The sequence below is a fragment of the Stenotrophomonas sp. AR029 genome (genome assembly GCF_047520695.2).
In the GTDB taxonomy this organism is placed as follows: domain Bacteria; phylum Pseudomonadota; class Gammaproteobacteria; order Xanthomonadales; family Xanthomonadaceae; genus Stenotrophomonas; species Stenotrophomonas sepilia.
In genome coordinates, this window is record NZ_JAXBQQ020000001.1 from 1077416 (window position 1) to 1189430 (window position 112015).

105 protein-coding genes and 1 pseudogene (2 of these 106 cut by a window edge) are annotated in these 112015 nt (G+C 66.6%); 68 read left to right on the forward strand and 38 right to left on the reverse strand.

Annotation, left to right across the window (positions count from 1 at the left end; all coding sequences use genetic code 11):
- Positions 1-380: the 3' portion of a serine hydrolase domain-containing protein gene (locus ACM0PB_RS05085; RefSeq protein ID WP_239502811.1), read on the forward strand. It extends 1396 nt beyond the left edge of the window; only the last 380 of its 1776 coding nucleotides appear in the window; its start codon lies beyond the left edge, outside the window; the stop codon is at positions 378-380.
- Between the two features lie 18 nt (positions 381-398).
- On the opposite strand, the gene ACM0PB_RS05090 is transcribed toward ACM0PB_RS05085, so the two are convergent.
- On the reverse strand, positions 399-791 hold the full coding sequence (locus ACM0PB_RS05090; RefSeq protein WP_019660763.1) for a DoxX family protein: 393 nt from the start codon (positions 789-791) through the stop codon (positions 399-401).
- 118 nt (positions 792-909) lie between these two features.
- Here ACM0PB_RS05090 and ACM0PB_RS05095 point away from each other — a divergent pair, with 118 nt between their 5' ends.
- Together ACM0PB_RS05095 and ACM0PB_RS05100 are read left to right on the forward strand one after the other, a co-directional pair.
- Complete coding sequence (locus ACM0PB_RS05095) at positions 910-1329, forward strand: H-NS family nucleoid-associated regulatory protein (RefSeq protein WP_164229870.1); 420 nt, start codon at positions 910-912, stop codon at positions 1327-1329.
- Between the two features lie 49 nt (positions 1330-1378).
- A complete protein-coding gene (locus ACM0PB_RS05100; RefSeq protein ID WP_065186330.1) occupies positions 1379-1786 on the forward strand; it encodes a hypothetical protein in 408 nt (135 codons plus the stop codon).
- 23 nt (positions 1787-1809) lie between these two features.
- On the opposite strand, the gene ACM0PB_RS05105 is transcribed toward ACM0PB_RS05100, so the two are convergent.
- Entirely contained in the window at positions 1810-2451 is a 642-nt protein-coding gene (locus ACM0PB_RS05105; RefSeq protein ID WP_164229859.1) for a glutathione S-transferase family protein, read from the reverse strand.
- A gap of 464 nt (positions 2452-2915) precedes the next feature.
- Between ACM0PB_RS05105 and ACM0PB_RS05110 the strand changes: the two genes are divergently transcribed.
- Both ACM0PB_RS05110 and cml read left to right on the forward strand, forming a co-directional pair.
- The gene (locus ACM0PB_RS05110) at positions 2916-3368 is read left to right on the forward strand and encodes a PA2169 family four-helix-bundle protein (protein ID WP_005419568.1); all 453 of its coding nucleotides are present in this window, start codon (positions 2916-2918) and stop codon (positions 3366-3368) included.
- Between the two features lie 253 nt (positions 3369-3621).
- Positions 3622-4809 carry a CmlA/FloR family chloramphenicol efflux MFS transporter gene (gene cml / locus ACM0PB_RS05115; protein ID WP_414604782.1) on the forward strand — a complete coding sequence of 396 codons (1188 nt, stop codon included), beginning with the start codon at positions 3622-3624 and terminating at the stop codon, positions 4807-4809.
- 70 nt (positions 4810-4879) lie between these two features.
- Here the strand turns inward: cml and ACM0PB_RS05120 are convergent, their stop codons facing one another.
- Entirely contained in the window at positions 4880-8230 is a 3351-nt protein-coding gene (locus tag ACM0PB_RS05120; protein WP_414604781.1) for an autotransporter domain-containing protein, read from the reverse strand.
- A gap of 174 nt (positions 8231-8404) precedes the next feature.
- Here ACM0PB_RS05120 and ACM0PB_RS05125 point away from each other — a divergent pair, with 174 nt between their 5' ends.
- From ACM0PB_RS05125 to ACM0PB_RS05135, 3 genes are all read left to right on the forward strand, one after another.
- Positions 8405-8923, forward strand: a complete 519-nt coding sequence (locus ACM0PB_RS05125; protein ID WP_032954557.1) for an SLOG cluster 4 domain-containing protein — start codon at positions 8405-8407, stop codon at positions 8921-8923.
- Positions 8924-9014: 91 nt separating this feature from the next.
- Positions 9015-9215, forward strand: coding sequence for a hypothetical protein (locus ACM0PB_RS05130; RefSeq protein ID WP_005419561.1), 201 nt, complete (start codon positions 9015-9017; stop codon positions 9213-9215).
- A gap of 104 nt (positions 9216-9319) precedes the next feature.
- Entirely contained in the window at positions 9320-9670 is a 351-nt protein-coding gene (locus ACM0PB_RS05135; protein WP_005419560.1) for a VOC family protein, read from the forward strand.
- 125 nt (positions 9671-9795) lie between these two features.
- Here ACM0PB_RS05135 and ACM0PB_RS05140 read toward each other — a convergent pair whose 3' ends face one another.
- Together ACM0PB_RS05140 and ACM0PB_RS05145 are read right to left on the reverse strand one after the other, a co-directional pair.
- Positions 9796-10098, reverse strand: coding sequence for a KGG domain-containing protein (locus ACM0PB_RS05140; RefSeq protein WP_005419559.1), 303 nt, complete (start codon positions 10096-10098; stop codon positions 9796-9798).
- A 274-nt stretch (positions 10099-10372) separates the two neighbouring features.
- Positions 10373-10837, reverse strand: a complete 465-nt coding sequence (locus ACM0PB_RS05145) for a MarR family winged helix-turn-helix transcriptional regulator (RefSeq protein WP_065177996.1) — start codon at positions 10835-10837, stop codon at positions 10373-10375.
- Between the two features lie 50 nt (positions 10838-10887).
- On the opposite strand from ACM0PB_RS05145, the gene ACM0PB_RS05150 reads away from it, so the two are divergent.
- The 3 genes from ACM0PB_RS05150 (at position 10888) to ACM0PB_RS05160 (ending at position 15533) form a co-directional block, all read left to right on the forward strand.
- Positions 10888-11799, forward strand: a complete 912-nt coding sequence (locus tag ACM0PB_RS05150) for a S41 family peptidase (RefSeq protein ID WP_065186205.1) — start codon at positions 10888-10890, stop codon at positions 11797-11799.
- A 98-nt stretch (positions 11800-11897) separates the two neighbouring features.
- Positions 11898-12791 (forward strand): NAD-dependent epimerase/dehydratase family protein, encoded by an 894-nt coding sequence (locus ACM0PB_RS05155; RefSeq protein WP_065177998.1) that lies wholly within the window; start codon positions 11898-11900, stop codon positions 12789-12791.
- 210 nt (positions 12792-13001) lie between these two features.
- Positions 13002-15533: a methyl-accepting chemotaxis protein gene (locus ACM0PB_RS05160; protein WP_065177999.1), complete on the forward strand. Its 2532-nt coding sequence runs from the start codon at positions 13002-13004 to the stop codon at positions 15531-15533.
- A gap of 77 nt (positions 15534-15610) precedes the next feature.
- Here the strand turns inward: ACM0PB_RS05160 and ACM0PB_RS05165 are convergent, their stop codons facing one another.
- Complete coding sequence (locus ACM0PB_RS05165) at positions 15611-15997, reverse strand: DUF2628 domain-containing protein (protein WP_005419554.1); 387 nt, start codon at positions 15995-15997, stop codon at positions 15611-15613.
- A gap of 214 nt (positions 15998-16211) precedes the next feature.
- Between ACM0PB_RS05165 and ACM0PB_RS05170 the strand changes: the two genes are divergently transcribed.
- Positions 16212-16382 (forward strand): hypothetical protein, encoded by a 171-nt coding sequence (locus tag ACM0PB_RS05170; protein ID WP_005419553.1) that lies wholly within the window; start codon positions 16212-16214, stop codon positions 16380-16382.
- 60 nt (positions 16383-16442) lie between these two features.
- Here the strand turns inward: ACM0PB_RS05170 and ACM0PB_RS05175 are convergent, their stop codons facing one another.
- Positions 16443-18509, reverse strand: a complete 2067-nt coding sequence (locus tag ACM0PB_RS05175) for a TonB-dependent receptor domain-containing protein (protein WP_065178000.1) — start codon at positions 18507-18509, stop codon at positions 16443-16445.
- Between the two features lie 497 nt (positions 18510-19006).
- On the opposite strand from ACM0PB_RS05175, the gene mdoH reads away from it, so the two are divergent.
- The 5 genes from mdoH (at position 19007) to hemC (ending at position 24893) form a co-directional block, all read left to right on the forward strand.
- Positions 19007-20932 carry a glucans biosynthesis glucosyltransferase MdoH gene (gene mdoH, locus ACM0PB_RS05180; protein WP_005419550.1) on the forward strand — a complete coding sequence of 642 codons (1926 nt, stop codon included), beginning with the start codon at positions 19007-19009 and terminating at the stop codon, positions 20930-20932.
- Positions 20933-20982: 50 nt separating this feature from the next.
- On the forward strand, positions 20983-21642 hold the full coding sequence (locus ACM0PB_RS05185) for an alpha/beta hydrolase (RefSeq protein WP_005419549.1): 660 nt from the start codon (positions 20983-20985) through the stop codon (positions 21640-21642).
- A 3-nt stretch (positions 21643-21645) separates the two neighbouring features.
- Positions 21646-22689 carry a sensor histidine kinase gene (locus ACM0PB_RS05190; RefSeq protein WP_005419547.1) on the forward strand — a complete coding sequence of 348 codons (1044 nt, stop codon included), beginning with the start codon at positions 21646-21648 and terminating at the stop codon, positions 22687-22689.
- A 10-nt stretch (positions 22690-22699) separates the two neighbouring features.
- Complete coding sequence (locus ACM0PB_RS05195) at positions 22700-23431, forward strand: LytR/AlgR family response regulator transcription factor (protein WP_065178002.1); 732 nt, start codon at positions 22700-22702, stop codon at positions 23429-23431.
- Between the two features lie 550 nt (positions 23432-23981).
- Positions 23982-24893 carry a hydroxymethylbilane synthase gene (gene hemC / locus ACM0PB_RS05200; protein WP_065196509.1) on the forward strand — a complete coding sequence of 304 codons (912 nt, stop codon included), beginning with the start codon at positions 23982-23984 and terminating at the stop codon, positions 24891-24893.
- 116 nt (positions 24894-25009) lie between these two features.
- On the opposite strand, the gene ACM0PB_RS05205 is transcribed toward hemC, so the two are convergent.
- Complete coding sequence (locus ACM0PB_RS05205; RefSeq protein WP_005419541.1) at positions 25010-25786, reverse strand: DUF481 domain-containing protein; 777 nt, start codon at positions 25784-25786, stop codon at positions 25010-25012.
- A gap of 106 nt (positions 25787-25892) precedes the next feature.
- The gene (locus ACM0PB_RS05210) at positions 25893-26495 is read right to left on the reverse strand and encodes a LolA-like protein (protein WP_069139700.1); all 603 of its coding nucleotides are present in this window, start codon (positions 26493-26495) and stop codon (positions 25893-25895) included.
- Positions 26496-26575: 80 nt separating this feature from the next.
- Between ACM0PB_RS05210 and ACM0PB_RS05215 the strand changes: the two genes are divergently transcribed.
- Positions 26576-27547: a helix-turn-helix transcriptional regulator gene (locus ACM0PB_RS05215; RefSeq protein ID WP_005419539.1), complete on the forward strand. Its 972-nt coding sequence runs from the start codon at positions 26576-26578 to the stop codon at positions 27545-27547.
- Between the two features lie 26 nt (positions 27548-27573).
- On the forward strand, positions 27574-28368 hold the full coding sequence (locus tag ACM0PB_RS05220) for a MetQ/NlpA family ABC transporter substrate-binding protein (protein WP_095378260.1): 795 nt from the start codon (positions 27574-27576) through the stop codon (positions 28366-28368).
- A 177-nt stretch (positions 28369-28545) separates the two neighbouring features.
- On the opposite strand, the gene glpK is transcribed toward ACM0PB_RS05220, so the two are convergent.
- The 3 genes from glpK to ACM0PB_RS05235 all read right to left on the reverse strand — a co-directional run bounded on the left by glpK (position 28546) and on the right by ACM0PB_RS05235 (position 32510).
- Positions 28546-30045 carry a glycerol kinase GlpK gene (gene glpK, locus ACM0PB_RS05225; protein WP_065178005.1) on the reverse strand — a complete coding sequence of 500 codons (1500 nt, stop codon included), beginning with the start codon at positions 30043-30045 and terminating at the stop codon, positions 28546-28548.
- A 102-nt stretch (positions 30046-30147) separates the two neighbouring features.
- A complete protein-coding gene (gene glpD / locus ACM0PB_RS05230; RefSeq protein ID WP_171955783.1) occupies positions 30148-31632 on the reverse strand; it encodes a glycerol-3-phosphate dehydrogenase in 1485 nt (494 codons plus the stop codon).
- 242 nt (positions 31633-31874) lie between these two features.
- Positions 31875-32510, reverse strand: a complete 636-nt coding sequence (locus tag ACM0PB_RS05235) for an OmpW/AlkL family protein (protein WP_005419535.1) — start codon at positions 32508-32510, stop codon at positions 31875-31877.
- 186 nt (positions 32511-32696) lie between these two features.
- On the opposite strand from ACM0PB_RS05235, the gene ACM0PB_RS05240 reads away from it, so the two are divergent.
- The 3 genes from ACM0PB_RS05240 (at position 32697) to lpdA (ending at position 37034) form a co-directional block, all read left to right on the forward strand.
- Entirely contained in the window at positions 32697-33212 is a 516-nt protein-coding gene (locus tag ACM0PB_RS05240; protein WP_065178007.1) for a DNA-deoxyinosine glycosylase, read from the forward strand.
- A 167-nt stretch (positions 33213-33379) separates the two neighbouring features.
- Entirely contained in the window at positions 33380-35119 is a 1740-nt protein-coding gene (aceF, locus tag ACM0PB_RS05245; protein WP_414604655.1) for a dihydrolipoyllysine-residue acetyltransferase, read from the forward strand.
- Between the two features lie 106 nt (positions 35120-35225).
- A complete protein-coding gene (gene lpdA / locus ACM0PB_RS05250; protein ID WP_065178009.1) occupies positions 35226-37034 on the forward strand; it encodes a dihydrolipoyl dehydrogenase in 1809 nt (602 codons plus the stop codon).
- Positions 37035-37478: 444 nt separating this feature from the next.
- Here lpdA and ACM0PB_RS05255 read toward each other — a convergent pair whose 3' ends face one another.
- Positions 37479-38297, reverse strand: coding sequence for a hypothetical protein (locus ACM0PB_RS05255; protein WP_005419516.1), 819 nt, complete (start codon positions 38295-38297; stop codon positions 37479-37481).
- Between the two features lie 456 nt (positions 38298-38753).
- On the opposite strand from ACM0PB_RS05255, the gene ACM0PB_RS05260 reads away from it, so the two are divergent.
- From ACM0PB_RS05260 to ACM0PB_RS05300, 9 genes are all read left to right on the forward strand, one after another.
- Positions 38754-39119: a hypothetical protein gene (locus ACM0PB_RS05260; protein WP_014648497.1), complete on the forward strand. Its 366-nt coding sequence runs from the start codon at positions 38754-38756 to the stop codon at positions 39117-39119.
- Between the two features lie 31 nt (positions 39120-39150).
- Positions 39151-39951 carry a F0F1 ATP synthase subunit A gene (gene atpB, locus ACM0PB_RS05265; RefSeq protein ID WP_005411134.1) on the forward strand — a complete coding sequence of 267 codons (801 nt, stop codon included), beginning with the start codon at positions 39151-39153 and terminating at the stop codon, positions 39949-39951.
- 73 nt (positions 39952-40024) lie between these two features.
- The gene (atpE, locus tag ACM0PB_RS05270) at positions 40025-40330 is read left to right on the forward strand and encodes a F0F1 ATP synthase subunit C (protein WP_005411133.1); all 306 of its coding nucleotides are present in this window, start codon (positions 40025-40027) and stop codon (positions 40328-40330) included.
- A gap of 106 nt (positions 40331-40436) precedes the next feature.
- Positions 40437-40907: a F0F1 ATP synthase subunit B gene (locus ACM0PB_RS05275; protein WP_005419512.1), complete on the forward strand. Its 471-nt coding sequence runs from the start codon at positions 40437-40439 to the stop codon at positions 40905-40907.
- A 2-nt stretch (positions 40908-40909) separates the two neighbouring features.
- Positions 40910-41437: a F0F1 ATP synthase subunit delta gene (locus tag ACM0PB_RS05280; RefSeq protein WP_005411131.1), complete on the forward strand. Its 528-nt coding sequence runs from the start codon at positions 40910-40912 to the stop codon at positions 41435-41437.
- Between the two features lie 44 nt (positions 41438-41481).
- The gene (gene atpA / locus ACM0PB_RS05285; protein ID WP_005419511.1) at positions 41482-43029 is read left to right on the forward strand and encodes a F0F1 ATP synthase subunit alpha; all 1548 of its coding nucleotides are present in this window, start codon (positions 41482-41484) and stop codon (positions 43027-43029) included.
- A gap of 97 nt (positions 43030-43126) precedes the next feature.
- Positions 43127-43990 (forward strand): F0F1 ATP synthase subunit gamma, encoded by an 864-nt coding sequence (gene atpG / locus ACM0PB_RS05290; protein ID WP_005411129.1) that lies wholly within the window; start codon positions 43127-43129, stop codon positions 43988-43990.
- Positions 43991-44027: 37 nt separating this feature from the next.
- On the forward strand, positions 44028-45434 hold the full coding sequence (atpD, locus tag ACM0PB_RS05295; RefSeq protein WP_005419510.1) for a F0F1 ATP synthase subunit beta: 1407 nt from the start codon (positions 44028-44030) through the stop codon (positions 45432-45434).
- 113 nt (positions 45435-45547) lie between these two features.
- Complete coding sequence (locus ACM0PB_RS05300; protein WP_005419509.1) at positions 45548-45970, forward strand: F0F1 ATP synthase subunit epsilon; 423 nt, start codon at positions 45548-45550, stop codon at positions 45968-45970.
- A 221-nt stretch (positions 45971-46191) separates the two neighbouring features.
- On the opposite strand, the gene ACM0PB_RS05305 is transcribed toward ACM0PB_RS05300, so the two are convergent.
- Positions 46192-46575 carry a GtrA family protein gene (locus ACM0PB_RS05305; RefSeq protein ID WP_005419508.1) on the reverse strand — a complete coding sequence of 128 codons (384 nt, stop codon included), beginning with the start codon at positions 46573-46575 and terminating at the stop codon, positions 46192-46194.
- An 83-nt stretch (positions 46576-46658) separates the two neighbouring features.
- Here ACM0PB_RS05305 and glmU point away from each other — a divergent pair, with 83 nt between their 5' ends.
- Together glmU and ACM0PB_RS05315 are read left to right on the forward strand one after the other, a co-directional pair.
- Complete coding sequence (gene glmU, locus ACM0PB_RS05310; RefSeq protein ID WP_065186211.1) at positions 46659-48026, forward strand: bifunctional UDP-N-acetylglucosamine diphosphorylase/glucosamine-1-phosphate N-acetyltransferase GlmU; 1368 nt, start codon at positions 46659-46661, stop codon at positions 48024-48026.
- Complete coding sequence (locus tag ACM0PB_RS05315) at positions 47995-48528, forward strand: GNAT family N-acetyltransferase (protein ID WP_053497585.1); 534 nt, start codon at positions 47995-47997, stop codon at positions 48526-48528. Before glmU ends, ACM0PB_RS05315 begins: the two co-directional genes overlap by 32 nt.
- A gap of 68 nt (positions 48529-48596) precedes the next feature.
- Here the strand turns inward: ACM0PB_RS05315 and ACM0PB_RS05320 are convergent, their stop codons facing one another.
- From ACM0PB_RS05320 to ACM0PB_RS05350, 7 genes are all read right to left on the reverse strand, one after another.
- Positions 48597-49949: a sensor histidine kinase gene (locus ACM0PB_RS05320; RefSeq protein ID WP_065186213.1), complete on the reverse strand. Its 1353-nt coding sequence runs from the start codon at positions 49947-49949 to the stop codon at positions 48597-48599.
- A complete protein-coding gene (locus ACM0PB_RS05325) occupies positions 49946-51292 on the reverse strand; it encodes a sigma-54-dependent transcriptional regulator (RefSeq protein WP_065178012.1) in 1347 nt (448 codons plus the stop codon). The genes ACM0PB_RS05320 and ACM0PB_RS05325 overlap by 4 nt, the downstream gene beginning before the upstream one ends.
- A 123-nt stretch (positions 51293-51415) precedes the next feature.
- Positions 51416-51787, reverse strand: coding sequence for a PDZ domain-containing protein (locus ACM0PB_RS05330; RefSeq protein ID WP_065178013.1), 372 nt, complete (start codon positions 51785-51787; stop codon positions 51416-51418).
- A gap of 16 nt (positions 51788-51803) precedes the next feature.
- The gene (locus ACM0PB_RS05335; RefSeq protein WP_414604656.1) at positions 51804-53021 is read right to left on the reverse strand and encodes an ABC transporter permease; all 1218 of its coding nucleotides are present in this window, start codon (positions 53019-53021) and stop codon (positions 51804-51806) included.
- 20 nt (positions 53022-53041) lie between these two features.
- Positions 53042-54340, reverse strand: a complete 1299-nt coding sequence (locus ACM0PB_RS05340) for an ABC transporter permease (protein WP_414604657.1) — start codon at positions 54338-54340, stop codon at positions 53042-53044.
- A 10-nt stretch (positions 54341-54350) separates the two neighbouring features.
- Positions 54351-55073: an ABC transporter ATP-binding protein gene (locus ACM0PB_RS05345; protein ID WP_005419487.1), complete on the reverse strand. Its 723-nt coding sequence runs from the start codon at positions 55071-55073 to the stop codon at positions 54351-54353.
- A 28-nt stretch (positions 55074-55101) separates the two neighbouring features.
- Positions 55102-56379 carry an efflux RND transporter periplasmic adaptor subunit gene (locus tag ACM0PB_RS05350; RefSeq protein ID WP_005419485.1) on the reverse strand — a complete coding sequence of 426 codons (1278 nt, stop codon included), beginning with the start codon at positions 56377-56379 and terminating at the stop codon, positions 55102-55104.
- A gap of 203 nt (positions 56380-56582) precedes the next feature.
- Between ACM0PB_RS05350 and glmS the strand changes: the two genes are divergently transcribed.
- On the forward strand, positions 56583-58421 hold the full coding sequence (glmS, locus tag ACM0PB_RS05355) for a glutamine--fructose-6-phosphate transaminase (isomerizing) (RefSeq protein WP_033834979.1): 1839 nt from the start codon (positions 56583-56585) through the stop codon (positions 58419-58421).
- A gap of 447 nt (positions 58422-58868) precedes the next feature.
- Complete coding sequence (locus ACM0PB_RS05360) at positions 58869-59300, forward strand: CBS domain-containing protein (protein WP_033834978.1); 432 nt, start codon at positions 58869-58871, stop codon at positions 59298-59300.
- A gap of 67 nt (positions 59301-59367) precedes the next feature.
- On the opposite strand, the gene ACM0PB_RS05365 is transcribed toward ACM0PB_RS05360, so the two are convergent.
- Together ACM0PB_RS05365 and gloA are read right to left on the reverse strand one after the other, a co-directional pair.
- Positions 59368-59796 (reverse strand): VOC family protein, encoded by a 429-nt coding sequence (locus ACM0PB_RS05365; RefSeq protein WP_019660719.1) that lies wholly within the window; start codon positions 59794-59796, stop codon positions 59368-59370.
- A gap of 95 nt (positions 59797-59891) precedes the next feature.
- Positions 59892-60410 (reverse strand): lactoylglutathione lyase, encoded by a 519-nt coding sequence (gloA, locus tag ACM0PB_RS05370; RefSeq protein WP_033834977.1) that lies wholly within the window; start codon positions 60408-60410, stop codon positions 59892-59894.
- A 125-nt stretch (positions 60411-60535) separates the two neighbouring features.
- On the opposite strand from gloA, the gene ACM0PB_RS05375 reads away from it, so the two are divergent.
- Complete coding sequence (locus ACM0PB_RS05375; protein ID WP_005419477.1) at positions 60536-61648, forward strand: PLP-dependent cysteine synthase family protein; 1113 nt, start codon at positions 60536-60538, stop codon at positions 61646-61648.
- Between the two features lie 102 nt (positions 61649-61750).
- On the opposite strand, the gene ACM0PB_RS05380 is transcribed toward ACM0PB_RS05375, so the two are convergent.
- Positions 61751-62155 (reverse strand): hypothetical protein, encoded by a 405-nt coding sequence (locus ACM0PB_RS05380; RefSeq protein ID WP_005419475.1) that lies wholly within the window; start codon positions 62153-62155, stop codon positions 61751-61753.
- 165 nt (positions 62156-62320) lie between these two features.
- Here ACM0PB_RS05380 and ACM0PB_RS05385 point away from each other — a divergent pair, with 165 nt between their 5' ends.
- Complete coding sequence (locus ACM0PB_RS05385; protein ID WP_033835682.1) at positions 62321-64351, forward strand: M3 family metallopeptidase; 2031 nt, start codon at positions 62321-62323, stop codon at positions 64349-64351.
- A 102-nt stretch (positions 64352-64453) separates the two neighbouring features.
- On the opposite strand, the gene ACM0PB_RS05390 is transcribed toward ACM0PB_RS05385, so the two are convergent.
- The 3 genes from ACM0PB_RS05390 to ACM0PB_RS05400 all read right to left on the reverse strand — a co-directional run bounded on the left by ACM0PB_RS05390 (position 64454) and on the right by ACM0PB_RS05400 (position 66403).
- Positions 64454-65257 carry an SDR family oxidoreductase gene (locus tag ACM0PB_RS05390; RefSeq protein ID WP_005419471.1) on the reverse strand — a complete coding sequence of 268 codons (804 nt, stop codon included), beginning with the start codon at positions 65255-65257 and terminating at the stop codon, positions 64454-64456.
- Positions 65254-65820: a DUF1415 domain-containing protein gene (locus ACM0PB_RS05395; RefSeq protein ID WP_033834530.1), complete on the reverse strand. Its 567-nt coding sequence runs from the start codon at positions 65818-65820 to the stop codon at positions 65254-65256. Before ACM0PB_RS05395 ends, ACM0PB_RS05390 begins: the two co-directional genes overlap by 4 nt.
- A gap of 100 nt (positions 65821-65920) precedes the next feature.
- Positions 65921-66403 carry a YajQ family cyclic di-GMP-binding protein gene (locus ACM0PB_RS05400; RefSeq protein WP_005419468.1) on the reverse strand — a complete coding sequence of 161 codons (483 nt, stop codon included), beginning with the start codon at positions 66401-66403 and terminating at the stop codon, positions 65921-65923.
- A gap of 143 nt (positions 66404-66546) precedes the next feature.
- Here ACM0PB_RS05400 and ACM0PB_RS05405 point away from each other — a divergent pair, with 143 nt between their 5' ends.
- From ACM0PB_RS05405 to ACM0PB_RS05415, 3 genes are all read left to right on the forward strand, one after another.
- On the forward strand, positions 66547-67443 hold the full coding sequence (locus tag ACM0PB_RS05405) for a DMT family transporter (protein WP_005419466.1): 897 nt from the start codon (positions 66547-66549) through the stop codon (positions 67441-67443).
- Positions 67444-67676: 233 nt separating this feature from the next.
- Entirely contained in the window at positions 67677-68684 is a 1008-nt protein-coding gene (locus tag ACM0PB_RS05410) for a methionine ABC transporter ATP-binding protein (RefSeq protein ID WP_033834529.1), read from the forward strand.
- Entirely contained in the window at positions 68681-69370 is a 690-nt protein-coding gene (locus ACM0PB_RS05415; RefSeq protein WP_014038544.1) for a methionine ABC transporter permease, read from the forward strand. Before ACM0PB_RS05410 ends, ACM0PB_RS05415 begins: the two co-directional genes overlap by 4 nt.
- Before the next feature lie 93 nt (positions 69371-69463).
- Here ACM0PB_RS05415 and ACM0PB_RS05420 read toward each other — a convergent pair whose 3' ends face one another.
- Positions 69464-70063, reverse strand: coding sequence for a lipocalin family protein (locus tag ACM0PB_RS05420; protein WP_005419460.1), 600 nt, complete (start codon positions 70061-70063; stop codon positions 69464-69466).
- A 128-nt stretch (positions 70064-70191) separates the two neighbouring features.
- On the opposite strand from ACM0PB_RS05420, the gene ACM0PB_RS05425 reads away from it, so the two are divergent.
- Both ACM0PB_RS05425 and ACM0PB_RS05430 read left to right on the forward strand, forming a co-directional pair.
- Positions 70192-70491 carry a hypothetical protein gene (locus ACM0PB_RS05425; RefSeq protein ID WP_065178019.1) on the forward strand — a complete coding sequence of 100 codons (300 nt, stop codon included), beginning with the start codon at positions 70192-70194 and terminating at the stop codon, positions 70489-70491.
- 69 nt (positions 70492-70560) lie between these two features.
- Entirely contained in the window at positions 70561-72657 is a 2097-nt protein-coding gene (locus ACM0PB_RS05430) for a prolyl oligopeptidase family serine peptidase (protein ID WP_329953703.1), read from the forward strand.
- 70 nt (positions 72658-72727) lie between these two features.
- Here ACM0PB_RS05430 and ACM0PB_RS05435 read toward each other — a convergent pair whose 3' ends face one another.
- Positions 72728-73921, reverse strand: coding sequence for a pyridoxal phosphate-dependent aminotransferase (locus tag ACM0PB_RS05435; protein WP_164093223.1), 1194 nt, complete (start codon positions 73919-73921; stop codon positions 72728-72730).
- A 136-nt stretch (positions 73922-74057) separates the two neighbouring features.
- The gene (locus ACM0PB_RS05440; protein ID WP_353088925.1) at positions 74058-74126 is read right to left on the reverse strand and encodes a hypothetical protein; all 69 of its coding nucleotides are present in this window, start codon (positions 74124-74126) and stop codon (positions 74058-74060) included.
- Here ACM0PB_RS05440 and ACM0PB_RS20180 point away from each other — a divergent pair.
- From ACM0PB_RS20180 to hslU, 9 genes and pseudogenes are all read left to right on the forward strand, one after another.
- A pseudogene (locus ACM0PB_RS20180) lies at positions 74101-75327 on the forward strand (S9 family peptidase); the annotation flags it as partial. The gene ACM0PB_RS05440 and the pseudogene ACM0PB_RS20180 sit on opposite strands and share 26 nt — an antisense overlap.
- Before the next feature lie 177 nt (positions 75328-75504).
- On the forward strand, positions 75505-76176 hold the full coding sequence (locus ACM0PB_RS20185) for a prolyl oligopeptidase family serine peptidase (RefSeq protein WP_505376574.1): 672 nt from the start codon (positions 75505-75507) through the stop codon (positions 76174-76176).
- A gap of 54 nt (positions 76177-76230) precedes the next feature.
- Entirely contained in the window at positions 76231-76659 is a 429-nt protein-coding gene (locus ACM0PB_RS05450) for a YbaN family protein (protein ID WP_065186219.1), read from the forward strand.
- Between the two features lie 82 nt (positions 76660-76741).
- The gene (gene lptM / locus ACM0PB_RS05455; protein WP_065186220.1) at positions 76742-77014 is read left to right on the forward strand and encodes an LPS translocon maturation chaperone LptM; all 273 of its coding nucleotides are present in this window, start codon (positions 76742-76744) and stop codon (positions 77012-77014) included.
- A complete protein-coding gene (gene dapF, locus ACM0PB_RS05460) occupies positions 77007-77858 on the forward strand; it encodes a diaminopimelate epimerase (RefSeq protein ID WP_032954541.1) in 852 nt (283 codons plus the stop codon). Before lptM ends, dapF begins: the two co-directional genes overlap by 8 nt.
- Positions 77855-78529, forward strand: coding sequence for a DUF484 family protein (locus ACM0PB_RS05465; protein ID WP_005419445.1), 675 nt, complete (start codon positions 77855-77857; stop codon positions 78527-78529). Before dapF ends, ACM0PB_RS05465 begins: the two co-directional genes overlap by 4 nt.
- A 16-nt stretch (positions 78530-78545) precedes the next feature.
- Positions 78546-79442, forward strand: coding sequence for a tyrosine recombinase XerC (gene xerC / locus ACM0PB_RS05470; protein ID WP_005419436.1), 897 nt, complete (start codon positions 78546-78548; stop codon positions 79440-79442).
- A gap of 85 nt (positions 79443-79527) precedes the next feature.
- On the forward strand, positions 79528-80079 hold the full coding sequence (gene hslV / locus ACM0PB_RS05475; RefSeq protein ID WP_005411093.1) for an ATP-dependent protease subunit HslV: 552 nt from the start codon (positions 79528-79530) through the stop codon (positions 80077-80079).
- Between the two features lie 102 nt (positions 80080-80181).
- Positions 80182-81555 carry an ATP-dependent protease ATPase subunit HslU gene (gene hslU, locus ACM0PB_RS05480; protein WP_065178024.1) on the forward strand — a complete coding sequence of 458 codons (1374 nt, stop codon included), beginning with the start codon at positions 80182-80184 and terminating at the stop codon, positions 81553-81555.
- Positions 81556-81651: 96 nt separating this feature from the next.
- Here hslU and ACM0PB_RS05485 read toward each other — a convergent pair whose 3' ends face one another.
- Both ACM0PB_RS05485 and smeT read right to left on the reverse strand, forming a co-directional pair.
- Positions 81652-82644 carry a Gfo/Idh/MocA family protein gene (locus ACM0PB_RS05485; protein WP_065186221.1) on the reverse strand — a complete coding sequence of 331 codons (993 nt, stop codon included), beginning with the start codon at positions 82642-82644 and terminating at the stop codon, positions 81652-81654.
- A 45-nt stretch (positions 82645-82689) separates the two neighbouring features.
- Complete coding sequence (gene smeT / locus ACM0PB_RS05490) at positions 82690-83349, reverse strand: efflux transporter SmeDEF transcriptional repressor SmeT (RefSeq protein ID WP_065186222.1); 660 nt, start codon at positions 83347-83349, stop codon at positions 82690-82692.
- Positions 83350-83556: 207 nt separating this feature from the next.
- Here smeT and smeD point away from each other — a divergent pair, with 207 nt between their 5' ends.
- Genes smeD through smeF form a run of 3 tightly spaced genes read left to right on the forward strand, consistent with a single transcriptional unit; the run spans position 83557 to position 89334 of the window.
- Positions 83557-84741 carry a multidrug efflux RND transporter periplasmic adaptor subunit SmeD gene (gene smeD, locus ACM0PB_RS05495; RefSeq protein ID WP_005419428.1) on the forward strand — a complete coding sequence of 395 codons (1185 nt, stop codon included), beginning with the start codon at positions 83557-83559 and terminating at the stop codon, positions 84739-84741.
- 12 nt (positions 84742-84753) lie between these two features.
- Positions 84754-87876, forward strand: coding sequence for a multidrug efflux RND transporter permease subunit SmeE (smeE, locus tag ACM0PB_RS05500; RefSeq protein WP_065178027.1), 3123 nt, complete (start codon positions 84754-84756; stop codon positions 87874-87876).
- A gap of 57 nt (positions 87877-87933) precedes the next feature.
- A complete protein-coding gene (gene smeF / locus ACM0PB_RS05505; protein ID WP_139727684.1) occupies positions 87934-89334 on the forward strand; it encodes a multidrug efflux RND transporter outer membrane subunit SmeF in 1401 nt (466 codons plus the stop codon).
- 83 nt (positions 89335-89417) lie between these two features.
- Here smeF and ACM0PB_RS05510 read toward each other — a convergent pair whose 3' ends face one another.
- From ACM0PB_RS05510 to ACM0PB_RS05525, 4 genes are all read right to left on the reverse strand, one after another.
- Positions 89418-89840, reverse strand: a complete 423-nt coding sequence (locus ACM0PB_RS05510) for a low affinity iron permease family protein (RefSeq protein WP_164093218.1) — start codon at positions 89838-89840, stop codon at positions 89418-89420.
- Positions 89841-89910: 70 nt separating this feature from the next.
- Entirely contained in the window at positions 89911-90246 is a 336-nt protein-coding gene (locus tag ACM0PB_RS05515; protein ID WP_005411085.1) for a hypothetical protein, read from the reverse strand.
- 75 nt (positions 90247-90321) lie between these two features.
- Positions 90322-90582 carry a hypothetical protein gene (locus ACM0PB_RS05520; protein WP_065178030.1) on the reverse strand — a complete coding sequence of 87 codons (261 nt, stop codon included), beginning with the start codon at positions 90580-90582 and terminating at the stop codon, positions 90322-90324.
- 199 nt (positions 90583-90781) lie between these two features.
- Entirely contained in the window at positions 90782-91234 is a 453-nt protein-coding gene (locus ACM0PB_RS05525) for a nucleoside deaminase (RefSeq protein ID WP_005419409.1), read from the reverse strand.
- Between the two features lie 81 nt (positions 91235-91315).
- Between ACM0PB_RS05525 and ubiE the strand changes: the two genes are divergently transcribed.
- The 4 genes from ubiE to ACM0PB_RS05545 all read left to right on the forward strand — a co-directional run bounded on the left by ubiE (position 91316) and on the right by ACM0PB_RS05545 (position 95666).
- Positions 91316-92077, forward strand: coding sequence for a bifunctional demethylmenaquinone methyltransferase/2-methoxy-6-polyprenyl-1,4-benzoquinol methylase UbiE (ubiE, locus tag ACM0PB_RS05530; RefSeq protein ID WP_005419407.1), 762 nt, complete (start codon positions 91316-91318; stop codon positions 92075-92077).
- A 183-nt stretch (positions 92078-92260) separates the two neighbouring features.
- Entirely contained in the window at positions 92261-94189 is a 1929-nt protein-coding gene (locus tag ACM0PB_RS05535) for a M1 family metallopeptidase (RefSeq protein WP_065178031.1), read from the forward strand.
- Positions 94190-94314: 125 nt separating this feature from the next.
- Positions 94315-95046, forward strand: a complete 732-nt coding sequence (locus tag ACM0PB_RS05540; RefSeq protein WP_005419405.1) for a hypothetical protein — start codon at positions 94315-94317, stop codon at positions 95044-95046.
- Entirely contained in the window at positions 95046-95666 is a 621-nt protein-coding gene (locus ACM0PB_RS05545) for an HAD family hydrolase (RefSeq protein ID WP_005419404.1), read from the forward strand. The genes ACM0PB_RS05540 and ACM0PB_RS05545 overlap by 1 nt, the downstream gene beginning before the upstream one ends.
- Before the next feature lie 216 nt (positions 95667-95882).
- On the opposite strand, the gene ACM0PB_RS05550 is transcribed toward ACM0PB_RS05545, so the two are convergent.
- Positions 95883-96821, reverse strand: a complete 939-nt coding sequence (locus tag ACM0PB_RS05550) for a carbohydrate kinase family protein (RefSeq protein WP_005419403.1) — start codon at positions 96819-96821, stop codon at positions 95883-95885.
- Positions 96822-97104: 283 nt separating this feature from the next.
- Here ACM0PB_RS05550 and ACM0PB_RS05555 point away from each other — a divergent pair, with 283 nt between their 5' ends.
- From ACM0PB_RS05555 to ACM0PB_RS05600, 10 genes are all read left to right on the forward strand, one after another.
- Positions 97105-98151, forward strand: coding sequence for a rod shape-determining protein (locus ACM0PB_RS05555; protein ID WP_005419402.1), 1047 nt, complete (start codon positions 97105-97107; stop codon positions 98149-98151).
- A 121-nt stretch (positions 98152-98272) separates the two neighbouring features.
- On the forward strand, positions 98273-99403 hold the full coding sequence (gene mreC, locus ACM0PB_RS05560) for a rod shape-determining protein MreC (RefSeq protein WP_065178033.1): 1131 nt from the start codon (positions 98273-98275) through the stop codon (positions 99401-99403).
- On the forward strand, positions 99400-99885 hold the full coding sequence (gene mreD / locus ACM0PB_RS05565; protein ID WP_005419400.1) for a rod shape-determining protein MreD: 486 nt from the start codon (positions 99400-99402) through the stop codon (positions 99883-99885). Before mreC ends, mreD begins: the two co-directional genes overlap by 4 nt.
- Positions 99886-99888: 3 nt before the next feature.
- A complete protein-coding gene (gene mrdA / locus ACM0PB_RS05570) occupies positions 99889-101961 on the forward strand; it encodes a penicillin-binding protein 2 (RefSeq protein ID WP_065196487.1) in 2073 nt (690 codons plus the stop codon).
- The gene (rodA, locus tag ACM0PB_RS05575) at positions 101958-103070 is read left to right on the forward strand and encodes a rod shape-determining protein RodA (RefSeq protein WP_139727682.1); all 1113 of its coding nucleotides are present in this window, start codon (positions 101958-101960) and stop codon (positions 103068-103070) included. Before mrdA ends, rodA (ACM0PB_RS05575) begins: the two co-directional genes overlap by 4 nt.
- Positions 103071-103192: 122 nt before the next feature.
- Complete coding sequence (gene rodA, locus ACM0PB_RS05580; protein ID WP_065178035.1) at positions 103193-104287, forward strand: rod shape-determining protein RodA; 1095 nt, start codon at positions 103193-103195, stop codon at positions 104285-104287.
- Between the two features lie 1004 nt (positions 104288-105291).
- Entirely contained in the window at positions 105292-106437 is a 1146-nt protein-coding gene (gene mltB, locus ACM0PB_RS05585) for a lytic murein transglycosylase B (RefSeq protein WP_005419390.1), read from the forward strand.
- A complete protein-coding gene (locus ACM0PB_RS05590) occupies positions 106434-107705 on the forward strand; it encodes a septal ring lytic transglycosylase RlpA family protein (RefSeq protein WP_414603816.1) in 1272 nt (423 codons plus the stop codon). The genes mltB and ACM0PB_RS05590 overlap by 4 nt, the downstream gene beginning before the upstream one ends.
- A gap of 100 nt (positions 107706-107805) precedes the next feature.
- A complete protein-coding gene (locus ACM0PB_RS05595) occupies positions 107806-109023 on the forward strand; it encodes a D-alanyl-D-alanine carboxypeptidase family protein (protein WP_065186230.1) in 1218 nt (405 codons plus the stop codon).
- A 13-nt stretch (positions 109024-109036) separates the two neighbouring features.
- Positions 109037-111154, forward strand: coding sequence for a YadA family autotransporter adhesin (locus ACM0PB_RS05600; protein ID WP_196769392.1), 2118 nt, complete (start codon positions 109037-109039; stop codon positions 111152-111154).
- A gap of 48 nt (positions 111155-111202) precedes the next feature.
- On the opposite strand, the gene ACM0PB_RS05605 is transcribed toward ACM0PB_RS05600, so the two are convergent.
- On the reverse strand, positions 111203-112015 hold the 3' portion of the coding sequence (locus ACM0PB_RS05605) for a lipid A deacylase LpxR family protein (RefSeq protein WP_080375075.1). 246 nt of this gene lie beyond the right edge of the window; only the last 813 of its 1059 coding nucleotides appear in the window; the start codon falls outside the window, past its right edge; its stop codon occupies positions 111203-111205.

The following is a 112015-nucleotide window of genomic DNA, read 5'->3' on the forward strand; positions in this document are numbered from 1 at the left end:
TCACTGTGGACACCGATGGAGAGGTTGCGACGTACCGTTACCATGCGGCGACGGACATGCTGCCGGCGTACCTGGAATGCAGCAACGGCGAGGATGGCCTGGACCAGAACGATCCCATCGATGGGCCCACCGGGCCGCAGGCGCCCCATTGGCAACCCTGGCTGGGACGCTATCGCGTTGACCAATGGGGCAAACCATCGATGTTCGTTGTGCTGGAGCAACGACACGGCTGGCTGTACATCGATGGCATCCGCCTGGTTGCTGAGGTGGAGCCAGGATTGTTGTTCACCAGCGATGGCGAAGCGGTGGATTTTCGCGGCTCCCAGCCGACATGGCGCAACCTGCGCCTGCGGCGCGTCGCGCCCATGGGCCAGGGGTGATGGCGGCATGCCGCGCGCTCATCCGCGCCGCCCACGCCCATCGATGCTGTAACGTCCCGCCCCGGTGCACGCCAGCAGCAGGAAGCCGCCGGCGAGGCCCAGGTTCTTCAGGAACATGATCTGCTGGGTCTGGTCGGCGAAGTTGTGGTGGAAGATGAAAGCGGTGACCAGGCTGAAGCCTGCGAGCACGACCGCCACCAGCCGGGTCTGGAAGCCGAGCAGGATGCACAGGCCGCTGCCGATTTCGAACGCGATGGTCGGCCAGAGCAGGATGCCGGGTACTCCCATTGCCTCCATGTAGCCCTGGGTACCGCTGAGATCGCCGAGCTTGCCCAGCCCGGAGACCAGGAACAGGGCCATCAGCAGGATGCGTGCAAGCAGGTAGGCGAGCGAATGCGATGAAGTGCTCACGTCGAGGTCCTCGGAGATGGCCGACGCAGGCGATCGGAGCCCACCGGCGGTGAAGCCCGTGTCTACGCGCCGGGCAGGGCGCCTTGACAGCTGCCGCGCTGCAGTAGACCTTTCCCGCATGATGATCGATATTGAATCGCTCAGCCTTCGCGAGCTGGGTGCCCTGGTGGTTGCCGCTGAACGGCGGAAACAGCTGATTTCCAGCCGCCGTCCGGCCAGTGCGGTGCGGCGGATGCTGAAGGCCGCCGCCGCCGAAGCCGGCTACACCCTTGAAGAACTCTTTGGCGGCCAAGCCTCGGAAACACCTGCGCCCGCCCGAAAAGCCGTCCGCCGTAAATCCGGCAAAGTCGCGCCCAAGTATCGCGACCCGGAATACAAGCGCCTGACCTGGACCGGTCGCGGGCGCATGCCGCGCTGGTTGGTGTCCAAGGTGTCGATGGGCCACAAGGTCACCGATTTCCTGATTCCTGGCTTGGCCAGGCCGACCGCTGGCAGGACCAGCACCATCGGCAAGCGGACCGTCATCAAGAAGGGATGACGCTGCAGCACTGCTACCCTGCCCGGGTCTTTCAACCAAGGAGCACGGGATGGCACACGAGAGTGGCATGACGATCACGCCGAAAGCCCTGCACGCCGCCGCAGTGGCGGGCATGTTGGTCAGCCTGCTGGCCTGGGCGGTGGAATGGAGCGGAATGGCCTATGTCTGCCCGTACTGCCGCGTGCAGCGCACGGTCATCGGCGTGCTCGGCCTGCTGACGCTGTTCGCGCGCCCGGGGAGCCTCATCGTGCCCTGGTTGTCGTACACAGCGGGTGGCTTCGCGTTCGTGGTCGCAGCGATGCAGCACTTCAACGGTTGGAAACGCATTTCCGCAGGCGACTTCAGTTTCAATGAGCAGTGGTACATCGACCCTTGGCTGTTGTCGGGCTGCGCAATGCTGATCCTGGTGGCGCAGCTGATGCTGGTGCAGGCCGCCTGCCGGCGCAGCTTGCGCTGAGTGTTTCCACGCATGGCGTGGAACTACCCGTTCTGGAACACCGCCAGCTGCGCGGCGAAGGCGCGCTGGTAGGGGGGCCGCTGCGTCGCGCGGGCCACATAGGCGGCCACCGTCGGATACTCGTCGAGCAGCCCGCTGCTCTTCAGGCGCAGCAGCACCGAGACCATCATCAGGTCGCCCACGCTGAAATCGCCGTCCAGCCACGGCGCCTTGGCCAGCCATGTCGACAGTTGCGCCAGTCGCGCCCGAACCCGCTCATCCAGCAGCGGCAGCCGCTGTGCGTACCACGGCTGCTCGCGCTCCAGCACCCAGGCCATGGAGCGCTCAACGATGGGGGGCTCCACCGTGTTCAGCGCAGCGAACATCCACATGATCGCGCGCATGCGGGCGTCCGCGTCGCGCGGCAGCAGGCCGGGGTGCTGTTCGGCCAGATGCAGGACGATGGCGCCGGATTCGAACAGGGTCCGGTCGCCCTCCTGCCAGGTGGGAATCTGCCCGAACGGATTGCGTGCCAGGTGTACGGGCTGCTTCATCTCGGTGAAGGTGAGCAGTTGTACGTCATAGGCTACCGACAGTTCCTCCAGTGCCCAGCGCACGCGCATGTCACGGGCCAGGCCCTGGCCACGGTCGGGGGAGGTGGCGAAGGCGGTGAGGATGGGAGGCATGGGGTCCGCAATCAAGGAGGGCTTTGATGATCTGACGAGCGAGTGTGCCGGAAATCGACATGGGTGTCGGTGCTCTGCACGTCGCCTGCACATGTCCTGCACGCACGCACCGTCGCCGATCCATCAGTCTGCCGGGGTCATCCGCAGAGACAGGTAGCAGGCATGAATACTCCCGGAAAACCGAAACCCAGTTGGCGCCAGAGAAACGTGCTGATGGGAGCGATCGCCGCGGTCCTGGTGATCGTACTGATCATCCTTTTCGTACCTTGGTGAGCCTGCCCGGGCTCGCTCGATGTGATCCACGCGCCACTGTGGCGTGAAGCAGTCAGTGCGGGTTGAGTGACGTGATGTGCGTATCAATCGCTGCTCACCCGGGAACCACACAAGCATGTCCACAGTGGATACGCAGGCAGCGCAGTCGAAGCTGCTTTTCTCCCCTGAAACGAAGATACAGGAGCAACGCCATGAGCACCCAGTCCACCATCGAACATCGCCTCAACGACCTGATCGAGATCGCTCGTGACGGCAAGTCGTTCTATGAAGAAGCGGCGACCAAGGTGAAGGATGCCGAGCTGTCGGCCTTGTTCACCCGCATCGCCGGCGTCAAGGGCCGCATCGTCGCGGCGCTGAGTGGTTCGGTGGCTGCCAGCGGCGGCAAGCCGGCCGAGCATGGCACCGTGGTGGGTTCGATGCAGCAGTTCTACGGCAAGGTGCGTGCAGCCTTCGGTGACACCAACTATGGCTATGTGGCCGAGCTGGAAGAGTCGGAGGACCGCCTGCTGGGCGCGTTCAAGGACGTGCTGAAGGACAACGAGCTGCCGCCGGCGGTACGCCAGGAAGTCACCCAGCTGTTGCCGGAAGTGCAGGAATGCCACAACGTGATGCGCGCGCGCAAGCATGCGATGAAGGCGGCCTGACGATCAGCGGCGTCCCACTCCCCAGGGACGCCGCGGCCGGGGCGGCACCGCTGCCCCGGCCACCCTGAATCGGTCGCTGCTACACTCTTGCCGGTTCCGCACTGCCAACAATGAGCACCATGAACAACGGGAACGGTCCGCAGACAGTTCGCTGAGCCGCAACAACGACGCAGACGTTGTTGCGGTGAACATCCCTGCGAAGCATGCGAAGTGGATGGATCACCGCCGGACTCACTCTGGGCGGAGACTCCCCATGTTCAATCGACAGGCCCCGCGTTGGGCCCATACCCTGCCATCGGCCATTGCGCTGATGGCGCCGTTCGACCTCCTGGCCTCGCTGGCCATGGATATCTATCTGCCTGTAGTGCCCTTGATGCCCGGCGCGTTGGGAACATCGCCTGCGCGGGTGCAATTGACGCTGAGCATCTACCTGCTGGTGCTCGGCGTCGGCCAACTGCTGTTCGGCCCGTTGTCGGACCGGATCGGGCGCCGCCCCGTGCTGTTGCTGGGGGCGCTGCTGTTCACCGTTGCCTCGTTTGCGCTGGCGCTGTCCAGCAATAGCGGGTTGTTCCTGGCCTGGCGCACAGTGCAGGCGATTGGCGCGTCGGCAGCGCTGGTAGCGACGTTTGCCACCGTCCGCGACGTATACGCGGATACACCGCAGGGGGCGTCCTTGTATGGACTGTTCGCTTCGATGCTGGCCTTCGTGCCGGCACTGGGGCCGATGCTGGGTGCACTGGTGGCTGCGGCAGCAGGCTGGCGTGCGATCTTCGTGCTGCTGGGTGTGCTTGGCCTGGTCGCCGGCCTGCGTGCGCAACGCCTGTGGCAGGAAACCCGACCCGCAGGGCGCAGGGACGCTGGACCGGCACTGCAGAAAATTCTTCGCAGTGGTGCCTTCTGGGTCTACACGCTGGGATTCAGTGCCGCGATGGGCACGTTCTTCGTGTTCTTCTCGATCGCACCGCGCGTGCTGGTCGAGCGCATGCAGTACTCCCAGATCACCTTCAGCCTGGCGTTCGCGACGGTGGCACTGGTGATGATCCTCATGTCGCGCATGGCGAAGACGTTCATCGCGCGCTGGGCGGTGCCTGGCACATTCGTGCGTGGCCTGTGCGTGATGGTGGCGGGCGTGTTGTTGATGGCGCTCGCTGCGGAGTTGCCACTGTCATTCGCCAGCGTCGTGCTGCCCATGTGGGGCATCGCGGTGGGGCTGGTGATGGTGGTTTCGGTGGCTGCCAACGGCGCGTTGAGTGAGTTTGCCGATGCGTCGGGTATGGCGGTGGCGCTCTACTACGCGATGCAGAGCCTGATCGTGGCCTGCTTCGGAACACTGGCTACGGTGCTGCTGCCGGGCGATACGGTATGGCCGCTGGTGGCCTATGGGCTGTTGCTGCCAGTGGCCAGCCTGGTCGCCGCGGCGATGTTGCGCGGCTGCCGCTAGCCTCGGCCGGTGATAAAAAAAGGGCGGCCATCAGGCCGCCCCAATCCTTCATGAGAACACGTGACGGGAACTAGAAGCGCACCGACCAGCGCACATTCGCACTGTGGTCGCGGCTTTCACTGCCGAACTGGCCGCTATAGCCCAGTTCCAGCTGCTGTCGCGGGGTCAGCCAGGCCGACAGGCCCAGTTCGGCTACCACCGCATTGTCGGCGATCGGTGCGCCGTTGACCGCGAACGTGGTGCCGCCGTTGGCGAAGGCAAGGTTGGCGATCTGGCTGCGATCCCCCGAGGCACGGCGATAGCCGACGCCACCGCGCAGGTGCAGCCAGCTGTCCTGCTGGAACGAAGCCTTCAGCCCCTTGTCGAAGCGCACACCGGCGGTCGCGATCGTGGTTCCGGTATCGTCCACCTTGCCCTGCAGCGCCGCCGCTCCGCCGCGTTCGGTGACGCGCTTGAGATCCACCTCCACGCGCGCGACCTGCAGGTAGGGCTCCAGCCCGGCTTCCGGGCCACCGAAGCGGTAGCCAGCTTCGATGAAGGCCTGGCGGGTACGGGCGTCGTAGCGCGCGCTCAGGCTGTCGCTGAAGCCCGCGAAGGCGACATCACGTGTGCTCTTCACCTCGTGCTTGCTCCATGCCACGCCACCACGCAGGCCGAAACCGCCCCAGTTGTGGCTGGCGTAGGCACCGAAGTGCGTGTTGTCGATCTCCGACTTGGCGCGACGCTCCTGCTGCTTCACGTCGGTGCGGCCCGTGCCGGCCAGCACGCCGACCTGCCAGCCGGAGAACTCGCGATCGATGCCGACCAGCAGGCCGTTGCTGTTCGCTTCGGTGCGGGCGGTGTTGAAGTCACCGTCCAGCCTGCTGTTGCCACCGATGGCCTGCACCCACGCACCCGTCGCATCACCCACGTCGCTACCGGGCGCGGCGGCACCGGCACGGCGTGACAACGCGGCATCGCGCACGTAGCGGCTGCCCTCGACCAGGGCGATGGCCGTGGCCGGATGCAGCTCGCCGCTGAGGCCATCGAGCACGCCTCCGACCTGCTGCGGGAACAGCTGGGTCAGTGGTTTGGGCAGGCCCTGGGCGATCGGCAGCAGGTCGGCGGCGGCCGCCACGGCACGCTGGTTGGGCGTGTGCGCGGCGGTGGTCAGCGATGCACCACGGGCCACATCGATGCGCGTGCCGTTGGTGCCGTAGGCCAGGCTGAACTGCAGGAACGGGGAGAACGCGCTGAAGTCGGTCTTGGCGAACTGGCCGTTGATGCCTCCGTCGGCACGCAGGAAGTTGAACTGCTCGCCGAGGTAGTACACACCCGGCTCCGGCAGCGCGACCAGCGTGCCGCCAAGGGTGGCGGTGCCGGTCACGTGCAACTGGTCACTGCGGCCACCCGGGGCCAGCTCGGCGGCATAGACGCCGGTGGCACCCTGCACGTAGTTGCCGTTGATGGTCAGCGTGCCGATCGAGTTGCCCGGCGCGATGATGCCGTCCACGCGGGTATTGCCGAGCGTGCCGACGCCCTTCAGCAGGCCGTTGGCGCCGACCGTGGTGGTGCCGCCGGTCTGCGTGCCGTTGAAGGACACCACGCCGCCATTGATCACCAGGTTGCTGTTGTTCAACACGCCGCTGGCGCTGACCGCGCTCACGCCACCGGTAGTGGTCAGTGCGGTGGAGACCAGGCTGCCGTTGAGCAGCAACTGGCCGCCCTGTACTTCGACCGCCGAGGCAAGCGTGTTGGCGCCGTTCAATTCCAGCGTACCGTCCTGCAGTACCGCGCCGTTGAAGCTGTTGTTGCCGCTCAGGCGCAGCCAGCCGATACCGGATTTGGTCAGCTTGCCAGGGCCACCGATGTCGTTGGTCCAGTTGTCCCAGGCATCGCCTTCCCAGACTTTCAGGCCGCCGGCCTTCTGGTTCATCACCACGTTGGTGTCCACGCGCAGCGAGCCATAGCCTTCGATGGCCTTCTTCAGATCCACCATGCCCCAGCCGTAGATCGGATCGATGCCCGCTGCACCCAGGTCGCGTGCGGTGGTCAGCAGCACGTCGCGGACCTGGGCGTTGTCCAGATAGGGGAAGCGCTCCATCAGCAGGCCGAGCGCGCCGGTGATGTGCGGCGCCGCCATCGATGTGCCCGTCTTGGTGCCATAGACATACTGGGTGTTCTCGCTGTCGATGATCAGCCGCACGTAGGCGGAGGTGTTTTCGATGCGGCCCTGGATATCCCCGGAAACGATGGTGCTGACGATGTCGGTGCCGGGTGCCGAGATGCACCAGTTGGCGGCAACGCCACAGATGCTGGAACTGCCATCGATCACGTAGTCCGTTTCGCCCGCAGCGGCGTTGGGCCGGCGGACGTTGGCCACGGCCAGCCAGTACGGTTCCAGTTCGGGCTTCCAGCGCGGCATGGCGGCCGTGATGCCGGCGACGGCGCCGCTGCCGTTGCCAGCCGACCAGACCTGGATGAGGGTGGAGCCCGGGGTATCGCCATTGCTGGCGTAGATGCTGCCGTACACGCCGTAGTCGGCACCGATGTTGGCGTACTGCTGGTCCAGCGCGGCGGCGGTCATGTTGCGCGTGGAGATGCCCCAGCTGTGGTTGATGGCACGCACGCCCTGCGCCTGGATCTGTGCATACATGTCCAGCGTGGCGGCGTCATCCGGATCGGTGCGGTAGACCGCGCGCGGGCGATAGTAGTTGTCCGGATCCAGGCGCCACTCATAGTAGGTGTCGCCGAACACGCGGGCGGCGGTGAGATCCGCACCAAAGGCCACGCCATGCATGCCGGTGCCATTGCGGTTTGCGCCGATGGTGCCAAGCACATGCGTTCCGTGGTCGGCGTAGCTGAAGCCATAGGGCTGGCCGGCCGCGATCAGGCGTGCCGCGAGTGCGGCCGGAACGCCGGCACCGAGGCCATAGTAGTTGTAGCCGGGCTGTTCGCCGCGGGTCTGCCCGCAGGCACCGGTCCCCGCGACCACACCCGGCGTCGGGCAGTCGGCACCGATGGTGATGCTGGAGGTATTGCGTCCTGCAAACTCCGGATGCGCCAGTGCGGACCCCGAGTCGAACAGCGCCAGGCGCACACCCTTGCCGGTCAGGCCGCGTGCATAGGCGTAGTCCGCGCCCATCGCACCCAGGCCCCAATCGGCGTTGAACTCATCGCTGCGCCAGCTGGCCGGATCGCCCGGGTTGCCAAGAACGGCGGTGCTGCTGGCGGCAGGTGCAGCGGCCGTCGCTGCGGGTGCAGCGTTGGCAGCAGGCTGCGCCCATGCAGCCTGCATCTGGCGCTGCTGCTGCCAGGCCTCGAGTGATTCGCTGGCCATGGCCGGCAGTGCAGCGGCCAGCAGCAGCGAGCTGGCGACGGCAAGCGCCAGCGGGCGGTGCGACAGGGAGCGGGACGAACGGCCGTACAGCGGGTGATTCATCGGACAACTTCCTTGGTTGACGGACATCAAGGCCGTTAACGCAACGGCATGGCGATATCCCCCAGTAATGTGAAGGGATTTTTATGAACGTGTTAATGTTTTGTGATCGGTGCACGACGTGGCTCCGCCGGGCCGGGCACCGCGACCTTTCTTGCCGAGGCCTTGGAGCCGTCCATGCGTAACGCATTGCGTAAACCACAGTTGGCGATATTGGGTAGTGCCGATCCTGGCAGCGACGCGTTCGAGCGCGCAGCTGAAGCAGGGCGTTTCCTGGCCGTGCAGGGCATCACGCTGGTCAGCGGCTGTGGCAGTGCCGCTACGCGGGTAGCTGCCGAGCAGGCAGTAGCCGCCGGTGGCCAGGTGCTCAGCGTGATCCCGGAAAGCGGCATGCCGGCAGCCGATTGGCCCGCCACGGTGGTGGTGCCCTGTGGCATGGGCGATGCGCGCAACCTGATCATGGCCCTGGCCGGTGATGCCTGCATCGTGATCGGCGGGCGCGCCGGTACGATCTCGGAGGTTTGCCTGGCCTGGCTGCACAAGCGGCCGCTGCTGCCGCTGGTGGGGGCCGGTGGCTGGTCCGATGCGCTGCCGGACAACCCGCCGGACGAGCGCGGCAATTCGCCGATCCTGCCGTGGCGCAACATTGATGAGCTGGCCGGACAGCTGCGTGTGCTGGGGTTACTGCACCGCTGAGTCGAGCGGCATCGGCCTTCACCCAGCGTCCCGTGTGCAGCGCTAAGGTGGCCCGGCCTGGGCTCACCAGGCTAATCAAGGAGCGATGTCGATGCGCACTTTCAGGAAAGTGATCGCCGGTGTTGTGTTCGCGTTGGCCTGCAGCGGCTCGGTGGCCGTGGCCGGACCAGTCCAGCCCTGCGATCTGCCCTGCTGGAAGGCTTACCAGGCATGTGTGTCCGGTGGTGGTGATGCCATGGAATGCCAGTACGAATACGATCGATGTGTCATGGAGCGCTGCGGCGCGGTGTAAGCCCAGCCATGCTCGGCTGAAGACGGGCCTCGTCCGTGGCGGGGCTCTTCTGTTCGTGCGCAAGGTCGGGCAGTCTCGACACGTTCTTCCTGGTGGAGTGGAACATGGCCGTCAAGCGTGTCGTCGCCAACATCGCCACGTCCGATCCCTCACGTGCCGCTGCGTTCTATGGCGAGCTGCTCGGCATGCCGGTGGTGATGGACCATGGCTGGATCGTCACCCATGGCGGGCAGAGCAGTGCGCTGGCGCAGGTCAGCTTCGCCAGTGAAGGAGGCTCGGGCACGCCGGTGCCGGACCTGTCGATCGAAGTGGACAATCTGCAGGACGTGCTGCAGCGCATGCGCGCGGCCGGCATCGCGCTGGAGTATGGCCCGGCCGACGAACCCTGGGGCGTGCGGCGCTTCTTCGTCCGCGATCCGTTCGGTCGGCTGTTGAACATCCTTGCCCACGCCTGAGCGGTGGATGGTGCCTCGCCACGCCTGACGGTGCGCGCGGGACGATGACCGTCTACCGGCGTGCTGGCCCTGCTCGCGGCATCCGGGCTGCTCCGGCAGCCCAGGCGCGCCTGGACGCGCCGCGGTCAGCCCTGCTGGCGTTGTGGACCGTCCCTCGTTGGCGTCGCTTCGGCCGCTTGCCGCTGCTGCCGTGCATTGGCGTGGCGAGCGTGCCCGCCTTCGCGGCCGATCGCTGCCATGTGCTGGCGGTTGCGGCTGATCGCCTCGCCGCCCTTGCGGCCGGCCACGCGTGCCTCGGCCGGGCTGAACTCGTGTGCATTGCCGGACGCATGCGCGGCGCGTCCTCCCTTTGCGGCGATCGCGCGCTGCTTGTCCTGGTCCATCGAGGCGAAGCCACGATGGGAAGTGCCGTGGTGCTGGCCGGCCATGGGAAGGCTCCCGTTGCATGGAAGGGAAGCTCATCCTTGCCGGTGCCCGGCTAACGGAGTGTCCGCACCGGTGCGGCTGCCTTCACGCCGCACCGTACTGCTTTTCACGGCGCAGGTACGCTGCCGCGCGCGCCGCCCTGCGTGGCCAGGACGAACTGCACCCTTCACCTAGGCCGGACAGCCGGCCGCGCAGTGCGCACGTTGGAGCTGCGCCTGGGCAACGGCGGCTGGACCTTCCTCAGCGAAATCGAAATGGCCGCAGAGCAGTAAGGCTTCAGGGCTGGCGGGCGTCCTGCAGGCGCTGCGCGAAGGGCCGCTGTGCGAGCGCTGCAAGGGCGTCGCGTAGTACCTGCTCCAGCGGCTGCCCCAGATCGGCATCGAGGCTGCGCGCCGCACGCGCGGTGGCCTGCCATTGCGCCTGCAGCGCAGGCATCGCGCGCTGTGCGCGGGGGCTCAACTGCAGGATGCGTTCACGCCCATCGTCGCCGCTGGACGCGTGCAGCCAACCATCGCGCACCATCGCCGCCACGGTCTGGCTGAGCGCCGAATGGCTGAGCCCGCAGGCCGATGCCAGGTCCTTGATCCGGCAGGGGCCCTGCGCCATCAGCGTGCGCAGCACCGGTGTGTAGCGGGGCCGGTAGTCCAGTTGCAGGTCCCGGTAGGCGTGCTCGACCGCCGGGTCCAGCTGGTCGAGCAGGGCGCGCAGCAATGTGCCGAGCGTGGCGTGTTGGAGATCCATGACCAGGATGATATATAAGCGCTTATATATCTTCAACGCGGAGGTGGTTGATGGCCGTGTCCTGGATGCTCGTTGCGTTGCTGGCAGGGGCCTGCCCGGCGCAGGACGGAGTGCTGCGCGCGGCGGCCACCGCCGTGCAGGCGCAGTACCTTGACGAGGCGGAGGGCGCCCGTATCGCCGATGCCCTGCGCACCTGGTCGGTGCAGCAGCGCTATGCGGACAGCTGTTCGGATCCGGTTGCGTTCAGCGCACGCCTGAACCAGGACCTGGACATGTTCGATGGCCACTTCCATGTTGAACGCGTGGACGCAGCGGCCGGCCAGGACGACTGGTTGATGGCCTGGCGCGCCGATGCCCGCAGCAATGGTGCCGGCGTGCGCGAGGTTCGGGTGATGGAGGGCAACATTGGTTACCTGCGCCTGAGTACCTTCTATCCGCTGGATCTGGCGCGCCCGAAGTTCGCTGCGGCCCTTTCCCTGCTGGCCGACACCGATGGCCTGGTGCTGGATCTGCGCCAGAACGGGGGCGGCGACGATGCAAGTGCCGACCTGCTGGTACGCACGCTGCTGGACGCGAAGATCGCCGCGGTGCAGCAGCTGGACCAGCGCGGCCGGCGCACGCCGGTACCGCTGCCGCCTGCCAGCCTGCCTGCGTACCTGAAACCGCTGGTGGTGCTGATCGACCGTCGCACCGGTTCGGCGGCCGAGTTCGTCGCCTATTCGCTTCAGGCACTGGGCCGCGCGCGGATTGTCGGCACGCGCAGTGGCGGTGCCGCGCATATGTTTGGTGATCCTGTGCTGCTGCCCGATGGCTATCAGATCAGTATTCCCGACCGGCAACCCATCAATCTGCGCACCGGTGGAAACTGGGAACGTACTGGCGTGAGGCCTGATGTGGCCGGCGGCGACGATCCGCTGTTCATCGCGCGGCAACTGCTGGCGTCTGCGAAGTCGTCAAGATGAACGCACGATTGCATGGCTGTCCTATCGCGGATGCGCGATTGCATGCCTAGAATCGAAGCATCCCGGTAGTTCCCGGGCGCTTCGAGTGAATGGACTCAATGAAGATTCTGTTGACCGGCAGTTCCGGCCGCATCGGGCGCGCGATCTTCGGTGCGTTGGCGGCCGCCCACGAAGTGGTGGGGCTGGACCGCAGTCCGTTTGCCACCACGCGCATCATTGCCGATGTCAGCGATCGGCAGGCCGTCGCGCGCGCGGTGCAGGGCGTGGATGCGGTCATCCATACCGCGGCCCTGCATGCCCCGCATGTCGGCCTGGTGCCGGATGCGGTGTTCCAGCAGATCAACGTGGAGGCCACCGCACACCTGCTGCAGGCGGCACGCGAAGCCGGTGCACGGCGCTTCGTGCTGACCAGCACCACTGCGTTGTATGGCCATGCCGTGGTGGCCGGTGGCTGCCGTTGGATCGACGAAGACACCGAGCCGCTGCCGCGCACGATCTACCACCGTACCAAGCTGCAGGCAGAGACCCTGGCCGAAGCCGCCGCCACGCCGGGCTTCAGCGTTCGCGTGCTGCGCATGGGCCGGTGTTTCCCGGAACCGCCCGAACGGATGGCGATGTTCCGCCTGCATCGCGGCATCGACGCCCGCGATGTGGCCAGCGCACATGCTGCACTGCTGCTCGACGAAGGCGCCCGGTTCGCGCGCTATCTCGCCTGCGCACCGACGCCGTTCCGGCGCGAGGACTGCCTGGAACTGGCCACCCACCCGCGCAGCGTGCTGGCCCGTCGCGCGCCGCAGCTGCTGGCCGAGTTCGAACGCCGTGGTTGGCCGCTGCCATTGAGCATCGACCGTGTCTATGACAGTGCCCGCCTGCGCAGCGAGCTGGGCTGGCAACCGTGCTTCGGGCCGGACGACGTACTGCAGCAGTATGCCGTCGGCAGCATCGAGGTACTGCCGCGGGCACAGTGGATCAAGGACCGCGTGGCCGAGTGAGGGCATCGCGAGGGGGGAACGCTGAGCCGACCCTGAGCGGATTCAGGAATGTGCAGGCCGACCGCCTCAACCTCGTTGGCGGGCGGCCGCTAACCCAGTGCGCTTCCAGCGCCGGGCGCGCCCCGGCTGCCGGTGGCCTGCGCGACGGATCGCGCGCCTGCGCGGTGCCCTCGTGGTGCCGGTCGTCCTGAACTGCTTGCGGACCCTCCCATGTCTTCTTCCCGCTCTGCCACTGCCCAACGCCCGGGCAGCATCGCCCACAAGTTGATGCTGGGCACCGCCGTGATCGCGCTGCTGTGCTTCGGCCTGACCGCCTTCCTGATCTACCGGCAGGCCAGCGCCAGTCTGATCAGCGCCTCGCGCCAGACCATGACCAGCGAGGCCAACGCTGAGGCGCGCCAGGTGGCGGCTGATTTGGGCACCGCTTTCGCCAGCAATGACGCCATGGTCGAGGCCGTGCTGGCCCAGCGTGCCCGTGGTGACATACCCGACCGCGCCAGCCTGGCGGCGGTGCTCGGCGAACAGCTGCGTGCTCATCCTCAATGGCTGGGCAAGAGCACCATGTGGGAGGCCGATGCCTTCGACGGCAAGGATGCGGAGTTCGTCAATACCGAAGCACACGATGCCACCGGCCGCTACATGAGCTACTGGGCCTGGCAAGACGGCAAACCGCAGCAGTCGGTGATGACCGACTACACCGAGACTGCCAGCGGTTCCGGTGACTGGTACATGGTGCCCAGCCGCGACAAGCTGCCCAAGGTCAGCGAACCTTACGCCTATGACATCGCCGGCCAGAAGGTGCTGATGAGCACCCTGAGCACGCCGATCATCGAGAACGGCAGATTCCTGGGCGTGTTCACCGTCGACTTCTCGCTGGCAGCGCTGCAGAAGCACCTGGCAACGCTGAAGCCGATGGGGGCTGGCCGCGTCGAACTGCTGTCGCCCAAGGGCGTGGTGCTGGCCTCGGCCAATGCCGCCGAGATCGGCAAGCCGCGCAACGATGCCCTGACCCGCAGCATGCTGGCCGACATCGCCGCCGACCGTCCGTTCGAGGCCTTCAGCCCCGACGCGGCCGGCAACGTACGCGTGTATGTGCCGCTGCGCGTGGGCGACGCCCCGCAACGCTTCGCGCTGGGCGTGGTGATGCCGCATGCGGTGATCGTGTCTGAGGCACGCCAGCTGCTGTGGCTGACCCTGCTGGTCGGCGTGATCGCCGCGCTGACCCTCAGCGCCGGCGTCTACGTGCTGCTGCGCCGCCTGGCGATCCGCCCGTTGGCCGAAGCGGTACGCGTGGCCGGTGATGTCGCCGCCGGCAAGCTGGACAGCACGCTGCCGGCGCGCAGCAACGACGAAGTGGGGCGCCTGCTGGACGCAATGCAGGGCATGCGTGGGCAGTTGCAGTCGGTGATGGCTGCGCAGGCCGAAATGGCGCGCCGCCACGATGCCGGTGAACTCAGCTATCGCATGGATGCTGCGGCCTTCCCGGGCGAGTACGGCCGCATGGTGGCCGACAGCAACCAGCTGGTGGCCTCCAGCAATGCGGTCACCCAGCGCCTGGTTGAAGTGATGCAGCGCTATGCCGTGGGCGACCTCAGCGTGGACATGGAAGCGCTGCCGGGCGAGAAGGCGGTGTTCACTGCCGCAATGGCGACCACCAAGCGCAACCTGGCTGCGATCAACGAGCAGATCCAGCAGCTGGCCGCCGCCGCCGCCGCCGGTGACTTCGCCGTGCGCGGTGATGCACTGCGCTTCGACCATGATTTCCGCCGCATGGTGGAGACGCTGAACACAATGATGCAGGTCAGCGACCACAACCTGGCGGCACTGTCGACGCTGCTGCGCGCGATCGCCGCCGGTGACCTCAGTGCCCGCATGCAGGGCGACTTCCACGGCGTGTTTGCGGTGATGCGCGACGATGCCAACAGCACCGTGCAGCAGCTGACCCAGATCGTCGGCCAGATCCAGCAGTCGGCGGCCAGCATCCGCCTGGCCGCCGGTGAGATCGCCGCCGGCAACAGCGACCTGTCGCGCCGCACCGAACAGCAGGCCGCCAACCTGGAAGAAACCGCCGCGTCGATGGAAGAACTGACCTCCACCGTGCGCCAGAATGCCGACCATGCGCTGCAGGCCAACACGCTGGCCGGTTCCGCAGCGGGTGTGGCCAGCGAAGGCGGCCAGGTGGTCAGCCAGGTGGTGCACACCATGGAGCAGATCGAGGCGTCTTCGCAGCGTATCGCCGAGATCATCTCGGTGATCGATGGCATCGCGTTCCAGACCAACATCCTGGCGCTGAACGCGGCAGTGGAAGCGGCGCGCGCCGGTGAACAGGGCCGTGGCTTCGCAGTGGTGGCCAGTGAAGTGCGGGCGCTGGCGCAGCGCTCGGCGGGTGCTGCAAAGGAGATCAAGGAGCTGATCGACGCCTCGGTGGCCCAGGTCGGTGCCGGTGCGCAGCTGGTGCACGGTGCGGGGCGCACCATGCAGGACATCGTCGGTCAGGTCGGCCGGGTCAACGAAATCATGGCCGAGATCTCGGCCGCGTCGCGCGAACAGTCGGCCGGCATCGAGCAGGTCAACCAGACCGTGGTGCAGATGGACGAAACCACTCAGCAGAACGCCGCGCTGGTGGAGGAAGCCAGTGCCGCCGCCCGTGCGATGGAGGAGCAGGCCGAGCAGCTGGCGGTGGCGGTGTCGCGCTTCCGCCTGCAGGCCGAGCCGGAGGGCATGGCCCGCCGCGCGGCCTGATGCCGGAAACGAAGACGCCCGGCGGGTGCCGGGCGTCGGTTGCATCCTTGCCGCGCATCCTGCGCAGGTCTGATGGCTCAGAACATTCCTTCAAACGGGTTCCAGCTGGCGCGTCCTTCCACCTTCTCCAGGTAGTAGCTGTAGTTGGTGCTGGAGGCGACCAGCAGGTTCATGGCGATGAACAGCATGCGCCCGACGACATCCGGCAGGAACATGGTGACGATGGCCAGCGCGATGTTGATGCCGATCACCACCAGTGCCTTGCGCCACATGCCGAGAATCAGCAGGTAGATGGCACCGAAGAACAACGCGAAGAAGTTCAGGTTGATCTTCAGGCGGTCACCAAAGGACAGTGCCTTCCAGGCCTGCTTGAAGCCGGGGTTCTTGGGGGCGCCGTGCTGGCGGAAGAAGTTGAAGCGGAACTGCCACTTCGGGCTGAACTGGGACAGGTCAGTGGTATTCATTGGGAAACATCCCTGTGAGAAAACGTTTTCATGATAGGACAAGTCCTATTCAGGATCCAAGCGCTAGCGTCAAGAATGTGACGCCTGCCTTGTTCGCGCGCCTGCGGCCAAGCGCCGCGGCGTCACCCGCCCGCCTTGTTTTTAGGATAGGGTGCGCAGTTCCGCTGCCGCACCGGCTGAACCCGTGCGGCGGCGGGATGTCCATGGAGGTTGCATGACCACACCTGCTACACCGGAAAACGCACCGGGACCGGTGCTCCTGCCGACACCTGAAGTGGTGCAGGCACAACAACTGCTCGCACGCCAGCAACTGGCGGTGGCGATGGACCGTGCGCGCACGGCCGCCACGCGGGATGCGGCACCGGCCGCGCTGGAAAGCGAGTAACCCGCAACACCGTCGATCGCGCTGGCATGTCGCCAGCGCGATCACGGCGCGTGCCGCCGGTCAGAACCGCGCGGTCATGCTCAGGAAGTAGCTGCGCCCGGCGACGAAGTAGTCGGTGGAGCCTTCCGCATACAGCTTCTTGTCGGCCAGGTTGCTGACGCCACCGCGCAGGGTCAGCACTTCGTTGACGTTCCATGCCGCGGTCAGGTCATACAGCGTATAGGCCTTGAGGAAGGTCGTGGCGGTGCCGGTCTGCCTGCCGGTGTACTGCGCCGACAGGCTGCCGGAAAACACCGTGCTGGGCGCCCAGTCCAGCGACGAATAGCCGGAGAACTCCGGCGTATCGATCAGGTTGCGGCCGGTGGTCAGGTTCCTGGCTTCCTTCATCCAGGTCGCCGAGGTGCGCCAGCGCCACTGCTCGCCGAAGCGGACGTTGAGGTTGCCTTCCATGCCGCGGGTGCGCGCGCGCTGTACGTTGTTCATGCGCGTCCACCAGATGCCGTTGAACCGGCCCAGCGGTGCGTACTCGATCTTGTTCCGGAAGTCGGTGTGGAAATAGGTCACGCCGACATCGATCAGGTCATTGTCGAAGCTGATGCCGATCTCGCGGTTGGTGCTGGTCTCCGGATCCAGGTCCGGGTTGCCGGCCATGTAGCACCCGCCACGGGTGTAGCCCAGCGGAATCAGCGAGGTGCAGCCGCGGCCCCCGGACTGGGTAGCGGCACTGGCCGAGTTCTCGGTCAGGCTGGGCGCACGGAAGCCCTTGGAGACGCCACCGCGGATCGTCCACTGTTCGGCAGGGTGCCAGACCAGGTACGCACGCGGGCTGACGTGGCCGCCGAACTGCTCGTGATGGTCCAGGCGCGCGCCCACGGTCAGGGCCAGGGTGCGGTGCAGTTTCAGCTCGTCCTCGGCAAACAGCGCCCAGGTGTCCACGTCCAGAGTGGAGCCGCTGACCGCGTTGCCGGCATAGTCGATCGGCGCGCGGCCGATGGTGTCGGTGTTGGTCAGCTCCTGCCGCTTCCATTGGCCGCCTACGGCGAACTGGTGTTCAACGCCGAGGGTGAACGGCGTGGTCAGGCTGCCCTCGATGATCGTATCGGTGGCTTCGGAACGGCCGGCAGCACCGATGCCGTTCCTGTACTCGGTCCAGTACGCACTGATCTTCGAATTGCCGAAGCGCCACTTGCCATCGTGGTTGAGCGCCAGCGAGCTGCGCTTGAGCTCACTGGCACCCCAGGCACCTTCGTCCTGCTTTTCCAGCGACGCATCGATGAAGGCCTGCTGCACGCCGTGCCCGGCTTCCAGCGACAGTTCCTGTGCGTCGCTCAGCTTCCACTGCAGCAACGCATCGACATTGCGGTCCTTTTCGCCCGCGTAGGCATTGCCGGAGACACCGCCGTTGGAGCGGTCCGAATCGCGGCGCATGCTGTTGGCACCGATGCGCAGGCCGAAGCGTTCGCCCAGCGGCCCGGAGAACGTGGCGCCGATCTGCTGGGTATCGCCGCGCTTGCCGTCAGCCGGGCGGGTGTAGCTGTGGGTGGCGCTGCCGTTCCATTCGTCGCCGATGCGCCGGGTGATGATGTTGATCACCCCGCCCATCGCATCGGAGCCATACAGCGACGACATCGGCCCGCGCACCACTTCGATGCGCTCGATCTGGTCCGGCGAGATCCAGTTCAGGTCCTGGCGGCCGAGGTCGGGGCGATAGTTGGTCGAGGCCGAGCTGCCCATGCGCTTGCCGTCCACCAGCACCAGCGTGTAGTTGGACGGCATGCCACGCAGCTTGATCTTGGACTGCTCGCCGACGGCGCTGAGGCCGCCGGTCACGCCCGGTACGCGGCTGAGCAGGGCGGCCAGGTCCGGTACCGGCTGGCGCTCGATGTCCTCACGACTGATCACGCTGATGCTGGCCGGGGCATCCTTGATCCACTGCTGGCTGCCTGAAGCCGTGACCACCACGGTATCCAGGTCCTTGGTGGAGGCATCGGCGTCGGCCTCTGCGGCGGCCAGGCCGGGCAGGGCCAGCAGGCAGGCGGCGGCCAGGCCGGGCAGCGCCAGCAGGCAGGCGGTGGCCAGGCGGGTGCGCGGCAGGCGCGCGGAACGGGAACGGGACGACAGGGACATGACGGCTTCCATGAGAGGTGGGGTGACCCGGTGGAAGCAGCAGGCGCAGGCAGACAGCAGGCAGCCCCCCCCTTCCGTGGGTCGTCGGGTGCGCGGTCAGGACCGGCGCAGCTGGGTGGGTCGCGGCCGCGCGGAAGACGGTGACCTGCCTGGTTGATTAAATGATAACCGTTCGCGTTTGTTACGATCCAGTACCGGGGGCGATGCAGTGACATCTGGCCATGCCCTGGCGTGATCGCCTGCTATTTGCTGAATGGGGACAAATCCCGGTGTAGACCTTCGCACCCGGCTTACATTCTGGGCCCTAGACTGGGCCGCATTTTCGATTCCGCCCCGTTGGAGATCGTGTGGGTTCCGGTAGTGACAGACATCGACTGTGCGGCGTGAGGCCGACACAGCCAGGACAAGTGCGGGCGCCGGGAAAGCGCGCCGGGAACCTTGGTGCATGCAGCCCGGCCGGGATGGCCGGCCGTGCCGACGGCGCGGAGTAAGCGACGATGGGGGTGCAGACCATCCATGCGGAAGCAGGAACGCCCCGGCTTGATGCCGGCTGGGCGCTGCTGCCCGCTGAATCGCCGTTGCCGATGCCCGAACAGACCCTGCGCGAAGGCGCACTGAAGGTCCGGCGGCATCGCACCTCGCCGCGCCTGATCGGCCTGCGCCGGCTGTACCTGTTTGGTGGCACGCTCGGCATGACCGCCGTGGCTACGCGGATGATGTGGCGGGTGCTGTCGGCCAATGGCATCAGCGTGCTCGAAGCCTGCCTGCTGGTGCTGTTCGTCGGCCTGTTTGCCTGGATCGCGCTCTCCTTTGCCAGCGCCCTGGCCGGCTTCCTGACTGCTGTGTTCGACCGGGGCTATCGGCTCGGCATCGACCCGGACAAGCCGTTGCCGGCCGTGCACAGCCGTACTGCGCTGTTGATGCCGACCTACAACGAAGACCCGCGCCGCCTGCTGGCGGGCCTGCAGGCGATCTACGAGTCGGTGGCGGCCACCGGCCAGCTCGACCGCTTCGACTTCTTCGTGCTCAGCGACACCCGCCGCGAGGACATCGCCGCTGCCGAGGAACAGGTGTTCGCCGAGCTGCGCGAGCGTGTGCCGGAGGGGCAGACGCGCCTGTTCTATCGTCGCCGTGGTGACAACAGCGGGCGCAAGGCCGGCAACATCGCTGACTGGGTCCGCCGCTTCGGCGGTGCCTATCCGCAGATGCTGATCCTTGATGCCGACAGCCTGATGACCGGCGACAGCATCGTGCGCCTGGTGGCCGGCATGGAACACAACGCCGACGTCGGACTGATCCAGACCCTGCCGTCGGTGATCGGCGGCCGCACGCTGTTCGCGCGCATGCAGCAGTTCGGTGGCCGCGTGTACGGGCCGGTGATCGCCCGCGGCGTGGCCTGGTGGCACGGCGCCGAGAGCAACTACTGGGGCCACAACGCCATCATCCGTACCCGTGCCTTCGCCGACCACGCCGGCCTGCCGGCGCTGCCGGGGCGCAAGCCGTTCGGCGGCCACGTGCTCAGCCACGATTTCGTCGAAGCGGCGCTGATGCGTCGTGGCGGCTGGGCCGCGCACATGGTGCCCTACCTCGGTGGCAGTTACGAGGAAGGCCCGCCGACGCTGACCGACCTGCTGGTGCGCGACCGCCGCTGGTGCCAGGGCAACCTGCAGCACGGCAAGGTGGTCGGCAGCCGCGGGCTGCACTGGATCAGCCGCACGCACATGCTGATCGGCATCGGCCACTATTTCACCGCACCGATGTGGGCGATGCTGATGCTGATCGGCATCGCCATCCCGCTGTTCCAGGAAGGCATCGATTTCAACGCCCTGCTGCACCTGTCGCCCAGCGTGTACTGGCGCGCACAGGATGAAGAGCAGGTGGTGCGCCTGTTCGCCGCCACCATGGCGGTGCTGCTGCTGCCCAAGGTGCTCGGCTACCTGGCAATGCTGCTGGACCCGGTCGACCGCCGCGGTTGTGGCGGTCCGATCCGTGCCTTCGTATCGATGCTGGTGGAAACCGTGCTCGCCGCGCTGATGGCGCCGGTGGTGATGTACGTGCAGTCACGCGGCGTGGCCGAAGTGTTGTCCGGGCGCGATTCCGGCTGGGACGCGCAGCAGCGTGACGACGGCGGCATCTCGTGGATGGCGTTGATCCGTGGCTACGGTGGCCTGGGTGTGTTCGGCGCCTTCATGGGCGTGCTGGCCTGGGCGGTATCGCCGTCGCTGGCGGCCTGGATGGCGCCGGTGGTGATCGGCATGGTTCTGGCCGTTCCGGTGGTGGCGCTGACCTCCTCGCGCGGCCCCGGTGCTTTCCTGCATCGCCTCGGCCTGCTCGATATCCCCGAAGAGAACATCCCGCCACCGGTGCTGGTACGCGCCGCGCAGCTGCGGCGGGAAGCGGCCGAGCAACCGCCGCTGTACTGATTGCCCCGCGCCAGCGGCATAATGCGGCTCGAACTTGAAGGAGCCGCATCATGCTGCAAACGGTGGAACAGGAAACCGGCGCCTCGCCGCAGTGGTCGGTGATCTGGTTGCACGGCCTCGGCGCCGACGGCCATGATTTCGCGCCGATCGTGCCGGAACTGGTGCGGCCGCACTGGCCGGCGCTGCGCTTCGTGTTCCCGCACGCACCCGTGCGGCCGATCACGATCAACAACGGCGTGCCGATGCGCGGCTGGTACGACATCGTGGGCATGGACTTCCGTTCGCGCGCCGACATGGCCGGCGTGCAGGAATCGGTGGTGCAGCTGGACGCACTGATCGCGCGCGAGATCGAGCGCGGCATCGCGCCGGAGAAGATCTTCCTGGCAGGCTTCTCGCAGGGTGGGGCGATCATCCTGACAGCCGCGCTCTCGCGTACCGCGCCGCTGGCCGGCCTGATCGCGCTGTCCACCTATCTGCCCGAAGCCGACAGCGCCACGCGTGTTGACGGCGCGGTGCAGGTGCCGGTGTTCATGGCCCATGGCAGTGGCGACCCGGTGATCCCGCAGGCCGTCGCAGCGCACAGCGCGCAGGCGCTGCGTACGCTGGGCCTGGATGTGGCGTGGCACAGTTACCCGATGGCCCACCAGGTCTGTGCCGAGGAGATCCAGGCACTGGGTGACTGGCTGCAGGAACGCCTGGGCGCCGCCTGAGCCATGTCGCCGGCCAGCACACCGCCGTGGATGCCGGAACTGTGCCGCCTGCCACGGCTGGCGGCGATGCTCGGCCTGGCCGAGCTGGTGGTGGTGGTACTGGCGCTGGCGCCGGACGGCAGCCGTCACTGGACCTTCGGCGAACTGCTGTCGGCCAGCGGATTCGCGCTGTGGCTGGCGCTGGCGGTGACCGCCAGCCTGTGCCTGCTGCGGCAGACCCTGTCGCGGCTGCCGCCGGTGCTGGGCGCCATTGCGGCGACCGTGCTGGCAACCCTGATCGCGGTGGTCTGCGCTGGCATCGTGCACGCGCTGTACGCGGTGCTGGGCGACAGCTTCGCCAGCGGCATCAGCTTCTGGCGTTTCACCCTCGGCAGCGCGGCAACCACGGCGCTGATCGCCGCGCTGGCGCTGCGCTACTTCTACGTAAGCGATCGCTGGGCCGCGCAGGTGCAGGCCAACGCGCGCGCGCAGGCCGACGCGCTGCAGGCGCGTATCCGCCCGCATTTCCTGTTCAACAGCATGAACCTGATCGCCAGCCTGCTGCATCGTGACCCGGCAGTCGCCGAGCGCGCGGTGCTGGACCTGTCCGATCTGTTCCGTGCCGCGCTGGGGGCGGGCGAGGGCGATTCCACCCTTCGCGACGAATGCGAGCTGGCCGAGCGCTACCTGTCGATCGAATCGCTGCGCCTGGGTGAACGCCTGCAGGTGCGTTGGCAGCGCGACGAGCCGCTGCCATGGGACCTGCCCTTGCCAAGGCTGGTACTGCAGCCGCTGGTGGAAAATGCCGTGCTGCATGGCATCTCGCGCCTGCCCGACGGCGGCACCATCGAACTGCAGCTGGCGCGCGAGGGCAATGAACTGCAGATCCGCGTACGCAACCCGGCACCCGATCCGCAGGCGCCGGGGCTGGCGCTGGCACGCGGCGCCGGCCATGCCCAGCACAGCATCGGCCATCGGCTGGCCTGGCGCTTCGGCAGCACCGCGCGGATGACGGCTGGCTGGAGCGAGGGCTACTATGCCTGCCAGGTGACAGTGCCGATCCAGTGAGGGAACGATCGTGAGGGTAGTCATCGCCGACGACGAACCGCTGGCGCGCGAGCGCCTGCGCAGCCTGTTGGCGGCACAGGACGGCGTGGACGTGGTGGCCGAGGCCGGCAACGGTGAGCAGGCCCTGCACGCGTGCGCGGAGCTGCAGCCGGACCTGGTCCTGCTGGATATCGCGATGCCCGGGCTGGATGGCCTGGAAGCGGCCCGCCACCTGGCCAGCTTCGAACCTCGGCCAGCGGTGGTGTTCTGCACCGCCTACGATGCGCATGCGCTGTCGGCGTTCGAGGCCGCAGCGATCGACTACCTGATGAAGCCAGTGCGTGCCGAACGGTTGGCGGCGGCGATCGCACGTGCGCGCACGTTCCTGGCCGGCCGCGATGGCCGGCCGCAGGAGCACAGCGGGCAGCAGGCACGCAGCGTGCTGTGCGCACGCCTGCGCGGCAGCCTGCGCCTGATTCCGCTGGACGATATCCACTACCTGCAGGCCGAGGAGAAGTACGTGGTGGTGCACCACGCACGCGGCGAGGACCTGATCGAGGAATCGCTGAAGTCGCTGGAAGAAGAGTTCGCCAGCCGTTTCATCCGCATCCATCGCAACTGCCTGGTGGCGCGCCACGAGCTGGTGGAGCTGCGTCGGGGCTCGAGCGGGCAGGTGCAGGCGGTGTTGCGGCATGGCAAGCAGCCGCTGGAAGTCAGCCGCCGGTGCGTGGCGACGCTGAAGCAGGAACTGCGGCACTTGTGAGAGTTCCGCGCGGCCTGCGGCCGCGACTGCTGTGAAATCAACAGCAACAGCAACAGCAACAGCGGGTCATGGCTCGGTGCTTCTACGTGCTGGGCCGGGCCGGGGTGGGGTGGGGTGGTGGGACACGCCGTAAACCCATCCATGGCGCCAACGGTCCCGCCGCCCCACCCCGGCCCAACCCTTACATTCGTCCAGCGTCGGACGGCAAAGGCATTGTTGTTATCGGGTGGGGAAGAGGGGTCAGATCCCTTTTCCTGCGGAAAAGGGATCTGACCCCGGAAGCCGCCGGCTGTTGCTTTTGCTTCTGCTCTTTTCTTTTGATCTTCCGTGGCTGGCGCACACGGAAACTGTCAGAGGCCGGGCGGGATGGGTTGCGCAGGGGCGTGAGCCGCATGGATGCGGCGACCGAGCTTACATGGACGTACTTGCAGCGGCCCCTGCGCAGTCCATCCCGCCCGGCCAAGCACGGCTGTTGCTTTCACGCCCCCCAGCCAGCCACGAGGGGCTCCGCCGTTGGCCGTATCCGCGCCGAAGGCGCGATAATGACCGTATGGAAACTGTCCGCATCGCTACCCGCAAGAGCCCGCTCGCCCTCTGGCAGAGCGAACACGTCGCCGACCGCCTGCGCCAGGCCCACCCCGGCCTGCACGTGGAACTGGTGCCGATGAGCACCCGCGGTGACGAGGTGCTGGACCGCTCGCTGGCCGCCATCGGTGGCAAGGGCCTGTTCCTGAAGGAACTGGAGCTGGCCATGCTGCGGGGGGAGGCCGACTGCGCCGTGCACTCGCTGAAGGATGTGCCGATGGAACTGGACGCGCCCTTCGCGCTGCCGGCGATGCTGACCCGGCACGACCCGGCCGATGGTTTCGTCTCCAACCTGTACGCCTCGCTGGACGCGCTGCCGATCGGCGCGCGGGTCGGCACCTCGTCGCTGCGCCGCCAGGCCCAGCTGCGCGCGCTGCGCCCGGACCTGGAGCTGCTGGACCTGCGTGGCAACGTCAACACCCGCCTGGCCAAGCTCGACAACGGCGGCTACGACGCCATCGTGCTGGCGGTGGCCGGCCTCGAGCGCCTGGGCCTGGGCGAGCGCATCGTCGCGCGCCTGCAACCGCCGCAGTGGTTGCCGGCGCCAGCGCAGGGCGCGGTGGCGGTAGAGTGCGACGGAGGCAACACGCGCCTGATGGCGCTGTTCGCCACGCTTGATGACGCCGCCACGCGCGCCTGCGTGGAAGCCGAGCGGGCCATGAACCGCGCGCTGCATGGCAGCTGCCACGTGCCGGTGGCGGCGATCGCGCAGTGGCAGGGCGACGACCTGCACCTGCAGGGCCTGGTCGGCAGCGCCAGTGATGGCCGCGCCGTGCGTGCCGAAGCGGTGGGCCCGGCCCGTGATCCGGAAGCGCTGGGCCAGCGGGTGGCGAAGATGCTGCTGGATGCCGGTGCCGGCGAACTGCTGAACGTCTGAGGCACCGCAGGTAGTACCGGCCGCTGGCCGGCAACCTCATGCCGCCGATTGAACGCTGTTGCCGGCCAGCGGCCGGCACTACCGAAATGAAGAACGGGCGCCTTGGCGCCCGTTTCTTATTTGAACTTGTAGACCACGTTCATCGTGGTCAGCGTATCGGTCTTGCGCTTGTCGACAGCGACGTCGCTGTTGTAACGCGCCTGCCAGCCGGCCTTCAGCGCCAGGTGCTCGTTCATGCTCACCGAGACGCCGAAGTCGTTCTGGCCGAAGGTGTTGTACGAACCGGATTCGACCAGCAGCGTGTTCACCAGGTCGGTGTTGTCGGTCAGCGAGTATTTCAGGTCGAACTGGCCGCGGCCGATCATGCCGGTACGGGTGCGGTCATCCTCGGTGCTGTGGGTACGGCGCACGCCGGGGCCGATCTGCGCGTCGAAATAGAAGCGCTCGGTGTTCCACAGGCGGGTGCCGTAACCCAGACCGAACGAGCTCTGGCGGTCGTAGGTGGCGAAGTCGTCGCGCTCGGTACGCACCGTGGCCGTCAGCTGGCGGTGCTCGCCCAGCTGCAGCGCGCTGCCCGCACTGCCGGTGTAGCGGTTGGCAGTGGTGTTGCTGCGGCGGGTGGTGGTGCCGTCGTCGTTGGTCTCGGTCACCTTGGAGCTGGAGCGCAGGCCGAACAGGTCCATGCTGTGCACCCAGTCGCCGTCGGTGTAGCGCAGGCGCAGGCGGCCGTTGAAGCTCTCGGTGCTGCTGTTGCCGCGTGCCGAGGCAAAGCCGAGCTCGCCGCCGCTGCCGCTCCACGGCGAGGACATCGCCGCCAGTTCGGAGGCATCCTGCGCGTATGCGAGCGGCGCACACAGCAGCAGGGGGATCAGCAGGGACACGCGCAGGGACATCGAGGCTTCTCCGGAACGGTTAACAGCCGGTGATGATACTGGAAGCGTGATGGCGGTCCGAATCGATCCAAAGCGTGCTTCAGCGAACGTTGCCGCGATCGCCTATTCAGGGCAGATCGACACGCAATGCGGGGTCGTTGAAGCGCGAATAGCGCAGGCGCAGCTGGAAGCTGCGGCCATTGCTGCTGCCGCTGCGCACGATCTGGCGTGGCAGGCCCTGGGCATCCACCCAGTACTCCAGGCGTTCGCCGGGCTGGTTGCCGCGCAGCCGGTAGTGACGGGTCTCGACCCCGTCCAGCGCCTGGCTGCCGAGATCTTCGGCCTTCAGGTCGGCGGGCAGGGCGTCGGCCGGCAGCGGGTTGCGCCACTGCTCGAGCAGGCCGGGCGGGGCCGGCACCTGGCGGATCGCACCGTCGGCCTGCAGGAACAGGGTGTCGCCGATGATGGTCTGCGGCCCGGCCGGGGTCTCCACCCGGAAACGGTCGGGTGCAACGAAGTCCATGGCGCTGCGTACCCTCTGCGGCGCGCCCAGCACTTCCAGTTCGGCGTGGAAGCTGCGCAGGGCGGCGAAACGCTGGCTGGCACCCAGCACCGCCTGTGCCGGATCGGCGGCGGGTACCGGGGCCTCGGTGCCCGCCGGCGCCGGCGCGCGATCGCAGGCGGCCAGCAGCAGGCAGGCCAGCAGGGACAGGGCAGGCAACCGGCGCATCGGGCATTCCATGGGGTGGGGGCGACCACGATAGCCCAAACGTCCCACACAAGACCCGCGACTCGGACATAATCGGGGGTATGGACCGATACGAACGCATCACCGCCCTGCATCGTCTGCTCAAGTCCGCGCGCTATCCGGTGACGGTGGCGACGCTGCAGGACAAGCTCGGTTGTTCCCGTGCCACCGTCTACCGCGACCTGGCCTTCCTGCGCGATGCGCTGATGGCACCGATCGAGGGCGACGGCGAGGCCGGCTTCCGCTACCAGGCCGACGAGAGCGACCGCTTCGAGCTGCCCGGCCTGTGGCTCAGCTCGGAGGAGCTGCATGCCCTGCTGGCCTCGCAGCACCTGCTGGCGCGCACCGGCGGTGGCGTGCTGTCGTCGGTGCTGGCCCCGCTGCAGCAGCGCATCGAGAGCCTGTTGGCAGCCCAGGCCGGTGTCTCCAGCTGGCCGGTCGATCGCGTGCGGGTGATTCCGCACCGTGGCCGCAAGTTCGATGAAGGCAGCTTCCGCAGCGTGGCCTCGGCGGTGCTGGAGCGCCGTCAGCTGGCGTTCGAGTACCGCGCCCGCTCCACCGACGAGCCGACCAAGCGCACCGTCTCGCCGCAGCGCCTGACCCATTATCGCGACAACTGGTACCTGGATGCCTGGGACCATGACCGCGAGGCGCTGCGCAGTTTCGCGGTGGACCGCATCCACAAGGCACGGGTAATCGACAGTGCCGCCCGCGATGTCGCCGACAGCGAGCTGGACGAGCAGCTCGGCGCCAGCTATGGCATTTTTTCGGGTGCGCCGAAGGGCTGGGCGACCATCCTGTTCAGCGCCAAGGCTGCGCGCTGGGTGGCCGACGAGCACTGGCATTCCAAGCAGCAGGGTCGTTTCCTGGCCGATGGCCGCTACGAACTGAAGGTGCCGTACAGCGTCTCGCGAGAGTTGCTGATGGACGTGCTGCACTATGGTTCGGATGCAGAGATCATCGAGCCGATCATGCTGCGCGAGCAGGCCAAGGCGCTGCTTGAGCTGGCCCTGAGCAACTACGAAAAATCCTGACACTCCCCCCGAGAACCCCGTCCCCCATGAAGAAGACCCTGTTGCTGTCCCTGCTCGCCGCTGCGCTGGCCCTGGCCGCCTGCGGCAAGTCCGGCGAGCCCTCGCAGAAGCTGGTGGTGGCCGCCACGGCCGTGCCGCATGCCGAGATCCTTGAGGTGGTCAAGCCGATCCTCAAGCAGGAAGGCGTGGACCTGGACGTGCGCGTATTCAACGACTACGTGCAGCCCAACGACCAGCTGGTGCAGAAGCAGGTGGACGCCAACTACTTCCAGACCGAGCCGTACCTGGATGCCTACAACCGCGACCGCAAGACCGACCTGGTGAAGGTGATCGGCGTGCACATCGAGCCGTTCGGTGCGTACTCGCGCAAGGTCAAGTCGCTGGCCGAGCTGCGCGACGGTGCCGACGTGGTGATCCCGAACGATCCGAGCAACAACAGCCGCGCGCTGATCCTGCTGCACAAGGCTGGCGTGATCGAGCTGAAGGACCCGGCCAACGCGCTGTCGACCCAGCGTGACATCACCGCCAACCCGAAGAACCTGAAGTTCCGCGAGCTGGACTCGGCGATGCTGCCGCGCGTGCTGGACCAGGTCGATCTGGCCCTGATCAACACCAACTATGCGCTGGACGCCGGCCTCAACCCGACCAAGGATGCGCTGGCGATCGAGAGCAAGGATTCGCCGTACGTGAACTTCCTGGTCGCGCGCCCGGACAACAAGGACGACGCCCGTGTGCAGAAGCTGGCCAAGGCCCTGACCAGCCCGCAGGTGAAGGCCTTCATCGAGAGCAAGTACAAGGGCGCGGTGCTGCCGGCGTTCTGATTGCGGCTGATCTGTTGATTTGAATGGTGGGTGTCGACCTTGGTCGACACTGCCTTCCCTGTAGAGCCGAGCCCACGCTCGGCTCTGCTGCTTCCGGCATTTCACCAACGGCAGCCGAGCATCGCTCGGCTCTTCCGTGTCACTCCACGTGCCGCAGCAGGGCAGGGCATTGCAGTTTCAATCGACGTGGAAGGCGAGGGTGGCGGCAACCGCCTGCTGCCATCCCGCATACAGCTTCTCGCGCCGCGACACCTCCATCTGTGGCTCGAAGCGTCGGTCCAGGCCCCACTGTGCAGCGATCTGTTCGCGGCTGGACCAGAACCCGACGGCCAGGCCGGCCAGATAGGCCGCACCGAGCGCGGTGGTTTCGGTCAACCGCGGCCGCAGCAGCGGCACACCGAGGATGTCTGCCTGGAAGCCGGCCAGGAAGTCGTTGCCGATCGCGCCGCCATCAGCGCGCAGCTCGGTCAGTGCGATGCCCGCATCGGACTGCATGGCATCGAGCACGTCGCGGGTCTGGTAGGCCATCGCTTCCAGCGCGGCGCGCACGAAATGCGCCTTGCCCGTGCCACGGGTCAAGCCAAACATCGCACCGCGCACATCACTGCGCCAATAGGGCGCACCCAGGCCGACAAACGCCGGCACCAGATAGGCGCCGCCGCTGTCGGGCACCTGCGCGGCCAGTGCCTGGCTGTCGCTGGCGCGTTCGATCATGCGCAGTCCGTCGCGCAGCCACTGCACCACCGAGCCGGCGATGAAGATCGAGCCTTCCAGCGCATACTCCACGCGCCCGTCCAGGCCCCAGGCAATGGTGGTCAGCAGGCCGTTGCGCGACCGTACCGCCTGCGCGCCGGTATGCATCAACATGAAGCAACCGGTGCCATAGGTGTTCTTGACCATGCCCGGCTGGAAACAGGCCTGGCCGAACAGTGCCGCCTGCTGGTCACCGGCGATGCCGGCGATCGGGATCGGGTGGTCGAAGAAGAACTGCGGCCGGGTGTGTGCGTACACCGCACTGGAGTCGCGCACCTGCGGCAGCATCGCGCGCGGGATGTCGAGCAGGGCCAGCAGATCGTCATCCCAGTCCAGCGTGTGGATGTTGAACAACAGCGTGCGCGCCGCGTTGCTGTAGTCGGTCACATGCGCCTGGCCGCCGCTGAGGTTCCACACCAGCCAGCTGTCGATGGTGCCAAACAGCAGCTCGCCACGTTCGGCGCGCTGCTGCGCACCTTCCACGTGGTCGAGGATCCAGCGCACCTTGGTCGCAGAAAAATAGGCATCGATCAGCAGGCCGGTCCGCTCGCGGATCAGCGCTTCATGGCCTTCGGACTTCAGTCGTTCACAGATGGCGTGGCTCTGCCGCGATTGCCAGACGATGGCGTTGTGGATCGGCTGGCCGGTGGCACGGTCCCAGACCACGGTGGTTTCGCGCTGGTTGGTGATGCCCAGTGCGGCGATATGGCGCGGGTCGATCTGCCCGCGACTGAGCAGTTCGGTCAGCGTGGCATAGACGCTGGTGAGGATCTCGCGCGGGTCATGCTCGACCCAGCCGGGTTGCGGGAAGATCTGCGCGAACTCGCGTTGCGCGCTGCCGATGATGTCGCCGGCACGGTCGAACAGGATCGCGCGCGAACTGGTGGTGCCCTGGTCGATGGCCAGCACGTAGCGGGGCGTCATGCAGCGTCTCCGGTAGAGCAGTCAGGGTAACTTACCTTTCTCTCTGTAGAGCCGAGCCATGCTCGGCTGCATTTGCACAACGCAGCCGAGCATGGCTCGGCTCTACAGAGTGGAGTGTTCGATCCACGCCTGCAGCCGTGTCACCTGCGCAGCGTCCAGCCGCAACCCCAGCTTGCTCCTTCGCCACAGCACGTCCTCGGCAGTGCGCGCCCACTCTTGCTCGCGCAGAAAGGCCACTTCCCGGGCATGCAGGCCGCCGCCAAACGCCTCGCCAAGATCGTGCAGGCCCCGTACACCCTGCAGCAGTTCCGCGCTGCGACTGCCATAGGCCCCGGCCCAGCGTCGCGCGATACCTGCGGGCAACCAGGGTGCCGATACCTGCAGATGCGCGCCCGCCTGCGCGGCGTCGCCCCAGTCGCTGCCTGGCAGCGGGTCCCCGTCTGCTGTCCACGCCGCTCCCATCTGCGGCAGGGCGGGCCGCAGCAGCTCCAGCGCTTCCTCGGCCAGCACCCGGTAGGTGGTCAGCTTGCCGCCCAGCACATGCAGCGCCGGTGCCGGGTCCACCTGGAGCTGCAGGCGGTAATCGCGGCTGAGTCTTGCCGCGCGCGGATCGGGATCAGCCAGCAGCGGGCGGACACCGGCGAACTGCCAGACCACATCTTCCGGCGCGATGGGTTCATGCAGGTAGCGGTTGGCCGCTTCGCACAGGTACGCCACCTCTGAAGGCAGCACGCCGCAGCGCGCCGGGTCGCCGCGATAGTCGGTGTCGGTGGTGCCAACCAGCAGGTGGTCGTGGGCGAAGGGCAACAGGAACACCACGCGTCGATCGGGTTGCTGCAGCAGGCACGCGCTGTCATCGGGCCAGGGCCGGCGCAGGACGATGTGGCTGCCTTGTACCAGCCGCAGCGCGGGGCCGCCACTGCGTGCCTCCATCCGTTCCAGCAGGCCGCCGGCCCACGGCCCTGCCGCATTGGCGACGGCGCGCGCGGTCACCTGCTGCTGGCCATCAGCGGATTCCAGCACCGCCTGCCACCGGCCCTGCAAGGGCTGCAGGTCGATGCAGCGGCTGCGCACACGCACCTGTGCGCCCCGCTGCGCGGCATCCAGGGCGTTGAGCAGCACCAGTCGCGCGTCATCGACCTGCGCGTCGGCGTAGCTGAAGGCCTGCCGCAGATCCGGGGAAAGCCAGGGGCCGAGCGGATCGCGCTGAAGGTCCAGGGCGCGCGAGGCGGGAAATGCCGGGCTGCGACGGCCCAGGTGGTCATACAGCCACAGTCCCGCGCGTAGCATCCAGCGTGGGCGCAGATGGGGTTCCCACGGCAGCACGAAGCGCAATGGATGGACCAGATGGGGCGCCTGCCGGCGTACCACCTCGCGTTCGCCCAGCGCCTTGCGCACCAGCCCGAGCTCGCCCTGTTCCAGGTAGCGCAGGCCGCCGTGGATCAGCTTGCTGCTGGCGCTGGAGGTATGCGCGGCCAGGTCGTGCTGCTCGCACAGCAGCACGCGCAGGCCGCGGCCGCTGGCGTCACGGGCGATGCCGGCACCGTTGATGCCGCCACCGATCACCAGCAGGTCGACGTCGTCCATCGTGTCTCCGCGTCCTGTGTCTGTAGAGCCGAGCCGCGCCACCATTGACCGTGGGCGCCATTGAACGTAACGCATCGCAATGCGCGCGGAGCCCGCCGCTCGACTCGGGATAGGGGGCTTGGCTCGACTCTACAAAAAGGCAGTCGAGCATGGGCTCGACTCTACAGAACGCCGGTGACGGAAACGACGACGGGCCCCGAAGGGCCCGTCGCGTTGCATCAGTGAAGCAGGTGCAGCCTGGATCAGAAGCGGGCGCCGATGCCGAAGCCGACGGTCCACGGATCCATCTTGGCTTCGCCGATCTTCTCGCCGCCAACCTTGATGTCCGGGCGGGCGCGCATGTAGCGGGCGTCAGCACGGGCAAACCAGGTGGAGTTGATGTTCATGTCGACGCCGACGGTGCCGATCACGCCCTTGGCATCCTTGAAGCGGATGTCGGTGTCAGCGCCGTTGCCCAGCTTCTCGTTGCTGAAGCTCGACTGGTAGTAGCCGACGCCCACGAACGGACGGAACACGTTGTCAGCCTGGCCGAAGTGGTACTGGCCGCTCAGCGCGACCGGCTGCTGCTCGACCGAGCCCAGGCGGGCGTTGTTCGGGCCCTTGAACTTGTTGTCGAACTTGTCAGCGGCGCCCCACAGTTCAACGGCCCAGTTGTCGTTGATGTAGTAGCTGAAGCTGACGGTCGGCGCCGGACCACCATCGGTCTTCTTCACGCCGGAGATCGGGTCGTTCTTCGGTTCCAGCAGCGAGATGCCGCCAACAACGGCAAAATGCTTGCCCGACGCGGTGTCGGTGCTGCTGCTGTCCTGGGCGAAAGCGGCCGGCGCGAAGGCGGCGGAGGTCAGCAGGGCGAGACTCAGGATACGGATGGAGCGCATGGGGGTATCTCCTAATGTTTCTTGTTTTGGGCCCCCGGTTGCGGGGCGAGCACACCGTAGTCGCCCCAACATGAATCGAATCCGACGCACGTTAAAAAATAGTTTTCCTTGTTCAGCGACGGGTACGGAACGCCTGTATTCATGGGGTTTCTGGCGCTCGGGGACATTCATGCAGTTGGAGAAGATGTGAGCACAGCAACGTTGTGCATTGGCCTGCAAGCGCAGGTGAACGTGGAGTGCCGGGTGCTGCTGCTGGGCTCGATGCCGGGCGTGGCGTCCCTGCAGGAGCAGCGCTATTACGCCCATCCGCGCAACCGCTTCTGGCCGCTGATGGCCGACATCTGTGGTTTCGACGCGGATCTGGCCTACGCCGCGCGGCTGCAGGCATTGAATGCCGCGGGCATCGGTCTGTGGGATGTGATCGGTCGCTGCGAGCGCCGAGGCAGCCTGGACGCGGACATCGTGCGTGGCACGGAAGTGGCCAATGCACTGCCGGAACTGATCGCCACGTTGCCTGAGCTGACGCTGATCGGCTGCAATGGCGCTGCATCATGGCAGGCGTTCCAGCGCTGGGTGCTGCCGCAGCTGGAGGCCCCGCCACAGGTGGTTGCATTGCCCTCGACCAGCCCGGCCAATGCGGCGTGGTCGTTGCCGCGCCTGCGCCAGGCCTGGCAGCCGGTTGCAGACGCACTGGCGACATGAAGCGGACATCGTCCGGACAATACGCTACCGACTGGTCGCGGCCGGGACCCGTGGGCAACAGCCTGTCCCGGCTGCGTGCGTACTGAAAACACCTGTAACGGTTGGCGCTGGACCCCGCTGGCCGCACAATAGACGTTTCCCTACACCAGATTGCCGGAGTTATCCCCATGGCCGAAATCAAGGAAGCACTTGTCCCCGATATCGGTGACTACAGCGATATCCCGGTAATCGAGGTGCTTGTCGCCGTCGGCGACACGGTCAAGAAGGACCAGGGCCTGGTGACGCTGGAAAGCGACAAGGCGACGATGGAAGTGCCGTCCTCGGTGGCAGGCGTGGTCAAGGAACTGAAGGTCAAGGTGGGCGACAGCCTGTCCGAAGGCAAGGTCGTGGCGCTGATCGAAGTGGCCGAAGGCGAAGCCGCCGCGCCGGCCGCCGCCGCACCGGCACCGGCCAAGTCCGCTGCCCCGGCTGCCGCCACCCAGAGCGCGCCGGCCCCGGCCGCCGCTGCGGCGGCCGCTCCGGCCGCTCCGGCCGCTCCGGCCACTCCGGCCGCCAGCGGTGGCGCAGTGGAAGCGCTGGTGCCGGACATCGGCGACTACGCCGGCATCCCGGTCATCGAAGTGCTGGTCGCCGTCGGCGACACGGTCAAGAAGGACCAGGGCCTGGTCACGCTGGAAAGCGACAAGGCCACGATGGAGGTGCCGTCGTCAGTGGCCGGTGTGGTCAAGGAGATCAAGGTCAAGGTGGGCGACAACCTGTCGCAGGGCGACGTGGTTGCCATCATTGATGCCGAAGGCGCTGCCGCGCCGGCACCGACCAAGGCGGCGGCTGCCGCTGCTCCGGCTGCCGCCGAGACCGCCACCAAGGTCGAGCCGGTCGCTGTGCCGGCACAGCCGGACAAGCTGGCGGCGCGCGAGATCGCTTTGGCCGGCACCCCGTCCAGCCCGCCGGTGCAGTTCAACGCCGATGGCGTGCTGCCGGCCAAGGTGCCGTACGCCACCCCGGCGGTGCGCGTGTTCGCCCGCGAGCTGGGCGTGGACCTGCTGCAGATCAACGGCACCGAGAAGGGGGGCCGCATCACCAAGGCTGACGTGCAGAAGTTCGTCAAGGCCGCACTCAGTGGTGGTGTGCCAGCAGCTGCCGGTGGCGCCGTCGCCGCCGGTGGTGGCCTGAACCTGCTGCCGTGGCCGAAGGTCGACTTCAGCAAGTTCGGCGAGACCGAAGTCCAGCCGCTGTCGCGCATCAAGAAGATCTCCGGCGCGAACCTGGCCCGCAACTGGGCGATGATCCCGCACGTCACCCAGTTCGAACAGGCCGACATCACCGACCTGGAAGGCCTGCGCGTGGCGCTGAACAAGGAAAACGAGAAGGCCGGCATCAAGCTGACCATGCTTGCCTTCCTGATCAAGGCCAGCGCCGCGGCGCTGAAGAAGTTCCCGGAATTCAACGCCTCGCTCGACGCCAGCGGTGAGAACCTGACCCTGAAGAAGTACTTCCACATCGGCTTTGCCGCCGATACGCCGAACGGCCTGGTCGTGCCGGTCATCCGCGACGTGGACAAGAAGGGCGTGGTGCAGATCGCGCAGGAAACCGGCGAGCTGGCCAAGAAGGCGCGCGACGGCAAGCTGGGCCCGGCCGACATGAGCGGCGGCTGCTTCTCGATCAGCTCGCTGGGCGGCATTGGCGGCACCGCGTTCACTCCGATCGTCAATGCACCGGAAGTGGCCATCCTGGGCGTGTCCAAGTCCTCCATCCAGCCGGTCTGGAATGGCAAGGAGTTCGCGCCGAAGTTGATGCTGCCGCTGTCGCTGAGCTACGACCACCGCGTCATCGACGGCGCTCTGGCCGCACGCTTCACCACGTACCTGTCGCAGGTGCTGGCCGACATGCGCCGCGTGCTGCTGTAAGGCATCGCTTCGCCCCCACCGTGCGGCCGCTGCCCCTGGCGCGGCCGCGTGAACAGATGCAGTGACAGCCCGCCGGCCATGCCGGCCGGGCACAAGGAAAACCACCATGGCCACGATTGAAGTCAAGGTTCCCGACATCGGCGATTACAGCGATGTGCCGGTGATCGAAGTGTTGGTCGCCGTCGGCGACACGGTGAAGAAGGACCAGGGCCTGGTGACCCTGGAGTCGGACAAGGCCACCCTGGAAGTGCCGTCCTCGGCGGCCGGCGTGGTCAAGGAGATCAAGGTCAAGCTGGGCGATACCCTGTCCGAAGGCGCCGTGGTCGTGGTGCTGGACGCTGAAGGCGCCGCCGATGCCCCCGCCAAGGCCGCTGCGCCGGCTCCGGCTGCGGCCGCTCCGGCCAGCAAGCCGCCGGTGACCCCCTCGCACCGCGCCCCGGCCGAGCCGGTGGCACCGAAGCCGGCGCTGTCCAGTGGCAAGCCGGCCGACATCGAATGCGAAATGGTCGTGCTGGGCTCCGGCCCGGGCGGCTACACCGCCGCCTTCCGCGCCGCCGACGTCGGCCTGGATACGGTGCTGGTCGAGCGCTACGCCAGCCTCGGCGGCGTCTGCCTCAACGTCGGTTGCATTCCGTCCAAGGCGCTGCTGCACGCTGCCGCGGTGATCGACGAAGTGGCCCACGCCGGCGATTTCGGCGTCGAGTTCGGCAAGCCGACCATCACCCTGGACAAGCTGCGCCAGTACAAGGAAAAGGTCGTCAACCAGCTGACCAAGGGCCTGGCCGGCATGGCCAAGCAGCGCAAGGTCCGCAACGTGCAGGGCGTCGGCAGGTTCATCTCGGCCAACGAACTGGAGATCACCGCCGCAGACGGCAGCACCCAGCTGCTGCGCTTCCAGAAGTGCATCATTGCCGCTGGTTCGCAGGCGGTGAAGCTGCCGAACTTCCCGTGGGACGACAAGCGCGTGATGGATTCCACCGACGCGCTGGAGCTGGCCGAAGTGCCGGGCTCGCTGCTGGTCGTCGGCGGCGGCATCATCGGCCTGGAAATGGCCACTGTGTACAGCGCACTGGGCAGCAAGGTCACCGTGGTCGAGTTCATGGACCAGCTGATGCCGGGCGCCGACAAGGACCTGGTCAAGCCGCTGGCCGACCGCCTGAAGAAGCAGGGCATCGAAGTGCACCTGAAGACCAAGGCCTCGGGCGTCACCGCCGATGCCAAGGGCATCACTGTGACCTTCGAGGCGGCCGAGGAAGGCCAGGCGCCGGCGCTGGCGCAGGGCACTTTCGACCGTGTGCTGGTGGCCGTCGGGCGTTCGCCGAACGGCAAGAAGATCGATGCCGAGAAGGCCGGTGTGCAGGTCACCGAGCGTGGCTTCATCCCGGTTGATCGCCAGATGCGCACCAACGTGCCGCACATCTTTGCCATCGGCGACATCGTCGGCAACCCGATGCTGGCGCACAAGGCAACGCACGAAGGCAAGCTGGCTGCTGAAGTGGCTGCTGGCCACAAGAAGGAATGGGTCGCCCGTGTGATTCCGTCGGTGGCCTACACCAACCCGGAAATCGCCTGGGTGGGCGTGACCGAGACCGAAGCCAAGGCCAAGGGCCTGAAGGTCGGCGTGGCCAAGTTCCCGTGGGCCGCCAGCGGCCGCGCGATCGGCATCGGTCGCACCGAGGGCTTCACCAAGCTGATCTTCGATGAGGAGACCCACCGCATCATCGGCGGCGCGATCGTCGGCGTGCATGCCGGTGACCTGCTGGCCGAGATCGGCCTGGCCATCGAGATGGGTGCCGAAGCCGAAGACATCGGCCACACCATCCATGCGCACCCGACGTTGAGCGAATCGGTGGCGATGGCCTCGGAAATCTACGACGGCACGATCACCGATCTGTACATGCCGAAGAAGAAGTAAGGCGCCCGCGCCGTTCCGAACGAAAAGCCCCGGCATCTACCGGGGTTTTTTTGTTGAGCTTCGATCACTCTCATTGCGAGCGTTCGGGCCGCTGCGTGGGTGGCCGGCGTCTGGACAAATGTCCCCCGTCGTCCGCCTGCGGCGGTCGCCTCCTCCTTTACTTTGTCCAGACGCCGGCCACCCACGCAGCGGCTCGGCTTGCGGACAGTCCAGAGCCACTGCCTGGGCCGCGTGGATGCCTGATGCGCGGGGGGAGAGGGGCTTGTGTGCGAAGTAAAGGAGGAGGTGACGGCCGCAGGCCGGCGCCGGGGGACATTCGCACGCAAGCCCCTCTCCCCCCGCGCTCGGCCAACCTGCTTCTCTGCTCGACGATGCCACAAAAAACGCGGCCCCGATGTTCCGGAGGCCGCGCCAGGAGAGAGAGAGCCGTGGAAGGGGCGGGTGTCAGAACACGAAGCTGACGCCGGCCACCGGGCCCTTGAATTCCTGCTTCAGGCCGATGGTGCCGTCGCTGCCCTTCTTGTCCGCATCGAGCTTGAACCAGTCGTAGCCGGCGAACACACCGAAGTTCCTGGTGAAGCGGTAATCGACGATGGCGTTGGCGCGGCTCAGATCGCCCTTGTAGTCATCGAAGCTGCCCCAGCGCGTGTTGAGGTACTGGCCCTGCAGGGTGATCATCCACTTCTCGGACGGGGTGAAGCTCAATCGCGCACCGACCACTGGCGCCACGCCGTCGGTCTTCTCGTTGAGGAACTGGCCTTCGTACACGGTGCCGAGGTCGGCGTAGGCCTTGGTGCTGACCTTGGCGTACTCGGCACCCAGCTGCAGGCCGAGGTCGAACGTATCGGTGTCCACCACCGAGTAGTCATAGACCAGGCTGGCCACCTGGTACTTCAGTTCGCCCTTGACGAAGCTGCCGGACGGCACGTTGACGTCACCGAAGGAGATGTCCTGGCCGAGGGTCTCGCGGCGGTCCTTGTCGTACTTGAAATAGTTGAACAGCAGGCGCTGGCGGTTGCTGATGCGGAACATGCCGTCAATGCGCGGCTCCCACTCCTTGCCACCCAGCTTGAAGTCCTCGGAGAAACCGATGTCCTGCCCGGCGACATTGGTCTTGCCGCGGAGCGTGTTGTCCGAGTCGATGTTCATCGCACCCAGGCGCAGGGCAAAGCGGTCGTCGCCTTCGGCGGCGTGGGCAGCGGTGGCGAACGAGGCGCCGGCGGCGATCAGGGAGAGAGCGAGCAGGGTGGGTACGGGGCGCATCGAAGAGTCCTTGCAGTGGTTCATCAGAATGAAGACCACTGTGCCGGACAGGCCCGTCCACCATCCGTGAACGTATGGTCCACGGCATGTGCACGGTTCAGTGCTGTCGCGACGATGCAAAAAGATGGCCCCGGAGACGGGCTTCGGGGCCATCGTGGGACCTGCGGGGTGGAGCCGACGAGGATGCTGCGGGCAGGTCGAAAGATCGGACCCGCGCATCCGGCGAAAGTTCCTCGCCTGCGACCAAAGTTCAATACTGCGGTGCAGCATCATGCGGACGTCATTGTCCCCCGGGTGGTACGCAAAAATGTAACCGTTACCGCAACTTGCGGCTTCCCGGGATGAACAGGCAGCGGTTGTCTCGCAAATTGTCCCATTGCTATAATTTGGCGGCTCGATGAGGCCCCCCTGCTGTAGCCGCCTCAGCCTTCCACTTGCAACCACGCGGGACGTCCTGTGCTGAACTCCGTTGATGCGGGTCGGCGACTGATGCTGCGCGCCGCGGTCTACCCGCTGGCCGCGGTCGCTGTCCTGGCCCTGGCCTTCCTGCTGGTCGGTCCGAAATATGCCCTCGGCGCGCTGGCGTCCGGTGTGGCCATTTCGGCCGGTGGCTGGGTGGCGGCAAGGATGGCGCTGGGGGGTGGTGCGGTGGCCGCAGGATCGGCGATGGCTCGCCTGATCATTGCGATCGTGGCCAAGTGGGTCGTGGTTTTCGGCGTCCTGCTGGTGGGGTTCCTGGTCTTCAAGCTGCCTGCATTGGCGCTGTTGGCCGGTATCGCCGTCGGCTTGATGTTCCAGGTCCTGGCGATGGCCAGGCGTTGACAGAATTCAATTAACTGAAGGTTCCGGACACATGGCGGGCGAGGCTCTAACCCCTACCAGCTACATCCAGCATCACCTGCACAACCTGACCGCGCCGGTCGGCAAGGGTGAGGGTATGTTCTGGCATATCCACGTCGATACCTTCCTCACCGCGGTCCTGATGGGCCTGGTGATCGTTGTGGCGTTCTGGCTGGGCACCCGCAAGGCCACCGCCGGCGTACCGGGCAAGTGGCAGGCCTTCGTCGAGATCTGCCTGGAGTTCGTCGACCGCCAGGCCAAGGACACCTACCACGGCAAGAGCAAGCTGGTCACGCCGATCGCCATCACCATCTTCTTCTGGATTCTGCTGATGAATCTGCTGAAGATGATCCCGGCCGATTTCATCGCCAAGCCGCTGGAATGGGCGGGCGTGCACTACTGGAAGCCGGTCCCGACCGCTGACGTCAATGCCACCCTGGGCATGGCCATCAGCGTGTTCTTCCTGATGCTGTTCTTCGCACTGAAGTCGAAGGGCCTGGGCGGCTTCATCAAGGAATTCCTGACGGCGCCGTTCGGCAAGTGGATGATGCCGTTCAACCTGATCCTCAACATCGTCGAGTGGCTGAGCAAGCCGATCTCGCTGGCGATGCGACTGTTCGGCAACATGTTCGGCGGCGAAATCGTGTTCCTGCTGATCTGGGTGCTGGGTGGTGCCGGTTTCTTCGGTGCCATTGCCGGTGGTGTGTTCGGCCTCGGCTGGATGCTGTTCCACCTGCTGGTGATCCCGCTGCAGGCCTTCATCTTCATGATGCTGTCGATCGTGTACCTGAGCCTGTCGGAAGACGCTCACTGAGTTTCAAGCTTCAACGCGTTTCAACCTTCATCCGTTTCATCACCCTTAGCAACTTAAGTTCCTGGAGATAACCATGTACTTCGCCGTCCTGACCAACTTCGCGCAGATTCAGAGCTCCACCGCCCTTGCCGTCGGCATCATGATCGGCCTGGCCGCGCTGGGCGCCGGTCTGGGTCTGGCCATCATGGCTGGTAAGTTCCTGGAGTCGGCCGCCCGCCAGCCGGAACTGATCCCGGTCCTGCAGGTCCGCATGTTCATCACCGCCGGCCTGATCGACGCCGCGTTCATCATCTCGGTCGCCGTTGGCCTGCTGCTGGCCTTCGCCAACCCGCTGTCGGCTGCCTTCGCTGGCGCCGTCACCAAGGCTCTGGCCGGCTGATACAGCGGTTTGAGACGACCGGGTGCTGATGCACCCGGTTTCGGATGAAGGCCGGATGTGCCGCTTCGGCGGCGCGTCCACCCCGAAACCAGCGATCGAGCTAACCATGAATATCAATTTCACCCTTCTTGCGCAGGCGCTGGCCTTCGCTGGTCTGATCTGGATCATCGCGACCAAGATCTGGCCGCCGCTGATGAACGCGATCGAAGAGCGCCAGCAGAAGATTGCTGAAGGCCTCGCTGCTGCCGACCGCAGCCAGAAAGATCTGGCCCAGGCGCAGGAGAAGGTCAACGAAGCGCTGAAGGAAGCCCGCACCAAGGCCAACGAGATCATCGATCAGGCCCATGCGCGTGCCAACCAGATCGTTGATGCTGCCCGCAACGAAGCGATCACCGAAGCCACCCGTCAGAAGGAACTGGCCCAGGCTGAAATCGACGCCGCCGCCAACCGTGCCCGTGAAGATCTGCGCAAGCAGGTGTCCGCGCTGGCCGTGACCGGTGCCGAAAAGCTGCTCAAGCGCGAAATCGACGCCAACGCCCACAAGGCGCTGCTCGACGAGCTGGCCTCGGAGATCTAAGGATGAGCCAGGCCCTCACGCTTGCCCGCCCGTACGCCCGCGCCGCGTTCGCGACCGCGCGCGACGAAGGCGCGTTCGCGCCGTGGTCGGACGCCCTGGCGTTCTCCGCCCACGTCGCCGCCGACCCGCGCGTGGCGGCCCTGCTCGCCAACCCGGAGCTGGGTCGTGACGACGCCGTCGCCCTGCTGGCGCCGGTGTCCCACGGCGAGACCTACTCGCGCTTCCTGGCCATCCTGGCCGAATCGCATCGTCTGCCGCTGCTGCCGGAAATCTCCGGCATGTTCGACGCCCTGCGCGCCGAAGCCGAGCACGTGGTCAAGGCCACCGTCACCTCGGCTGCCGAGCTGTCGGCCGGCGAGCTGGACGCGATCAAGGTCGCGCTGCGCAAGCGCTTCAACCGCGAGGTCGACGTGACCACTGCGGTCGATGCTTCGCTGATCGGCGGCGCCGTGATCGACGCCGGCGACGTGGTCATCGATGGTTCGCTGAAGGGCAAGCTGGCCCGTCTGCAGACCGCGCTCGCTAACTGAATTCATTTAACGTCCGGCCCCGCTGCCGGCACTAGGACTTGACGATGGCAACCACGCTCAACCCCTCCGAAATCAGCGAACTGATCAAGAACCGCATCGAGAAGGTCAAGCTGGCCGCGGAATCGCGCAACGAAGGCACCGTGACCAGCGTGTCCGACGGCATCGTGCGCATCTTCGGTCTGGCCGACGTGATGCAGGGCGAAATGATCGAACTGCCGAACAACACCTTCGCCCTGGCCCTGAACCTGGAGCGCGACTCGGTCGGCGCCGTGGTCCTGGGTGACTACGAGCACCTGCGCGAAGGCGACGTCGCCAAGACCACCGGCCGCATCCTGGAAGTGCCGGTCGGTCCGGAACTGCTGGGCCGCGTCGTGAACGCGCTGGGCGAGCCGATCGACGGCAAGGGCCCGCTGGGCACCGACCTGACCGCTCCGGTGGAGCGCGTTGCTCCGGGCGTGATCTGGCGCAAGTCGGTCGACCAGCCGGTGCAGACCGGTTACAAGTCGGTCGACTCGATGATCCCGATCGGCCGTGGCCAGCGCGAGCTGATCATCGGTGACCGCCAGACCGGCAAGACCGCCATGGCGATCGATGCGGTGATCAACCAGAAGGGCACCGGCATCAAGTGCGTCTACGTTGCGATCGGCCAGAAGGCGTCGACCATCGCCAACATCGTGCGCAAGCTGGAAGAGAACGGCGCGCTGGCCCACACCATCGTGGTCGCCGCGACCGCTTCCGAATCGGCTGCCATGCAGTACATCAGCGCCTACTCGGGCTGCACCATGGGTGAGTACTTCATGGACCGCGGCGAAGACGCGCTGATCGTGTACGACGATCTGTCCAAGCAGGCTGTCGCCTACCGCCAGATCTCGCTGCTCCTGAAGCGCCCGCCGGGCCGCGAAGCCTACCCGGGTGACGTGTTCTACCTGCACTCCCGTCTGCTCGAGCGTGCAGCCCGCGTGTCCGAGGAATATGTCGAGAAGTTCACCGAAGGCAAGGTCACCGGCAAGACCGGTTCGCTGACCGCGCTGCCGATCATCGAAACCCAGGCCGGCGACGTGTCCGCCTTCGTTCCGACCAACGTGATCTCGATCACCGACGGCCAGATCTTCCTGGAAACCGATCTGTTCAACGCCGGCATCCGCCCGGCCGTGAACGCCGGTATCTCGGTGTCGCGCGTCGGTGGCTCGGCCCAGACCAAGATCATCAAGAAGCTGTCGGGCGGCATCCGTATCTCGCTGGCCCAGTACCGTGAACTGGCTGCCTTCGCGCAGTTCGCCTCGGACCTGGACGAAGCGACCCGCAAGCAGCTGGAGCGTGGCCAGCGCGTCACCGAGCTGATGAAGCAGAAGCAGTACGCGCCGATGTCGATCGCCAACCAGGCGCTGTCGATCTACGCCGTCAACGAGGGTTACCTCGACGACGTGCCGGTCAACAAGCTGCTGGCGTTCGAAGAAGGCCTGCACGCCCACTTCGCCAATACCCAGGGCGAGCTGATCAGCAAGGTCAACGCTACCGGCGGTTGGGACAACGACATCGAAGGTGCCTTCAAGAAGGGCATCGCCGAGTTCAAGACCACCGGCAGCTGGTAATCGCGGTCCTGTAGAGCGGAGCCACCGGCTCCGCTGGACCAGATGACAAACGGTTGAACAACGCGGGGCATCAGCCCCGCGCCACGGGAAACAAGAGATGGCAAGCGGACGCGAAATCAAAACCAAGATCAAGAGCGTGCAGAACACCCGCAAGGTGACGCGCGCCCTGGAAATGGTCTCGGCCTCCAAGATCCGCAAGGCGCAGGATCGGATGAAGACCTCGCGTCCGTACGCGCAGGCGATGAAGCAGGTGATCGGTCACCTGGCCCAGGCCAGCACCGACTACCAGCATCCGTTCCTGGTCGAGCGTGAGCAGGTCAAGCGGGTCGGTTTCATCGTGATCTCCTCCGATCGCGGTCTGGCCGGCGGCCTGAACAACAACCTGTTCCGCAAGATGCTGGGCGAAGCCAAGGCATGGCAGGACAAGGGTGCCGAAGTGGACCTGGTGACCATCGGCCAGAAGGCATCGACCTTCTTCCGCCGCGTGAAGGTCAACATGGTCGGCAGCGTGACCCACATCGGCGACGTGCCGAAGCTGGAATCGCTGATCGGTGTGATCAAGGTCATGCTCGACGCCTTCACCGAAGGCAAGATCGACCGCGTTTACCTGGTCTACAACCGCTTCGTGAACACCATGGTGCAGAAGGCCAGCTTCGATCAGCTGCTGCCGCTGCCGCCGGCCGAGAAGCAGGTCGCTCACCACGACTGGGACTACCTGTACGAACCCGATGCCGCGACCGTGCTGGAGCACGTGATGACGCGTTACATCGAGTCGCTGGTGTACCAGGCACTGCTGGAAAACGTCGCCTCCGAGCATGCCGCACGCATGGTTGCGATGAAGGCGGCGAGCGACAACGCCAACAAGCTGATCGGCACTCTGCAGCTCGTCTACAACAAGGCGCGCCAGGCAGCGATCACCCAGGAAATCTCCGAAATCGTCGGCGGCGCGGCAGCAGTCTGACCGCGTTCGTTCAAAGCACACATTAGAGGATGCAGCAATGAGTCAGGGCAAGATCGTTCAGATCATCGGCGCGGTCGTCGACGTCGAATTCCCGCGTGAATCGGTGCCGAAGGTGTACGACGCACTGAAGGTCGAAAACACCGAGATCACCCTCGAAGTCCAGCAGCAGCTGGGCGACGGCGTGGTGCGTACCATCGCCCTCGGTTCCACCGACGGCCTGAAGCGCAACCTGGTTGCCGTCAACACCGGCCGCGGCATTTCGGTGCCGGTCGGCGCCGGCACCCTGGGCCGCATCATGGACGTGCTGGGCCGTCCGATCGACGAAGCCGGCCCGGTCGCTGCCAGCGACAACTGGGAAATCCACCGCGCTGCGCCGTCGTATGAAGACCAGTCCCCGGCCACCGAGCTGCTGGAAACCGGCATCAAGGTCATCGACCTGATGTGCCCGTTCGCCAAGGGCGGCAAGGTCGGCCTGTTCGGCGGCGCCGGCGTCGGCAAGACCGTCAACATGATGGAGCTGATCAACAACATCGCCAAGGCGCACAGCGGCCTGTCCGTGTTCGCCGGCGTGGGTGAGCGTACCCGTGAGGGCAACGACTTCTACCACGAAATGAAGGACTCCAACGTCCTGGACAAGGTGGCGATGGTGTACGGCCAGATGAACGAGCCGCCGGGCAACCGCCTGCGCGTCGCGCTGACCGGCCTGACCATGGCCGAGTACTTCCGCGACGAGAAGGACGAAAACGGCAAGGGCAAGGACGTCCTGTTGTTCGTCGACAACATCTACCGCTACACCTTGGCCGGTACCGAAGTGTCGGCACTGCTGGGCCGTATGCCGTCCGCGGTGGGTTACCAGCCGACCCTGGCCGAGGAAATGGGCGTCCTGCAGGAGCGCATCACCTCGACCAAGAACGGCTCGATCACCTCGATCCAGGCCGTCTACGTTCCCGCGGACGACCTGACCGACCCGTCGCCGGCGACCACCTTCGCCCACCTGGACTCGACCGTCACCCTGTCGCGTTCGATCGCCTCGCTGGGTATCTACCCGGCCGTCGATCCGCTGGACTCCACCAGCCGCCAGATGGATCCGCTGGTGATCGGCCACGAGCACTATGACACCGCCCAGCGCGTCCAGCAGACCCTGCAGAAGTACAAGGAACTGAAGGACATCATCGCGATCCTGGGCATGGACGAACTGTCCGAAGAGGACAAGCAGGCCGTGTCGCGCGCCCGTAAGATCGAGCGCTTCTTCAGCCAGCCGTTCCACGTGGCCGAAGTGTTCACCGGTTCGCCGGGCAAGTACGTGCCGCTGAAGGACACCATCCGTGGCTTCAAGGCCATCGTCGATGGCGAGTACGACCACCTGCCGGAGCAGGCGTTCTACATGGTCGGCGGCATCGAAGAAGCGGTCGAGAAGGCCAAGAAGATGGCCGAGAAGGCCTGATCCGGGACGGGCGGGAGCGATCCTGCCCGACCTGACGCCGGCGCCGGGCAACCGCCCGCGCCGGTGGACCCCCACGGTGGCATTGCGCCGCCGCGAACAGCGAAGAGATTTGCATGAGCACGATCCGTTGCGACATCGTCAGCGCCGAGCAGGAAATCTTCCGTGGCGAAGCGACCCTGGTCGTGGCCACCGGTGAGCTGGGTGAACTGGGCATCGCGCCCAAGCACGCGCCGCTGATCACCCGCCTGAAGCCGGGCAAGGTGGTGGTCACCACGCCGAACGGCGAGCAGCTGGATTTCGCCATCTCCGGCGGTATCCTGGAAGTGCAGCCGCAGGTGGTGACCGTGCTGGCCGACACCGCGATCCGCGCGCAGGACATCGACGAAGCCTCGGTCCGCAAGGCCAAGGAAGAAGCCGAACGCATCCTGGCCAACCGCGGCGAAGCGATGGAAGTGGCCGAAGCCCAGCAGAAGCTGGCTGAAGCCGTCGTCCAGCTGCAGGCACTGGAACGCCTGCGCAAGAATCTCAAGCACTGAGGTTCGCGCTGCATCCACGAGAACGCCGGCCCTGTGCCGGCGTTTTTGTTTGGGGCGGGGCAGGGCCGATTGGGTAGAGCCGACGGGGTAGAGTCGACTGTCAGTCGACTACCGCGCGCAGCTCGGGATTTTCGCGACCTCACGGAAGAGCAGTCGACTGACAGTCGACTCTACCGTTCCGGTTCCCGCCCCCAATCCGGCATCCCGATTCCCGCCTCGTCTCAGCGATACACCACGTAGCGCATCAACAGGAACGACACGCATGCCAGCCCGCCTTCCACCAGCGGCTTGGCCAGCCACGTGAATTGCAGGCCCAGCGCCTGGTCGACCAGGCTGACCAGCAGCGTGCTCGTCGCCGTCAGCAGCAGCCACAGCCCGAAGAAACGTGCAAAGCGCTTCCATCCCAGCTTGCGGGTGCCGGCCTCGGCAAAGGTGTAGCGGCCGTTGAGCCAGAAGCCCAGCAGCATGCCGGCCAGGCGACCGGCGATGTTGGCCGGCGCGACCGGCATGCCCAGCGCGGTGGCGACCACGAACACCAGCCAATCGACCAGCAGCTGCACGAGCCCGATCACGAGGTAGGTGCTTCCCTGGCGGAGCAGGCTCATCGGCGTGGTGAAGGAGGAGGGATGCCCATGTTAACGGCCCACGCTCTAGAATCACCGGCAACGAACTACGGACTGCTGCTCCCATGACCCAAGCCCTGCACGTCATCATCCTCGCCGCCGGCGCCGGCAAGCGCATGAAGTCGGTGCTGCCGAAGGTGCTGCAGCCGATCGCCGGCCAGCCGATGCTGGCGCACGTGATCGATACGGCCCGCGAGCTGCAGCCGGCGGCCATCCACGTGGTTTACGGCCATGGTGGCGAGGCGGTGCGTCAGTACTTCGCCGGCCAGCCCGACCTGCAGTGGGCCGAACAGGTCCAGCAGCTCGGTACCGGCCACGCAGTGGCGCAGGCAATGCCGCAGGTTCCCGATGCCGCGCAGGTGCTGGTGCTGTACGGCGATGTGCCGCTGATCCGCGCGCAGACCCTGCGCGACCTGCTGGCGCAGCCGGGCCGGCTGGCAGTGCTGGTGGCCGATGTCGATGACCCGACCGGGTACGGCCGGGTGCTGCGCGATGCAGAGGGCAAGGTGGGCTCCATCGTCGAGCAGAAGGACGCCACCGACGACCAGCTGCGCGTGCGCACGATCAACACCGGCATCATCGCCGCAGAGTCGACCGCGCTGCGCCGCTGGTTGTCGCAGCTGTCCAACAGCAATGCGCAGGGCGAGTACTACCTTACCGATGTGTTCGCGTTCGCCGCGCATGAGTACACCCCGGCCGAGATGGCCCTGGTCGCCGATGCACAGGAGGCCGAGGGGGCGAATGATCCATGGCAGCTGTCGCAGCTGGAGCGCGCCTGGCAGCGGCGTGCGGTGCGTGCACTGTGCGCTCAGGGCGCGCGCGTGCGTGACCCGGCACGACTGGATATCCGTGGCACCGTCACCGTGGGCAGCGATGTACTGATCGATGTCGACGTTGTTCTTGAAGGCAACGTCGTGCTCGGTGACGGCGTTACCGTAGGCCCGTTCAACCGGCTGAAGGACGTCAACCTGGGGCCCGGCACCGAAGTGCGCGCGCATTGCGACCTGGAAGGCGTGGTGACCGAAGGTGCCGCGCAGATCGGCCCGTTCGCACGCTTGCGGCCGGGTACCGTGCTGGCCGATGGCGTACACGTCGGCAACTTCGTCGAAACCAAGAAGGTCACCCTCGGCGTCGGCAGCAAGGCCAACCATCTCACCTACCTGGGTGACGCGGTGATCGGCAGCAGGGTGAACATCGGTGCCGGCACCATCACCTGCAACTACGATGGCGTGAACAAGTCGACCACCACCATCGGCGACAACGCCTTCATCGGCTCCAACAGCTCGCTGGTGGCACCGATCACCATCGGCGAGGGCGCGACCATCGCTGCCGGGTCGGTCATCACCCGCACCGCGCCGGACGGCAAGCTGACGCTGGCACGTGCACGACAGGAAACCATCGATGGCTGGAAGCGCCCGGTCAAGAAGTCCTGAGCCACGGGTTCCGCGCACCGATGAGCTGGGTGTGCTGCCGGCGATCGAACAACGTGCCGGCGAACTGCTGAGGGGTCACGAGGCCTATCCGGTGTTTGCCAGCCACGGCCTGGACCTGCCGACGCTGCAGGAAGGCCTTGAGCGTGGGCAGCTGTGGGTGGTGGATGGCGCCGCCGGCGGTGTTGCCGGCTACCTGCTGGCCGGCGACCTGGCAGGCGAGTTCCATGTCCTGCAGATGGATGTGGATCCAGCGCACGCGCGTCGTGGCCATGGCCGTGCATTGCTGCGGCATGCCTTGGCGCAGGCCAGGGCCACTGGCTTTGCTGCAGCGGTGCTGACCACCTTGAGCGATGTGCCGTGGAATGCAGCCTTCTACGCCAGCGAAGGGTTCGAGGTAGTGCCCGAGGCGCAGTGGAGCGAGGGCCTGCGCGCGGTGATGGCCGAAGAGGCCGCGCTGGGATTTCCAATGCATCTGCGGGTGGCGATGCGGCAGGTCTGGTAGGTGCCGACCCTGGTCGGCACATCCACGCATGGCGTGGCTCTACTGACAGACCGAGCCAAGTCGGCAACTCACCCCATCGGCAACAGGATCGACACGCACAGCCCGCCATCACCGCGGTTCTGCAGCGACACCCGCCCACCGTGCGCCTCCACGATCTCGCGGGTCAGTGCCAGTCCCAACCCGGTACCGTTGCGCTTGGTCGAATAGAACGGCATCAGCGCGTTCTGCAGCACCTGCTCGTTCATGCCCTTGCCACGGTCCAGCACATCCAGGCGCAGCCATTGCGGCAACCGCGTCAGCTGCACCTGCACGTCATCATTGGGCGGATCGGCTTCGGCACAGGCTTCATGCGCGTTCTTCAGCAGGTTCAACAGCGCCTGCCCGAACTGCGCGATGTCGATCCGGCTGCTCAGTTCCTCGTCCGGTTCACGTTCCATGCCGAACGGAATCTGCTGGCGCAGGCTGGACAGGAAGGGCGCCCAGTGCACGGTCTGCAGTTGCGGTTGCGGCAGCTTGGCGAAGCGCGCATAGCCACGGATGAAGCCTTCCAGGTGGCGCGCGCGGTCTTCGATGGTGGTGAAGATCTCCGGCAGCCGATCGAAGCGCTCGCGCTGTACCAGCACGCCGCCGGAATGGGCCAGCGAGGCGATCGGCGCCAGCGAGTTGTTGAGCTCGTGGCTGATCACCCGGATCACCTTCTTCCACGTCTGCACTTCCTGGCGGCGCAGTTCGGCGGTGAGCAGGCGTACCAGCAGCAGGTCGTGCGGGCGGCCGTTGAGCTGGAAAGATCGGCGTGAGAGGTGATAGACCTGTTCGTCGTCCTCATCGCCGTCTTCGCCTTCCGCATGCACCGCGAACAGGCTGTCGCCGCCACGGGCGATGGCATCGCGCAGCTCCACCGGCACCTGTTCCAGCACCTCTTCCAGGCGCTGGCCTTCCAGCTTCCAGCCGCCATGCAGCAGCTTGCGCGCGGCCAGGTTGGAGAACACCACGCGGGCGATGCCATCGCCGCCGGAAGCAATCAGCAGCATCGCCACCGGGGTGTTCTGTACCATGGTGTCCAGCAGCAGTTCGCGCTGCACCAGGCCTTGCCGCTGCTCGCGCAGCACGTCGCCCAGTTCGCGGTGCGCCTGCACCAGGTCACCCAGTTCGTCGTTGCCTGGCCAGTACACACCGAAGTTGTACTCACCGTCGCGGTAGCTGCTGGTGGTGCCGGCCAAGGCGCGCATCAATGAACGTACCGGCGCGGTTGCACGGCGCAGGGTCCACCACATCAGCGACAGCAGGATCAGCGCCGACACCGTGGTCACCACCCAGCCATGGTCCATCCAGTAGGCCAGCAGCCACGGCAACGCGGCGGCCAGCGCCAGCACCGGCAGCAGGCGCAGGAACAGGCGGAAGGTGAACGAGCGCCGTTTCATTCGCGTGGGATGCCGTGCCGGTCCATGCGCCGGTACAGTGCCTGGCGGCTCAGGCCGAGTTCGGCGGCGGCCTGGGCGATGACGCCGTGGTTGCGCGCCAGCACATCCTCAATGCGCGCACGGTCAGGATCATTGCCGGCACTGGCTGCCGGTCGCGGTGCAGGTGCGGCACGCGGCAGGTTCAGGTCGGCCACTTCGATGCGGTTGCCGGTCGCCAGCAGCTCGGCCCGCTGGATCACGTTGCGCAGTTCGCGCACGTTGCCGGGCCAGGGGTGCCGTTGCAAGGCCGCGGTGGCGGCGCTGGAAAGTGGCTTGCCGGCGGTCAGGAAGCGCTCGGCCAGGGGCACGATGTCGCCCGGGCGCTCGGCCAATGGTGGCAGTACCAGTTCCACCGTATTGAGGCGGTAGTACAGGTCTTCGCGGAAGGTGCCGTCGCGGATCATCGCCGGCAGGTCGGCATTGGTCGCGCTGACCACACGGACTTTGACCTGGCGCTCGCGATTGGAGCCAAGACGCTCGAAGCGCCCTGTTTCCAGCACACGCAGGAGCTTCATCTGGCCGCCCAGCGACAGGTTGCCGATCTCATCCAGGAACAGCGTTCCGCCGTCGGCGGCTTCGAACTTGCCCTCGCGTGCCTTGTTGGCGCCGGTATATGCGCCGGCTTCGGCACCGAACAGTTCGGCCTCGATCAGTTCCGAGGGCAGGGCGCCGCAGTTGACCGTGATGAACGGGCCCTTGGCCACCAGCGAGTTGGCCTGGATGATCTGCGCGATCTTCTCCTTGCCGGCACCATTGGGACCGGTGATCAGCACCGGCAGGTCGGAGCGCGCGACCTGGCAGGCCAGGGCAATGACGCGCTCGCTGGCCGGATCGGCGAAGACCGCACCACACAGCTCGTACTTTTCTTCCAGCGCATTGCGCTGGCGCAGCTCACGGCTGCGGCGGCGGTCCAGCTCGCGCCGCGCCTCGGATAGCTCGAGCAGGTTGTTGACCGTGGTCAGCAGCTTGCGGTCGTCCCAGGGCTTGGCCAGGTAGTCGGCGGCACCGGCCTTGACCAGGTCCACCGCACTGCTCAGGTGGGTCCAGGCGGTGAGCAGGATCACCGGCAGGTCCGGGTGGCGTGCGCGGATCTGTGCGAACAGGTCTTCGCCTTCTTCGCCGGAGGTGGTGTCCTCGCTGAAATTCATGTCCTGGATCACCAGGTCGACCGGCTGCGACTCGAGCAGGGCCAGCCCTTCGGCCGGGGTCTGCGCCTGCAGGGTGTCGATGTCATGCAGGGAGAACAGCACGTCCAGCGCGGTGCCCACGCTGGCGTTGTCGTCGATGATCAGGATCGAAGGCATCAAGCAGTTCTGCAGAAAGGGATGGGCGGCGCCGATGGAGCCGTGTTCGTATCCATACGCCGGGAGAGCCCGGCGCCACCCATCAAGCATAGCCAAAGCCGTGGCGACGAGGGCGGGCTGGTTTCAGCGCCGCGCTGGTGGAGGCGGTGGTGCCGGCGGTGGCGGAGCGGCCAGCGCCAGCCGCCACGAGGTGGCGTCCACCGGGACGGTGAGCTCGCGTTTGTCGCGGCGCAGCAACAGGTACACAGTCGGGGCACTGGAATGCCGCAGTGCATCGGCAAGATGCTCGATCCGCCGCACGGCCGTATCGTCCAAGCGCAGGATGCGGTCGCCGCTGCGCACGCCGAAGCGGGCTTCCGGACGCGCGGCGTCCACCCGTACCTGGCCCTCGGTCGAGCGGAGCGCCAGGCGGGCATCATCCTGGCGCCATTCCAGCGTCTGCGAGCTGCCACCGCCGGCCAGCGCCGGCAGTGGCAGCAGTGCCATCAACAGCATTCGGCAGGCACGCACCTCACGCGCCCCGCGTGGCGACTGCGGGCGGGACCGCTGCCGCGCGCCGGGCCGGCCCGAACACCGCGATCTGGCCCAGCACCCACAGCAGAAGCGCGCCCAGCGGCAGGTAGTACAGGGGCATGCGTGGCAGCTCGTAGAGGTTCATCAGTGCCAGGTTGATCGCGTAGGCTGCCAGCATGCCCAGCACGATGCCCAGCGAGGCCAGCAGGAAGTTCTCGGTCTGGAAGTAGCGCAGGATCTGGCCGCGGGTGGCACCGAGTGCGCGGCGGATGCCGATCTGCTTGCTGCGCTGCTGCACCCAGAAGCTGGCCAGGCCGATGATGCCCAGTGCGGTCACCACCAGCAGCGAGACGCTGACGGTGATCAGCAGGCCAACCATCGCGCGGTCGTTCTTGAAGAAGTCCTTGCGCTGGTCTTCATAGGTCAGCTTGTCGCGCATCAGCCGGTTGGGGTCATTGCGCTCCAGTACAGCAGCCCCCGCATCAAGCACCTCCTGGCGGCGTTCCGGCGAAGTGCGCAGCACATAGGTGCCACCCTCGTCGAAGGTGCGCCGCATGGGCAGCAGCATGGAGTTCGTCCAGTTGTCATTCCAGCCGTTGGGCGTGCTCAGCGTGTCGACGATGCCGACCACATGCAGCGGCTGCTTGCCCATGTAGTAGGTCTTGCCCAGCGCGCTGCCGTTGGGTTCCATCTTGGCGGCGGTGGCCTGGGTGAGGATGACCGGGATGGCGTTTTCCTTGGCGCCCCCCTTGCTGGCGTCTTCGAAGTTCTGGTACTCGCCGGGCAGGAAATCGCGGCCGGCGATCAGGTTGATGCCCATCGTGGCCAGCCCGTTCTCGGACAGGGTGTACATCGAGGCGTTGGTGGTCGGCCGTTCCTGGTCGATCTCCCGCGAGATGCTGCTGCTGGACGAGCCGTTGCGGAAAGGCACCTGGTTGATGATGGTGACGTTGCTGACGCCGGGAAGCGCACGCAATGACGCCAGGTCCTCACGGGTGCGGGCCATGGCATCGGTCTGCTTGCCGATGCCGCTGACGCGGAGCATCACCAGTTCGTTCTCGGCGATGCCGCTGGGCATGCTGATCTTCTCCACGCGCTGGCTGACCAGGAACAGCGCGTTGCAGACGATGGCGCAGGTCAGTGCGATTTCCAGCACGATCAGGGCAGCGGCAGTCTTGTGCCGGCGCAGCGTGCTGAGGATGGGGCGGATGTCCATGGGAGTCCTCGTTCGGGTGCTTACTGCGACTTGAGCTGGATGGCCGGAGTGACCTGCATGGCGCGCCAGGCAGGCAGGAAACCGGCGGCAAGGCTGGCGAACAGGGTCAAGCCCAGCGCAAGCAGCAGCATGTTGCCGTCCAGGTGGGCCAGCTTTGCGTACTCCACCGGTTGCTGGCGCACCGCGAACAGGCCCAGCAGGGCCAGGCCGATGCCCAGCACGCCCCCGACCACGCCGACCGCGCCGGCTTCCACCAGGCACTGCAGGAAGATCTGGCCACGGCTGGCACCGAGTGCGCGGCGCACGCCGATCTCACCACTGCGGCGCAGGAACTTGGCCAGCAGCAGGCCCACCGTGTTGACCAGGCAGACCCCCAGGAAACCCAGTGCCAGCCACAGCTGCAGGCGCACATCGCTGGGCACCGCGCCGTTGAAGTCCAGCCATTCCATCACGGTGCGCAGGCGCACGTTCGGCGGGTGCTTGAAGCGGCCGGCCTGGCGCTGCTGGCTCGAATAGTTCTCCAGGTAGCGGCGGTAGTCGGCGGCCTTGGCCGGGTCCATCTCCACCCAGTACTGCAGCCACGCGCACGGCGCATTGAGCGAGTAGCTGTTGCCGTCGGGATTTTCGCCGAAGCAGTTCATGTTGCCGTTGCTGCCCAGTTTCAGGTCGAAGGACGTGGAAATCGGCAGCAGCAGGTCCTCGTTCTTGCCGTAGCTGCCGGTGGTCAGGTCGTAGAAGTGCGGCTCCGGGCTCCACTCCTTCATCACGCCGACGATGCGGTAGCTCTGGCCTTCCATGCGCAGGTCGCGGCCTACGCTGTTGGCGCCCTGGTAAAGCTTGTCGTTGAGCGCCTTGGAGATGACCACCACGCGTGCGCGGCCTTCGTCGTCCTCGCGCGTCCACGGGCGGCCGTACTGCATGGGCACCTCGAACATCGGGAAGAAATCGGCCGAGGTCCAGCGGGTGTCGATGCTGAAGGGCTTGAGGGTGCTGTTGTCCGGTTCGATGGTGCCGCCGCCGCCGCTCATCAGCGCCTGGCGCTCGCCCTTGGCTTCGCGCAGCAGGGCTTCACCGTCGAAGCGGGTCAACTGTGTTTCCGGCTCCTCGCCCGCGACATAGGCGCCGGTCGCGGCATCGAGCTGCACATAGAACAGCCGGTCACTCTTGCCGGGGATCGGGTCGCCGGACAGCACGTGGAACACGGTCAGGGTGGTCATCGAGGCACCGATGCCGAGGGCCATGGCTACCACCATCAGCGCAGTCAGGACCTTGTTGCGGCGGAAACTGCGTACCGCCAATCGGGCGTAGTAGGCGAACATGGGAATGCCCTCACTCGTTGACGGCGACGATGTGGCGCGGCGTGGCCAGCACCGGCTCGCGCACCAGGTCGGTGACCTGGCCGTCGACGATGTGCACGTTGCGCTGCGCACGCGCGGCCAGTTCCGGGTCGTGGGTGACCATTACGATGGTGGTGCCGGCGGCATTGATCTCCTCCAGCAGTTCCATCACGCCACGCGCCATCTGCGTATCCAGGTTGCCGGTCGGTTCGTCGGCCAGCAGCAGGCGCGGGCTGCCGGCCAGTGCACGCGCGATCGCCGCACGCTGCTGCTGACCGCCGGACAGCTCGTTCGGGTAGTGCTTCATGCGCGAGCCCAGGCCGACCTGGGTCAGCGCCTTCTCGATGCGTTCGCGGCGTTCGTTGGCGCTCATCTTCCGATAGCGCAGCGGCACGTCGACGTTGTCGAACAGGTTGAGGTCGGGGATCAGGTTGAAGCCCTGGAAGATGAAGCCGATCTTCTGGTTGCGCAGGCGGCTGCGGGCGTCATCGCCCAGCGTGCTCACATCCTGCCCGTCCAGCATGTAGGTACCGCTGGTGAAGGTTTCCAGCAGGCCGGCGATGTTGAGGAAGGTGGTCTTGCCGGAACCGGACGGACCGGTGACGGCGACGAACTCGCCTTCCTTGACCTGCAGTTCCAGGGAGCGCAACGCGTGGGTTTCCACCTGTTCGGTGCGGAAGACCTTGGCGACCGAACGCATTTCGAGCATGTACATGGGGTGTCCTCTCTCCAGGATTCAGGTATCAGTTGACGGAGACGCGTTCGGCGTCCTTGAACAGGTCGCTGCCGGAGACCACGATGCGGTCGCCCGGCTGCACACCCGACTTGATTTCCACTTCGCCCAGGCTGCTGACGCCCAGTTCCACCGGGCGGCGCACGGCGGTGCGGCCATCCATCACGTAGGCCATGCCGTTGCCCTGTTCGACGAACGGGCCGCGCTCGACCTTCAGCACGTTCTTGCGGGTATCGAGCAGCACGCGCACCGACATCCGTTGGCTCTGGCGCAGGCCTTCCGGCTGCGCGCTGGCGAAACGCACGCGGGCATTGACCTCGCCGTTGACCACCTCCGGCGACACCGCGCTGATCTCGCCCGGGAACGGCTGGCCGTTGCCGCCGGTCAGCTGGGCCGGCATGCCGATCGCCAGGTCGCGGGCGAAGCTCTCCGGCACCTTGATCTCGACCTCGAACTTGGACAGGTCGACCACGCCCAGCACCGGCGCGTTGGCGGCCAGGTTGGTGGACTGCACCGCCTGGACCTGGCCGACCTGGCCATCGAACGGGGCGCGCAGGGTCAGTGCATCGACCTGGCGTTGCACTTCGGCCACCACGGCCTTCTGGCGGTCGGCCAGCAGGCGCTTGTTGCGGGCATCCAGGTCGGCGCCCTGGCTCTGCAGGCGCGCGTCGGTGGTGGCGTTGGCCAGGGTGATGTCGGCCTTCTTCAGCGAGTCCTTCGCCTTGGCCAGGTCGATCTGCGGCACCGCACCGCCGTCGTAGCCGCGCTGGTAGCGCTGCAGGTCGCGGTCGGCGGCCTGGCGTTCGATGGTGGCCTGGTCGGTTTCCTTGCGTGACTTGGCACGGGCCAGGGTCGCGTCCAGCGCGGCGCGGCTGGCCTCGGCTTCCAGGCCGGCCAGCGTTGCCTGTTCCTGGGCCAGCTTGCTGCGCAGTTCCGGGCTGTCGATGATCGCCAGCTCCTGGCCCTTCTTGACCACGTCACCGGCGACGACCTTCAGGTCCACGGTACCGGCCGAGATCGCGTACAGGATCGGGCTGTTGGCGGCGATCACGCGGCCGTCGGCAGCGATGTCACGGACCAGGTCGCCCCGCTTCACCTCGGCGATGCGCACGCGGCTGCTGTCGAAGGAGCGGCTGGCATTGGACCAGGCATGGACCGCCCAGCCGATGCCGGCGAGCAGCGCAATGGCGCCCAGCGCCGGCCAGCGGTAGCGGTGCCAGCTGGCGCGGGTGGTGCCGGCCGGGGCGGAGGAAACGATCTGGTCCTGTGCGGAAGTGTCGCGGATCATCGGGTGCGTGCCTGACGGTGGTAGCCAATACCAAGCACGTAGCGTGCCAACCTTATTTCCTTTCAGGTCAAGGGGTTGGGGATTTCGGGGGAGTGTCCGGGTGTCCGCGGACACCTTTCCGGACACTTTCATTAAGCGGACAGGAGGGGGAAGCCAGGCAGGCGGGCTAGAATGCGCCGATCGTCTCCAAGGAATCGCGTGACATGTGTGGAATCGTGGGTGCAATCGCTGATCGCGATGTGGTGCCGGTACTGATCGAAGGCCTGAAGCGGCTCGAGTACCGTGGTTACGACTCCTCGGGCATCGCAGTGATCGACCACGCCGAGCGCCCCGAAGTCCGTCGCGTCCGTCGTACCGGTCGAGTGTCGGAAATGGCCACGGCGGCCGAGGCCGAGGGCTTCAATGCGGTGCTGGGCATCGGCCACACCCGCTGGGCCACCCACGGCGGTGTCACCGAGGCCAATGCACATCCGCACATCAGCCACGGTGTGGCGCTGGTGCACAACGGCATCATCGAGAACCACGAAGAGCAGCGCGAGAAGCTGCGCGCGCTGGGCTACACGTTTGAATCGCAGACCGACACCGAGGTCATCGCGCACCTGATCCACCATCATCTGAAGGGCGGCGACGACCTGCTGGTGGCGCTGCAGCACACGGTGAAGGAGCTGACCGGTGCCTACGCGCTGGCCGTGGTCAGCCGCGCCGAGCCGGAGCGCTTCGTCTGCGCGCGCATGGGCTGCCCGCTGCTGGTCGGCCTGGGCGAGGGAGAGAACTTCGTCGCCTCCGACGTCTCGGCCGTGATCTCGGCCACGCGCAAGGTGATCTTCCTGGAAGAGGGCGACACCGCTGAGATCCGTCGCGACGGCGTGCGCATTTTCGATGAGCACGACCAGCCGGTCGAGCGCGACGTGCACCTGTCCGACGTGTCGCTGGCATCGCTGGAGCTGGGCCCGTACCGCCACTTCATGCAGAAGGAAATCCACGAGCAGCCGCGCGCGCTGGGCGACACCATCGAGGCGGTGATCGATGCCGGTGGTTTCCCGGCCGAGCTGTTCGGCAAGAACGCCGAAGCGGTGCTGTCGGGCATCGAAGGCGTGCAGATCATCGCCTGCGGAACCAGCTACTACGCCGGCCTGACCGCGCGCTACTGGATCGAAGCCATCGCCGGCCTGCCGTGCAGCGTGGAGATCGCCAGCGAGTACCGCTATCGCGCGGCCTACGCGAACCCCAAGCATCTGATCGTGACCATCTCGCAGTCCGGCGAAACGCTGGATACGATGGAAGCGCTGAAGTACGCCAAATCGTTGGGCCACCAGCACACGCTGTCGATCTGCAACGTGCCGGAAAGTGCGATCCCGCGCGCCAGCGAACTGGTCTGCTACACCCGCGCCGGCGCCGAGATCGGCGTGGCCTCGACCAAGGCCTTCACCACCCAGCTGGCCGCACTGTTCCAGCTGACCGTGGTGCTGGGCAAGCTGCATGGCCGCATCGACGCGGCGCAGGAAGCGGACTACCTGGAGCAGCTGCGCTTCCTGCCGGGCAGCGTGCAGCACGCCCTGAACATGGAGCCACAGATCGCCGCCTGGGCCGAGCGTTTCGCGCGCAAGAGCAGCGCATTGTTCCTGGGCCGCGGCCTGCATTACCCGATCGCGCTGGAAGGCGCGCTCAAGCTCAAGGAAATCTCCTACATCCACGCCGAGGCCTACCCGGCCGGTGAGCTGAAGCATGGTCCGCTGGCGCTGGTGGACGAGGACATGCCGGTGGTGGTGATCGCGCCGAACGACAGCCTGCTGGAGAAGGTGAAGTCGAACATGCAGGAAGTGCGTGCGCGTGGTGGCGAGCTGTTCGTGTTCGCCGACCAGGACAGCAACTTCAACGCGTCCGAAGGCGTACATGTGATCCGCACGCCGCGCCATGCCGGCGTGCTCAGCCCGATCGTGCACACCATCCCGGTGCAGCTGCTGGCCTACCACACCGCGCTGGCACGCGGCACCGACGTGGACAAGCCGCGCAACCTGGCCAAGAGCGTGACGGTGGAGTAAGGCATTCCCGGAGCTGTGGGATGCTGCATGCGAAAGGGGCCTGCGAGGCCCCTTTCGTTTGTGCCGGACGCAGTACGAAGTGGGACAGCCTCCGGGCGTTCTGTCCGTCGTCGGCAGCAGGCAATCATTCTTTAATGCGCGAAGCCGCCTGTATTCAGCGGCGGTTTCAGCCACGGTGCCATTCTCTGGATCGTCAGTTGGTTCCCACGACGAACTGTCCTATCGATGCCGGTAGTGACCGAGGGTCGCAGTCGTAGAATCGATCTGGCCGAGGTTAGGGTTGAGCGATTGAACCCGCCTCGTTCGCGTTGCAGCACATCGTCTGCCGAGTGATTCCAAGCGGCAGACGGGTGCGCCAGACGTGCGCTGAAAGGTCTGTTCCCTGGGAGGGGGCGTATCGGAAGAGCACACTTTTTTGACTTCAGTGACCTGCACCAGGAAACAAGAATGAACGTCCGCGAACTCCTGCAATCCAAGAAAGAAGCTGTCATCACCATCGATGCCGAAGACACGATCGGTGCCGCCGCCCACAAGATGAGCGCGAACAGGATCGCTGCGCTGGTGGTGATGAAGGACGATGCCCCGGTCGGCATCATTTCCGAGAAGGACATCGTGCGCACCCTGGCCGACGACGGCCCGCAGGCCGGCCGCCGGGTGATTTCCAGCCTGCCGTCCACCGGTCTGGAGGGCATTGCGCCGGACGCCACGCTGAAACAGGCCATGTCATTGATGACGTACTCGCGGCGCCGTCACCTGATGGTCACTGAAGGCACCCGCCTGGTCGGCATCCTCAGCCTGGGCGATATCGTGAAGAACCTGCTGGGCGAGCTGGAACTGGAAAAGGCCGTGCTGCAGGACATCTACATGGCCGCCCACTGAGGGCCGCAGCGCTGGAAGCAGAGAAGCCGGGCATTGCCCGGCTTCTTCATTCACGGCGCCGGTGATATCAGAAAGTGACCTTCACCGAATCGGCGCTGTAGTTCGCCGGCCCGTGATAGACCACTTCGATGTTGTTGCCATCGGGGTCGAGCACGAAGGCGCCGTAGTAGCCCGGGTGGTAGGGGCGTTCGCCTGGCGCGCCATTGTCGGTACCGCCGGCGGCGATCGCGGCAGTGTGGAAGGCATCAACAGTTGCGCTGTCGCGCGCCTGGAAGGCGAGATGGTGGCGGCCGGTCAACTGGCCGGCGGCGGCACGGCTGCTGGCGCTGGAAATGAACAGCTCGTCGGCCCAGAAGAAGTCTGGCCCTTCGCCGCCCAGTGGGATGCCGATCGTATCGAACACTGCCTGGTAGAAGCGGCGGCTGGCGGCCAGGTCACGCACCACCAGCTGGATGTGGTCGATCAGGCGGCCACGGTGCAGTTCCATCGTTTCCATACGAACCTCACAGAAAAAGGGGACGGAGGGGATTAAGTCGCTTCCAGCACAATAGTGCCAGAAACGGCTTAATCCCCTTCGTCCCCTTTTCGGGGTCAGACGTTGGCGATGATCTCGACCCAGTAGCCGTCCGGGTCCTTGATGAAGGCCAGGTTCTTCATGCGGCCGTCGGTCAGGCGCTTCTGGAAGGTTACCCCGAGGTCCTCGAAGCGCTGGCAGGCCGCCTCGATGTCCGGCACCGACACGCAGATGTGGCCGAAGCCGCGCGGGTCGCTGTTGCCGTCGTGGTAGACCGCGCCGTCCTGGCTCTCGGTGCCGTGGTTGTGGGTCAGTTCCAGCACGCCCGGCAGGCCGGCCATCCACAGGCGGCGCTGGCTGTCATCTTCCGGAACCGCCACGCCAGCTGGGACGTAGGCCAGGAAGTACAGGCTGAACTGGGCTTCGGGAAAGTCGCGCTTGTCGATCAGCTGGTAGCCGAGCACGCGGGTGTAGAAGTCCAGCGAGGCGGTGATGTCCTTCACCCGCAGCATGGTGTGGTTGAACACGAAGCCGGTGGTTTCGGCCGGGGCCTGGGCGGCGACGCCGGGGACATCGCGCAGGGCGGGAATGGTCATGGGGGAGGTCCTTCAGACAGGGCCGTTGCCGGCCGGATGGGGGCATTCTACCGGCCAGCACCTGACGGTACCGCGACGTACAATGGCCGGATCGCACCGTTCCGTCCTGACAACGATTGCCCGCCATGTCGCAGCGTGAATGGGTGGCCGCCGCCATCCGCAAGATTGAAGCCGATTTCAACCGCTCCGCCGATACCCACCTGATCCCGCTGGCGCTGCCCGGGTTCGAGGGCATCGATGTGTACCTGAAGGATGAGTCGAGCCATCCCACCGGCAGCCTCAAGCACCGGCTGGCGCGCTCGCTGTTCCTGTATGCGCTGGCCAATGGCTGGCTGCGCGAAGGGCGACCGGTGATCGAAGCGTCCAGCGGCTCGACGGCGGTGTCCGAAGCCTATTTCGCGCGCCTGCTGGGCCTGCCGTTCATTGCAGTGATCCCGGCCACCACCTCGCCTGAAAAGATCGCCGCGATCGAGTTCCAGGGCGGCCGCTGCCACCTGGTCGAACGTGCCTGCGACCTCAACTGTGATTCGGAAAAGCTGGCCCGTGAAACCGGTGGCCACTTCATGGACCAGTTCACCTACGCTGAGCGCGCGACCGACTGGCGTGCCAACAACAACATCGCCGAGTCCATCTTCAAGCAGATGGCCGAAGAGCCCAGCCCGGTTCCGGAATGGATCGTGTGCAGCCCCGGCACCGGCGGTACCGCCGCCACCCTGGGCCGCTATGTCAGCTACCGCCGCCACGATACCCGCATCCTGTGCGCGGACCCGGAAGTGTCGGTGTTCTTCGACGGCTACCGGGCCGCTGTGGCCGGTGGACAGGACTGGCGCGACCTGACCTGCAGTGGTGGTTCGCGCGTGGAGGGCATCGGCCGGCCACGGGTGGAGCCGAGCTTCATCCCGACCAGCGTCGATGCGATGGTCAAGGTACCCGACGCGCTGAGCCTGGCCGCGATGCGCCATGTCAGCCGCCAGCTCGGCCGCCGCGTCGGTGGCTCCACCGGCACCAACTTCATCGGCGTGCTGCAGGCCGCGCAATGGATGCGCGAGGCGGGCCACCAGGGCAGCATCGTCAGCATCCTGTGCGACAGCGGCGAACGCTACGCGCAGAGCTATTACGACCCGGCGTGGTACCTGCGCCAGGGCATCGATGTCGACGGCGCCGATGCACAGCTGGCCGCGGCGGTGGCCGGGCAGGGGTTGCCCGAGCTGCCGTGGTGCAGCCTGGAAGCGCTGTAGCATGGACGACGCTCTCGCCGGGCCATGCCGGCGATGCCAGGGGGGCACCGCAGAGGCGTGCGTCGATTGGTAGAGTCGACTCTACCCGGTCGCCGGGGCGTCTCAATATCCCGCCGCGGTGAAGGCGTCGAGCACCGCGTCGCGCAGTGCATCGGGCAACGCCTCGATGTCCATCGCACGGTCATCCAGGTGCAGGGTGGGATCCAGGATGCTGGCGCGGCCCTGGGCCAATGCCTGCAACCACAGCAACACGCAGATCACGAACTCGCGCTCATGGCCCAGCTGCAGCTGGCTGGCGCCGCGCTCGACTACTTCGAACGGGTACCACTCCTGGCTTTCATTGAACGTGCCGCCCTGCTGCAGCACCGCCTGCAACTGCTGCAGGTGGCGCGGGGCGTCGTCGCCGGCATCGCACAGCGCGGCGATCCAGGCCAGTTCGGCCGCGCTGGCAGACAGTGCCAGCGACCGCGCCGGTGAGGCGGATGCAACTGCAGCCAGACCTTCCATGTGGGGCCTCGTTCGGTACGTGCCGCTGCGGACTCCCCCGCACCCAGAGCTTCGGGGGGCGCGCGTAAGGCCGATGTGAATACCGTGCCCCCTTGTCAGCGATGCCTGGCAGCGCCATATCTACCGGGCTGCCCGCCTGCCGGGCCCGTACTCTGGAGACCTGCCGTGACCGTTGCCAACCCCCTGCTCGATTTTTCCGGCCTGCCGCGCTTCGAGGCGATCCGCCCCGAGCACGTGGCGCCGGCGCTGGATGTGCTGCTGGCCGAGGCCGAAGCCGCCGTCAGCGCAGCCGAGCAGGTGCAGCCGGTCACCTGGCAGACCTTCGTGACCCCGCTGGACGATGCCACCGAGCGCCTGTGGCGCGCCTGGGGCCTGGTCGGCCACCTGCAGGGCGTGGTCAACACCCCGGAGCTGCGCGAGGCCTACAACAGCAACCTGCCGCGGGTGACCCGCTTCGCCAGTGTGCTGGGGCAGAACCTGGCGCTTTACCGCCAGTACCAGGCGCTGGCCGCCAGCCCGGAGGCGGCGCATTTCGATGAAGCCCAGCGCAAGGTGCTGGACAACACCCTGCGCGACTTCCGCCTGGGCGGCGCCGAGCTGGCGCCCGAGGCGCAGCAGCGTTTTGCTGCGATCAAGGAAGAACTGTCGGCGCTGTCGGCGAAGTTCTCGCAGAACGTGCTCGACGCTACCGATGCCTGGTCGCTGATCATCGAAGACGAAGCGCGGCTGAAGGGCCTGCCGGAAGACGTGAAGGCCGCCGCGCATGCCGCAGCACAGAAGGACGGCAAGGCCGGCTGGAAACTGACCCTGCAGATGCCGTGCTACCTGCCGGTGCAGACCTGGGGCGAGGACCGCGACCTTCGCGAGATCCTGTACCGCGCCAGCGCCCAGCGTGCGTCCGAATTCGGCGATGACGCACTGGACAACAGCGGCAACATCGACCGCATCCTTGCCCTGCGCGCCGAACTGGCTGCGTTGCTCGGCTTCGATTCGTACGGCCATTACTCGGTGGCGACCAAGATGGCGCAGGACCCGGCCGAAGTGCTCGGTTTCCTGCGTGACCTGGCCGCGCGCGCCAAGCCGTTCGCCGCCAGGGACCGCGCCGAGCTGGAGCAGTTCGCGCGCGAACAGCTCGGCATCGACAGCCTGCAGGCCTGGGACCTGGCCTTCGCCGCCGACCGCCTGAAGCAGGCGCGTTACAGCTATTCCGAGCAGGAGGTGAAGCAGTATTTCACCGAGCCGAAGGTACTGGGCGGCCTGTTCTCGGTGATCGAGCAGCTGTACGGCCTGCGCGTGCAGGAGGACAGCGCGCCGGTGTGGCACGAGGATGTGCGCTTCTTCCGGTTGGTCGATGCGCAGGGTGCGCTGGTTGGCCAGTTCTACCTGGACCTGTACGCCCGCGAGGGCAAGCGCGGCGGGGCGTGGATGGATGATTGCCGCAACCGTCGCGTGCGCACCGACGGCAGCGTGCAGACGCCGCTGGTCTACCTGGTGTGCAACTTCGGCCGCGGTGCCAACGGCAAGCCGGCCACCTTCAGCCACAACGAAGTGACCACGCTGTTCCATGAGATGGGCCACGGCCTGCACCAGCTGCTGACCCGCATCGGCGAACTGGGCGTCGCCGGCATCAACGGCGTGGAATGGGATGCGGTGGAGCTGCCCAGCCAGTTCATGGAGAACTTCTGCTGGGAATGGGATCACTTGCAGGCGATGACCGCGCACGTGGACAGCGGCGAGCCGCTGCCGCGCGCGCTGTACGAGCGCATGCTGGCCGCGCGCAACTTCCACAGCGGCATGGCCACCGTCCGCCAGCTGGAGTTCGGCCTGTTCGACATGCTGCTGCACAGCCAGTTCGAACCAGCGCAGGACAGCGTGCTGGCACTGTTGGACCGCGTGCGCGCGGAAGTGGCGGTGAACCACCCGCCGGCCTGGAACCGCTTCCCGCACCAGTTCAGCCACATCTTTGCGGGCGGTTACGCCGCGGGTTACTACAGCTACAAGTGGGCCGAGGTACTCAGCGCCGACGCCTATGCCGCTTTCGAGGAAGCGCCGCAGGCACTGGCTGAAACCGGTGCACGCTTCCGTGATGAGATCCTGTCGCGCGGTGGCAGCCGCCCGGCGGCGGACAACTTCAAGGCCTTCCGCGGCCGTGCTCCGCAGATCGATGCGCTGCTGCGCCACTCGGGCATGGCGTAAGGCGTCGGGTAGGTGCCAACCCCGGTTGGCACTTCACCGCCATCCACGCATGGCGTGGATCTACCGGAATGCCGGCCAGCGGCCGGCACTACCGGTGGCGGGTCATTCGGCGTAGATCATCTTCCGGGTCATGCCGCCGTCGACGATGAAATCCTGGCCGGTACTGAAACCGGACAGTGATGACAGCAGGTATACGGCCAACGCACCGATGTCCTCCGGCTGGCCGACGCGGCCGACCGGGTGTTGCGCATGGTCGGTGGCCGAATACTCCGGTGCGTGTCGCCGTGAGGGTGCCTGCCACTCGCAGGTGCCGATCCAGCCGGGACTGATGCTGTTCACCCGCACCGCCGGGCCGCTGCTGATCGCCAGCGCATGGGTGAAGCCCACCAGCCCGCCCTTGGCTGCGGCATAGGCTTCGCTGTGTGCTTCGGATTGCCAGGCGCGGGTCGAGGCGATGTTGATGATCGCACCGGCGGCGCTGGCGGTCAGCGCCGGCAACGCATGCTTGCTGCACAGGAACGCGCCGTGCAGCGAAGACAGCCGGCGCTGCCACTCGTCCCAGTCCATGTCCTGCAGCAGCGTGCCGTGCGGGCTGGCAATTCCCGCGTTGTTGACCAGCCCGTCGATGCGGCCGAAACGCTGCAGGGCCACGGCGATGAAGGCGCGCACGCTGGCTTCGTCGGTGATATCCAGGCGCTGGAACACGGCATCCTCACCACGCTGCCATTCCGCCAGGCACGCCTCGCCGGCCTCCATGTCGAGGTCGCCGATCAGCACGCGGCCACCGGCGCCGAGCACGGCCTGCGCGATGCCACGGCCGATGCCGTTGGCACCGCCGGTGACCAGCACCACCTTGCCCGACAGCGGCGCGGCCGGCCAAGCGGCAATCGGCGGTACCGTGCTCACGACAGGTCTTCGCCACGCAGGCGGCGATGCCAGCCGTCCACGCCGATGCGGTCCAGGGTCTGGATGTTGCGCTCGACGATCACATCCGGATCCGGATAGACGTCCACCGCGCGCGCCACGCTGTCTTCGCGCAGCAGGTGCAGGGTGGGGAAGGGCGCGCGGTTGGTGTAGTTGCTGGCGTCGTCGGCAGCCACGCCCTCGAACTGGTAATCCGGATGGAAGCTGGCCACCTGCAGGATGCCCTGCAGGTCCAGCGCCTCGATCGCCGCGTCGGCGTTGTCGAGGAAGTCGTTGTAGTCGAGGAAATCGGTCAGCACCTGCGGATGCACGATCAGCGTGGTATCGATCTGCTCGGCCGGCGTATCACGCAGCAGGACCAGTTCCTCGGCCAGCTGCTCAACCAGGGCTTCCGTCGTGGTCGCATCGCTGAGCACGATGCGGACCTGGTCCTTCACGTAGACCGCCTTGGCGAACGGGCACAGGTTCAGGCCGATGACGATGCGTTCCAGCCACAGGCGGGTGGCGGCGATCGGGTCCTCGGTGGGCAGTTGGGCGTCGGTCATGGCGGGCACGTCGGCTGGCGGGGCGGACATTGTAGGCTCGTCGCTTGCAACGCGCCGTCGTACCGCAGGTGCCGGCGCCGGGCCATGCCCGGCGGCCAGATCAATCGCGGAAATTGTTGAACTGCAGCGGCAACTCGAACTTGCCGGCCTTGAGCACGGCGATGGCGTCCTGCAGGTCGTCGCGCTTCTTGCCCTGCACGCGCAGCTTGTCGCCATTGATCTGGCTTTCAACCTTCAGCTTGGCTTCCTTCAGCGCAGCGGCGATCTTCTTGGCGATCTTCTGCTCGATGCCCTGCTTGACGGTGATCTTCTGCCGGGCCTGGGCCAGGTTGGTCTCGATGTCGCCGAACTCCAGGCTGAGCACATCGATGCCGCGCGCGGCCAGGCGTGCACGCAGGATGTCGTTCATCTGCTTGAGCTGGAATTCGGTCGGCGCGAACTGGTTGATCACATCGCCATCGCGTTCGAACTTGGCATCCACGCCCTTGAAATCGAAGCGGGTGGCCAGTTCGCGGTTGGCCTGGTCGATGGCGTTGGTCAGTTCGTGGGTGTCGACTTCGGACACGACGTCGAAGGAAGGCATGGGCGATGCTCCGCAGGATTCAGTGGCAGCCATTCTATCGCGAGGGCCCCATGCCCGCCGTTTGTAGAACCGAGCCCACGCTCGGCTGCTTTTTGAAGAGCGGCCGAGCTCTACAGAATGCGACGACCGGGCGATAATGGGCCATGAACGTGCAACGCTCCCCCTCTCGCGCGGTGGCCTGGATGGTCGCTGCGGTCGCCTGCTTCTCGCTGATGGATGCTGGCATGAAGCAGCTGTCGGCCAGCTACCCCACCCTGGAAGTAACCTTCCTGCGCGGCGCGGCCTCGTTGCCGTTCGTGCTGGTCTGGGTGCTGGCCAGCGCCGGGCCGCGTTCGCTGGTGCCGCGCCGCTGGGGGCTGCACCTGCTGCGTGGTGCGCTGGGCATGGCGATGATCGGCTGCTTCGTGTTCGCCCTGCGCGACCTGCCGTTGTCCACTGCCTACACCATCTATTTCGTGGCCCCGCTGCTGATCGCCGCATTGTCGGTGCCGCTGCTGGGCGAGCGGGTCGGGCCACGGCGCTGGGTCGCCATCGGGATTGGCCTGGTCGGCGTGCTGGTGGTGCTGCGGCCGGGCGTCGATGGCTTCATCTCGGTGCCGGGGCTGATGGTGCTGGCCGCGGCCACCGCCTATGCCATTGCGGCGATCACGGTCAGCCTGCTGACCCGCACCGATACCTCGCAGTCGATGGTGGTCTGGTTCCTGGTGATCATGGCCATCGGTGCCGGCCTGCTGGCCCTACCCGGCTGGGTGCCGCTGCAGCTGGCACATGCGCCGCTGATCGGTGGCATGGGCCTGGCCGGGGCGCTGGGCCAGATCGCCCTGACCAGGGCCTTCCAGCTGGGCGAGGCCTCGATGATCGCGCCGTTGGAGTACAGCGGGCTGGTCTGGGTGATCGGTTGGGACCTGGCCTTCTGGGGCCAGCTGCCCGATGGCTATACCTGGGTGGGCGCGGCGATCATCGTGGCTTCGGGGCTTTACCTGCTGCACCGCGAGCGGGTCAACCGGCAGGAACCACCGAAGCCGCTGGATCATCCCTGAACCGGTTTGGCCGGGAAGCGGGGTCAGAGCCCCTGCGGGGATCCGACCCCCTGCGGGGATCCGACCCCCTGCGGGGATCCGACCCCCTGCGGGGATCCGACCCCGGAACCCGCGCCGGAGCAGGTACGTTAGAACCAAAAGGAATAACATTCTGGCCCATGGCGCGGGCGCGCGACCGCCTGCGCTGGTAGGCTGCACGCCCCCTTCCGTCACCCAGCCGGTGAGCCACGCCCGTGATCGAGTTCCAGCGCCTGCACAAATCCTATGCCGTTGCCGGCCGCGAGATCAGCGCGCTGCAACCGTTGGACCTGACCATCGAGGCCGGTGAGGTTTTCGGCATCATCGGCCATTCCGGCGCCGGCAAGTCGACCCTGATCCGCATGATCAACCGCCTGGAAGAACCCAGCGGTGGCCGGCTGCTGATCGGTGGTGAGGATGTCACCGCGCTGGACGCGGACGGCCTGCGCGCGCTGCGTCGGCGCATCGGCATGATCTTCCAGCACTTCAACCTGCTGTCGTCGCGCACGGTGGCGGGCAATGTCGCCTTCCCGCTGGAACTGGCCGGCACGCCGAAGACGGAAATCGACGCGCGCGTGGCCGAGCTGCTGCAGACCGTGGGCCTGGAAGCGCATGCGCAGAAGTATCCGGCGCAGCTGTCCGGTGGCCAGAAGCAGCGCGTCGGTATCGCCCGCGCGCTGGCGACCCGTCCACAGATCCTGCTGTGCGACGAGGCCACCAGTGCGCTCGATCCGCAGACCACCGCTTCGGTGCTGTCGCTGCTGTCAAAGATCAATCGCGAGCTCGGCCTGACCATTGTGCTGATCACCCACGAGATGGACGTGATCCGCCGTGTCTGCGACCGCGTTGCGGTGCTCGATGCCGGCCAGATGGTCGAAACCGGTCCGGTCACCCGGGTGTTCCTGCACCCGCAGCATCCGACCACCCGCCGTTTCGTCAGTGAGTCGGAGCATGTGGACGAGGGGGCGCTGCACCGTGATTTCGATGCCGTTGGCGGCCGTATCGTGCGCCTGACCTTCCTCGGTGGCGACACCTACGAACCCCTGCTCGGCAGTGTCGCGCGGCAGACCGGGGTCGACTACAACATCCTGTCCGGCCGCATCGACCGGATCAAGGACACCCCGTATGGCCAGCTGGTGGTCGCCCTGGTGGGCGGCGACCAGTCCGCCGCGCAGGCCGCGTTCGTGGCCGCCGGCGTGCATGTTGAGGAACTGCGTCGATGATCATCGCTACTGCCGGAGGCTTCTTCCGCCACCTGGATGCGGGCAAGTGGGCCGACATCGGCCAGGCCACCATCGACACCCTGCTGATGCTGCTCGGTTCGCTGCCGCTGACCCTGGCCATCGGCCTGCCGCTGGGTGTGCTGCTGTACCTGTTCGGCGCACCGCAGATGAAGCGCCGGCCGTTCGCCTATGGCGTGCTGGCGCTGGTGGTGAACCTGCTGCGTTCAGTGCCTTTCATCATTCTGATGATCGTGCTGATTCCGGTCACCCTGTTCCTGATGGGGACGTCGCTGGGCGTGCGTGGTGCGATCGTGCCGCTGGTTATTGGTGCCGCACCGTTCTATGCGCGCCTGGTCGAGACCGCGTTGCGCGAGGTTGACCGCGGCGTGATCGAAGCTACCCAGGCAATGGGCGCCACTACCTGGCAGCTGGTTACCCGCGTGTTGCTGCCGGAAGCGCGCCCGGGCCTGATCGCCGGCGCGACGGTGACCACCGTCGCGCTGATCGGTTTCACCGCGATGGGCGGCGCCATCGGTTCCGGCGGCCTGGGCGATCTGGCGTTCCGCGACGGCTACCAGCGTTCGCACACCGACGTGGCCCTGGTCACCGTGGTCCTGCTGCTGGTCCTGGTGCAGCTGCTGCAGATGCTCGGCGACCGCCTGGTCGCGCATTACAGCCGCAAGTAACCGCTACGCCTGCTGGTAGCCGGCCAGCGGCCGGCTCTACCCCATTGCCTGGAAACGGTAGTGCCGGCCGCTGGCCGGCAATTCCACGTGCGGTCAACGCGCGTTCGGTACTTCGTAGCCCAGCTTGCCGACCTGTTCCGGATGCTGCGGCACGCGCTTGAGCTTGTCGGTGTTCACGCCGTACTCGTCGCGCAGGCGCTCGGCCAGCTCCTTGTACAGCGCTTTGTCCATGTCCGGCGTGCGCGAGAAGATCCAGGCCATCTCACGGCCCGGGTAGCCGATCAGTGCCCACGAATAATCCGGGGCGACGTCCAGCACCCGGGAGTGGGTCGGCACCACGCGGTAGAACCAGGTGCGCCAGCCGTGGTTGCCGCTGTCCGGGTCGACGCTGGCGCGTGCACGGATCTCCTGCAGGGGTTCGCCGAAGCCGTCGCGGTAGCGGTAGGTGATGCCGACCTTGTGCTCGTCGCGCAACTCGTACTCGTTGACGCTGGCGACGTGCCCGCGTTCGATGAAGTTCGGCACGCGGCCGATCACGTACCAGGTGCCCATGAAGCGCTTGAGGTCGATCGGGGCATCCGGATCGGCGCGCGGGACGCTGGCACGGGGTGATGGCGGCTCACCGACCGCCATGGCGGGGCCCGCCAGGGACAGGGCCAGCAACACGGCGCAGAGCGGGCGGATCGAAGTCATGCGGGAGCGGGCTCAGGAGGGCTTTGCCTGAGCATGGTCGACTGAGCGTGCGCGATCCGTCAATGGTGTCGCAATCTGTGAGAAGGGGCTTGCCCAAGCTGTGTTGCATTGTCTACCGGAGAAGGCCCATGAACACACGTTCCGTCCGTCGCCCTGCAACTGAACGCATCATCGAACGCGCCGACCCGCGCCTGCTGCGTGGCGTGCGGCAACTGGCGCTGGCCGGACTGGCGCTGGTACTGGTCTGGCCAGCGGCACGTGGCAGCAGCGCGTGGTTGGGCTGGCTGCCGATGTGGCTGATCGGCATGCCGCTCGCGGCCTGGTGGGCGCTGCTGCGCTTCCCGCTGCCGCGCCTGTCGGGGCTGCCGAAGGTGCGGCGTACCGGTGGACAGGCGCGTCGCCGGCGCGGCCCGGCGGCCACGGCCTGACCTTCGACACGGGGGAGGCCGCGGCATTCCGTGCTAGCGTTCCACGGCTTATGACTGCCTGGAGCTGCAATGTCACGACTCGCTTCCGCCTGCCTGTTGGCCGGCATGATGACCGCTGCCTCGGTGGGGACCGCCGTGGCCGCTGAGGATACAGACCGCTACGCCTGGCTGGAGGACGTCACCGGCGACAAGCCGCTGTCCTGGGTCAAGGAACAGAATGCCAAGTCCGAGGCGCGCCTGGCGCAGACCCCGGCCTTCAAGCAGATGGAGACCCGCATCCGCGAGGTGCTCGACTCCGATGCCAAGATTCCGGGCGTGCAGAAGATCGGCGACTACTACTACAACTTCTGGAAGGACCAGCAGCACGAGCGCGGCCTGTGGCGGCGCACCACCCTGGCCGAGTACCGCAAGGAGTCGCCGCAGTGGGAGACCGTGCTGGACCTGGATGCACTGAACAAGGCCGAGGGTGAGAACTGGGTCTGGCACGGTGCCGATTGCCTGCGCCCGGATTACAGCCGTTGCCTGATCGCGCTGTCGCGCGGCGGCGCCGACGCCGACGTCACCCGCGAGTTCGACCTGGCCAACAAGACCTGGATCAAGGACGGCTTCTTCCGCCCGGAGTCGAAGGGGGGCCTCAACTGGGTCGATCGCGACACCGTGTTCGTCTACACCGACTTCGGTGCCGGCACGATGACCACGTCCGGCTATCCGCGCGTGGCCAAGCTGTGGAAGCGCGGCACGCCGATGGCCTCGGCCACGACGGTGTACGAAGGCAAGCCGGAAGACATGTACATCGCGGCGATGCACGATGACACCCCGGGCTTCGAGCGCAACCTGGTCAGCCGCACGCTGGCGTTCTACAACAACGAGCTCTACCTGCGTGGCGACGACGGCACGCTGACCAAGATCGACGCGCCGAACTCGGCCGAGAAGGGCCTGCACAAGCAGTGGCTGACCCTGGAGCTGCGCGATCCGTGGACCGTGGGCGGCAAGACCTATGCGTCCGGTTCGCTGCTGGCGACGAAGCTGGACGACTTCCTGGCCGGCAAGCGCGACTTCGAGGTGCTGTTCACCCCGACCGCGACCACCTCGCTGGCCAGCGCCACCTGGACCAGGAGCCACCTGGTGCTGAACGTGCTGGACGACGTCAAGAACCGCCTGTCGGTGCTGACCCCGGGCGCCAACGGCTGGCAGACCAGCCGCTTCGTCGGCGCACCTGCCTTCGGCACGCTGGGCGTGGCTGCAGTGGACAGCAATGACAGCGACGCGGTGTGGCTGACCGCCACCGACTACCTGACCCCGACCACGCTGGCGCTGGCCGAGATCGGCCAGGCCCCGGAAACACTGAAGACCATGCCGGCCTTCTTCGACGCCAAGGGCAAGGTGATCGAGCAGCACTTCGCCACCAGCAAGGACGGCACCCGCGTGCCGTACTTCGTGGTGCACGACAGGGCGATGAAGCTCGATGGCTCCAATCCGACGCTGCTGTACGGCTACGGTGGCTTCGAGATCTCGCTGACCCCGAGCTATTCCGGTGGCATGGGCCGCGCCTGGCTGGAGAAGGGCGGCGTGTACGTGGTGGCCAACATCCGTGGTGGCGGCGAGTACGGCCCGCGCTGGCACCAGGCGGCGCTGAAGCAGAACCGCCACAAGGCCTACGAAGACATGGCCGCGGTGGCGCGGGACCTGGTCAAGCGCAAGATCACCAGCGCCAAGCACCTGGGCGTGCAGGGCGGCAGCAACGGTGGCCTGCTGACCGGCAACATGCTGACCCAGTACCCGGAGCTGTTCGGTGCGGTGGTGGTGCAGGTGCCGTTGCTGGACATGAAGCGCTACAGCCACCTGTTGGCGGGTGCCTCGTGGATGGCCGAGTACGGCAACCCGGATACCAGTGACTGGGAGTTCATCAAGACCTTCTCGCCGTACCACCTGTTCAACGCGAAGAAGAACTACCCGCCGGTGCTGTTCACCACCTCGACCCGCGACGACCGCGTGCACCCGGGCCATGCCCGCAAGATGGCGGCGAAGATGATCGACGCCGGCAAGGACGTGACCTACTACGAGAACATCGAAGGGGGTCACGGCGGCGCCGCCAACAACGCGCAGGCCGCGCACATGTCGGCACTGGCCTACAGCTTCCTGTGGGAGCGGTTGGGCGGCAAGTAAGCAGAACGGAAAACGCCGCCCCAGGGCGGCGTTTTTCCTTATCCGGTAGGGCCAGCGGCCGGCACTACCGTCAACGTGATCCCTGCCAACGCTTCAATCCGCGCGCAATCCGCGCCACCGCCTCCTGCAATCGCGGTACCTCCTGGGTATAGGCCAGGCGCACGTGCTGGTTGGCACGATGGAAGCCGAAATCCAGGCCCGGGGTGAACGCCACGTGCTCGGTTTCCAGGAAATGCGCGCAGAATGCCTGCGCGTCGTCGGTGAATGCACTGACGTCGGCGTACAGGTAGAACGCGCCCTGTGGCTCGACTTCGATACGGAAGCCCAGCTCACGCAGTGCCGGCAGCAGGAAGTCGCGACGCTGGCGGAACGCGTCGCGGCGCTGCTCGAAGATCGCCATGGATTCCTCGCTGAAGCAGGCGAGCGCGGCGTGCTGGGCGATGCTCGAGGCGCTGATGTACAGGTTCTGCGCCAGCTTCTCCAGATCCGGTACTGCGGACGGCGGCGCCACCAGCCAGCCCAGCCGCCAGCCGGTCATGCCAAAGTACTTGGAAAAGCTGTTCAGCACGAAAGCGCTGTCATCCACCTGCAGCACGCTGGGGGCATCCAGGCCATAAGTCAGGCCATGGTAGATCTCGTCCACCACCAGGTGGCCGCCGCGCGCATGCAGTGACGTCGACAACGCCGCCAGCTCGCCTGCGGACAGCACGGTGCCGGTGGGGTTGGCCGGTGAGGCAACCAGCGCACCGACGCTGTCGGCATTCCAGTGCCGTTCGACCAGTGATGGCGTCAGCTGGTAGGCGGTCCCCGGCCCGACCGGGACCAGTTGTGCGCCGCCTTCCACCAGGCGCAGGAAGTGGCGGTTGCAGGGATAGCCGGGGTCGGCCAGCAGCCAATGGCGGCCGGGATCGACCAGCAGGCTGCTGGCCAGCAGCAGTGCACCGGAACCGCCCGGGGTGACCAGGATGCGTTCGGGATCGATGTCCAGACCGTAGTGGCTGCGATAGAAGCCGCTGATCGCCTGCCGCAGCGCTGGCAGGCCGCGTGCGGCGGTGTAGCGGGTGTGGCCGGCGGCCAGCGCGGCCTGGCCGGCACGGACGACGGGCTCGGCGGTGGTGAAATCCGGTTCGCCGATTTCCAGGTGGATCACATCGTGGCCGGCCTGTTCCAGCGCCTGCGCGCGCGCCAGCAGGGACATCACGTGGAACGGGGCGATTTCATGGCTGCGCCGGCTGAAGCCCGGCGTGTGGGGCAGGGTACTCATGCCCGCATGGTACGCCGGTCGGCATGACCCATGACGATCCGCAGGGTTGCCGCATTGCAGGGATTGGGGTCAGATCCCTTTTCGGGAAAAGGGATCTGACCCCGCCGAAGACCATTGCATTGACGCGCCTGGAGCCTTACTTCATGAAATCCACCCTTTGCCTGTTGCTTGCCAGCCTGATGACCACGACTGCTACCGCTGCCACTCCGCCCGTTCCGCCGGATGCCGCCCGGCACCCGCATGTGGTCAAGGCGCCGTTTGGCGCGACCCGCAACGATGACTATTACTGGCTGCGCGACGACAAGCGCGAGAACAAGGACATGCTGGCCTACCTGCAGGCCGAGAACGCTTACGCCGACCAGTTGCTGGCGCCGCTGAAGCCGCTGGAAGACACCCTGTACAAGGAGATCGTCGGCCGCATCAAGCAGGACGATTCCAGCGTTCCGGCGCGTGAGCGCGGCTACTGGTACTACAGCCGCTTCGAGACCGGCCAGGACTACCCGATCCACGCCCGCCGCAAGGGCAGCATGGAGGCCGCCGAGGAAATCCTGCTCGACGTCAACGCGATGGCCGCCGGCAAGGGCTACTTCAACGTCGGCGCGATGGAAGTGAGCCAGGACAACCAGCTGCTGGCATGGGCCGAGGATGACGTCGGCCGCCGCCAGTACACCCTCCGTTTCAAGGACCTGCGGACCGGCCAGGTGCTGCCCGACGTCATCACCGGCAGCTCCGGCGACCTGGTCTGGGCCGATGACAACCGCACCGTGCTGTACGTCGAGAACGATCCGGAAACGCTGCTGACCGTGCGCGTGAAGAAGCACGTGCTGGGCACCCCGGCCAGCGCCGACACCGTCGTCTACGAAGAGAAGGACGACAGCTTCTACATGGGCATCGGCCGCACCCGTGACGATCGCTTCATCACCATCGGCGTGCACAGCACCGTGTCCTCCGAAGAGCGCTACGCGCCGGCCAGCGACCCCACCACCTTCGCCGTGCTGGCGCCGCGCCAGCGTGACGTCGAGTACGACGCCGACCACTACGATGGCCGCTGGGTGATCCGCACCAACGATGGCGCGAAGAACTTCAAGCTGGTCACCGCACCGACCGACGCCACCTCGCGCGCGCAGTGGAAGGACTGGATCGCGCACGACGAGGCGGTGTTCATCGAAGGCTTCGAGCTGTTCGAGGGTTATACCGCCATCGCCGAACGCTCCGAGGGCCTGGAGCGCATCCGCCTGCTGTTCAAGGACGGCCGCAGCGACTACGTGAAGGCCGATGAACCGGCCTACTCGATGGGCCTGGGTGACAACACCGAAGCCGAGACGCCGTGGCTGCGCTACGTGTACACCTCGATGACCACGCCGACCACGGTATTCGAGCTGAACACCGCCACCGGTGAGCGTCGCCAGCTGAAGGTGCAGCCGGTGATCGGCTATGACGCATCGAAGTATGAAACCGACCGCGTCTGGATCACCGCGCGCGATGGCGTGAAGGTGCCGGTGTCGCTGGTCTACCGCAAGGGCTACCAGAAGGATGGAAAGGGCGCACTGTTCCAGTACGCCTATGGCAGCTACGGGATGTCGATGGACCCGTACTTCAACCAGACCGCGGTGAGCCTGCTCGACCGCGGCGTGGTGTATGCCATTGACCATATCCGCGGTGGCCAGGAAATGGGCCGCGACTGGTACGAGAACGGCAAGCTGCTGCACAAGCAGAACACCTTCAACGACTTCATCGACGTCACCCGCGGCCTGGTCGCACAGGGCTGGGCGGCGAAGGATCGCGTCGCTGCGTCCGGCGGCAGCGCCGGTGGCCTGCTGATGGGCGCGGTGGCCAACCAGGCGCCGCAGGATTACCGGGTGATGGTGGCGCAGGTCCCGTTCGTCGACGTGGTCACCACCATGCTCGACCCGACCATTCCGCTGACCACCAACGAATACGATGAGTGGGGCAACCCGGAGCAGAAGCCGTATTACGACTACATGCTGTCCTACTCGCCCTACGACAATGTGAAGCAGCAGGCGTACCCGGCGCTGTTCGTGGGTACCGGCCTGTGGGATTCGCAGGTGCAGTACTGGGAGCCGGCCAAGTGGGTGGCCAAGCTGCGTGATCACAACACCGGCCCCTACCCGATCCTGTTCCGCACCAACATGGAAGCCGGCCATGGCGGCAAGTCGGGGCGCTTCCAGCGCTACCGCGAGCTGTCCGAGTCGTACGCGTTCGTGCTGCAGCAGCTGGGCATCGCCCAGCCGTAACGGCGAAGGGGTGCCGGGCGTTGCCGGGCACCCCGAACCGTTATCCTTGCGGCCATGAGCCTGCCCGAGCCCTCCGCATCCCGCGATACCGCCACGCCACCGCGCGTGGTGCGTTTCCGCTGGGCGTGGTGGCTGCTGGCCTATGTCAGCCTGGGCACCGGCATCGTCGGCATCTTCGTGCCGGGCCTTCCGACCACCGTATTCATCCTGATCTCGGCGTGGGCTGCGTCACGTGGGTCCGAACGCCTGCACACCTGGCTGCTGCAGCACCCGCGCTTCGGCCCGGCCATCGCCAACTGGCAGGCACACGGGGCGGTCAGCCGCCATGGCAAGTGGATGGCCACGATCACCATGGCGGTGTGTGCCGCCATCATGCTGTGGTGCGTGCCGATCGCCTGGGTGAAGTGGTTCTCGATCGGCAGCATGACCGTGGTCGCAATCTGGCTGTGGACGCGGCCGTTGCCGCCACCGCCCACAGATTGAGCGCCGGCGGTAGTGCCGGCCGCTGGCCGGCAACCCGATTCCCTGCACCAACCGCTCAGCCGCCAATGGCTATACTCGGGGCATGAAGATCCCCCATCGAAACGCCATCCTGATTCCGCTGGCAGCGGCCTCGCTGCTGCTCCTCGCCGCCTGCGGCAACAAGGGCCCGCTGGTACTGCCGCAGAAGCCGGTGCCGGTGGAGGAAACCGTCGAACCCGCTGCCGAGCCCGCCACCGAGGCGACCCCGGCGGAGGCCCAGGGCGCCGTTGCCCCCACCACGACCGTCGACCCGGCTGCAACGACCACTCAGCCGGCACCCGCGCCAGCGAAGAAGGCGGGCGTCGGGAATGAGTAAGGCCGGTTCCAGGGCCTTGCGCTTCAGCAAGATGCATGGCGCGGGCAATGACTTCGTAGTGATCGACCTGCGTGACGGTACTGCGCCGCCCACGCCTGAACTGGCCGCGCGCCTGGCCGACCGCCACACCGGCGTCGGCTGCGATCAGATCCTGACCATCGAGGCGCCACGTGCGGAAGGCTCGGTGGCCTCGTACCGCATCTGGAACGCCGACGGTTCCAATTCCGAGCAGTGCGGCAATGGCGCGCGCTGCATCGCGGCCTGGCTGGTGCGCGAGGGCAGCGCGCAGGGCGATGCATTCGTCATCGACAGCCCGCTGGCCAGCCATGAGGTGAAGGTGCTGGGTGAAGGGCAGTTTGCGGTGACGATGGGCGTGCCTGCCTTCGAGCCGGCCAACGTGCCGCTGATGGGCTTCGCCCACCCGCGCGAGGAATACCTGCTGCCGCTGCAGGGCGAGAGCGTCCGCTTTGCTGCGGTGTCGATGGGCAACCCGCATGCGGTGATCGAAGTGGGCTTGATCGATGCCGCTCCGGTTGAACGCGTGGGTTCGCTGCTGCAGCAGCACGCGTCGTTCCCGCGCTCGGTGAACGTGGGCTTCGCCCAGGTGATGAGCCCGGCCCACGCCCGCCTGCGCGTGTTCGAGCGCGGTGTCGGCGAGACCCTGGCCTGCGGCAGTGGCGCCTGCGCCGCCGCCGTGACCCTGATGCAGCGCGGCCGCCTGCAGCGCGATGCGCGCATCAGCCTGCCCGGAGGTGACCTGCGCATCCAGTGGCCGGGCGATGGCCAGCCGGTGGTGATGGCGGGCCCGACCGCATTCGTCTTCGAAGGGGAGTGGATGGCATGACCGAAACCGTCGACAAGCTCGGGGCCCATGAAGTCGCTGCCTGGTTGCGGCGACATCCCGGCTTCCTCAAGCAGTTTCCGGACCTGGCCCTGACCCTGGTGGTGCCGCGCGATGACGGCCCGACCGCATCGCTGGCCAGCTACCAGCTGGAAGTGCTGCGCGAGAAGAACCGCGAGCTGGCACGACGGTTGGCCGATCTGGGCGCCACCGCCCAGGTCAATGAACGCCTTGCGGTGCGCACGCACCAGCTGACCCTGGCACTGATGAAGCAGGACAACGCGGCCGATACCCTGCGCGCGATGGCCGCATCGCTGCAGGAAGACTTCGCCGGCGACCTGGTGCGGCTGGTGGTGCATGCGCCGGTGGCCGGGCTGGAACAGGCCGACTGGCTGCAGGTGATTGCTGCCGATGATCCGCAACTGGGCCCGTTCCGCGATTGCCTGAACGACGGCGAGCCGATCTGCGGCCGCCTGCAGCCGGAAAAGAATGCCGTCCTGTACGGCGTGCGCAGCGAGGAAGTGCAGACCACCGCGCTGCTGCCGTTGCCGGGCGTCGGCCTGATCGCAGTCGGCAGCCACGACCCGAACCGCTTCTACCCGGGCATGGGCACGCTGTTCCTGCGCATGATGGGCGACGCCCTGGCCACTGGCCTGAAGCGCTTCCACGACTAAGCAGGACCGGACGACGATGAGCGCGGTACAGGCCTTCCTGCAGCATCTGCAGGTGGAGCGGCGGATGTCGGCGCATACGCTTGACGCCTACCGCCGCGACCTGGACGCGCTAGCGGTCTGGGCCGAACCGCGTGGCGTAGCGGTGGAGGCGCTCGATGCCGATGCGTTGCGCCAGTTCGTCGCCGACGAGCATCGCCGCGGCCTGTCGGCCAAGAGCCTGCAACGCCGCCTGTCGGCCTGCCGCAGCTTCTATGCCTGGCTGCTCAAGCACGCGCACATCGAGGTCAGTCCGGCAGCGACGCTGAAGGCACCGCGCGCGCCACGCCGGTTGCCACAGGTCCTCGACGCCGATGAGGCGGTGCAGCTGGTCGAGCTGGAGCCGGAAGGTGAGCTCGGCCGCCGTGACCGCGCGCTGCTGGAACTGTTCTATTCCTCCGGCCTGCGTCTGAGCGAAGTCTGTGCGCTGACCTGGCGCGACCTGGATTTCGACAGCGGGCTGGTCAACGTGCTGGGCAAGGGCAACCGCCAGCGCCGCGTGCCGTTCGGGCGGCCGGCACGCGAAGCGCTGCAGGCGTGGCGCGCGGAAAGTGGCGGTGGTCCGGCATCGCCGGTGTTCCCCGGTCGCAACGGGCCAATCAGCCAGCGTGCGGTGCAGATCCGCATCCGCCAGCTGGCGCAGCGCCAGGGCCTGTTCAAGCAGGTGCACCCGCACATGCTGCGGCACAGTTTCGCCAGCCACATCCTGGAATCGTCCGGCGACCTGCGTGGTGTGCAGGAGCTGCTGGGCCATGCCGACATCGCCACCACGCAGATCTATACCCACCTCGATTTCCAGCACCTGGCCAAGGTCTATGACGCCGCGCATCCGCGCGCGAAGCGTCGACGCAGCACCGAGGGCAGCGGAGAAAGCTGAACGTTGGCCCTGCGTCAGCCGGTCGCGGGTGGCTTGAAGGGCGCAGCGCAGTCCCCACCTCTGGTTCTGTCACCCCGGAGGCATCATGGACCCCAGTCAGAACCCCAACGTTTTCCACGCCACCACCATCGTCTGCGTCCGTCGCGGCGAGCACGTGGCCATTGCCGGCGACGGCCAGGTCACGCTGGGCCACACCGTGATGAAGGGCAACGCGCGCAAGGTGCGCCGCCTTGGCCGCGACGGCCAGGTGCTGGCCGGCTTCGCCGGTGCCGCTGCCGATGCCTTCACCCTGTTCGAGCTGTTCGAGGCCAAGCTGGAAAAGCACGGCCAGCTGCAGCGCGCCGCGGTCGAGCTGGCCAAGGATTGGCGCACCGAGCGCCGCCTGGGCAAGCTCGAAGCCCTGCTGGCAGTGGCTGACAAGGAAACCTCGCTGATCATCAGCGGCACCGGTGATGTGATCGAGCCGGAGGACGGCATCATCGCCATCGGCTCCGGTGGTTCGTACGCCCTTTCGGCTGCGCGGGCGCTGATGGCGCACACCGAGCTGGATGCACGCACCATCGCCAGTGAAGCGATCGGCATTGCCGGCGACATCTGCATCTACACCAACCGCAACGTGGTGGTCGAGGAGCTGTGAGGGTCGTGCCGGCTGCTGGCCGGCAACCTCATGTCCCCCGCACGCGTGCCTGGTTGCCGGCCAGCGGCCGGCACTACCGACAATGAATCCGTGAGCACAACCATGTCGAAGATCGAAGTTTCCTCCGCCACCATGACCCCGCGCGAGATCGTGCAGGAACTGGACAGGCACATCGTGGGCCAGCACGACGCCAAGCGCGCGGTGGCCATCGCCCTGCGCAACCGCTGGCGTCGCATGCAGCTGCCGGCGGAGCTGCGCAATGAAGTGATGCCGAAGAACATCCTGATGATCGGCCCGACCGGTGTCGGCAAGACCGAGATCGCGCGCCGCCTGGCCACGCTGGCCAACGCACCGTTCGTGAAGGTCGAAGCCACCCGCTTCACCGAAGTGGGCTACGTCGGCAAGGACGTCGAGCAGATCATCCGTGACCTGGCCGACACCGCGGTCAAGCTCTATCGCGAACAGGCCAAGGTGCGCGTGCGTACCCAGGCCGAAGAACGCGCCGAAGACCGCATCCTCGATGCGCTGCTGCCGCGTCGTAGCGGCGGCATCGGTTTCGATCCTGAAGTCGCCCGCAACGAACCGTCGGCGCAGGACAACGAGACCCGCATCAAGTTCCGCAAGATGCTGCGCAACGGTGAGCTGGACGAGCGTGAGATCGAGCTCGACCTGGCGGCCAATGTCAGCATGGACATCATGACCCCGCCGGGCATGGAGGAAATGGGCCAGCAGCTGAAGTCGATGTTCGCCAACCTCGGCGGCGGCGCGAAGGCGCACAAGCGCACGCTGACCATCAAGGCCGCGCGCCCGCTGCTGATCGAGGAAGAAGCGGGCAAGCTGGTCAACGAGGATGACATCCGTACCGCCGCAATCGAGGCGTGCGAGCAGCACGGCATCGTCTTCATCGATGAGATCGACAAGGTCGCCAAGCGTGGTGACAACGTGGGCGGTGGCGACGTGTCCCGCGAAGGCGTGCAACGCGACCTGCTGCCGCTGGTGGAAGGCTCCAATGTGTCCACCAAGTACGGCACGATCAAGACGGACCACATCCTGTTCATCGCGTCGGGCGCGTTCCACCTGGCCAAGCCCAGCGACCTGATTCCGGAGCTGCAGGGCCGTTTCCCGATCCGCGTGGAACTGGGTGCGCTGAGCAAGAATGACTTCGTGCGCATCCTGACCGAGCCGAAGGCCGCGCTGACCAAGCAGTACGAAGCGCTGCTGGCCACTGAAGGTGTCAAGGTCAGCTTCACCGCCGATGCCATCGACCGCCTGGCCGAAATCGCCTTCCAGGTGAACGAGCGCCAGGAGAACATCGGTGCCCGACGCCTGCATACAGTGCTGGAACGCCTGCTGGATTCGCTCAGCTACGAGGCACCGGACCGCGATGGCGAAACCCTGGCCATCGACAGCGCCTACGTCGATGCACACCTGGGTGAGCTGGTGCAGGACCCGGACCTGAGCCGCTACATCCTGTAACGCCCGATCCGGTCGGATCCCTCGCCACGGCGAGGGCCCTGACGCCATCCGCTGCAACAGAAAAGGCCGCCGAAAGGCGGCCTTTTGCGTTGGCGGTCAGCGCGATTGCCGCGTGCGGTAGGCCTGCAGTACCTGATCGATCACCGCACTGGTGCGGGCGGCGCTGATGCCGTCCGAGGGCGAGTGCCCGTTGCCGCGCAGTTCATCCACGAGAGAGGCAATCAACGGTTGCTGGATCGACGACGGGTTGGGAATGTCGAAGGCCTGCACACCGGCTCCGGTCTCCAGCACCACCGGAACATCCTCGAAGGTCGCAAAGCGCAGCTGGCCGCGGTCGCCGGTGATCTCGATCTCATCCTGGCGGCGGAACGCGCAGAAGCTCCATTGCGCGATGCCGTGCGCGCCCGCTCCAGTGCGGAAGCACATCGAAACGCTGTCCTCGGCGGCATAAGCGCCGGTCAACGAACTGGCCAGGCCGCGCACATCGCTCAGCGGCCCCAGTAGATGATCGAGCAGGTCCAGGGTGTGCGAGCCCAGATCGACGAACAGCCCGCCGCCGGAGATTGCGGGATTGGTCCGCCAGAAGTCCGGCGATGCGGCGTTCACCGAATGCGGCCGATGCAGGGTGGCGCGAACGCTGCGCGGTGTACCGATCGCGCCGCTGTCCAGCAGCTGCTTCACCTGCGCGAATCGGGGCAGGGCGCGGCGGTAGTAGGCGACGAACACGGGCACGCCACGGCGTGCACTGGCTTCCAGGATGCGCTCGCATTCGGCGAGGTCCAGGGCCATGGGTTTCTCGATATAGACCGGCTTGCCCGCCGCAATCGCCTGCAATGCGTACTGCATGTGCGTGGAGGGCGGTGTTGCAACGTACACCGCGTTCACGTCCGGATCGCCGATCAGCGCGTCGGCATCCGTGTACCAGCGTGGCACCGCGTGGCGCCGCGCATAGTCTTCGGCCAATGCGGCATTGCGGCGCATGACCGCCGCCACCCGTGAGCCGGGTGTGCTGGCCAGGGCGGGGCCGCTCTTCTTCTCGGTGACGCTGCCGCAGCCGATGAAGCCCCACACCACGTTGTCCAGGATCATGGGTCTGTCCTCACAGTGGGGCTGCGGTGGCGGCAGTGAACCCGCTCATGCCTCGGGCAGCGGCTCGGGCACGGTGCCGGGAACGAACACGCCGTCCTTTACGTAGGCGGCCAGGGTCATGTCCAGTGCGAGCATGCCATCGCGCTTGAGGTCCATCAGTTCCGGTTCGACCATCGCACCGTGCAGTACGCCCAGCACGGTGGCGTGCAGCATGCGTGCGGCGATCTTCGGGTCTGCACCCTCGCGCAGCTGGCCCAGGTCCTTTGCCCGGCGCAGGGCACGTTCCATCCGGTCCAGTCCATCGCGGAAACCGGCCTGCTGCAGTTCGGTCAGCACCCGGGTATCAGCCGACGCATCGCTGCGCAGCATGATCTCCATGGTCTTGCGCAAGCGCTCGTCCTCGGACAGTTCGATGAACGAGTGGATCATCACCGCGCGCAGGTCGTGCACCGGCGTGTTGCGCTGGTCGGTCGAGGTGCGCTCCAGCTCCTGCATGAAAGGCAGATGCACGCGCTCGACGATCGCGGCCAGCACCTCGCTCTTGTTCTTGAAGTGCCAGTAGACCGCACCGCGGGTATAGCCGGCGCGGGCACCGATCATCTCCAGCGTGGTACGGGCCACGCCGTGTTCATGGAAGCAGGCTTCGGCGGCGTCAAGGATGCCTTCCCGGGTTGCCTGGGTGTCCTCTTTGGTCTTGCGGGCCATGGATGGGTACGAGTGCGGGTGAAACGTGGCTGAATTGTACCGGTTTACAAACAAACAATCATGTATGTATATTTCGCTCCCATCATTCCCGTCGTGTGCGTGGCAGGCCGGTCCGGTTACCACTCCCCGCTGGTGAGCGTTGCCTGCTGGCGCTTTCGGCCTGTATCAGCGCGATTTGAGATTCCTTCCCCTAAGAGCCTTTCCGTCATGTTGCTGAGCCGAATCCGACCCTTTGCACTGTCGCTGGCGATCGCCGCGACCGTGGCTGCCTGCGGCGGCCAACCCCAGGCCCCCGAGCAGGGCCCGGGTGACGTCACTGTGGTCACGCTGAAGTCCGAGACCGTGGGCCTGACCCGCGAACTGCCGGGCCGTACCAACGCCTACCTGGTCGCCGAAGTGCGCCCGCAGGTCAATGGCATCGTTGCCAAGCGCCTGTTCACCGAAGGTGGCATGGTCAAGGCCGGCGAGCCGCTGTACCAGATCGAGGACGCCAGCTACCGCGCCCAGGCCAACAGTGCCCGCGCCCAGCTGGCCCGCGCCGAGGCCACCGCCAACGCCGCCCGGCTGAGCGCCAAGCGCATCACCGAGCTGGCCAAGGTCGATGCGGTCAGCCAGCAGGACCTGGAAAATGCCGTGGCCGCGCAGAAGCAGGCCGAGGCGGATGTCGGTGCCGCGAAGGCATCGCTGGACGCAGCCAACGTCACCCTGGGCTACGCCCGCATCACCGCGCCGATCAGCGGCCGCATCGGCAAGTCCAGCGTCACCCAGGGTGCGCTGGTCAGTGCCGGCCAGGCCAATGCACTGGCTACCGTGCAGCAGCTGGACCCGATCTATGTCGACCTGACCCAGTCTTCGGCCGAGCTGCTGCAGCTGCGCCGCGAACTGGCCGCCGGCCGCCTGCAGGACAACCAGACCCTGCCGGTCAGCATCCTGATGGAAGACGGCAGCACCTTCGAGCACAAGGGTACGCTGGAGTTCTCCGAAGTCAGCGTCGATCCGACCACCGGCAGCTTCGGCCTGCGCGTGAAGGTGGACAACCCGGACGGCCTGCTGATGCCGGGCATGTACGTGCGTGCGGTGATCGGCGGCGGCGTGCGCAGTGATGCAGTGCTGGTGCCGATGCAGGGCATCGCCCGCGATCCGAAGGGCGACACCACGGCGATGGTGGTCGGCAAGGACAACAAGGTCGAAGTGCGCCCGGTCAAGGTCAGTCGCACGGTCGGCGACAAGTGGCTGGTCGAGGACGGCCTGAAGGCCGGTGACAAGGTCATCGTCGAAGGCCTGCAGAAGATCGGCCCCGGCATGCCGGTCAAGGCCACCGAAAAGGGCGACGCACCGGCCAAGCCGGCGGCCGATGCCCAGCCTGCCGCCCCGGCCGGCGACGCGAAGTAAGCGGAGAACCCCATGGCACGCTTTTTCATCGATCGACCCATCTTCGCGTGGGTGATCGCCATCATCATCATGCTCGCCGGCGGCCTGGCCCTGTTCAAGCTGCCGGTCTCGATGTACCCCAACGTCGCACCGCCGGCGGTGGAAATCAGCGCCACTTACCCGGGTGCATCGGCCAAGGTGGTCGAAGACTCGGTGACGCAGATCATCGAGCAGAACATGAAGGGCCTTGATGGCCTGATCTACTTCTCCTCCAACAGCTCGTCCAACGGCCAAGCCACCATCACCCTGACCTTCGAGAGCGGCACCAACCCGGACATCGCCCAGGTGCAGGTGCAGAACAAGCTGCAGCTGGCCATGCCGCTGCTGCCGCAGGAAGTGCAGCGGCAGGGCATCAACGTGGCCAAGTCCAGCTCGGGCTTCCTGAACGTCATCGCGTTCGTGTCCGAGAACGGCAGCATGGACGCCAACGACATCGCCGACTACGTCGGTTCCAATGTCGTCGACCGCCTCAGCCGCGTGCCGGGCGTGGGCAACATCCAGGTATTCGGTGGCAAGTACGCCATGCGCATCTGGCTGGACCCGAACAAGCTGCATACCTATGGCCTGTCCGTCGCGGAAGTGACTGCGGCGATCAAGGCGCAGAATGCCCAGGTGGCGATCGGCCAGCTCGGCGGTGCGCCGTCGGTGAAGGGCCAGCAGCTCAACGCCACCATCAACGCGCAGTCGCGCCTGCAGACCCCGGAACAGTTCCGCAACATCATCGTGCGCGGCGCGCAGGACGGTGCCGAGCTGCGCCTGGGTGATGTCGCCCGCGTCGAACTGGGTGCCGAGTCCTACGACTTCGTCACCCGCTACAACGGCCAGCCGGCCAGCGGCCTGGCGGTCACACTGGCCACCGGCGCCAATGCGCTGGATACCGCTGCCGGCGTGGATGCTGCGCTGGACGACATGAAGAGCTTCTTCCCGGCCGGATTGAAGGCCGAGATCCCGTACGACACCACCCCCTTCGTGCGCGTGTCGATCAAGGGCGTGGTGCAGACCCTGCTCGAAGCGATCGTGCTGGTGTTCGTGGTGATGTACCTGTTCCTGCAGAACTTCCGCGCCACCCTGATCCCGACCATCGCCGTGCCGGTGGTGCTGCTGGGTACCTTCGGCGTGCTGGCGATGCTGGGCTTCTCGGTGAACATGCTGACCATGTTCGCGATGGTGCTGGCGATCGGCCTGCTGGTGGACGATGCCATCGTGGTGGTGGAGAACGTCGAGCGCATCATGTCCGAGGAAGGACTGTCGCCGCTTGAAGCGACCCGCAAGTCGATGGGCCAGATCACCGGTGCGCTGGTGGGTATCGGCCTGGTGCTGTCGGCGGTGTTCGTGCCGATGGCCTTCATGAGCGGATCCACCGGCGTGATCTACCGGCAGTTTTCGGCCACGATTGTCTCTGCAATGGCGTTGTCGGTACTGGTGGCGATCGTGCTGACGCCGGCACTGTGCGCGACCATGCTCAAGCCGTTGAAGAAGGGCGAGCATCATGTTGCCCACCGCGGCCTGGCCGGTCGCTTCTTCAACGGTTTCAACCGCGGCTTCGACCGCACCAGCGAAAGTTACCAGCGTGGTGTGCGCGGCATCATCCATCGTCCGTGGCGCTTCATGGGCATCGTGGCGGCACTGTTCGTGCTGATGGGCGTGCTGTTCGTGCGCCTGCCCAGCTCGTTCCTGCCCAACGAAGACCAGGGCGTGCTGATGGCGCTGGTGCAGGCCCCGGTCGGCGCCACCCAGGAGCGCACGCTGGAATCGATCGCGGCACTGGAAAACCACTTCCTGCAGAACGAGAAGGATGCGGTGGATTCGGTGTTCTCCGTGCAGGGCTTCAGCTTCGCCGGCATGGGCCAGAACGCCGGCATGGCGTTCGTCAAGCTGAAGGACTGGAGCGAGCGTGACGCCAACAATGGCGTGATGCCGATCACCGGTCGTGCGATGGCAGCCCTGGGCCAGATCAAGGATGCCTTCATCTTCGCCTTCCCGCCGCCGGCCATTCCGGAACTGGGTACCGCCTCGGGCTATACCTTCTTCCTGAAGGACAACAGCGGCCAGGGCCACGAGGCACTGGTGGCCGCACGCAACCAGCTGCTCGGCCTGGCCGCCGGCAGCAAGAAGCTGGCCAACGTGCGCCCGAACGGCCAGGAGGACACGCCGCAGTTCCGCATCGACATCGACGCGGCCAAGGCGACCTCGCTGGGGCTGTCGATCGACCAGATCAACGGCACGCTGGCCGCTGCGTGGGGCAGCTCGTACATCGACGACTTCGTCGATCGTGGCCGCGTCAAGCGCGTGTTCGTGCAGGCCGACCAGCCGTTCCGCATGGTCCCGGAGGACTTCGACCTCTGGTCCGTGAAGAACGACAAGGGCGAGATGGTGCCGTTCAGCGCGTTCGCCACCAAGCACTGGGATTACGGTTCGCCGCGCCTGGAGCGCTACAACGGTGTGTCGGCGATGGAGATCCAGGGCGAACCGGCCCCGGGTGTTGCCTCCGGCGATGCCATGGCCGAGATCGAGCAACTGGCCAAGCAGCTGCCTGCGGGCTTCGGCATCGAGTGGACGGCGATGTCCTACCAGGAACGCCAGGCGGGCTCGCAGACGCCGTTGCTGTACACGCTGTCGCTGATGATCGTGTTCCTGTGCCTGGCCGCGATGTACGAAAGCTGGAGCGTGCCGACGGCGGTGCTGCTGGCGGCCCCGCTGGGTATCCTCGGCGCAGTGCTGGCCAATACCTTCAAGGGCCTGGAGCGCGACATCTATTTCCAGGTGGCGATGCTGACCACGGTAGGCCTGACCAGCAAGAACGCGATCCTGATCGTCGAGTTCGCCAAGGAAAACCTGGAGAAGGGCGCGGGCCTGATCGAGGCGATCATGCATGCGGTGCGCGACCGCCTGCGCCCGATCGTGATGACCTCGCTGGCCTTCGGCATGGGCGTGGTACCGCTGGCGATCTCCACCGGTGCCGGCTCCGGCGCCAAGCAGGCGATCGGCACCGGCGTGCTCGGCGGCATGATCGTCGGCACCGTGCTCGGCGTGTTCTTCGTACCGCTGTTCTTCGTAGTGGTGCAGCGCGTGTTCAAGCGCAAATCCACGACGTGATCGAAACGGTAGTGCCGGCCGCTGGCCGGCACTACCTCCTGCCATCCGGCAGTACCGATGGAAGTCATTCCCATGAAAAGTGCATCCCTGTTCCTTTCCATTGCCGCCGCGCTCGCGCTGCCCGGCTGCTCCACTCTGGTGCCGAAGAACACCGCCGTCGCTCCGGCAATTCCGGCGCAGTGGCCGGCCGAGGCTGTACAGGGCCAGGCGGCCGATGTCGCCGCCGTAGGCTGGCGCGACTTCTTCACCGATGCGCGCCTGCAGCAGGTGATCGAGCAGTCGCTGCAGAACAACCGCGACCTGCGCGTGGCCGTGCTCAACGTTGAACGCGCGCGCGGCCAGTACCGCGTACAGCGCGCCGACCGCGTGCCCGGTGTGGCCGTCACCGGCCAGATGCAGCGCCAAGGCACCGACGCCGGCGTCACCGAGCAGTTCACCGCCGGTGTCGGCGTGGCCGAGTTCGAGCTGGACCTGTTCGGCCGCGTGCGCAACCTCAGCGAAGCGGCACTGCAGCAGTACTTTGCCGTAGCTGCCAATCGTCGCAACGCGCAGCTGAGCCTGGTGGCCGAGACAGCGACGGCGTGGCTGACCTACGGTGCCGATGCCCAGCGTCTGAAGATCGCCGATGCCACGCTGAAGACCTACGAGGATTCGTTGCGCCTGGCCGAGGCCCGCCACGAGCGTGGTGGTAGCTCGGCGCTGGAGCTGACCCAGACCCGCACGCTGGTGGAAACCGCGCGTACCGACGCCGCGCGCCTGCGTGGCCAGCTGGCCCAGGACCGCAACGCGCTGGCCCTGCTGGCCGGTGGCCAGTTGGATCCGGCGCTGCTGCCGGACGGCATCGAACCGCAGTTGCTGGCACTGGCGCCTCCGCCGGCCGGCCTGCCCAGCGATGTGCTGCTGCAGCGCCCGGACATCATGGCCGCCGAACACCAGCTGCTGGCCGCCAATGCCAACATCGGCGCGGCACGTGCCGCGTTCTTCCCGAGCATCTCGCTGACCGGCAGCATTGGCAGTGGCTCCAGCGAATTGTCCAGCCTGTTCGACAGCGGCACCCGCGTATGGAGTTTCCTGCCGAAGATCACCCTGCCGATCTTCCAGGGCGGCAAGCTGCGCGCCAACCTGGCCGTCGCCAACGCTGATCGTGATATCGCACTGGCGCAGTACGAGAAGTCGATCCAGGTGGGCTTCCGCGAAACCGCCGATGCGCTGGCGTTGAATGTCAGCCTGGATGAACAGGTGAGTTCACAGCAGCGCCTGGTGGAAGCGGCCGAACAGGCCAACCGCCTGTCGCAGGCACGTTACGACGCCGGCCTGGACAGCTTCGTGACCCTGCTGGACGCACGACGTACTGCCTACAACGCGCAGCAGACCCAGTTGCAGGCGCAGTTGGCCCAGCAGGCCAACCGCATCACCCTGTACAAGGTGCTGGGCGGCGGCTGGCACGAGCGCGGATGAAAGAAAGCCGGCCGGCGGCCGGCTCTACCTGGATGATCGATGGTAGTGCCGGCCGCTGGCCGGCATTGTCATTCCGGGGCCTGCTACACCGCTTCATCGTCGCGCCGCGCCGCATGGCAGGCGCGAACGCGCGCCAACGCATCGCCTGCTTCGCGGGCCATCTGCTCGTACTCGGCACGGATCTCTTCCAGGCGCGCTTCGTCCAGTTCTTCCAGATCCAGCAGTTCGTTGTTGGCTTCGGCCGTCGCCCGGATCAGCTCGTCCAGCTTGATCTGCATCGCGGCGGTGTCCGCGTTCTGCGTGTGCTGGATCAGGAACACCATCAGGAAGGTGATGATGGTGGTGCCGGTGTTGATCACCAGCTGCCAGGTGTCGTTGAAACCGAACACCGGACCACTGATGCCCCAGATCACCACGATCCCTACCGCGGTCAGGAAGGTCCACGGTGAGCCGGTGGCTGTCGCGGCCTTCTTGGCGATCGTATTGAACAGGTTGCGCGCTTTCATCGTCGTCGTGTTCCCACTCAGGTGACGAGGATGATCGGCAGTGACCCGTGCAGGCGCCGTGCAGCGCCGGTCAGGCGCGCATGCGCTGCAGTCGTGGCGCCTGCAGGCTGCGCACCGGGCTGCTCTGGTAGACGTGCTGCCAGCAACGGTCGACGAACTCACGGGCCTGGGCTTCGCTCAGCCGCGGCATGATCTGCAGGGCGTACTGGGTCTGGAACATCTCATCACGTTCGGCCTCGCTGGCGCGCGGCTGGGTGATCAGCGAATCACAGGCGAACTTGATCCACGGCACGTACGAGCCGAACGAGTTGTGCGGAAGTGCGCCTTCGGCATGTTGGCGGCGCCAGTGGTCAAGCTCGGCGTCTACATTGATGACCGGAGGAATGGTGGGGACTTCAGCGTGCATGACAATCCAGTTCGGTTGAGTGGAAAGGGAGTGGGGGTTCATCGGAGTGTGGCGTATATGGCGGTGCATGCCGCGTCAGCGGAATGTGGAGCCTGCGTTGGCATGGCCGATCAACTGCGCGTGTTCGACCGCACCGAGGTCTTCGGCCAGAGTGGCCATCGCATTGCACAGGCGTTCGTGGTCGAGCGGGTGGCGGCGGACCAGCTCCAGTTGCATGTGCTGATAGGCAGTCCAGAACAGCGCGCCGCGCCGGTGCAGTGCATATTGCTGCTGCAAGCGTTCGCGGATCGGATCGAGGATCGGGTCTGTCGTAGGGCGTACGGCGTGCGCGCACATGGCTGGCTCCGCCGGGGAAAGGGTGCCCCGGTGACCCCACCGTAGGCGTGTCAGCCGCGTGGGGTGTTACCGCAGCGTGTGCGCGTGACCTGGCTGACTGTGCACGGGGTCACGCCGTTGCCCGCAAAGGCCGCTGGCACAAGGGCGCACCGGCGCTGAAGCGTTCATTAAATGTGTTGCAGAGACGAGTGCGTGTGGCTCATTCGCCGATGTCCTCGTTCCAGATGTCGGGATGACGGCTGATGAAATCGCCCAGCAGGTCCACGCATTCCTGATTGTCGAGGTCGATCACGTTGACGCCGTTTTCGCGCAGCCAGTCGATGCCGCCCTGGAACGTGCGCGATTCGCCCACCACCACGGTGCCGATGTTGAACTGGCGCACCAGGCCCGAGCAGTACCAGCACGGCGCCAGGGTGGTGACCATGATGGTGTCCTGGTAGCGGCGCTGGCGGCCGGCCTTGCGGAAGGCGTCGGTTTCGCCGTGCACCGATGGGTCGCCTTCCTGCACGCGGCGGTTGTGGCCGCAGCCGAGCAGGCGGCCGTCGTTGTGGTACAGCGCCGCGCCGATCGGCACGCCGCCCTCGGCCAGGCCCTGGCGGGCTTCGGCGATGGCGGTCTGCAGCAGGGCCTGGTAGTCGGGCGTGGTGATCATGCGGGGGCTCCGGTCAGTCGTGGCCCGCCATGATACGGGCAGGGGGTGCCGCTGGCCCCCGGCGGTGCGATAATCGGGGCCATGAGCGAATCCCCCTATAAAGCCGGTACCACCCATTTCGGGTTCCGCGACGTCGCCGCCAAGGACAAGCAGAAGCTGGTCGGCCAGGTGTTCACCTCGGTCGCGCGCAACTACGACCTGATGAACGACCTGATGAGCCTGGGCGTGCACCGGGCGTGGAAGCGCTACTACGTGGCGACCGCGCAGGTGAAGCCGGGCGACCGCGTGCTCGATCTGGCCGGCGGCACCGGCGACATCGCCGCCCTGCTGAAGGAACGCGTCGGCGCCGAGGGCTCGGTGGTGCTGGGCGACATCAACGCCGGCATGCTGTCGGTCGGCCGCGACCGCCTGACCAACCGCGGCCTGGTGCTTGGCCTGGACTACGTGCAGTGCAACGCCGAAGCCCTGCCGTTCCCGGACAACAGCTTCGACCTGGTCACCATTGCCTTCGGCCTGCGCAACGTGACCGACAAGGACGCCGGCCTGCGCGAGATGTACCGCGTGCTGAAGGTGGGCGGCCAGGCCCGCGTGCTGGAGTTCTCCGAAGTCACTGCCGACTGGTTCAAGCCGATTTACGACTTCCACTCGTTCAAGATCCTGCCCAGGCTGGGCAAGTTGTTCGCCAACGATTCGGACAGCTACCAGTACCTGGCCGAGAGCATCCGCAAGCATCCGCCGCAGGACGAACTGAAGGCGATGATGGGGCAGGCCGGCTTCGAGCGCTGCCACTACAAGAACCTGACCGGCGGCATCGTCTCGATCCACTCCGGCTACAAGCTGTAGGCCCGGTGTTCCGGTAGTGCCGGCCGCTGGCCGGCACCTGCGCGGGCAACCACCGGGCGACGGGGTTGCCGGCCAGCGGCCGGCACTACCGGCGCTGTGCCTGCCATTACCCCGCACCGCGCAACGCCTGCAGGGCCCGAGGGAGGTACCATTGGGGTTTGATCCCCGTAACGGTCCCGATTCATGCGTAATCCGCTGATGCTCCTTCCGCTGGCCGTGGCCCTGGCCGCCGGCTGCTCCCAGGAGGCGGCCGCGCCCGCCGCCGCCCCGACTGCCGCAAAGGCCCCTGCCGCCCCCGTGAACGCCGAGAACCGCAGCCACGACGAGAGCTCGTACGCCGAGCCGGACAAGGTCGTCATCAAGGACATCGCGCTGGATCTGAAGCTGGACTTCGACCAGAAGCAGATCGGCGGTACCGCCACCTACACCCTGGAATGGAAACAGAAGGACGCCAGGCAGCTGGTGCTCGACACCCGCGAGCTGACCGTGTCCAAGGTCGAGGCCGTTGCCGCCGACGGCGCGCGCAGCCCGCTGAAGTTCGAACTGGCCCCGGCCGACAAGGTGTTCGGCAGCAAGCTGACCATCGAGGCTGCGGAACAGCCGGCCAAGGTGGAAGTGACCTACCACACCGCACCGACCGCCTCGGGCCTGCAGTGGCTGGCGCCGTCGATGACCGAGGGCAAGAAGCTGCCCTTCATGTTCAGCCAGTCGCAGGCCATCCATGCCCGTTCCTGGGTGCCGCTGCAGGATACCCCGAGCGTGCGCTTCACCTACAGCGCGCACGTGGTCTCGCGCCCGGACGTGATGGTGCTGATGAGCGCCGACAACGATCCGAAGGCCGCGCGTGATGGTGACTACACCTTCAAGATGCCGCAGCCGATTCCGTCCTACCTGCTGGCCATCGCCGCCGGCGACCTGGTGTTCGAGCCGATCTCCGGCCGCTCCGGCGTCTGGGCCGAGCCGACCATGGTCAACAAGGCCGCCAAGGAATTCGAAGACACCGAGAAGATGATCGGTGCCGCCGAGAAGCTGTACGGCGAATACCGCTGGGGCCGCTACGACATGCTGGTGCTGCCGCCGTCGTTCCCATTCGGTGGAATGGAGAACCCGCGCCTGACCTTCGCCACCCCGACCGTGATCGTCGGCGACAAGTCGCTGGTCTCGCTGGTCGCCCACGAACTGGCGCACAGCTGGTCGGGCAACCTGGTGACCAACGCCAGCTGGAAGGATATCTGGCTCAATGAAGGCTTCACCACCTACGTCCAGGGCCGCATCACCGAAGCTCTGTACGGCAAGGAAATGGCCGAGATGGAGAAGCAGATCGACCAGACCGACCTGCTGGCCGAAGTGAAGGACATGAGCCCGGCCGACCAGGCGCTGGCGCTGCCGCCGCTGAACGAGCGTGATCCCGACGAAGCCCTCAGCCAGGTGGCCTACGTCAAGGGTTCGTGGTTCCTGGAGTTCTTGGAACAGCGCTTCGGCCGCGAGACCTTCGATCCGTTCCTGCGTGGCTGGTTCGATGACCATGCCTTCCAGAGCGCGAACACCGACCAGTTCGTCGATTACATGAAGAAGAACCTGCTGCCGAAGAATCCGTCGGCCGTGACCGAGGCCGAACTGAAGGCATGGCTGGACGAGCCGGGTATCCCGGCGTTCGCGGCCAAGGCGCAGTCGCGCAACTTCAGCAGCGTCGATACCGCGCGCATCGCCTTCGCCAGCGCCGGCACCGTGCCGAGCAGCCAGGTCATCGCCGACTGGAGCACGCAGGAATGGGTGCGCTTCATCGATGGCCTGGGCGCGACCCAGCCGCTGGACAAGCTGGCCACGCTGGACAAGGCCTTCCACTTCACCGGCACCCCGAATGGCGAGATCGCCATGCGCTGGTACCCGCTGGCAATCCGCAGCGGCTACGAGCAGGCCAATGAAGGCGCGGCGGCATTCATCGAGCGCGTCGGCCGTCGCAAGCTGATCCTGCCGATCTACGCTGAACTGGTGAAGACCCCGAAGGGGCTGGAGCTGGCCAAGCAGGCCTTCGAAAAAGCCAAGCCGGGCTACCACCCGATCACCACCGCCTCGGTCCAGGACATGCTGGCCAAGGCTGAAGCCAAGTAAGCAGAAGCGCCGGGCATCCCCCGGCGCTTTTTTTTGTAGAGTCGAGCCATGCTCGACTGGCTTTTCAACAGCAGTCGAGCATGGCTCGACTCTACAGAAAAGCGAAAACACCAAGGACCTCCGCCATGAAACGACTGATCCTGCTCACCGCCTGCACCCTGGCGCTGGCCGCCTGCAGCAACCCCGAGGAAGAACGCAAGGCGCAGGAAGCCGCCGCAGCCGCCGTGCAGGCGCAGAAGGAGGCCAAGGCCGAAGACGTGGCCAAGCAGTACGACATGGCCGTGGCCGCGCAGGACTGGGAACGCGCGCGCCTGCACGGCGCCTCGCTGCTGGACCAGTACAAGGACACCGCCGCCGCCGAGCGCATCGCCGCGGGCTTCGACGAGGTCAAGGCCAAGGGCGATGCCGCGCGCGACCTGCGGCGCATGCAGGCGCTGTGGCAGTACAACCAGATCCCGGTGGGCAGCAAGGGCAACCAGGTTTCGGCGCAGATCTACAGCAAGGAACGGGTGGACGTGGATGGCAGCGGCGCCAAGCCGGTGCAGCTGGTGTTCCGCGATCATCCGGAGTGGAAGCGGCATGCCTACCTGGTGCTGCAGGCCGGCGATTTCCGTTGCCCGCAGTGCACGGTGAAAGTGACCGTGGACGACGGCAAGCCGGTGTCGATGGCCGCGTGGCGCCCGAAGACCGATGAAGCCATCGCCCTGTTCATCACCGATCAGAAAGCGCTGTGGAAACTGGCGCGCAAGGGCAAGTCGATCAGCATCGAGTTCCCGGTCAAGGCCGGAGGCACCCGTACGGCGGTGTTCGAGACCGGCGGCGTCGACGCCAGCCGCATGCCGCAGTGGTGGCAGTGATGGTCGCGACGGGCAGCGCGGTGCACGCGTTGTCCGCGATCCGGCACTGGGTGTTCGACATGGACGGCACGCTGACTGTGGCCGTGCATGATTTCGCCGCGATCCGCCGCGCACTGGAGATCGCCGCCGAGGAAGACATCCTCGACCATATCGCGGCGTTGCCGGATGCACCGGCGCAGGCCAAGCGTGAGTGGTTGCTGGATCACGAGCGCGCGCTGGCCGAGGACGCGCTGCCGGCGCCGGGTGCGGTGAAGCTGCTGCGCGCGCTGGCGGCGGCTGGCTGCCGGCTGGGCATCCTGACCCGCAATGATCATGCGCTGGCGAAGCTGACGCTGGAGGCGATCGGGGTCGGGGCGTTGTTCGACGATGCCGACATCATTGGTCGCGATGAAGCGGTGCCCAAGCCCTCGCCGGAGGGCCTGCAGCAGCATCTGCGGCGATGGGGCATCGGGCCTGCGCAGGCGGTGATGGTGGGTGACCACGCCTACGACCTGGAGTGCGGCCGTGCGGCCGGCACGCATACCGTGCTGGTCAACCTGCCAGAGAACCCTTGGCCGGGCCGCGCCGACTGGCATTTCGCCGATTGCCGCGCGCTGCTGGCCGCCTGGCAGGCCGCATGACCGGCGCGCGCAAGCCGAGCATGGGCTCGGCTCTACAGAGAGCAGGCAACGTGTCGGTCGGAAGTTCCGGTAGTGCCGGCCGCTGGCCGGCAGTGTCGACCAAGGTCGACACCTACCCACAGCATTGCCAGTAGTGCATCGGGTGGAAAGCCCCCTTGTTGTTCAAGGGGGCGCGCTGAAGGCGCGGGGATAAGGTGGAATGCGCGAGCAATTTGGTTACGCGCCAAGCGCGTAGCCAAATTGCTGCTTGAACTGCTCGTTGAACTCATCGAAGGTGAAACGCTGGTTCTGCGTGCCCGGATGCTCGACCTTCAGTGCGCCCATCAGGTTGCCCATGCGGCCGATGGTCAGCCAGTCGTAGCCCTTCTGGATGCCGTAGATCAGGCCTGCGCGGAAGGCGTCGCCACAGCCGGTCGGGTCGACCACGCGGCGCTCGTGCGCCGGCGGGATGTCGTAGCTCTTTTCCGGAGTGTGGATGACCGCGCCCTTCGGGCCACGGGTGGTGATGTAGGCCTTGACCCGGCTGACGATCTCCTTCTCGTCCCAGCCGGTGCGCTCCTGCAGCAGGTTCGACTCGTAGTCGTTCACCACCACGTAGTCGGCCTGCTCGATGAAGGCGCGCAGTTCCGGGCCGTTGAACAGCGGCATGGCCTGGCCCGGGTCGAAGATGAACGGGATGCCGTCTTCGTGGAATTCCTGCGCGTTCTGGATCATGCCTTCGCGGCCGTCCGGGCCGACCAGGCCCAGGGTGACGCCCGGCACCCCACGCACGTGGTTCTCGTAGGAACGCATCATCGCGCCCGGGTGGAAGGCGGTGATCTGGTTGTTGTCGTGGTCGGTGGTGATGAATGCCTGCGGGGTGAACAGCTCATCGATCACGCGCACGCGCGACAGGTCGATGCCCAGGCCTTCGAAGTATTCGCGGTACGGGCCGAAGTCCGAGCCCACGGTGCCCATCGGGATCGGCTGGCCGCCCAGCAGGTGCAGGTTGTAGGCGATGTTGCCTGCGCAGCCGCCGAACTCGCGGCGCATGCGCGGCACCAGGAAGGACACGTTCAGGATGTGCACCTTGTCCGGCAGGATGTGATTCTTGAACTGGTCCGGGAACACCATGATGGTGTCGAAGGCAAGAGAACCACAGATCAGAGCGGACATCGATGTAAGCCTATGCGGTGAATTTTGGGGTGGGCCGGCCCGGTTCAGCGGGCAAGCAAACGGCGCCCTTGGGCGCCCGACGGCGCAAAGGTTACCCGCTGGTGCCGCTCAGGGCCAGAACCGGGTGAGACCCGATCAGGCCGAAAGCCTGTGAAGACGCGGGTTCAGCTAGTTTTTTCCTTGCTCGGCGGCAGGCGGGTTGCTAGGCTTGTCGGCCTCGATTTCTGCCCATTTTTTCGCCATCCCGCGGCGGGCACGACACCCCTCAGGACTCCTTCCTCAGATGTTCAAGAAACTCCGTGGCATGTTCTCCAACGACCTGTCCATCGACCTGGGCACGGCCAACACCCTCATCTACGTGCGCGGGCAGGGGATCGTGCTGAACGAGCCGTCGGTCGTGGCCGTGCGCCAGGACCGTGCCATCGGTGGCACCCGCTCGGTGGCAGCCGTCGGCGCCGAAGCCAAGCAGATGCTGGGCCGTACCCCGGGCCACATCACCACCATCCGCCCGATGAAGGACGGCGTCATCGCCGACTTCACCTATACCGAGGCGATGCTCAAGCACTTCATCAAGAAGGTGCACAAGTCGCGCGTGCTGCGCCCGAGCCCGCGCGTCCTGGTCTGCGTGCCGGCCGGCTCGACCCAGGTCGAGCGCCGCGCGATCAAGGAATCGGCCGAGGAAGCCGGTGCCCGTGACGTGTTCCTGATCGAAGAACCGATGGCCGCCGCGATCGGCGCCGGCATGCCGGTCACCGAAGCCCGTGGCTCGATGGTCATCGACATCGGCGGTGGCACCACCGAAGTGGCGGTCATCTCGCTCAACGGCATCGTCTATTCGGCCTCGGTCCGCATCGGCGGCGACCGCTTCGACGAGTCCATCACCAACTACGTGCGCCGCAACCACGGCATGCTGATCGGTGAAGCCACCGCCGAGCGCATCAAGGTCGAGCTGGGCTGCGCCTACCCGCAGGCGGAAGTGATCGAGATGGAAATCTCCGGCCGCAACCTCGCCGAGGGCGTGCCGAAGATGATCAAGATCAGCTCCAACGAAGTGCTCGAGGCCCTGCACGAACCGCTGTCGGGCATCGTCAGCGCGGTCAAGCTGGCGCTGGAGCAGACCCCCCCGGAACTGTGCGCCGACGTCGCCGAGCGCGGCATCGTGCTGACCGGTGGTGGCGCCCTGCTGCGCGACCTGGACCGCCTGATCTCCGAGGAGACCGGCCTGCACGTGCAGGTGGCCGACGACCCGCTGACCTGCGTGGCGCGCGGTGGCGGTCGTGCGCTGGAGCTGGTGGACATGCACGGCAACGAGTTCTTTGCGCCGGAATAAGCCGTCCCGGCCGTTCCTGCCCGCCGCGCCCTTCCGGGGTGCGGCCCGCCGTGATGGCGGGCCGGCACCGGCGGGGCGCCCGCGTGTTTCCCTTCCGCCTTCTGCCAGTTGAATCGTTGCCGTGCCGCCCTACGCCGGTCCTCCCGTCGCCTCCCGATCCGGTGATGCCGCCAGCCCCCTGCGGTTGCTGGCCTATCTCGCGTTGGCCATCACCCTGATCGTGCTCGATGACCAGGCTGGCTGGCTGGCACGCCTGCGCGAGCAGGCCAACAGCCTGGTACAGCCGGTGTGGGCACTGGCTGGCCTGCCCGGCAAGCTCGGCAACCAGGTCAAGGATTCCGCCGCCAGCCATACCCAGCTGGTCACCGAAAACCGTGAACTGCGCAACCAGCTGCTGCTGGCCAACGCGCGCCTGACTCGCCTGCAGACCGCCGCGCTGGACAACGCCCAGCTGCGCGAACTGCTGAACGTGGCCGAGCGCAGTGGCCTGGACGTGCAGCTGGCGCCGATCCTGGACATCGACCTGGACCCGGTGAAGCAGCGCCTGGTGCTCGACGCAGGCAGCCGCGAGGGCGTGCACGTCGGCCAGGCGGTGATCGACGCCGGCGGCTTGATGGGGCAGGTGATCAGCGTCACCGGTGGCACCTCCACCGTGCTGCTGCTGACCGATCCCGACCACGCGGTGCCGGTCACCGTGGCCCGCAACGGCGTGCGCCTGATCGTCTATGGCCGCGGCGACACGCTGGAACTGCGCGACATCCCGCTCAGCGCCGGCGTGGAAGTGGGCGATGAGATCGTCACCTCCGGCCTCGGCGGGCGCTTCCCGGCCGGCTTCCCGGTCGGCACCATCACCGGCCTGCGCCCGGACGACACCCACGCCTTCCTGGTCGGCGAACTGAAGCCGGCGGCCCAGCTCGACCGCGGCCGCGACGTGCTGCTGCTGCGCCCGGGCGCGGCGATCCGCATTCCGCCGGAGCTGCGCCTGCAGCTGGAAGAAACCGCCCCGGGGGGCCCGGCCACCGGCGCCAGCGTGTCTGCGGGAGCCGCGCCAGCGGCAACGACGCCAGCTCCGGTCAGCTCCCCGGTAGCGCCGGTCGCTGGCCGGCAACAGCCCTCGTCGCAGACGAGGACTGTTGCCCCCGCATCCTCCCTTAACCCCGCGCCTCAACAAGAGGGGGGCTCTCCCCCAGCTGGATCCACGGTAGTGCCGGCCGCTGGTCGGCAACCGACCACGCCGGAGGCCCAGCGATGAGCCGCCTGCGCGACAACCCGTGGGTGCTGCCGGCCAGCCTGGTGGTGGCGCTGCTGCTGGGCCTGCTGCCGCTGCCGGCGCTGCTGCAGCCGCTGCGCCCGTACTGGCTGGCGCTGGTGCTGGCGTACTGGGTGATCGAAGCTCCTGAGCGCGTCGGCCTGGGCATCGCCTTTGCCAGCGGCGTGGTGGCCGACCTGCTGTACGGCGGCGTGCTGGGCGAACAGGCACTGCGGCTGGTAATGCTGGCCTTCATCCTGCAGCGCTTCCGTGCCCGCATCCGCTTCTTCCCGATGTCCCAGCAGATGCTGGCCATCGGCGGCCTGCTGTTCAACGATCGCATCGTCAGCGCGCTGGTCCACATCGTGGTGGATGAGCCGACCCTGCCCTGGTCGTACTGGTGGGCGCCTCTGCTGGGCATGGGCCTGTGGCCGCTGGTGTTCGTGCTGCTGGACGCGGTGCGCTTCGGCAAGCGCGGGCGCTGAGCCATGATCCCGCGCCGCCAGGTCAAGAACCCGCACGCCGAAGCCGAACAGTTCCGCCGCCGTGCGGCGCTGGGTTTCCTGGGCGTGCTGGTCTGCCTGCTGGGCCTGGGCGGCTGGTACTTCAAGCTGCAGGTGCTGGACCACGACGTGTACGCCACGCGCTCGGAAGCCAACCGCATCAAGCCGCGGCCGGTGGTGCCAGGGCGCGGCATGATCTACGACCGCAACGGTCGCCTGCTGGCCGAAAACGTGCCGGCCTTCCGCCTGGACGTCACTCCGGACAAGGTCAAGGACATGGATGCCACCCTGGAAGGGCTGGCGAAGATCATCAGCATCAGCCCGGAAGAGCTGGAAGCATTCAACAGGTCGCGCAAGGCGCGCCGCAAGTTCCTGCCGGTCACGCTGAAGCTGCGCATGAGCGACGAGGAGATGGCGCGCTTTGCCGTCGACCGCTGGCGTTTCCCTGGGGTCGAGCTGGAACCCTACCTGACCCGGCGCTATCCCTATGGCGATCTGTTCGCGCACATCATCGGCTACGTCGGCCGCGTTGATGACAAGGATCTGGAGATCCTCGGCGAAGGCAATGCCGCGCTGACCCACATCGGCAAGTCCGGCCTGGAACGCTATTACGAGCAGCAGCTGCGCGGCAAGGTCGGCTACGAGCAGGTCGAGACCAACGTGCAGGGTCGCGCGATCCGCACCATCGGCCGCGTCGCCGCGCAGTCCGGTGCCGACCTGCGGCTGTCGATCGACGCCGACCTGCAGCGCGCGATGGTGGCCGCGTTCGGCGACCAGGAGGGTTCGGCGGTGGCGATGGATCCGCGCACTGGCGAAGTGCTGGCGATGGTCAGCCTGCCGTCCTACGACCCCAACCTGTTCGTCAACGGCATTTCCCATGCCGACTTCAAGGCCTTGAACGAAAACCCGTCGCGGCCACAGTTCAACCGCCTGGTGCTCGGTGGCGTCGCTCCCGGTTCCACGCTGAAGCCGCTGATCGGCCTGGCGGGACTGGACTCCGGCGTGCGCCGCCCGGAAGACAAGGTGCTCTCCACCGGCATGTTCTACCTGCCGGGCACCTCGCGCGGCTGGGGTGACGCCCACCGTGGCGGCCACGGCTGGACTGATCTGCGCAAGTCCATCGCCGAGTCGGTCAACACCTATTACTACAAGCTGGCGCTGGACCTGGGCATCGAGCGCTTCGACCATTACATGGAGTACTACGGCTTCGGCCAGCCGACCGGCATCGACCTCACCGGCGAGATCGGCGGCATCCTGCCGTCGCCCGCCTACAAGCGGAAGAGCCGCAAGGAAGCCTGGTATCCCGGCGATACGGTCAACATCAGCATCGGCCAGGGTGACTGGAAGGTCACCCCGCTGCAGCTGGCGCGCGGCGTCAGCGGCCTGGCCGACGGCCAGCTGCGCACCCCGCACCTGGTGATCCAGCAGCGCGAAGGCTTCGACAGCGACTGGACGGCGATGCCGCCCGGCGAGAGCAAGCCGGTCAGCCCCAATCCCAACAACGTGCAGGCCGTGCGCGAGGGCATGATGGCAACCATGCGGCCCGGCGGCAGCGGCTGGCGCGTGGCCGTCGGTGCGCCGTACGTGATGGCCGGCAAGACCGGTACCGCACAGGTCATCAGCCGCAAGGGCACCGCCGCCGTGAATCCGAAGAGCCTGCCGATGCATCTGCGTCACCGCGCACTGTTCGTCGGCTTTGCGCCGGCGGACAGCCCGGTCATCGCAATTGCGGTGGCAGTGGAAGGTGGTGGCTATGGTGGTTCGGCCGCGGCACCGATCGCACGCAAGGTGTTCGACGCTTACCTGTTGGGCAAGATGCCCGAAGGCATGCAGCCGCTGGACAGCGAGCGCGGCACCACCGCCATCGGCGCCACCGCGTTCGACAACGAAGACGCGGGCGCGCGCCAGGCCGGTGACCTCGCCGCTGCACAGGTGGGAGAGCATCCGGTGCTGATTGGTGCACCCGCACCCGAGCCGGCGCCTGCGCCGCAGCCGGGTGCGCCGGCCGCCGCGCTGCCAGCCACGCCGCGCCCGGCCCCTGCGGAGCCTGCACGATGAGAGTGTTCCTGCGCTGGGCCGGCGACATGCTGCGCCGCTTTTTCAGCACGCTGGACTGGGTGCTGTGCCTGGCCCTGGGCGCGCTGATGGTGATTGGCCTGGCGACCCTGAAGAGCGCTGGTGGCGACAGCCTGGTGATGGCGCAGGGCGCGCGTTTCGCGGTGGGCATGGCCGCACTGTGGGGCATCTCGCGGGTGCCGATCCTGCGCATCCGCTCGGCCACGCCGATGATCTACGCGATCTCGATGATCCCGCTGCTGGCGGTGTTCGTGCTGGGCACCGGTAAATATGGCCGGCAGTGGCTGGACCTGAAATTCTTCTACCTGCAGCCGGCCGAGCTGCTGAAGGTGAGCCTGCCGATGATGGTGGCGTGGTACCTGCACAAGATGCCGCTGCCGCCGCGCTTCAGTACCGTGCTCGTGGCCTTGATCATCATCGGCGTACCCACCGGCCTGGTGATGCTGCAGCCGGACTTCGGTACTGGCGTGCTGATCGCCGCCAGCGGCGTGTTCGTGCTGCTGCTGGCGGGCCTGCCGTGGTGGTGGGTTGGGCTGGGCGTGGGCGGTGTGGCTGCGGTCGCGCCGGTGGCCTGGTTCTGGTTGCTGCGGCCGTACCAGAAGGACCGCATCATGATGTTCCTGGACCCGGAGATGGACGCGCTTGGCGCCGGCTGGAACATCATCCAGTCGAAGATCGCCATCGGTTCCGGCGGCTTCGATGGCAAGGGCTGGGGCGAAGGCTCGCAGTCGCACCTGAACTTCATTCCCGAGCAGACCACCGACTTCGCGTTCTCGGTGCTGAGCGAGGAATTCGGCTGGATCGGCGTGGCCACCGTGCTGGCGCTGTACCTGGTGGTGATCGGGCGTTGCCTGTGGATCGCCAGCCAGTCACGCGATTCCTATTCGCGCCTGCTGGCGGGTGCCACCGGCCTGGCGTTCTTCGTCTACGTGCTGGTGAATGGCGGGATGATTTCCGGCCTGCTGCCGGTGGTAGGCGTGCCGATGCCGCTGATCAGCTACGGTGGTACTTCGGCGGTGTCGCTGCTGGCCGGTTTCGGGCTGGTGATGGCGGTGCGCAGCCACAATCCAGTGCACGGCGGCTACGGTTGAGTCCGGCGTCGGGGTCAGATCCCTTTTTCCACAGGAAAAAGGGATCTGACCCCGCAGCTCGGCTACGGAGAGCAGGAGCACCCTGACAGCTTCACGCAAGCCCCCGTTGCTACCGTGCCCGCGTGAAATGGAAACGACTGCCTGGCGGCTGCCGTGAGGCGCTGCGCACGATCGATCTGCCGTTGCTGGGCGCGTTGTTGATCCTGATGGGCGCCGGCCTGGCGGTGCTGCACAGCGTGTCCGGCCCGGTGGCCGGGCAGGCGGCACGCTTTGCCGGTGGCCTGTTGGCGATGTGGCTGCTGTCGCGTGTTTCGCTGCTGCGATTGCGTGCGTGGACCCCTGCGATCTACGCGCTGTCGATGCTGCCGCTGATGGCGGTGTACGTCATCGGCACCGGCAAGTACGGGCAGCGCTGGCTGAACCTCGGCGTGTTCTACCTGCAGCCGTCCGAGCTGCTCAAGCTCAGCCTGCCGCTGATGATGGCGTGGTACCTGCATCGGCAACCACTGCCGCCCTCGCCGCGCACGGTATTGACCGCCGCGCTGCTGATCGGCGTGCCGGCGGTGTTGATCCTCATGCAGCCCAACCTCGGCACCGCCACGTTGGTCACTGCCAGTGGCGTGTTCGCGTTGTTGCTGGCTGGCTTGCACTGGGGCTGGTTGGCGACCGGGGCGGCAGGGCTGGCAGTGGCTGCACCCCTGGCGTGGTTCGGCTTGCTGCGGCAATACCAGAAGGATCGTGTGCTGACCTTCCTCGACCCGGCGGCCGACCCGCTTGGTACCGGCTGGAACATCCTGCAATCGCGCATCGCGATCGGTTCCGGGGGCTGGCAAGGACGTGGCTGGGGGCAGGGCACACAGGCCACGCTCGATTTCCTGCCCGAGTACACCACCGACTTTGCGTTCTCGGTGCTGGCCGAAGAGTTTGGCTGGATCGGCGTGGCGACGCTGTTCGCGCTGTACCTGTTCGTGGTGGGGCGTTGCCTGTGGATTGCGGTGCACGCGCGCGACACGCACGCGCGATTGCTGGCCGGTAGCCTGGGGCTGGCGTTCTTCGTCTACGTGCTGGTGAACGGCGGAATGATTTCCGGCCTGCTGCCGGTGGTGGGCATTCCGATGCCGCTGATCAGTTATGGCGGGACCTCGGCGGTTTCGCTGTTGGCCGGCATCGGGCTGGTGATGGCGGTACGCGGGCATCGGCCCGTGCACGGGGGATAGCGTTTCCAGCCAACGGCGCAGCCCCCTCGTGGGTGGTGTCTGGGGGGGCGCGGAAAGCAGAAGCGGCGGGTGGGCCGGTCGGGTTGGGTACGCGGGGGACGCCGTGAATCCGTCCCTGGAGGCTTGGCAGCCGCATCCATGCGGCTGACACCCCCGCGTACCCAACCCGACCGCCCTCTGACAGATTTTGGCGGTCTGCCACCCACGGAGAAGCAAGAGAAAATCAAAAGCGGGTCACGGCGCTGCGCTTGCTCGTGAGCCGAGCATGGCTCGGCTCCGCACAAGGCAATGAAGCGACCCGCCAAACCGCTTTTGCTTTTGATCTTCTCTTTTCTTCTCCGTGGGTGAACGCGCCCGAAAACTGTCAGCGGCCGGGTGGGTGGGCAGTGCGGGGTGTCCGCGGCATGGATGCCGCGGCCAAGCCCCCATGGATGGGTTCACGGCGTCCCCGCACTGCCCACCCACCCGGTCAGCTCTCAGCAATCCGGCTTTCTGCGACCACCCAGACACCACCCACGAGGGGCTGCGCCGTTGGCCGGAGACTTCCTGGCGCTGCGCAATGCCCGTTGTGGAAGCGTTCTCACAACAATGCGACGCAACACGCTCTCCGACCAAAGTCCGCGAAAAACGTTATCTGGTTCACATTTTTACACTGCGTTGATCTTGATCAATGGACTTGTCGTAATCGGCCTGCACAATGGCGGCCCGTTCGGCACGGCGCGCCGTCAATCGATGCAGCGCGAGGGGGCGTCGGGCGGGAGCAGTACTGATCCAACGGGTACAGGGAGCGCGGGGAACTGCCACTGGGGAGCGGCAGCCGCGCAGGTACCGACCGGATCCGGTCGCCGGTTGCGTCTGCGGGGATGGGGACGCAACCGGCCACCTCTATCTGAATGGGGAAGCTCGATCACGACGTCTTCACATTTCCCGCTGAACGCGGGCAAATCGTTGTGATTCATGGTGTTAGGGGTTTTAATTCATCCATGACCTGCTAACCTGCGACGATGATTCGACGCACTCTGGCCTGCATGCTCACCCTCGGCCTGGTCGCCTGCGCGACCCAGCCGAAGTCCCCACCGTCTTCGCCCCAGGCCAGCAGTACGCCGCGCCAGCCCGCCACCAAGGCCCACGGCCCGGCCGAAGCCGCTCCCGAAGCGGCCGCTGCTACAGCGCCGCCGGTCGATCTCACTCCGGTGCCGTTCGAGGTCGCACGGGCCCGCTTTGTTGCCGATACGGCCAAGCGCTATGGGCTGAAGCCGGAGCAGATCAGCAGCGTGCTCGATCAGGCGCAGGTGCGCCAGCCGATCATCGCCGCCATGTCGCGCCCGGCCGAACGGGTCAAACCGTGGAACGAATACCGGCCGATGTTCATCAGCAAGGCACGCATTGATGGCGGCCGCGCGTTCCTGGCCCAGCATCGTGCCGAACTGGATCGCGTGCAGCAGCGCACCGGCGTGCCGGCCGAAGTGATCGTGGCGATCATCGGCGTGGAGACCAGTTACGGGAAAAATGCCGGCAATCACCGCGTGCTCGATGCGCTGTACACGCTGGCGTTCTACTACCCGCGCAGTGGCGACCCGGCCAAGCTGGAACGCGAAGTGCGCCGCGAGCTGTTCTTCCGCGATGAGCTGGCCAAGCTGTTCGAGCTGGGCCGTGAGGAAAAGCTGGACATCACCACGCTCAAGGGCAGCTATGCCGGTGCGATGGGCATGGGCCAGTTCATGCCGTCCAGCTATCTCGATTACGCCGTGGACGGTAATGGCGATGGCCGTCGCGACCTGTTCACCAGCTACGACGATGTGTTCTCGTCCATCGCCAATTATTTCGTGAAGAAGGGCGGCTGGGTCCGTGGTGGCCAGGTGGCCGTACCGGCCACGCTGGCGCCGGGTCGCGAGGAGTTCAACCCGACCGAATGGATGCCGACCTGGTCGCTGGCCGACCTGGCGCAGCGCGGCTACCAGCCCAGCGCTGCGGTGCAGCCGGGCGCCACCGCAACGCCGATCACGCTTGAGGGCAGCACCGGCAAGCAGTACTGGCTGGGCTTCCAGAATTACTACGCGATCACCCGCTACAACCTCTCGAAGATGTACGCGATGGCCGTGTTCCAGTTGTCGCAGGCCATCGCCGGACAGGAGCTGCCCCCGGCATGAACATCAGATGGCTGGTCCCGAGCTTGATCGTCCTCGCGCTGGCTGCCTGCAGCAGTGCGCCGAAGAAGCCGGCCACGACCGGCCACGGTGGCAAGCCCAGCGGCACGGTGGTGCAGGGTCGCGGCTCGCGCCCGGCGCATTGCCCGGAGGGCTCGCCCTATGCTGCGGCCAAGGAAGACCCGAACACGCGCGGCAACTACACCGCCGGGGGGCTGTACAAGCCAGGCGTGCGTGACAGCACCCCGGACTACATTCCCAACGTCGCCTGCATTCCCGAGCCGGAAGTGACCGCCGAAGAGCGTTCGGCCATCGGCAACAAGTCGCCGTACGTGGTGCTGGGCAAGTCGTACAAGGTGCTCGACGACACCCGCAACTATGTCGAGCGCGGTACGGCCTCGTACTACGGCGCCAAGTTCCACGGCCGCCTGACCTCCAACCGCGAGGTCTACGACATGTACCAGTTCACCGCCGCGCACAAGACGCTGCCGCTGCCCAGCTTCGCCCGCGTCACCAACCTGGACAACGGCGAGTCGGTGATCGTGCGCGTCAACGACCGTGGCCCGTTCCATGATGGCCGCGTGGTCGACCTCAGTTATGCCGCCGCGGTGCGGCTGGGCATCACCCAGCGCGGTACCGGCAACGTGGAAGTGCGTGCGCTGCAACCGGGCGAGAGCAACCTGCTGGCCCAAAAGCCGTCGCGCCGCGAGCGCCGTGCCGCCGAAACGGCTGTCGCGGCGGCCAGTACGCGCCTGGTAACGGCTGCGCGTGCCACCGCCGACAGCGACATTGATCGCCTGGTCAAGCGCCTGCCGGCCGACGCCATGCCTGCGCGTGGCCAGCCGGCCACCACCCAGGGCGTGGCCAGCGCCGTGCCGGACGTGGCGGTCAGCAGCCTGCCGCCGAGCGTACCGCCGGCGCGCAGCGCCCCTGTGGCACCGGTTGCCGTCGCCAGCGCCGCGCCGCGCGCGGTCACGCCGGCGCCGGCGCGTACAACGCCGGCCACACCGACCGCCCCCAGCCTGTCGCAGCAGGTAGTGGGCGCGGTGATGGTGCAGGTCGCCAGCTTCTCCAGCCGCGACAATGCCAACCGCGCAATGGGCCAGCTCAACGCCGCCGGCATCGTCGGCGCGACCATCAGCGACATCGCCGCCGGTGGCCGCACCCTGTTCCGCCTGCGCGTTCCCGCCAGCGACCATGCCAGTGCCGCGGAACTTGTCGGCCGCATTGCCGGTCTGGGCCTGGGTTCGCCGCAGATCGTCAAGGATTGACCCACCCGGGCCGGTGCTGCCGGCCCATGCTGCCCCGGCCTTACAATGGCCACTACGTTCCACCCTCCATTCCTGGCCGTCCCCTGGAGCCTGCTGTCCAATGAATTTCCGTTCCGCCGCCACCGCCCTGGCCGCCACCCTGGTGGTGGGCCTGGCTTCCGCCCAGACCCCGCTGCCGACCCCGGCCACGCCGGCGCCCGCCGCCGCTGCCGCCCCGGTCACCGTTGCCACCCCGCCGGCGCCGGTGCCGAGCGTATCCAAGGCCTGGGTGCTGATGGACTACGCCACCGGCCAGGTGCTGGCCGGCGAGAACATCCACGAGCAGCTGGCCCCGGCCAGCATCACCAAGGTGATGACGTCCTACGTGATCGCCGCCGAGGTCAAGAACGGCAAGGTCCGTGCGGATGACCAGGTGATGATGAGCGAACGCGCCTGGCGCGAAGGCGGCGCGGGTACCGACGGCAGCTACAGCGGCTTCCCGGTCAACCAGACCGCACGCCTGGAAGACATGGAAAAGGGCATGGCGATCCAGTCCGGCAATGATGCCGCGATCGCCCTGGCCGAGCACGTGGCCGGCAGCGAAGAAGCCTTTGCGTCGCTGATGAACAGCTACGCCGCCAAGATCGGCATGAAGAACTCCCACTTCGTCAACGCCCACGGCCTGACCGCCGAAGGCCACCACAGCACCGCCTACGACCTGGCGCTGCTGGGCCGCGCGATGGTGCGTGATTACCCGGAAACCTACGCGTACAACAAGATCAAGGAATTCCAGGTCGGCAACATCAAGCAACCGAACCGCAACCTGCTGTTGTGGCGCGACGGCAGCGTGGACGGCATCAAGACCGGCCACACCTCCGAAGCCGGGTACTGCCTGATGAGTTCGGCGCAGCGTGGCGACCAGCGCCTGATCGCCGTGGTATTGGGGGGGGAGTCGGAAAAGCAGCGTGCCGATGACAGCCTGGCGCTGCTGAACTGGGGCTTCCGCTTCTTCGAGACCCACCGTCTGTATGAACCGGGCAAGGCCGTGGCCGAGCACAAGGTCTGGAAGGGCACCACCGACAAGGTGCAGCTGGGGGTGGCCCAGCCGATGCTGGTGAGCGTGCCGCGCGGCCGCTACAACGACCTGAAGCCGAGCATCGATGTGCCCAAGACCCTGGAAGCACCGTTCACCGCCGGCCAGAAGATCGGCACCGTGAAGGTCACCCTGGATGGCAAGGTCGTCGCCGAAGCGCCGCTGGTGGCCGTGGCCGCCGTTGAGCAGGCCGGCTTCTTCAAGCGCCTGTGGGACAGCTTCTGGATGTGGTGGGAATCGGAATGATCCACGCCCCGGCGTGGTGAACGAAAAGGCCGGCGAATGCCGGCCTTTTTCTTTGCCTGTATCGACGCTGTCGGGCCGGGTCCGGCGCGTGGAATTGGTACACGTCCGATGGGTTTGCCGGCGTGTCAGGTCGAGCATGTACGCAACAGGACTGCCGGGCACTGCGGCTTTCCGTCCCATTCCACAGGAGTACATGCCAATGACCATTCGCACGCTGATATCCGTGATTTCTCCAAAGACGCGTTGCACTGCGCGCCGCACCCCGCTGGCATTGGCGTTGGCAGGTGCCTTGATGCTGCCAGCAGCTCTGGCTGCAGCAGCGGACAGGGGGGACTGCGCCAATGAAGCAACCGATGCGGAGCGAGAGCGCTGCACCAGTGACCAGGGGGTGACGTGGTCGAGTGTGCTTGCCACCAAGGTTGAACTGGGCGATGACGCCGTAGCGGGGGGCGCGCGCGACATTGCCATCGGCAATTCAGCAAGGACGGACAGCTTACTTTCGCCGGGCACTGATTCGCCGGACTACTCGATTGCGATCGGACCCGGTGCGCAGGTCGTGGGTGGAGGATCGCTGGCTATGGGCGGGGGCGCGAGCGTGCTCGGGGCCCCAACCACCAAGATGAAGGCAGTAGCCCTGGGCAATGCCAGTACTGTTTCGGCCGAAGGTGGCGTAGCGGTGGGCTACGATGCGACCGCCAGCCACAGTAACAGCGTCGCCTTGGGAGCCGGGGCGACCACCAATGCGGCCAACACGGTATCGGTGGGCAATGGCGTTGACAACCGCCGCATCACCAACATGGCTGACGGTGTGATCGCTGCAGGCAGTGCCGATGCCATCACCGGTGCGCAGCTGTTCTCGACCAATGAGCGCGTTGGGCGGGTGGAGAGTGACATCGACACGATCAAGGACGATGCCTCGAAGCTGGGTGCCCAGGTGGGTTCGCTGGAGAGCGACGTTGGCGGATTGCAGACGCGCATGTCCGGCGCAGAAGGCTCGCTGAAGACGCTGAGTGATGACGTCGCGGGCCTTGCTGACGGCTCCTCCGGCATCGTCACCCATGATTCCGGTACGGGCGTGGTGAGCGTGGCTGCCGGCAAGGGCGGTACTGTGGTGGATTTCGCAGGCGGGGATGGCTACCGGCGCCTGAGCGGCGTGGCCAACGGCGTCAACGAAGATGACGTGGTGACCATCGCGCAGCTGCGGGCGGCTGGCGCGATTGATCCCGTCAGTGGTGAGACGCTGAGCGTGCTCACTTACGACGATGCAAGTCTGTCCCGGGCCTCGCTCGGCGGAACGGGTGGCACGGTGCTGGACAAGGTCGCCGCCGGCCAGATTGGCCAGTTCAGCATGGAAGCCGTCAATGGCAGCCAGCTGTGGCAGATGAATGCCAACTGGGAAGCCCAATGGCGACAGATGGACGACCGGCTGGGTTCGATCGAGCGTGGGATCGAGGATGGTTCCATTGGTGGCCCGGGGACCGGAAATCCCGGCACGGGCAATCCGGGTGTCTCCCCCGGTACCGGTGAGGGATCGGTGGCCATTGGCGAAGGGAGCGATGCTTCCGGCAAGGGCGCGATCGGCCTTGGCAATGGAAGCGCGGCGTCCGGCGTGGGCGCAGTGGCCGTGGGCGAGGGTAGTGTGGCCTCGGGTACGGGCTCGGTGGCCATGGGCGAAGGCGCCAGTGCGACGGGCAACAATTCGGTTGCTGTCGGTGCCGGATCTACGGCTGACCGCGACAGTGAGTTCTCGGTGGGCTCCCAAGGCAATGAGCGCGTCGTCAGCAATGTCGCGGCCGGCGTACGCCCGACCGATGCGGTGAACGTGCAGCAGATGGATGATCGTTTCAAGGCCGAGCGTGAGTACACCGATGGCCGCTTCAACGCGATGGACACGCGGCTTGACCGCATGGGGGCGATCAGCGCGGCCTATGCGGGCATGGCAATCAACACCGCCGGTTTGAGCGGCGACAACCGCGTGGGTGCGGGTGTCGGTTCGCAGAACGGGCGTTCGGCGTTGGCCGTGGGTTACCAGCGGATACTGGGCGAGAAGAAGAACGTCTCGGTGTCCTTGGGTGGCGCCTTCAGTGGTAGTGACCAGAGCGTTTCTGCCGGCGCGGGTTTCAGCTGGTAGGCACGCGAGGTGTCCGCCGGGCAACACCCGGCGGAACCGAGGCTGGGCCTACAGCGCACGACTGATGGTGAAGCTGCCGAACACCGGCGCCTCGCGCTGGCCGTTGAATTCGCGCGTGCTGTGGTAGCGCGCGGCAGCGAACTTCCAGCGGCCGTACATCACCGCCACGCCGTACCCGCCGTAGGCCACCACATGACGCTTGTCCACGCTGTGACTGTTGCGGAAGGTGTTGCCATCCAGGGTGATATCGCGGATCACCCAGGCAGCGTCCGAGGTCGCGAACAGGTGCCAGGACCACCCACCGGGGCGGCCGCTGCGGGTCGGCGCCGTGTTCTCACCGGCCGGGCGCAACGGCGTGCTGCCGAAGTCGTCCGGCAGCTTCCAGCCAAAGCGCACTTCACCGCCGAAATTGGCCTTGGTTTCCAGGTTGCCGATCGACCCGCCGTAGTGGCTGATCGCGTCCCAACCCCAACCGTCGGCATTGACGCTGGCATCGCCCGGCCAGCGGCGCATGCGCTCATGGGTCAGCATGAACAGTGGTTCGTTGTGCAGCTGGTTGTCCCAACCCTTGAATTTTTCGTCGCCCAGCACGTCGTGCACGGCATTCTGCACCTGCTTGCCCTGTGCCCAGGGGCCGACCACGCCCAGTGTCAGCTGGGTGGTCTGCAGGCGGTCGCCGCTGCGCGCATTGAAACCGAAGTTCGCGATCAGCACGCCGGCGTAAGGGCGGTCGTCCTCGATCAGGTCCCTGCGAGTGAAATCGGTCGGGGTGAAGATCCCCTGGCCGATGCTGAAGATCATGTTCTGCTGTTCGAACTTGCCCGGATGCAGCCCTTCCAGGTACCGGTTCACCCAGCGCGC

Excerpts from the sequence above, each read along its gene's own strand:
- ACM0PB_RS05095 (WP_164229870.1), top strand. The coding sequence starts at position 910 with ATGATGATCGATATTGAATCGCTCAGCCTTCGCGAGCTGGGTGCCCTG.
- ACM0PB_RS05100 (WP_065186330.1), top strand. The coding sequence starts at position 1,379 with ATGGCACACGAGAGTGGCATGACGATCACGCCGAAAGCCCTGCACGCC.
- ACM0PB_RS05105 (WP_164229859.1), bottom strand. The coding sequence starts at position 2,451 with ATGCCTCCCATCCTCACCGCCTTCGCCACCTCCCCCGACCGTGGCCAG.
- ACM0PB_RS05110 (WP_005419568.1), top strand. The coding sequence starts at position 2,916 with ATGAGCACCCAGTCCACCATCGAACATCGCCTCAACGACCTGATCGAG.
- cml (WP_414604782.1), top strand. The coding sequence starts at position 3,622 with ATGTTCAATCGACAGGCCCCGCGTTGGGCCCATACCCTGCCATCGGCC.
- ACM0PB_RS05120 (WP_414604781.1), bottom strand. The coding sequence starts at position 8,230 with ATGAATCACCCGCTGTACGGCCGTTCGTCCCGCTCCCTGTCGCACCGC.
- ACM0PB_RS05125 (WP_032954557.1), top strand. The coding sequence starts at position 8,405 with ATGCGTAACGCATTGCGTAAACCACAGTTGGCGATATTGGGTAGTGCC.
- ACM0PB_RS05130 (WP_005419561.1), top strand. The coding sequence starts at position 9,015 with ATGCGCACTTTCAGGAAAGTGATCGCCGGTGTTGTGTTCGCGTTGGCC.
- ACM0PB_RS05135 (WP_005419560.1), top strand. The coding sequence starts at position 9,320 with ATGGCCGTCAAGCGTGTCGTCGCCAACATCGCCACGTCCGATCCCTCA.
- ACM0PB_RS05140 (WP_005419559.1), bottom strand. The coding sequence starts at position 10,098 with ATGGCCGGCCAGCACCACGGCACTTCCCATCGTGGCTTCGCCTCGATG.
- ACM0PB_RS05145 (WP_065177996.1), bottom strand. The coding sequence starts at position 10,837 with ATGGATCTCCAACACGCCACGCTCGGCACATTGCTGCGCGCCCTGCTC.
- ACM0PB_RS05150 (WP_065186205.1), top strand. The coding sequence starts at position 10,888 with ATGGCCGTGTCCTGGATGCTCGTTGCGTTGCTGGCAGGGGCCTGCCCG.
- ACM0PB_RS05155 (WP_065177998.1), top strand. The coding sequence starts at position 11,898 with ATGAAGATTCTGTTGACCGGCAGTTCCGGCCGCATCGGGCGCGCGATC.
- ACM0PB_RS05160 (WP_065177999.1), top strand. The coding sequence starts at position 13,002 with ATGTCTTCTTCCCGCTCTGCCACTGCCCAACGCCCGGGCAGCATCGCC.
- ACM0PB_RS05165 (WP_005419554.1), bottom strand. The coding sequence starts at position 15,997 with ATGAATACCACTGACCTGTCCCAGTTCAGCCCGAAGTGGCAGTTCCGC.
- ACM0PB_RS05170 (WP_005419553.1), top strand. The coding sequence starts at position 16,212 with ATGACCACACCTGCTACACCGGAAAACGCACCGGGACCGGTGCTCCTG.
- ACM0PB_RS05175 (WP_065178000.1), bottom strand. The coding sequence starts at position 18,509 with ATGTCCCTGTCGTCCCGTTCCCGTTCCGCGCGCCTGCCGCGCACCCGC.
- mdoH (WP_005419550.1), top strand. The coding sequence starts at position 19,007 with ATGGGGGTGCAGACCATCCATGCGGAAGCAGGAACGCCCCGGCTTGAT.
- ACM0PB_RS05185 (WP_005419549.1), top strand. The coding sequence starts at position 20,983 with ATGCTGCAAACGGTGGAACAGGAAACCGGCGCCTCGCCGCAGTGGTCG.
- ACM0PB_RS05190 (WP_005419547.1), top strand. The coding sequence starts at position 21,646 with ATGTCGCCGGCCAGCACACCGCCGTGGATGCCGGAACTGTGCCGCCTG.
- hemC (WP_065196509.1), top strand. The coding sequence starts at position 23,982 with ATGGAAACTGTCCGCATCGCTACCCGCAAGAGCCCGCTCGCCCTCTGG.
- ACM0PB_RS05205 (WP_005419541.1), bottom strand. The coding sequence starts at position 25,786 with ATGTCCCTGCGCGTGTCCCTGCTGATCCCCCTGCTGCTGTGTGCGCCG.
- ACM0PB_RS05210 (WP_069139700.1), bottom strand. The coding sequence starts at position 26,495 with ATGCGCCGGTTGCCTGCCCTGTCCCTGCTGGCCTGCCTGCTGCTGGCC.
- ACM0PB_RS05215 (WP_005419539.1), top strand. The coding sequence starts at position 26,576 with ATGGACCGATACGAACGCATCACCGCCCTGCATCGTCTGCTCAAGTCC.
- ACM0PB_RS05220 (WP_095378260.1), top strand. The coding sequence starts at position 27,574 with ATGAAGAAGACCCTGTTGCTGTCCCTGCTCGCCGCTGCGCTGGCCCTG.
- glpK (WP_065178005.1), bottom strand. The coding sequence starts at position 30,045 with ATGACGCCCCGCTACGTGCTGGCCATCGACCAGGGCACCACCAGTTCG.
- glpD (WP_171955783.1), bottom strand. The coding sequence starts at position 31,632 with ATGGACGACGTCGACCTGCTGGTGATCGGTGGCGGCATCAACGGTGCC.
- ACM0PB_RS05235 (WP_005419535.1), bottom strand. The coding sequence starts at position 32,510 with ATGCGCTCCATCCGTATCCTGAGTCTCGCCCTGCTGACCTCCGCCGCC.
- aceF (WP_414604655.1), top strand. The coding sequence starts at position 33,380 with ATGGCCGAAATCAAGGAAGCACTTGTCCCCGATATCGGTGACTACAGC.
- lpdA (WP_065178009.1), top strand. The coding sequence starts at position 35,226 with ATGGCCACGATTGAAGTCAAGGTTCCCGACATCGGCGATTACAGCGAT.
- ACM0PB_RS05255 (WP_005419516.1), bottom strand. The coding sequence starts at position 38,297 with ATGCGCCCCGTACCCACCCTGCTCGCTCTCTCCCTGATCGCCGCCGGC.
- atpB (WP_005411134.1), top strand. The coding sequence starts at position 39,151 with ATGGCGGGCGAGGCTCTAACCCCTACCAGCTACATCCAGCATCACCTG.
- atpE (WP_005411133.1), top strand. The coding sequence starts at position 40,025 with ATGTACTTCGCCGTCCTGACCAACTTCGCGCAGATTCAGAGCTCCACC.
- ACM0PB_RS05275 (WP_005419512.1), top strand. The coding sequence starts at position 40,437 with ATGAATATCAATTTCACCCTTCTTGCGCAGGCGCTGGCCTTCGCTGGT.
- ACM0PB_RS05280 (WP_005411131.1), top strand. The coding sequence starts at position 40,910 with ATGAGCCAGGCCCTCACGCTTGCCCGCCCGTACGCCCGCGCCGCGTTC.
- atpA (WP_005419511.1), top strand. The coding sequence starts at position 41,482 with ATGGCAACCACGCTCAACCCCTCCGAAATCAGCGAACTGATCAAGAAC.
- atpG (WP_005411129.1), top strand. The coding sequence starts at position 43,127 with ATGGCAAGCGGACGCGAAATCAAAACCAAGATCAAGAGCGTGCAGAAC.
- atpD (WP_005419510.1), top strand. The coding sequence starts at position 44,028 with ATGAGTCAGGGCAAGATCGTTCAGATCATCGGCGCGGTCGTCGACGTC.
- ACM0PB_RS05300 (WP_005419509.1), top strand. The coding sequence starts at position 45,548 with ATGAGCACGATCCGTTGCGACATCGTCAGCGCCGAGCAGGAAATCTTC.
- ACM0PB_RS05305 (WP_005419508.1), bottom strand. The coding sequence starts at position 46,575 with ATGAGCCTGCTCCGCCAGGGAAGCACCTACCTCGTGATCGGGCTCGTG.
- glmU (WP_065186211.1), top strand. The coding sequence starts at position 46,659 with ATGACCCAAGCCCTGCACGTCATCATCCTCGCCGCCGGCGCCGGCAAG.
- ACM0PB_RS05315 (WP_053497585.1), top strand. The coding sequence starts at position 47,995 with ATGGCTGGAAGCGCCCGGTCAAGAAGTCCTGAGCCACGGGTTCCGCGC.
- ACM0PB_RS05320 (WP_065186213.1), bottom strand. The coding sequence starts at position 49,949 with ATGAAACGGCGCTCGTTCACCTTCCGCCTGTTCCTGCGCCTGCTGCCG.
- ACM0PB_RS05325 (WP_065178012.1), bottom strand. The coding sequence starts at position 51,292 with ATGCCTTCGATCCTGATCATCGACGACAACGCCAGCGTGGGCACCGCG.
- ACM0PB_RS05330 (WP_065178013.1), bottom strand. The coding sequence starts at position 51,787 with ATGCTGTTGATGGCACTGCTGCCACTGCCGGCGCTGGCCGGCGGTGGC.
- ACM0PB_RS05335 (WP_414604656.1), bottom strand. The coding sequence starts at position 53,021 with ATGGACATCCGCCCCATCCTCAGCACGCTGCGCCGGCACAAGACTGCC.
- ACM0PB_RS05340 (WP_414604657.1), bottom strand. The coding sequence starts at position 54,340 with ATGTTCGCCTACTACGCCCGATTGGCGGTACGCAGTTTCCGCCGCAAC.
- ACM0PB_RS05345 (WP_005419487.1), bottom strand. The coding sequence starts at position 55,073 with ATGTACATGCTCGAAATGCGTTCGGTCGCCAAGGTCTTCCGCACCGAA.
- ACM0PB_RS05350 (WP_005419485.1), bottom strand. The coding sequence starts at position 56,379 with ATGATCCGCGACACTTCCGCACAGGACCAGATCGTTTCCTCCGCCCCG.
- glmS (WP_033834979.1), top strand. The coding sequence starts at position 56,583 with ATGTGTGGAATCGTGGGTGCAATCGCTGATCGCGATGTGGTGCCGGTA.
- ACM0PB_RS05360 (WP_033834978.1), top strand. The coding sequence starts at position 58,869 with ATGAACGTCCGCGAACTCCTGCAATCCAAGAAAGAAGCTGTCATCACC.
- ACM0PB_RS05365 (WP_019660719.1), bottom strand. The coding sequence starts at position 59,796 with ATGGAAACGATGGAACTGCACCGTGGCCGCCTGATCGACCACATCCAG.
- gloA (WP_033834977.1), bottom strand. The coding sequence starts at position 60,410 with ATGACCATTCCCGCCCTGCGCGATGTCCCCGGCGTCGCCGCCCAGGCC.
- ACM0PB_RS05375 (WP_005419477.1), top strand. The coding sequence starts at position 60,536 with ATGTCGCAGCGTGAATGGGTGGCCGCCGCCATCCGCAAGATTGAAGCC.
- ACM0PB_RS05380 (WP_005419475.1), bottom strand. The coding sequence starts at position 62,155 with ATGGAAGGTCTGGCTGCAGTTGCATCCGCCTCACCGGCGCGGTCGCTG.
- ACM0PB_RS05395 (WP_033834530.1), bottom strand. The coding sequence starts at position 65,820 with ATGACCGACGCCCAACTGCCCACCGAGGACCCGATCGCCGCCACCCGC.
- ACM0PB_RS05400 (WP_005419468.1), bottom strand. The coding sequence starts at position 66,403 with ATGCCTTCCTTCGACGTCGTGTCCGAAGTCGACACCCACGAACTGACC.
- ACM0PB_RS05405 (WP_005419466.1), top strand. The coding sequence starts at position 66,547 with ATGAACGTGCAACGCTCCCCCTCTCGCGCGGTGGCCTGGATGGTCGCT.
- ACM0PB_RS05415 (WP_014038544.1), top strand. The coding sequence starts at position 68,681 with ATGATCATCGCTACTGCCGGAGGCTTCTTCCGCCACCTGGATGCGGGC.
- ACM0PB_RS05420 (WP_005419460.1), bottom strand. The coding sequence starts at position 70,063 with ATGACTTCGATCCGCCCGCTCTGCGCCGTGTTGCTGGCCCTGTCCCTG.
- ACM0PB_RS05425 (WP_065178019.1), top strand. The coding sequence starts at position 70,192 with ATGAACACACGTTCCGTCCGTCGCCCTGCAACTGAACGCATCATCGAA.
- ACM0PB_RS05430 (WP_329953703.1), top strand. The coding sequence starts at position 70,561 with ATGTCACGACTCGCTTCCGCCTGCCTGTTGGCCGGCATGATGACCGCT.
- ACM0PB_RS05435 (WP_164093223.1), bottom strand. The coding sequence starts at position 73,921 with ATGAGTACCCTGCCCCACACGCCGGGCTTCAGCCGGCGCAGCCATGAA.
- ACM0PB_RS20185 (WP_505376574.1), top strand. The coding sequence starts at position 75,505 with ATGGACCCGTACTTCAACCAGACCGCGGTGAGCCTGCTCGACCGCGGC.
- ACM0PB_RS05450 (WP_065186219.1), top strand. The coding sequence starts at position 76,231 with ATGAGCCTGCCCGAGCCCTCCGCATCCCGCGATACCGCCACGCCACCG.
- lptM (WP_065186220.1), top strand. The coding sequence starts at position 76,742 with ATGAAGATCCCCCATCGAAACGCCATCCTGATTCCGCTGGCAGCGGCC.
- dapF (WP_032954541.1), top strand. The coding sequence starts at position 77,007 with ATGAGTAAGGCCGGTTCCAGGGCCTTGCGCTTCAGCAAGATGCATGGC.
- ACM0PB_RS05465 (WP_005419445.1), top strand. The coding sequence starts at position 77,855 with ATGACCGAAACCGTCGACAAGCTCGGGGCCCATGAAGTCGCTGCCTGG.
- xerC (WP_005419436.1), top strand. The coding sequence starts at position 78,546 with ATGAGCGCGGTACAGGCCTTCCTGCAGCATCTGCAGGTGGAGCGGCGG.
- hslV (WP_005411093.1), top strand. The coding sequence starts at position 79,528 with ATGGACCCCAGTCAGAACCCCAACGTTTTCCACGCCACCACCATCGTC.
- hslU (WP_065178024.1), top strand. The coding sequence starts at position 80,182 with ATGTCGAAGATCGAAGTTTCCTCCGCCACCATGACCCCGCGCGAGATC.
- ACM0PB_RS05485 (WP_065186221.1), bottom strand. The coding sequence starts at position 82,644 with ATGATCCTGGACAACGTGGTGTGGGGCTTCATCGGCTGCGGCAGCGTC.
- smeT (WP_065186222.1), bottom strand. The coding sequence starts at position 83,349 with ATGGCCCGCAAGACCAAAGAGGACACCCAGGCAACCCGGGAAGGCATC.
- smeD (WP_005419428.1), top strand. The coding sequence starts at position 83,557 with ATGTTGCTGAGCCGAATCCGACCCTTTGCACTGTCGCTGGCGATCGCC.
- smeE (WP_065178027.1), top strand. The coding sequence starts at position 84,754 with ATGGCACGCTTTTTCATCGATCGACCCATCTTCGCGTGGGTGATCGCC.
- smeF (WP_139727684.1), top strand. The coding sequence starts at position 87,934 with ATGGAAGTCATTCCCATGAAAAGTGCATCCCTGTTCCTTTCCATTGCC.
- ACM0PB_RS05510 (WP_164093218.1), bottom strand. The coding sequence starts at position 89,840 with ATGAAAGCGCGCAACCTGTTCAATACGATCGCCAAGAAGGCCGCGACA.
- ACM0PB_RS05515 (WP_005411085.1), bottom strand. The coding sequence starts at position 90,246 with ATGCACGCTGAAGTCCCCACCATTCCTCCGGTCATCAATGTAGACGCC.
- ACM0PB_RS05520 (WP_065178030.1), bottom strand. The coding sequence starts at position 90,582 with ATGTGCGCGCACGCCGTACGCCCTACGACAGACCCGATCCTCGATCCG.
- ACM0PB_RS05525 (WP_005419409.1), bottom strand. The coding sequence starts at position 91,234 with ATGATCACCACGCCCGACTACCAGGCCCTGCTGCAGACCGCCATCGCC.
- ubiE (WP_005419407.1), top strand. The coding sequence starts at position 91,316 with ATGAGCGAATCCCCCTATAAAGCCGGTACCACCCATTTCGGGTTCCGC.
- ACM0PB_RS05535 (WP_065178031.1), top strand. The coding sequence starts at position 92,261 with ATGCGTAATCCGCTGATGCTCCTTCCGCTGGCCGTGGCCCTGGCCGCC.
- ACM0PB_RS05540 (WP_005419405.1), top strand. The coding sequence starts at position 94,315 with ATGAAACGACTGATCCTGCTCACCGCCTGCACCCTGGCGCTGGCCGCC.
- ACM0PB_RS05545 (WP_005419404.1), top strand. The coding sequence starts at position 95,046 with ATGGTCGCGACGGGCAGCGCGGTGCACGCGTTGTCCGCGATCCGGCAC.
- ACM0PB_RS05550 (WP_005419403.1), bottom strand. The coding sequence starts at position 96,821 with ATGTCCGCTCTGATCTGTGGTTCTCTTGCCTTCGACACCATCATGGTG.
- ACM0PB_RS05555 (WP_005419402.1), top strand. The coding sequence starts at position 97,105 with ATGTTCAAGAAACTCCGTGGCATGTTCTCCAACGACCTGTCCATCGAC.
- mreD (WP_005419400.1), top strand. The coding sequence starts at position 99,400 with ATGAGCCGCCTGCGCGACAACCCGTGGGTGCTGCCGGCCAGCCTGGTG.
- mrdA (WP_065196487.1), top strand. The coding sequence starts at position 99,889 with ATGATCCCGCGCCGCCAGGTCAAGAACCCGCACGCCGAAGCCGAACAG.
- rodA (WP_139727682.1), top strand. The coding sequence starts at position 101,958 with ATGAGAGTGTTCCTGCGCTGGGCCGGCGACATGCTGCGCCGCTTTTTC.
- mltB (WP_005419390.1), top strand. The coding sequence starts at position 105,292 with ATGATTCGACGCACTCTGGCCTGCATGCTCACCCTCGGCCTGGTCGCC.
- ACM0PB_RS05590 (WP_414603816.1), top strand. The coding sequence starts at position 106,434 with ATGAACATCAGATGGCTGGTCCCGAGCTTGATCGTCCTCGCGCTGGCT.
- ACM0PB_RS05595 (WP_065186230.1), top strand. The coding sequence starts at position 107,806 with ATGAATTTCCGTTCCGCCGCCACCGCCCTGGCCGCCACCCTGGTGGTG.